93 protein-coding genes and 2 pseudogenes (2 of these 95 only partly in view) are annotated in these 115,343 nt (G+C 45.4%); 57 read left to right on the top strand and 38 right to left on the bottom strand.

From position 1 onward, the window contains the following. The 13 genes from SVI_RS17975 to rraA all read right to left on the bottom strand — a co-directional run. Positions 1 to 1,606, bottom strand: partial view of a beta strand repeat-containing protein gene (locus tag SVI_RS17975; RefSeq protein ID WP_013053080.1) — the 5' portion only. The gene continues 3,236 nt to the left of window position 1, outside the view; only the first 1,606 of its 4,842 coding nucleotides appear in the window; the start codon lies at positions 1,604 to 1,606; its stop codon lies beyond the left edge, outside the window. 287 nt (positions 1,607 to 1,893) lie between these two features. After that, positions 1,894 to 2,910, bottom strand: coding sequence for a porphobilinogen synthase (hemB, locus tag SVI_RS17970; protein WP_013053079.1), 1,017 nt, complete (start codon positions 2,908 to 2,910; stop codon positions 1,894 to 1,896). A gap of 83 nt (positions 2,911 to 2,993) precedes the next feature. Next, positions 2,994 to 4,859, bottom strand: coding sequence for a sensor domain-containing diguanylate cyclase (locus SVI_RS17965; RefSeq protein WP_041420076.1), 1,866 nt, complete (start codon positions 4,857 to 4,859; stop codon positions 2,994 to 2,996). Further along, complete coding sequence (locus SVI_RS17960; RefSeq protein ID WP_013053077.1) at positions 4,846 to 5,685, bottom strand: TatD family hydrolase; 840 nt, start codon at positions 5,683 to 5,685, stop codon at positions 4,846 to 4,848. Before SVI_RS17960 ends, SVI_RS17965 begins: the two co-directional genes overlap by 14 nt. Further along, entirely contained in the window at positions 5,685 to 6,227 is a 543-nt protein-coding gene (locus tag SVI_RS17955; RefSeq protein WP_041420075.1) for a hypothetical protein, read from the bottom strand. The genes SVI_RS17960 and SVI_RS17955 overlap by 1 nt, the downstream gene beginning before the upstream one ends. A 75-nt stretch (positions 6,228 to 6,302) precedes the next feature. Further along, the gene (gene tatC / locus SVI_RS17950) at positions 6,303 to 7,052 is read right to left on the bottom strand and encodes a twin-arginine translocase subunit TatC (RefSeq protein ID WP_013053075.1); all 750 of its coding nucleotides are present in this window, start codon (positions 7,050 to 7,052) and stop codon (positions 6,303 to 6,305) included. A 3-nt stretch (positions 7,053 to 7,055) separates the two neighbouring features. Beyond that, the gene (gene tatB, locus SVI_RS17945) at positions 7,056 to 7,463 is read right to left on the bottom strand and encodes a Sec-independent protein translocase protein TatB (RefSeq protein WP_013053074.1); all 408 of its coding nucleotides are present in this window, start codon (positions 7,461 to 7,463) and stop codon (positions 7,056 to 7,058) included. Between the two features lie 6 nt (positions 7,464 to 7,469). Beyond that, positions 7,470 to 7,709, bottom strand: coding sequence for a twin-arginine translocase TatA/TatE family subunit (tatA, locus tag SVI_RS17940; RefSeq protein ID WP_013053073.1), 240 nt, complete (start codon positions 7,707 to 7,709; stop codon positions 7,470 to 7,472). Between the two features lie 61 nt (positions 7,710 to 7,770). Next, positions 7,771 to 9,420 carry a ubiquinone biosynthesis regulatory protein kinase UbiB gene (gene ubiB / locus SVI_RS17935; RefSeq protein ID WP_013053072.1) on the bottom strand — a complete coding sequence of 550 codons (1,650 nt, stop codon included), beginning with the start codon at positions 9,418 to 9,420 and terminating at the stop codon, positions 7,771 to 7,773. After that, positions 9,417 to 10,052, bottom strand: coding sequence for a ubiquinone biosynthesis accessory factor UbiJ (locus tag SVI_RS17930; protein ID WP_013053071.1), 636 nt, complete (start codon positions 10,050 to 10,052; stop codon positions 9,417 to 9,419). The genes ubiB and SVI_RS17930 overlap by 4 nt, the downstream gene beginning before the upstream one ends. Positions 10,053 to 10,125: 73 nt before the next feature. Beyond that, a complete protein-coding gene (gene ubiE / locus SVI_RS17925; protein ID WP_013053070.1) occupies positions 10,126 to 10,881 on the bottom strand; it encodes a bifunctional demethylmenaquinone methyltransferase/2-methoxy-6-polyprenyl-1,4-benzoquinol methylase UbiE in 756 nt (251 codons plus the stop codon). Between the two features lie 1,210 nt (positions 10,882 to 12,091). Then, positions 12,092 to 13,135 (bottom strand): formimidoylglutamase, encoded by a 1,044-nt coding sequence (locus SVI_RS17920; protein ID WP_013053069.1) that lies wholly within the window; start codon positions 13,133 to 13,135, stop codon positions 12,092 to 12,094. Positions 13,136 to 13,425: 290 nt separating this feature from the next. Beyond that, the gene (rraA, locus tag SVI_RS17915; protein WP_013053068.1) at positions 13,426 to 13,911 is read right to left on the bottom strand and encodes a ribonuclease E activity regulator RraA; all 486 of its coding nucleotides are present in this window, start codon (positions 13,909 to 13,911) and stop codon (positions 13,426 to 13,428) included. A gap of 332 nt (positions 13,912 to 14,243) precedes the next feature. On the opposite strand from rraA, the gene SVI_RS17910 reads away from it, so the two are divergent. The 14 genes from SVI_RS17910 to SVI_RS17845 all read left to right on the top strand — a co-directional run bounded on the left by SVI_RS17910 (position 14,244) and on the right by SVI_RS17845 (position 30,868). Continuing rightward, positions 14,244 to 14,489, top strand: coding sequence for a YgjV family protein (locus SVI_RS17910; RefSeq protein ID WP_013053066.1), 246 nt, complete (start codon positions 14,244 to 14,246; stop codon positions 14,487 to 14,489). Between the two features lie 107 nt (positions 14,490 to 14,596). Next, complete coding sequence (locus SVI_RS17905) at positions 14,597 to 15,181, top strand: phosphatase PAP2 family protein (RefSeq protein WP_013053065.1); 585 nt, start codon at positions 14,597 to 14,599, stop codon at positions 15,179 to 15,181. Between the two features lie 24 nt (positions 15,182 to 15,205). Continuing rightward, positions 15,206 to 16,258, top strand: a complete 1,053-nt coding sequence (locus SVI_RS17900; protein WP_013053064.1) for an MJ1255/VC2487 family glycosyltransferase — start codon at positions 15,206 to 15,208, stop codon at positions 16,256 to 16,258. A 1,045-nt stretch (positions 16,259 to 17,303) separates the two neighbouring features. Further along, a complete protein-coding gene (locus SVI_RS17895) occupies positions 17,304 to 18,059 on the top strand; it encodes a hypothetical protein (RefSeq protein WP_013053063.1) in 756 nt (251 codons plus the stop codon). Between the two features lie 128 nt (positions 18,060 to 18,187). Continuing rightward, the gene (locus SVI_RS17890; RefSeq protein ID WP_013053062.1) at positions 18,188 to 18,754 is read left to right on the top strand and encodes a hypothetical protein; all 567 of its coding nucleotides are present in this window, start codon (positions 18,188 to 18,190) and stop codon (positions 18,752 to 18,754) included. Positions 18,755 to 20,255: 1,501 nt separating this feature from the next. Continuing rightward, positions 20,256 to 20,861 (top strand): DUF4145 domain-containing protein, encoded by a 606-nt coding sequence (locus SVI_RS17885; RefSeq protein WP_231847750.1) that lies wholly within the window; start codon positions 20,256 to 20,258, stop codon positions 20,859 to 20,861. A 105-nt stretch (positions 20,862 to 20,966) separates the two neighbouring features. Then, positions 20,967 to 24,155 carry an HD domain-containing phosphohydrolase gene (locus tag SVI_RS17880; RefSeq protein ID WP_013053060.1) on the top strand — a complete coding sequence of 1,063 codons (3,189 nt, stop codon included), beginning with the start codon at positions 20,967 to 20,969 and terminating at the stop codon, positions 24,153 to 24,155. Between the two features lie 779 nt (positions 24,156 to 24,934). Further along, the gene (gene lysM / locus SVI_RS17875; RefSeq protein WP_013053059.1) at positions 24,935 to 25,366 is read left to right on the top strand and encodes a peptidoglycan-binding protein LysM; all 432 of its coding nucleotides are present in this window, start codon (positions 24,935 to 24,937) and stop codon (positions 25,364 to 25,366) included. Between the two features lie 23 nt (positions 25,367 to 25,389). Continuing rightward, positions 25,390 to 25,854: a YidB family protein gene (locus SVI_RS17870; RefSeq protein ID WP_013053058.1), complete on the top strand. Its 465-nt coding sequence runs from the start codon at positions 25,390 to 25,392 to the stop codon at positions 25,852 to 25,854. Positions 25,855 to 26,415: 561 nt separating this feature from the next. Beyond that, positions 26,416 to 27,567 carry a BamA/TamA family outer membrane protein gene (locus tag SVI_RS17865; protein WP_013053057.1) on the top strand — a complete coding sequence of 384 codons (1,152 nt, stop codon included), beginning with the start codon at positions 26,416 to 26,418 and terminating at the stop codon, positions 27,565 to 27,567. A gap of 58 nt (positions 27,568 to 27,625) precedes the next feature. Beyond that, positions 27,626 to 28,465, top strand: a complete 840-nt coding sequence (locus SVI_RS17860; protein ID WP_013053056.1) for a hypothetical protein — start codon at positions 27,626 to 27,628, stop codon at positions 28,463 to 28,465. A 117-nt stretch (positions 28,466 to 28,582) separates the two neighbouring features. Then, entirely contained in the window at positions 28,583 to 29,038 is a 456-nt protein-coding gene (locus tag SVI_RS17855; protein ID WP_013053055.1) for a hypothetical protein, read from the top strand. 617 nt (positions 29,039 to 29,655) lie between these two features. Further along, positions 29,656 to 30,198: a hypothetical protein gene (locus SVI_RS17850; RefSeq protein ID WP_041420074.1), complete on the top strand. Its 543-nt coding sequence runs from the start codon at positions 29,656 to 29,658 to the stop codon at positions 30,196 to 30,198. A gap of 244 nt (positions 30,199 to 30,442) precedes the next feature. Then, the gene (locus SVI_RS17845) at positions 30,443 to 30,868 is read left to right on the top strand and encodes a hypothetical protein (RefSeq protein WP_013053052.1); all 426 of its coding nucleotides are present in this window, start codon (positions 30,443 to 30,445) and stop codon (positions 30,866 to 30,868) included. 10 nt (positions 30,869 to 30,878) lie between these two features. Here the strand turns inward: SVI_RS17845 and SVI_RS17840 are convergent. Continuing rightward, positions 30,879 to 31,430 (bottom strand): annotated as a pseudogene (locus tag SVI_RS17840) (ATP-binding protein); the annotation flags it as partial. 352 nt (positions 31,431 to 31,782) lie between these two features. Here SVI_RS17840 and SVI_RS17835 point away from each other — a divergent pair. After that, on the top strand, positions 31,783 to 32,166 hold the full coding sequence (locus SVI_RS17835; protein ID WP_041420073.1) for a hypothetical protein: 384 nt from the start codon (positions 31,783 to 31,785) through the stop codon (positions 32,164 to 32,166). A gap of 26 nt (positions 32,167 to 32,192) precedes the next feature. Then, positions 32,193 to 32,654: a hypothetical protein gene (locus SVI_RS17830; RefSeq protein ID WP_013053049.1), complete on the top strand. Its 462-nt coding sequence runs from the start codon at positions 32,193 to 32,195 to the stop codon at positions 32,652 to 32,654. An 84-nt stretch (positions 32,655 to 32,738) separates the two neighbouring features. Here SVI_RS17830 and SVI_RS17825 read toward each other — a convergent pair. Beyond that, positions 32,739 to 33,290, bottom strand: a pseudogene (locus tag SVI_RS17825) (ATP-binding protein); the annotation flags it as partial. 157 nt (positions 33,291 to 33,447) lie between these two features. On the opposite strand from SVI_RS17825, the gene SVI_RS17820 reads away from it, so the two are divergent. After that, positions 33,448 to 33,981 (top strand): hypothetical protein, encoded by a 534-nt coding sequence (locus tag SVI_RS17820; RefSeq protein ID WP_013053047.1) that lies wholly within the window; start codon positions 33,448 to 33,450, stop codon positions 33,979 to 33,981. Between the two features lie 87 nt (positions 33,982 to 34,068). Here the strand turns inward: SVI_RS17820 and accC are convergent, their stop codons facing one another. The 4 genes from accC to arfB all read right to left on the bottom strand — a co-directional run bounded on the left by accC (position 34,069) and on the right by arfB (position 37,132). After that, positions 34,069 to 35,442, bottom strand: coding sequence for an acetyl-CoA carboxylase biotin carboxylase subunit (accC, locus tag SVI_RS17815; RefSeq protein ID WP_041420072.1), 1,374 nt, complete (start codon positions 35,440 to 35,442; stop codon positions 34,069 to 34,071). Positions 35,443 to 35,507: 65 nt separating this feature from the next. Further along, complete coding sequence (gene accB / locus SVI_RS17810; RefSeq protein ID WP_013053045.1) at positions 35,508 to 35,993, bottom strand: acetyl-CoA carboxylase biotin carboxyl carrier protein; 486 nt, start codon at positions 35,991 to 35,993, stop codon at positions 35,508 to 35,510. Between the two features lie 74 nt (positions 35,994 to 36,067). After that, positions 36,068 to 36,523 carry a type II 3-dehydroquinate dehydratase gene (gene aroQ / locus SVI_RS17805; RefSeq protein WP_013053044.1) on the bottom strand — a complete coding sequence of 152 codons (456 nt, stop codon included), beginning with the start codon at positions 36,521 to 36,523 and terminating at the stop codon, positions 36,068 to 36,070. A 192-nt stretch (positions 36,524 to 36,715) separates the two neighbouring features. Continuing rightward, on the bottom strand, positions 36,716 to 37,132 hold the full coding sequence (gene arfB / locus SVI_RS17800) for an alternative ribosome rescue aminoacyl-tRNA hydrolase ArfB (RefSeq protein ID WP_013053043.1): 417 nt from the start codon (positions 37,130 to 37,132) through the stop codon (positions 36,716 to 36,718). Between the two features lie 168 nt (positions 37,133 to 37,300). On the opposite strand from arfB, the gene SVI_RS17795 reads away from it, so the two are divergent. The 11 genes from SVI_RS17795 to mepA all read left to right on the top strand — a co-directional run bounded on the left by SVI_RS17795 (position 37,301) and on the right by mepA (position 51,740). Further along, on the top strand, positions 37,301 to 37,678 hold the full coding sequence (locus SVI_RS17795) for a SpoIIAA family protein (RefSeq protein ID WP_013053042.1): 378 nt from the start codon (positions 37,301 to 37,303) through the stop codon (positions 37,676 to 37,678). A gap of 251 nt (positions 37,679 to 37,929) precedes the next feature. Further along, the gene (locus SVI_RS17790) at positions 37,930 to 38,121 is read left to right on the top strand and encodes a DUF3012 domain-containing protein (RefSeq protein WP_013053041.1); all 192 of its coding nucleotides are present in this window, start codon (positions 37,930 to 37,932) and stop codon (positions 38,119 to 38,121) included. Positions 38,122 to 38,392: 271 nt separating this feature from the next. Further along, on the top strand, positions 38,393 to 38,857 hold the full coding sequence (locus tag SVI_RS17785; RefSeq protein WP_013053040.1) for a hypothetical protein: 465 nt from the start codon (positions 38,393 to 38,395) through the stop codon (positions 38,855 to 38,857). Positions 38,858 to 39,092: 235 nt separating this feature from the next. Beyond that, on the top strand, positions 39,093 to 40,481 hold the full coding sequence (locus SVI_RS17780) for a TolC family protein (RefSeq protein ID WP_013053039.1): 1,389 nt from the start codon (positions 39,093 to 39,095) through the stop codon (positions 40,479 to 40,481). A gap of 92 nt (positions 40,482 to 40,573) precedes the next feature. Then, on the top strand, positions 40,574 to 41,794 hold the full coding sequence (locus SVI_RS17775) for an efflux RND transporter periplasmic adaptor subunit (RefSeq protein ID WP_041420071.1): 1,221 nt from the start codon (positions 40,574 to 40,576) through the stop codon (positions 41,792 to 41,794). Between the two features lie 36 nt (positions 41,795 to 41,830). Then, positions 41,831 to 45,109 (top strand): efflux RND transporter permease subunit, encoded by a 3,279-nt coding sequence (locus SVI_RS17770; protein WP_013053037.1) that lies wholly within the window; start codon positions 41,831 to 41,833, stop codon positions 45,107 to 45,109. A gap of 548 nt (positions 45,110 to 45,657) precedes the next feature. Further along, the gene (locus SVI_RS17765; protein ID WP_013053036.1) at positions 45,658 to 46,527 is read left to right on the top strand and encodes an immunity 49 family protein; all 870 of its coding nucleotides are present in this window, start codon (positions 45,658 to 45,660) and stop codon (positions 46,525 to 46,527) included. Positions 46,528 to 46,802: 275 nt separating this feature from the next. Next, entirely contained in the window at positions 46,803 to 47,294 is a 492-nt protein-coding gene (locus tag SVI_RS17760) for a hypothetical protein (RefSeq protein ID WP_041420070.1), read from the top strand. 703 nt (positions 47,295 to 47,997) lie between these two features. Then, on the top strand, positions 47,998 to 48,924 hold the full coding sequence (locus SVI_RS17750; protein ID WP_013053032.1) for a hypothetical protein: 927 nt from the start codon (positions 47,998 to 48,000) through the stop codon (positions 48,922 to 48,924). Positions 48,925 to 49,441: 517 nt separating this feature from the next. Further along, complete coding sequence (locus tag SVI_RS17745) at positions 49,442 to 50,473, top strand: linear amide C-N hydrolase (RefSeq protein ID WP_013053030.1); 1,032 nt, start codon at positions 49,442 to 49,444, stop codon at positions 50,471 to 50,473. A 424-nt stretch (positions 50,474 to 50,897) separates the two neighbouring features. Then, on the top strand, positions 50,898 to 51,740 hold the full coding sequence (gene mepA, locus SVI_RS17740; protein WP_013053029.1) for a penicillin-insensitive murein endopeptidase: 843 nt from the start codon (positions 50,898 to 50,900) through the stop codon (positions 51,738 to 51,740). A gap of 218 nt (positions 51,741 to 51,958) precedes the next feature. On the opposite strand, the gene SVI_RS17735 is transcribed toward mepA, so the two are convergent. From SVI_RS17735 to SVI_RS17720, 4 genes are all read right to left on the bottom strand, one after another. Beyond that, positions 51,959 to 54,256, bottom strand: coding sequence for an aminotransferase class V-fold PLP-dependent enzyme (locus SVI_RS17735; RefSeq protein WP_013053028.1), 2,298 nt, complete (start codon positions 54,254 to 54,256; stop codon positions 51,959 to 51,961). A 442-nt stretch (positions 54,257 to 54,698) separates the two neighbouring features. Beyond that, complete coding sequence (locus SVI_RS17730) at positions 54,699 to 56,003, bottom strand: carbohydrate porin (protein ID WP_013053027.1); 1,305 nt, start codon at positions 56,001 to 56,003, stop codon at positions 54,699 to 54,701. Positions 56,004 to 57,376: 1,373 nt separating this feature from the next. Then, positions 57,377 to 57,838 (bottom strand): YhcH/YjgK/YiaL family protein, encoded by a 462-nt coding sequence (locus SVI_RS17725; protein WP_013053025.1) that lies wholly within the window; start codon positions 57,836 to 57,838, stop codon positions 57,377 to 57,379. Positions 57,839 to 57,992: 154 nt separating this feature from the next. Continuing rightward, complete coding sequence (locus SVI_RS17720; protein ID WP_013053024.1) at positions 57,993 to 58,433, bottom strand: hypothetical protein; 441 nt, start codon at positions 58,431 to 58,433, stop codon at positions 57,993 to 57,995. 113 nt (positions 58,434 to 58,546) lie between these two features. On the opposite strand from SVI_RS17720, the gene SVI_RS17715 reads away from it, so the two are divergent. The 4 genes from SVI_RS17715 to SVI_RS17700 all read left to right on the top strand — a co-directional run bounded on the left by SVI_RS17715 (position 58,547) and on the right by SVI_RS17700 (position 62,404). Beyond that, positions 58,547 to 59,605, top strand: a complete 1,059-nt coding sequence (locus SVI_RS17715; protein WP_013053023.1) for an alpha/beta hydrolase — start codon at positions 58,547 to 58,549, stop codon at positions 59,603 to 59,605. A 322-nt stretch (positions 59,606 to 59,927) separates the two neighbouring features. Continuing rightward, on the top strand, positions 59,928 to 60,503 hold the full coding sequence (locus SVI_RS17710; RefSeq protein WP_013053022.1) for an LON peptidase substrate-binding domain-containing protein: 576 nt from the start codon (positions 59,928 to 59,930) through the stop codon (positions 60,501 to 60,503). Positions 60,504 to 60,825: 322 nt separating this feature from the next. Further along, complete coding sequence (locus SVI_RS17705) at positions 60,826 to 61,752, top strand: pseudouridine synthase (protein WP_041420069.1); 927 nt, start codon at positions 60,826 to 60,828, stop codon at positions 61,750 to 61,752. 220 nt (positions 61,753 to 61,972) lie between these two features. Continuing rightward, entirely contained in the window at positions 61,973 to 62,404 is a 432-nt protein-coding gene (locus tag SVI_RS17700; RefSeq protein WP_013053020.1) for a hypothetical protein, read from the top strand. An 8-nt stretch (positions 62,405 to 62,412) separates the two neighbouring features. On the opposite strand, the gene SVI_RS17695 is transcribed toward SVI_RS17700, so the two are convergent. Next, positions 62,413 to 64,290, bottom strand: coding sequence for an alkaline phosphatase D family protein (locus SVI_RS17695; RefSeq protein ID WP_041420460.1), 1,878 nt, complete (start codon positions 64,288 to 64,290; stop codon positions 62,413 to 62,415). A gap of 367 nt (positions 64,291 to 64,657) precedes the next feature. Here SVI_RS17695 and SVI_RS17690 point away from each other — a divergent pair, with 367 nt between their 5' ends. From SVI_RS17690 to SVI_RS17675, 4 genes are all read left to right on the top strand, one after another. Beyond that, positions 64,658 to 67,564, top strand: coding sequence for an alkaline phosphatase family protein (locus SVI_RS17690; protein ID WP_013053018.1), 2,907 nt, complete (start codon positions 64,658 to 64,660; stop codon positions 67,562 to 67,564). A gap of 319 nt (positions 67,565 to 67,883) precedes the next feature. Further along, complete coding sequence (locus SVI_RS17685) at positions 67,884 to 68,804, top strand: dTDP-4-dehydrorhamnose reductase family protein (protein ID WP_013053016.1); 921 nt, start codon at positions 67,884 to 67,886, stop codon at positions 68,802 to 68,804. A 59-nt stretch (positions 68,805 to 68,863) separates the two neighbouring features. Then, positions 68,864 to 70,150: a sensor histidine kinase gene (locus SVI_RS17680; RefSeq protein ID WP_013053015.1), complete on the top strand. Its 1,287-nt coding sequence runs from the start codon at positions 68,864 to 68,866 to the stop codon at positions 70,148 to 70,150. An 80-nt stretch (positions 70,151 to 70,230) separates the two neighbouring features. Then, a complete protein-coding gene (locus tag SVI_RS17675) occupies positions 70,231 to 70,770 on the top strand; it encodes a response regulator transcription factor (protein WP_041420459.1) in 540 nt (179 codons plus the stop codon). A gap of 272 nt (positions 70,771 to 71,042) precedes the next feature. On the opposite strand, the gene SVI_RS17670 is transcribed toward SVI_RS17675, so the two are convergent. Both SVI_RS17670 and SVI_RS17665 read right to left on the bottom strand, forming a co-directional pair. Then, entirely contained in the window at positions 71,043 to 73,100 is a 2,058-nt protein-coding gene (locus SVI_RS17670) for a TonB-dependent receptor (protein ID WP_013053013.1), read from the bottom strand. 188 nt (positions 73,101 to 73,288) lie between these two features. Beyond that, positions 73,289 to 74,197, bottom strand: coding sequence for a LysR family transcriptional regulator (locus SVI_RS17665; RefSeq protein ID WP_013053012.1), 909 nt, complete (start codon positions 74,195 to 74,197; stop codon positions 73,289 to 73,291). Between the two features lie 140 nt (positions 74,198 to 74,337). Between SVI_RS17665 and SVI_RS17660 the strand changes: the two genes are divergently transcribed. Together SVI_RS17660 and SVI_RS20820 are read left to right on the top strand one after the other, a co-directional pair. Beyond that, complete coding sequence (locus tag SVI_RS17660; protein ID WP_013053011.1) at positions 74,338 to 75,438, top strand: alkene reductase; 1,101 nt, start codon at positions 74,338 to 74,340, stop codon at positions 75,436 to 75,438. 290 nt (positions 75,439 to 75,728) lie between these two features. Next, complete coding sequence (locus tag SVI_RS20820; protein ID WP_013053010.1) at positions 75,729 to 76,493, top strand: hypothetical protein; 765 nt, start codon at positions 75,729 to 75,731, stop codon at positions 76,491 to 76,493. 251 nt (positions 76,494 to 76,744) lie between these two features. On the opposite strand, the gene SVI_RS17650 is transcribed toward SVI_RS20820, so the two are convergent. Next, a complete protein-coding gene (locus SVI_RS17650; RefSeq protein WP_013053009.1) occupies positions 76,745 to 77,464 on the bottom strand; it encodes an SDR family oxidoreductase in 720 nt (239 codons plus the stop codon). A gap of 185 nt (positions 77,465 to 77,649) precedes the next feature. Here SVI_RS17650 and SVI_RS17645 point away from each other — a divergent pair, with 185 nt between their 5' ends. Together SVI_RS17645 and SVI_RS17640 are read left to right on the top strand one after the other, a co-directional pair. Beyond that, positions 77,650 to 78,555 (top strand): LysR family transcriptional regulator, encoded by a 906-nt coding sequence (locus tag SVI_RS17645; protein ID WP_013053008.1) that lies wholly within the window; start codon positions 77,650 to 77,652, stop codon positions 78,553 to 78,555. 349 nt (positions 78,556 to 78,904) lie between these two features. Continuing rightward, entirely contained in the window at positions 78,905 to 80,101 is a 1,197-nt protein-coding gene (locus SVI_RS17640; protein WP_013053007.1) for a conjugal transfer protein TraF, read from the top strand. A 309-nt stretch (positions 80,102 to 80,410) separates the two neighbouring features. Here the strand turns inward: SVI_RS17640 and SVI_RS17635 are convergent, their stop codons facing one another. Together SVI_RS17635 and metJ are read right to left on the bottom strand one after the other, a co-directional pair. Continuing rightward, complete coding sequence (locus tag SVI_RS17635) at positions 80,411 to 81,145, bottom strand: sulfite exporter TauE/SafE family protein (protein ID WP_041420068.1); 735 nt, start codon at positions 81,143 to 81,145, stop codon at positions 80,411 to 80,413. A gap of 164 nt (positions 81,146 to 81,309) precedes the next feature. Then, positions 81,310 to 81,624 (bottom strand): met regulon transcriptional regulator MetJ, encoded by a 315-nt coding sequence (gene metJ, locus SVI_RS17630; RefSeq protein WP_013053005.1) that lies wholly within the window; start codon positions 81,622 to 81,624, stop codon positions 81,310 to 81,312. A gap of 232 nt (positions 81,625 to 81,856) precedes the next feature. Here metJ and metB point away from each other — a divergent pair, with 232 nt between their 5' ends. The 7 genes from metB (at position 81,857) to SVI_RS17595 (ending at position 90,290) form a co-directional block, all read left to right on the top strand. Further along, positions 81,857 to 83,023: a cystathionine gamma-synthase gene (gene metB / locus SVI_RS17625; RefSeq protein ID WP_013053004.1), complete on the top strand. Its 1,167-nt coding sequence runs from the start codon at positions 81,857 to 81,859 to the stop codon at positions 83,021 to 83,023. 21 nt (positions 83,024 to 83,044) lie between these two features. Beyond that, positions 83,045 to 85,432 carry a bifunctional aspartate kinase/homoserine dehydrogenase II gene (locus SVI_RS17620; RefSeq protein WP_013053003.1) on the top strand — a complete coding sequence of 796 codons (2,388 nt, stop codon included), beginning with the start codon at positions 83,045 to 83,047 and terminating at the stop codon, positions 85,430 to 85,432. A 536-nt stretch (positions 85,433 to 85,968) separates the two neighbouring features. Next, positions 85,969 to 86,859, top strand: coding sequence for a methylenetetrahydrofolate reductase (gene metF / locus SVI_RS17615; RefSeq protein WP_013053002.1), 891 nt, complete (start codon positions 85,969 to 85,971; stop codon positions 86,857 to 86,859). Positions 86,860 to 87,111: 252 nt separating this feature from the next. Next, complete coding sequence (locus SVI_RS17610; RefSeq protein WP_049791123.1) at positions 87,112 to 87,720, top strand: hypothetical protein; 609 nt, start codon at positions 87,112 to 87,114, stop codon at positions 87,718 to 87,720. Positions 87,721 to 87,852: 132 nt separating this feature from the next. After that, a complete protein-coding gene (locus tag SVI_RS17605) occupies positions 87,853 to 88,104 on the top strand; it encodes a cysteine-rich CWC family protein (RefSeq protein WP_013053000.1) in 252 nt (83 codons plus the stop codon). 245 nt (positions 88,105 to 88,349) lie between these two features. After that, entirely contained in the window at positions 88,350 to 89,162 is an 813-nt protein-coding gene (locus SVI_RS17600; protein ID WP_157608727.1) for a PIG-L deacetylase family protein, read from the top strand. 189 nt (positions 89,163 to 89,351) lie between these two features. After that, complete coding sequence (locus SVI_RS17595; protein WP_013052998.1) at positions 89,352 to 90,290, top strand: DMT family transporter; 939 nt, start codon at positions 89,352 to 89,354, stop codon at positions 90,288 to 90,290. Positions 90,291 to 90,318: 28 nt separating this feature from the next. Here the strand turns inward: SVI_RS17595 and SVI_RS17590 are convergent, their stop codons facing one another. Next, a complete protein-coding gene (locus SVI_RS17590; protein ID WP_013052997.1) occupies positions 90,319 to 90,726 on the bottom strand; it encodes a hypothetical protein in 408 nt (135 codons plus the stop codon). A 236-nt stretch (positions 90,727 to 90,962) separates the two neighbouring features. Here SVI_RS17590 and SVI_RS17585 point away from each other — a divergent pair, with 236 nt between their 5' ends. Together SVI_RS17585 and SVI_RS17580 are read left to right on the top strand one after the other, a co-directional pair. Continuing rightward, positions 90,963 to 92,090 carry an NAD(P)/FAD-dependent oxidoreductase gene (locus SVI_RS17585; protein ID WP_013052996.1) on the top strand — a complete coding sequence of 376 codons (1,128 nt, stop codon included), beginning with the start codon at positions 90,963 to 90,965 and terminating at the stop codon, positions 92,088 to 92,090. A gap of 152 nt (positions 92,091 to 92,242) precedes the next feature. Next, positions 92,243 to 92,674 (top strand): hypothetical protein, encoded by a 432-nt coding sequence (locus tag SVI_RS17580; RefSeq protein ID WP_013052995.1) that lies wholly within the window; start codon positions 92,243 to 92,245, stop codon positions 92,672 to 92,674. Between the two features lie 104 nt (positions 92,675 to 92,778). Here SVI_RS17580 and SVI_RS17575 read toward each other — a convergent pair whose 3' ends face one another. The 3 genes from SVI_RS17575 to uvrA all read right to left on the bottom strand — a co-directional run bounded on the left by SVI_RS17575 (position 92,779) and on the right by uvrA (position 99,018). Beyond that, a complete protein-coding gene (locus SVI_RS17575) occupies positions 92,779 to 94,632 on the bottom strand; it encodes a DEAD/DEAH box helicase (RefSeq protein WP_013052994.1) in 1,854 nt (617 codons plus the stop codon). 248 nt (positions 94,633 to 94,880) lie between these two features. Next, positions 94,881 to 95,975 (bottom strand): M28 family peptidase, encoded by a 1,095-nt coding sequence (locus tag SVI_RS17570; protein ID WP_157608726.1) that lies wholly within the window; start codon positions 95,973 to 95,975, stop codon positions 94,881 to 94,883. Positions 95,976 to 96,180: 205 nt separating this feature from the next. After that, positions 96,181 to 99,018, bottom strand: coding sequence for an excinuclease ABC subunit UvrA (gene uvrA, locus SVI_RS17565; protein WP_013052992.1), 2,838 nt, complete (start codon positions 99,016 to 99,018; stop codon positions 96,181 to 96,183). Between the two features lie 318 nt (positions 99,019 to 99,336). Between uvrA and SVI_RS17560 the strand changes: the two genes are divergently transcribed. From SVI_RS17560 to SVI_RS17540, 5 genes are all read left to right on the top strand, one after another. Further along, positions 99,337 to 100,704: an MFS transporter gene (locus SVI_RS17560; RefSeq protein WP_013052991.1), complete on the top strand. Its 1,368-nt coding sequence runs from the start codon at positions 99,337 to 99,339 to the stop codon at positions 100,702 to 100,704. Positions 100,705 to 100,781: 77 nt separating this feature from the next. Further along, positions 100,782 to 101,468 carry a single-stranded DNA-binding protein gene (locus tag SVI_RS17555; RefSeq protein WP_013052990.1) on the top strand — a complete coding sequence of 229 codons (687 nt, stop codon included), beginning with the start codon at positions 100,782 to 100,784 and terminating at the stop codon, positions 101,466 to 101,468. Positions 101,469 to 101,859: 391 nt separating this feature from the next. After that, a complete protein-coding gene (locus tag SVI_RS17550; RefSeq protein ID WP_231847869.1) occupies positions 101,860 to 102,201 on the top strand; it encodes a curli production assembly/transport protein CsgE in 342 nt (113 codons plus the stop codon). A 36-nt stretch (positions 102,202 to 102,237) separates the two neighbouring features. After that, positions 102,238 to 102,639 carry a curli assembly protein CsgF gene (locus SVI_RS17545; RefSeq protein WP_013052988.1) on the top strand — a complete coding sequence of 134 codons (402 nt, stop codon included), beginning with the start codon at positions 102,238 to 102,240 and terminating at the stop codon, positions 102,637 to 102,639. Positions 102,640 to 102,642: 3 nt separating this feature from the next. After that, a complete protein-coding gene (locus SVI_RS17540; protein WP_013052987.1) occupies positions 102,643 to 103,422 on the top strand; it encodes a CsgG/HfaB family protein in 780 nt (259 codons plus the stop codon). Positions 103,423 to 104,049: 627 nt separating this feature from the next. On the opposite strand, the gene SVI_RS17535 is transcribed toward SVI_RS17540, so the two are convergent. Both SVI_RS17535 and SVI_RS17530 read right to left on the bottom strand, forming a co-directional pair. Then, a complete protein-coding gene (locus SVI_RS17535; protein WP_013052986.1) occupies positions 104,050 to 105,558 on the bottom strand; it encodes a curlin in 1,509 nt (502 codons plus the stop codon). A 13-nt stretch (positions 105,559 to 105,571) separates the two neighbouring features. Continuing rightward, positions 105,572 to 106,000, bottom strand: coding sequence for a curlin (locus tag SVI_RS17530; protein WP_013052985.1), 429 nt, complete (start codon positions 105,998 to 106,000; stop codon positions 105,572 to 105,574). A gap of 480 nt (positions 106,001 to 106,480) precedes the next feature. Here SVI_RS17530 and SVI_RS17525 point away from each other — a divergent pair, with 480 nt between their 5' ends. Next, the gene (locus SVI_RS17525; protein WP_041420066.1) at positions 106,481 to 108,991 is read left to right on the top strand and encodes a S8 family serine peptidase; all 2,511 of its coding nucleotides are present in this window, start codon (positions 106,481 to 106,483) and stop codon (positions 108,989 to 108,991) included. A 107-nt stretch (positions 108,992 to 109,098) separates the two neighbouring features. Here the strand turns inward: SVI_RS17525 and SVI_RS17520 are convergent, their stop codons facing one another. Beyond that, positions 109,099 to 109,626 (bottom strand): DUF2059 domain-containing protein, encoded by a 528-nt coding sequence (locus SVI_RS17520; RefSeq protein ID WP_013052982.1) that lies wholly within the window; start codon positions 109,624 to 109,626, stop codon positions 109,099 to 109,101. Positions 109,627 to 109,683: 57 nt separating this feature from the next. Then, on the bottom strand, positions 109,684 to 112,740 hold the full coding sequence (locus SVI_RS17515; RefSeq protein ID WP_013052981.1) for a M9 family metallopeptidase: 3,057 nt from the start codon (positions 112,738 to 112,740) through the stop codon (positions 109,684 to 109,686). Positions 112,741 to 113,154: 414 nt separating this feature from the next. On the opposite strand from SVI_RS17515, the gene SVI_RS17510 reads away from it, so the two are divergent. Beyond that, positions 113,155 to 114,198, top strand: a complete 1,044-nt coding sequence (locus tag SVI_RS17510; RefSeq protein WP_013052980.1) for an NAD(P)H-quinone oxidoreductase — start codon at positions 113,155 to 113,157, stop codon at positions 114,196 to 114,198. A gap of 504 nt (positions 114,199 to 114,702) precedes the next feature. Then, on the top strand, positions 114,703 to 115,140 hold the full coding sequence (locus SVI_RS17505) for a hypothetical protein (protein WP_013052979.1): 438 nt from the start codon (positions 114,703 to 114,705) through the stop codon (positions 115,138 to 115,140). Between the two features lie 66 nt (positions 115,141 to 115,206). Here SVI_RS17505 and SVI_RS17500 read toward each other — a convergent pair whose 3' ends face one another. Beyond that, positions 115,207 to 115,343, bottom strand: partial view of an aldose epimerase family protein gene (locus SVI_RS17500; RefSeq protein ID WP_013052978.1) — the 3' end only. Its footprint extends 898 nt past the window's final position; 137 of the gene's 1,035 nt are visible here — the last part of the coding sequence; the start codon falls outside the window, past its right edge — the gene reads right to left on this strand; it ends in the stop codon at positions 115,207 to 115,209.

Genomic DNA, 115,343 nt, shown 5'->3' with positions numbered 1-115,343 from the left:
AGCTGCCATCATCGAAAGCCGTCAGATCTACACCGGTTACGCTCCATTGACCGCCAATGACTGTGGTGGTCATGGTCAGCTCGTGTCCGCTGTTGTCTTTAAAGTTGATGGTGACCACTTGCCCGTCTTCGATATTAGTGACGCTACCTTTGGCTTCAATTGTGCTGATTTCTGCGGCATTTATGACATCATCATTGTCTACAATCGCAATGGTGACGCTGGCTTGAGTATCTTTTTGTGCCTTATCGCTACTTTCGGCTAGGTTGCCTTGTAAATCTGCTGCGGTTGCAGTGAATACTAGCTCTCCATCAGTAAGGGACGAGAGGTCAGCATCTTGTATCTGCCAGAGTCCATTGACGACTGTGGTAGAAAAGGTGACTCGATGGCCCAGATAATCTGCTACCTGTACGGTGACAGCTTGTCCGTTTTCTATATCAAACACAGTACCGCTCATGTCAGTACTTAAGCTCTCGCTGGCGTTGATCACGGTATCGCTACCAGTGTCTATCTCTATTGTGATGCTTGCGAGTATGTCTACTGGGAGTCTTGTGCTGGCGCTAGTGGGGTTGCCCGCTATATCTAAAGTTGCGGCTGTTACCTTTAGGCTGCCGTCATCGAATCCTGAAAGATCTATATCATTAATAAACCAAGCGCCTGATACTACTAATGTTTCTAAAGCTAAGCTGTGGCCATTATCATCGGTAAGACTCACTGTAACGGTTTGGCCATTTTCGACATTATTGACCTGTCCAGTGAGGTTTAAAGCCGACATTTCAGTAGCATTGAGAAATTGATTTGTATCGACAATCTCGACTGTGATGCCTGCTTGGGTATCCTTAATCGAAGTGTCTTGGCCTTTATGTGCAATGCCTGGGTAGCTCGGCGCTGTGATCTCTGCGGTTATTACACCATCGGCCAAGATTGAAATATCAAGATCTGTGACTTGCCAGCTTTCACCTGTCACAAGAATATCTAAGCTTATCTGCTGACCATAAATATCGGTCAAGGTAAGGAGCAAGGCTTGGCCATCTCTGGCATCTATGGCCTGTCCTATCAGGTCGACAACTGGGGTTTCGACACTATTTATGTAGCCATCGCCAGCATCCTGGATAGCTACGGATAGCTGGAGAGTTAGAAAACCGTCTTGTTCGACTCCGCTGTTTTGCTCGTCACTTAGATATTTACCTAAACTGTCCCCCCTGGTATCGAAACCAGAGGTAGGTGTTAAATGGTGATCTGTATTGGCGATCAGTTGAAAACCTAAATTAATCCCTTGTTGATTAGGAGTTACCTCAGCTGAGTCCGAGGTCTTTGCATGACTTGTTTGGCTAACCCTCGAATCTTGCTGGGCATCGAAACGACCGCTTAGATGAGGTGCTATGCGAACCGCAATATCCAGTGGCAGAGTCTCACTCTTTTCACTGATAAGTATGCTTGGCAGCTGATCACCGTCGATTTGTATATCATCACTGCTTACTTGATAGAGCATAAGTCCAGAAATGATGGAGTCGGCTGGGAGCGGAAGCCAGTGCTTACCGGAAGTTACTGCCCAAATATTATCATTCGATTGCACATAGTAGAGGATTGCCTCTGACAGAACAGCCATGTTTAGCTTCCTTATTAAATCTGGGTTCTAGTAGTATAAGAATGAAAAATATACAAATTCGGTTTTGTTACGATATATTCTATTGTCTGTTGCCGATATTGCAATCTTTTTAACTAGTATGGTGTTAGGTGGGTATTTTGTTTCTTAAGTGGGTATTTAAGGAGGTAAGTGTCGATAATGATGTCAGAGCCTGCTAATACCAGCTTTAGCCAGTAATAGGCAATATCTAAAAATAAAAAAACCGCATTAAGCGGCTTTTTTGGGGGGAGATAAATCTGCTAGCTAGATTATTTAACGGCATCCTCTTTTAGCCATTGTGCCGCCCGCTTAGCAAAGTAAGTCAGTACACCATTGGCTCCGGCGCGTTTGAAGCAAAGTAGCGACTCCATCACTATGGCTTTCTCGGCTAACCAGCCATTCTCAATGGCAGCCATGTGCATGGCATACTCTCCGCTGACCTGATAGGCAAACGTTGGTACGGCTAATTCACGTTTAACTCGGGTAACGATATCCAGATAAGGCATGCCAGGCTTGACCATGACCATGTCGGCCCCTTCCTGAATATCCAGTGCCACTTCATGAAGTGCCTCATCACTATTGGCTGGGTCCATCTGGTAGCTATGCTTGTTGCCACCTTTGAGGTTACCTGCCGAGCCGACGGCATCGCGGAAGGGACCATAGTAGCTAGATGAGTATTTGGCCGAGTAGGCCATGATCTGCGTGTTGACGTGACCGGCAGCTTCTAATGCTTGGCGTATGGCACCGATACGACCATCCATCATGTCCGACGGTGCGATAATATCGGCACCCGCTTCGGCATGGGACAGGGCTTGCTTGACTAAGATCTCAGTGGTGATGTCGTTAAGAATATAGCCATCTTCATCTATGATGCCGTCCTGACCATGGGTAGTAAACGGATCCAGTGCCACATCAGTCATCACACCTAGCTCTGGGAATGCTTCTTTTAGTGCACGTACGGCACGCTGTACTAATGCATCGCCATTGTAGGCTTCTTCCGCTAGCAGTGTCTTCTTCTCCGAGGGTGTTACCGGAAAGAGGGCGATTAATGGTATGCCTAAATCGACTAGCTCTTGCGCCTCTTTAAGCAGAAGATCTATGGAGTAGCGCTCAATACCCGGCATAGAGGCAATACTCTCGGTGCGATTATTTCCTTCGAGCACAAACATGGGGTAGATTAAATCGTTTACCGAGAGGGTATTTTCGGCCATCAAGCGACGGCTAAAATCATGTTTACGCATGCGGCGCATTCTGCGCTGAGGAAAAGCACTGGTAATTATATTCACTTTCGACTCCTACTAATACTCAGATAATATTCTGTGTGGCATCGCCACCAATGGGCTTGTCTGAGTGTTGTTGATTATGTGACTTAAAGAGGTTGGCTATACACCATGACTCGGTTTCTTCCCTCGTTCTTAGCGCGGTAGAGAGCCTTGTCAGCTTGTTCGAGTAACTTAGTTGGATCTTGGTCCCGTTCGATGATTTCGGCACTGACACCGATACTTATCGTGAGAGGAATGGAGTGTTTTTTCCAACTTATGGGGAGTTCGCTAATCGTTTGTCTAATCAGCTCAGCGACCTGCATCGCACCTTCTTCGCCAGTGTTGGGCAGTATAATCGCAAACTCTTCTCCGCCATAACGCGATACCAGATCTCCCGGACGCTTTAATTGCTCTTTCAGTGTTTGGGCGATTAATCTGAGGGCCTGATCACCGGCTAGGTGACCGTAATTATCATTGATGGACTTGAAGCGATCGATATCTAACATCAATAGCGCCATAGGTGTTTGTTGTCTTCGGCTGAGACGTCCCTCTGCCAGTAAACGTTTGTCGAATGCCGCTCGATTCTTGACACCAGTTAGGCTATCTACTGTGGCCTGCTCGGTGAGCTTCTGGTTGGCCTCGTTGAGTTCCCGTAGGGCAATCTCCAGTTCGAGAGTCCTCTCCTGCACCATAGATTCAAGTTTCTCATTACTCCGGGCTTCGACTCTCTGGGCGTGCTCCCAAGCCTCACGGGAACGTTGAGCTTGAATTGCGGCTTCTTGCTGGGTTTTTAACTTTGCCTTACGCTCATCGTTATACCTGATGGCCAGTACCGCAGCCATGAAGATAATTTCAAATAACAGGCCCAGCATTAAAGGGGTTAAATGGGATATCGGCAAGTCGACTAAGCCAAGATACATGGCACTGGTAACAAAGGAGCCGACTAACATGCCGCTCCAGGCTAAGGTGTATAGCTTAGCGAGTTTATGGCCCTTAAAGGCTTGAATTAAGGCCATGACCATCATGAGAGTCGTCACTACCAGTACGGTAATGATATTGACGTATAGGCTTAAAGAGTAGTTTAAAAAGGGTGCCAATAGTGCCAGTAAAATCGAGAATCCGGCGCCATATCGACAGAGCCTGAGCATGGGCAGGTTATGGTGCTTAAGCTGTAATATTTTTTCGGTAAATAGCAGGGCAAAAAATATTGCCATAGGTATAAGAAACGGGATCATGTATTGCTGTAATAAGGGCCATTGTGGCCAGATAAATCTAAATGCGTAACCGTGCAAGGTTGCCACTAGCAAGGTCACGGACAATACGTATCCAGCATAATAACTATAACTAAATGAACCTGAAGTGATGGCGATAAATAGGCTAAATAATCCGATGGCGGTGAGAGCACCTAGTTGAAAACCGTTGGACAGTGAGCTGGTTTCGACATCTTTTGCGAAAGAATTTGGTGATGACAAACTCAAGGGCAGGGAGGCACTGCCTTGGGTCTCTATCTTTAAATAAAAAGTATGTAAGACATTCGGCTCAAGCTGAAAGGTGTAGATAAAATTATTATTGATGATGAGACTTTCAGTAAATGGCAGACTGTCACCCATGATGATTCGATCGATCACCTCACCGTTCACCACATGATAGAGAGAAGCGAGATCAATATGGGGGTTGGCCAAGGAAAGTATGCGATCTATCTGGTGTCTTTTCGGGTTATAAATACTGAACTTAACCCAAAATGCTGCTACGCCTATACGATTGTTATAGGTGGGGGTTAGACGTTGCCAGTGTCTGGCGTCCAGTTTTTTAACTGCATCTATATTGCCTGCCTTCTTCGCCGGAGCGTAATACAACCAAGGTGCCAGTTCCAGGGCTATACCCTCATCTCCGACGGCGAGTATGGTTTCAGCGCGAGCATGGAAACTGAAGAGCAGAGCGAAGCAGATGAAAATAAAGCTAAGGTGCTTCATAGGATCCACTTCTTTTAATGCTGAGATCGTCAGTTTGATTTAAACCGAAGAAATTGACGCTATTTTCATAGACACGCTGGGCAAATTCTTGATGATTTTGGCCTCTGAGATCGGCGATATATTCAGCAATGTAGGGCAGGTATTGAGGCTTATTCTTACTGGACTTAGGTTTAGGTCGCATGCTGCGGGGCAGCAAGTATGGGCTATCTGTCTCGATAAGAATTCGATTGTCTGGGATGTCTATGACTAATTCGGCAAGTTCCTTACCTCGGCGCTCATCACATACCCAGCCGGTGATCCCTAAGTGAAGATCTAACTCCAGATAGGCTTGCATGCTTTGTCTGTTGCCGGTGAAGCAGTGCAGTAAGGCTCCGGGTAGGGAATGTCGATACTCTTTTAAAATAGCCAAGAAATCTTCATGGGCATCGCGCTCATGCATGAGTACCGGCATTTGCAGCTCAACTGCTAGTGCGAGCTGTGCTTCGAAGGCTTGTCTCTGCATGGGTCTGGGAGAAAAGTCACGATTGTAGTCTAAGCCACATTCACCTATGGCAACGACCTGAGGGAAGGCTGCGAGTCGTTTGATTCGTTCAGAACTATCGGCTTGCCATTCACTGGCATGGTGAGGGTGTACGCCAGCTGTGCAGAACAGCTGTTGAGAATATTGCTGGCAACACGCTATCGCTTGCTCGCTCTCATTGAGCTCGCTACCAATAACAATCAGCGGCGATACCCCTTGGGCCGCCGCATCTTGGATCACATCCTGAATATTTTTTTCAAGTGCGCTGCCAATGAGATTGACAGCAATATCGATATATTTAGACATTACTTTAAGCGTTTAACTCTGATAGTAGAGTTACGCTCATCTGTGCCTAAGATGAAAGAGCCCAGTGCCGCTTTTTCAATAAACACATTTTGCCCTGCTTTAACCTTGAAGCGGCGACTATCACTCTGTTTCCAGACTTGGCCATTGCTAAAGCTGATTTTAAGGGCGCCATAGGCATCTTTAGATATTGAAGCTATCTCCATATAGATCTTAGTTATTTCATTCTTAGTTTCTTGTTTGTTTTTCTTAAGGCTAGTCTTGCCAAACTCATCTTCGATATTGGCTGGAAGCGTGGCAGGAATAGCAGTGACAGCTTGGGCTTGAGACGCTAGGGCGACACTCGTCGCCGCAACAGTTGTTGTCGCTGGCGCAGTACTCATGGCTCTAGGTGTATTTTTAATACTGGCTGCTACCTGGTCATAACAGATCAAGCGATCTAACTTATCCGCTTTGGCACTACAGGTCAGCAGGTCTTGGTCTAGGCCTGCTGTAGCTTGTGTCGATATAAGTATCGCAGCTGCGGTAATCCAACTTATGCGCATTAATATTTCCCTTATGATATTTGAGCGCGCCATGTTTAACTAATTGGCTATTGCTTAGTTAGTTTTCTGGCCAGGTTAATCCTGTTTCTCTTGCTCATCGTCTTCTTCAGTATCCTTTTTACTGTAGAAACGTGCAGCAATCAATCCCCCTTCGAATAATATCAGCATAGGAACTGCCAACATAGTCTGAGAAATGATGTCTGGTGGTGTCAGCAGCATGCCTATAACGAAGGCGCCAACAACGATATAAGGACGTTTAGCTTTGAGCTCATCTGGGGTCGTCACACCGGCCCAACAGAGTAAAATTACAGCAATGGGGATCTCGAAGGCTAAACCGAAGGCGAAGAAAAGTTTAAGCACGAAGCTCAGATAGCTGCTGATATCCGTAGCAACTTGGACACCTTCCGGAGCCACATTGGCGAAAAATCCAAATACGACAGGAAAAACGACATAGTAGGAGAAGGCAATTCCTAGGTAAAACAAGATGGTGCTACTGGCTAGCAAAGGTATCATCAAACGCTTCTCATGTTTATACAAGCCTGGTGCGATAAATGACCAGATCTGATACAAGACATAGGGGATGGCGATGAAGAAAGATAACACCAGAGTCAGCTTAAATGGGGCAAAGAAGGGCGCCGCCACATCTGTTGCAATCATGCTGCTTGATTCAGGCAGAGCCTGCATCAGAGGCGTTGCCATATAATGGTAAATATCATTGGACCAATAGGCCATACAAGCAAAAACTAAGACCACACTGGTGATAGCATGAAGCAAACGCGTGCGTAGCTCGAGTAGATGACTGATAAGAGGCTGCTGTTGCGACATGGACTATCCGTTAGGTTTTTCAGTGTTTGAGTTAGTTGAGCTAGTCTCAGGTGTACTGGTCTTCGAAGGTAGGAGATCTGCGGCCGAATTTTCGCTGGCCGAAGGAGTTTCTTCTACCTTATAGGGACGATTCACCGATTGAGCTGCGTCTTTTAATTGATCGATAGAATCCTGTAACTCGGGGGAAAGATTCTTTAAACCCTGATTTTCAGCCTTTTTCAGATCTGAATGCAGTTGCTCAATTTTCAGCTCCTGCTCGAGTTCATCTTTCACTGAGTTGGCCATATTTTTCATGGCGCGGATCCAACCAGTAAGTGAGCGGATTGCTACCGGTAGTCTTTCAGGGCCGAGTACCACAAGCCCTAAAATACCGATCAACAATAGCTCCATAAAGCCTATACCGTCGAACATAAAGAGTTACGCCTGTTCTTTGTCCTTAGACTCAGGCTTCTTTTCAGTAGCCGCTGCAGAAGTGTTAGCTAGATCTGAGCTATTTTCTTCTAATGATTTTTTCTCGTCTTCGCTAGACATGGCGTTCTTAAATCCTTTGACCGCGCCGCCTAAATCACCACCTAGTGAACGTAACTTTTTAGTTCCAAACAATAAAATTACAATCACCGCGATGATCAGAAGTTGCCAAATTCCCATGTTACCCATGACGTTTACCTTATAAATATGTATATAGTTCTATTATGAACTTATGGTTAATTAGTGCTAGCTAAAACTTGCGATTCTTTGGTCTGGTTCGCCAGCCCAGCAACCAGAGTAAGGTGCCTATGGTGAAACAGGTATAAGAAGGCCATAGTGTAGCGTCTTGATTAAACAAAATAGTGCCACAGATCACTAAAACTGCGGATGTTAGCAAAAGGTAGTTACTTTTATGAGCCTTTTGTTGCTGTTTGAGGTAACGCTCCAACATCTTGTTCTGTGATTTGACAAAATTCTTGCCTACCTTGAGGTTGTCGTACACCAGCTCGGGGATCTCTGGGAGTTTATCGACCCAGTATGGCATCTCTTGCTTGATCTTCTTCGCCATCGCCTTGGGGCCGACTTGTTCCGACATCCAATCTTCCAAGAAAGGCTTAGCTGTTTGCCACAGATCCAGCTGAGGGTAGAGTTGACGTCCCAAGCCTTCGATATAGAGCAATGTTTTCTCCAGCAGCACCAGCTGAGGCTGAACCACCATGTCGAAGCGTCTCGCGGTGCGAAATAGCTCAAGTAGCACATGACCAAAAGAGATCTCATCTAATGGCTTGTTGAACATGGGCTCACACACTACCTTGACCGCCTGCTCGAATGCGCCGATATCTGTATCCGCTGCGACCCAGCCAGACTCGATATAGAGTTGGGCAATTCTGCGATAATCACGATTGAAGAAGGCGAGGAAATTTTCAGCCAGATAACGTTTATCTTCCTCGGTCAGAGTGCCCATGATGCCGCAATCTAAGCCGATATAGTAAGGATCGTCCGGATGCTCTCGGCTGACAAATATATTGCCTGGGTGCATATCGGCATGGAAGAAGTTATCTCTGAATACCTGAGTGAAGAAGAGTTCTACACCACGCTCGGCCAACTTTTTTAGGTTAGTGCCTTGGGCTTTCAGCGCGGCCATGTCCGAGACTGGGATGCCGTCGATCCGCTCCATTACGATTAAGCGTCTGAAACACAGATCTTCATACATGTAGGGAATGTATAGGGAATCTGAGTCGAGGAAGTTGTCTCTGAGTCTGATGGCACTGAGGGCTTCTAACTTGAGATTGAGCTCACCTTCTATGGTGGTACGGTAATCTTCAATCACTTCGGCCGGGCGCAAACGGTTGCCATGGCCCAGTAATGCCTCAAGAAAGTTGGCGGTCTGAGACATGAGTTGAATATCGGCGTGAACCTGAGCCTCTACATCTGGGCGTAGCACCTTGAGTACTACAGCCTTGCCGTTGGATTTTAGCGTCGCCGTGTGTACCTGTGAAATAGAAGCCGATGCCAATGGAGTATCATCGAAGTCATCGAAGTAAGTGTCGATAGGCTTACCTAACTCGGCCTCGATCATTTCTCTGGCTATGGCCGAGTCGAAGGGCGGCACCCTGTCTTGCAACATGGCAAGTTCTTCGGCCCACTCATCACTGAGTAGATCTCGCCTGGTAGAAAGCATCTGGCCAAACTTGATATAAACCGGCCCTAGTTCCTGCATAGCAAGCTTTAAGCGCTCGCCGCCTATCTTATCTTTGTGCTTATTTCTAATCCAAAATAGACAGTTTCGCACTAGCCTGAAGTACCAAGGAGTCATTTTAGAAGGAATTAACTCATCGAGCCCATAGTGAAGGGATATCTTGATAACTTGATAAGCTCGTCTGATACTTTTTAGCGTCATGTCTTAACGTTCGCCTTTTGGGAAATGTGGCCTTGTAGGTGTTTGATTCGTTTTTCTATGGCGTCAACATCAACCACCAGATCATCGATTCGATCGCCTAAATGAATAAACTCAATTTTATGAGGGGCTAACTTATATTCTTCGGTGGTGAGTTGGCCTATGTGAGATCGACTCTTACGCAAGATGTTAACCAGATCTGATTTGACCTGCTTCACACCTTTAGTCAGCAAATGAGTCGGAGCATCACCAATATAGCGGGATAAAGGTTCGGCGAAGTCAAACTCCACCTGATGCATATAATGACTGAAGGTCTGCAGCAGGCTGAGATCGCCTTCGATACTGAGCTTGTCCTGTTTTATAAGCTCGGTAAGGTTAGCTCCTTCTGTCAACTGATACAGAGTGGTGATGTCGGCGTTGACCTTAGTGGTTACCTCACCTTCATACAGACTCAATACCTGAATTTCACCAGAAAAAACCAGATAGATTGGCCAGCTGAGCTGGCTCAATTGAATACACAGCACCTTGCCATGGAGAGTACGCAATTTGGCATACTCCTTGGGAGACTGGGCAAGGACTTGTTTGAGAACAGTCTCAATCCCGGCGCTGAGTAGCAATGCCATTTCACGTTTCATAAGTTATCCCATGACTGAATTCAGGCAGGTATTCGGGGTATTCTTGTTGAGTATAATTGCTCAAATACTAGAGTTAAAACTTATAGCCTTTATGCAAAGCAACAATACCGTCTGTCATGTTGGTGTAGTCGACTTGCTCGAAGCCGGCATCGACCATCATGGCTTTTAAAGTCTCTTGATCTGGATGCATACGAATAGATTCAGCTAGATACGCATAACTGTCGGCATCTTGAGTGATAAGAGCGCCCATCTTAGGCATCACTTTAAAGCTGTAAAGATCATAAATTTTACGCATCACGTCATGCTTAGGCTTTGAAAATTCAAGGACTAATAGCTTTCCACCCGGCTTTAGCACGCGAAGCATAGAACGGATAGCCGCATCTTTGTCGGTGACGTTTCTCAAGCCAAAAGCTATGGTAATGATATCGAAATGATTATCTGGAAATGGCAGAGCTTCGGCATTAGCCTGAACATAGTTGACGTTGCCAACTATGCCCTTGTCTCTGAGCTTTTCACGGCCGACCTTAAGCATGGAATCGTTAATATCCGCAAGGGTAACCTGGCCGCGTTCACCCACAAGGTGAGAGAATTTAGCGGTTAAGTCGCCTGTACCACCGGCAAGGTCTAATACCTTCATGCCTGGTCGAGCACCGGCGCTTTCGATAGTAAAACGTTTCCACATGCGGTGGATACCGAAAGACATGACATCATTCATGATGTCATATTTGGCTGCAACAGAATGAAATACGCCAGCGACCATTTCAGCCTTCTGATCCGCTTCAACTGTTTTATAACCGAAATGGGTACTTTTTTCTGTGTCTTGTGACATCTGCTTGTTCCTATCTCTACAATTGTTATAAGCGAGTATAGCCATTCATTAATGGTCACAAATTATTCATCAAACCTATAGTGATTGATGTTAGTTATCTGGACTCGGAATGGTTGAAAATGCGCATTACATCATACTATTCGTCAATGGTGAATAGTATGAGGCAAATATACCTAGCTTAGCCTTATCTGAACTAGGCTCAGCTGTTCACATCATCATCTCCATAAGGTTCGTCAATGGTGAATAGTATGAGGAAAATATACCTGGCTTAGCCTTAACTGAACTAGGCTCTGCTACTCACATCATCATCTCCATAAGGTTCGTTAATGGTGAATAATATGAGGAAAAAATACCTAGCTTAGCCTTATCTGAACTAGGCGTAGGCGTTCACATCATCATCTCCATAGGGCTCGTCAATGGTGAATAGTATGAGGAAAATATACCTGGCTTAGCCTTATCTGAACTAGGCTCAGCTGCTCACATCATCATCTCCATAAGGTTCGTTAATGGTGAATAGTATGAGGCAAATATACCTAACTTAGGCCTATCTGAACTAGGCTCAGCTGTTCACATCATCATCTCCATAAGGTTCGTCAATGGTGAATAGTATGAGGAAAATATACCTGGCTTAGCCTTAACTGAACTAGGCTCTGCTACTCACATCATCATCTCCATAAGGTTCGTTAATGGTGAATAGTATGAGGAAAAAATACCTAGCTTAGCCTTATCTGAACTAGGCGTAGGCGTTCACATCATATCCATAAGGTTCGTCAATGGTGAATAGTATGAGGAAAATATACCTAGCTTAGCCTTATCTGAACTAGGCGTAGGCGTTCACATCATCATCTCCATAGGGCTCGTCAATGGTGAATAGTATGAGGAAAATATACCTGGCTTAGCCTTATCTGAACTAGGCTCAGCTGTTCACATCATCATCTCCATAAGGTTCGTCAATGGTGAATAGTATGAGGAAAATATACCTGGCTTAGCCTTAACTGAACTAGGCTCTGCTACTCACATCATCATCTCCATAAGGTTCGTTAATGGTGAATAGTATGAGGAAAAAATACCTAGCTTAGCCTTATCTGAACTAGGCGTAGGCGTTCACATCATATCCATAAGGTTCGTCAATGGTGAATAGTATGAGGCAAATATACGCAAACCTAGTTCCTAGATTCTAGTCTCTAAGAACTGGCCTCTAGCCTATCTGTTACGACTGCAGTCTGCCTTGGATATATGCATAAATCAGCTCACTAATACTCTGGCCCGTTTCGCGATAGCCAGCCGCTATGCCTGCCACGTGACAGCTAGGAGCCGCTTCTGCTAAATGAAGGTATGCACAAGGTGTATTCCTGGCTATGGTGCTCACATAATGCAGGGCGTCCAGCAGCGGTATTCCTGCTGCAGTCGAGGCGCTACTGGGCATATTGATGATGGCATCGAGATCTAGCTCTAGAGCCACAGGAAGCTGGCTGTCGTTTAGGCCCGTGACTATCTCATCTAATGCCGACTTTAAGGTGATTTCTCGGCGTACCCAGATAGACTGTAATGTGTGCCAATGGCCGCCGAATTTGCTCAGCTGCTCCAGGGTCTCCTCACTGTTCTTCAGCTCATGCATACCAAGTACATGGTAGTAACCCAATGCGCCGCTGGCCGCAGCATAGCTGAAACCATTGCCGCTATGGCGGCCTTCACGGGGGCGAAAATCGGAATGGGGATCTAAGTTTACTGCCGCGACTTTCTTGTTAAAGCAATGTTTGACCGACATCAACAAGCCATAGGCATTGTTATGGCCGCCGCCGATAACGATAGGCTCGAGACCCGATGCTATTACTTGGCTGGCTACCGAAATCACTCTGTCATCAAGCTGCTCAACATTGGCTCGCAGTGCATTGGCATCGGCACCTTCGGCGAGTTGAAGGTCGTCTGTTTGTATTTGGCCCAGTACTAGGCATTCGGCCCCATGAAAGAAGCGGTTAGATTGCAGATTGAGAAATTGTGCCATGGCCGATTCGAAGGCATCGGTGGCGCCGCCACGGCCCAAGTTAGCCCGTGGACCTATGTCTTCACCTATACCTAAGATGGCGAAACGTGCGCCATTGGTTTTAGCGTTATCGAGTGTATTGCCGAGTGTGTTTGTGCGATCGTTATTTTCATCGCAGCAGTGAACTGTCTGGGCAAGTTTAGTTTCGCCGTCACGAATCGACACCAGTTGTCGACACTGCTTTCTTGTAAAAGGAATGAGATATTGCATATGGATTTAGTTCTTATTTTGATGCTAATACTTATGGATATATTGTTACTTAATTTGTGATTCGAAGGCAATCAAAGAATGATATTAGAGGTATGTTTTGGCGCAGTATTTTTATCCTTGCTTGAGTTAAATAGCGCAACGGATATAAGGCTTTCTCAGATAAGGGTCAAAAATAGCAGGGGATACGAACAAAAAAAGATGGCCTAAGAGGCCATCTTCAATACTTGCCGAAACTCGAAACTCGAAACTCGAAACTCGAAACTCGAAACTCGAAACTCGAAACTCGAAACTTAATCGATATCTAAAGGCTCAGGCGAAAGTATGATGCCAGTATTGTCGGCGTAGACATGATCTAAGGGTAAGAAAGTGACGCCACCGAAGTTGACTGGGATCTCCAGTTCTCCAATTGAATGGCCATCGGCACCGACTGGAATAGAGGCTAGGGCCTGAATACCAAGGTCGAGATCTTCCAGGGCATCTACATCTCTCACTGAGCCGTAGATTATGATGCCTTCCCACTTATTTTCTACCGCGATCTTAGCAATAGAAGAATCGAGCAGTGCTCGTCTTAAAGAGCCACCGCCATCTACGAGTAAGACCCTACCTTCACCATCTTGTTGGAGTGCTTCAGCGATAAGACCATTATCTTCGAAACATTTAATGGTGCTGATTGAGCCACCAAATGAGTTACAACCACCATAGTTACTGAACATGGGTTCGACAACATCGACGACATCGATGTAAGTGTCACAAAGTTCTGAGGTGTTGTATTCCATAGTCATACTCCTGTAGATCGATATTGTGCTGAGTCGTGCACAATTTGACGAGACAAGGCCAGTATATAAGGGATTCTTAAAAAGAAAAGTGTTATCAATCACGCAATTGTCTATATATGCAGCTGATAACTAGTTTGTTGTAAAGTTTCCTTATTTGATGGGTAAAACAGCGGTGAAGTTGCGAAAGGTTGTTAATTGCGTATTTTTATTACATGTTTTGCGTAAATTTGTTAGCATGCTTGTAGATTTGATTAACTTAACTTTAACTTGCTTTAGGGGCACGGACCCCCCAATACGCTCATGGATGGCAGAAGGCCTTAAAAGGTACCTTCATGGAAGCTTCAACGATTGAAATCATTGGTTATTTTGCGTCAGTAATGGTGGCCATTTCTTTGATGATGAAAGATATCATCTGGCTTAGATGCTTAAACTTTGCCGGTTGTTCTTTGTTCGTTATCTACGGGATTTACATTTCGGCTTGGCCGGTAGCTGGCATGAACGCATTTGTTGCCTGTATCAACATCTATCACCTGATAAAAATCTACCGTACAAAATCACAGCCAGTCGCTACAGCTTAATTTGTTGGCACACCGAGTGTCATAAAAACTTAGGCTAGTTGTCACCTTGCCGTCACGGCACCTTTTTAGGCTCTAAATCAGCATACTGGCTGATGAGGAGCCTTTTTATGTTTGGCATCATTACAAAGTTAGACAAACAAGTATTTGAATATTTTTTCGCACTTAGCGAACACAAAGAATGGCATCTGCTCGCCAGAAAAATCTCTAAAACCGGAGATGGGCCATTCTACTTCATATTTTCGCTGATCTTGTTCCTGAGCCATAGCAGGGGCGGTGAGCTATTTAATCTGGCTGTGTCCGCATTTATTCTCGAAATACCACTGTATCTCATATTGAAGAACGCTATCAGGCGGAAACGCCCTTGCCATAGAGAATCTGTCTATCTTGGGCGTGTATCTGTATCTGTGGGACAAGCTGATCCGCTTGTTTCTGCTAGCGGCTTTAATGCTTCTAAGCCATTTGAACCATCGGACAAGTTTAGTCTGCCATCTGGGCATACCGCGGCCGCTTTTGTTATGGCCACTTCCATCTGGGTTATCTATCCACAATGGCTGCTATTGGCCTACTCCTGGGCTATAGCTATTGGATTGTCACGCATCGCCCTAGGCGTGCATTACCCCTTGGATATCCTGGCTGGAGCCTCACTGGGCTCAGGGTCTGTTATGGCAGTTTTATATTTAGGTGGGCATTAATTTGCGTCATTTTAGGGAGGGAATATGAGAATACTTTATGGCGTTCAAGGAACGGGTAATGGCCATTTAAGCCGTGCACGGGTTATGGCTAAATCTCTGCAAAAATATGACGTGGATGTCGACTTCTTATTTTCCGGGCGTGCTTCTGAGCAGTTTTTCGATATGCAGTGCTTCGGTGAATATCAGGTCAAATCAGGACTAACATTCGCCACCAATAATGGTCGGGTGAATATGCTGAAGACAGCATGGCAGAACTCAGTGCCATCATTAATTCGTGATATTAACTCATTAGACTTGAGCGCTTATGATCTGGTGTTAAATGACTTTGAACCGGTTTCTGCTTGGGCTGCGAAGCGCCAAGGAGTGACCTCGATTGGCGTGAGTCATCAGGCGGCGCTTAAATATCCCGTGCCTAAGGTGGGGGATAACTGGTTTAACGAGAAACTATTGCATTACTTTGCACCTGTGGATATCGCATTGGGCTGTCACTGGCATCATTTCGGCTTTCCCATATTGCCTCCCTTCGTCGAGGTAGACCCAGTTATAGCCGTCAATCCTCATCAAATATTGGTATACCTACCCTTCGAGTCTGCCGATGACATAGTTAAATTTCTATCGCCTTTTAAGGAATATTGCTTTCATGTCTACCACGGAGATAGGCCCAAGCTTGATTTTCCCAGCCATATCATCTGGTCCGGGTTTAATCGAGATGGCTTTAAACAGAAGCTCTCTACTTGTGGCGGTGTGATAGGCGGCGCAGGTTTTGAGCTTGCCAGTGAAGCTCTGGCCCTGGGAAAAAAGTTGCTGGTTAAGCCCTTACTGGGTCAATTCGAGCAGCTATCCAATGTTGCCGCCCTTGAGCTGTTAGGCGCGGCCGAGACTATGACTTGTTTAGACAGTGAGTCTCTGCGTCGCTGGTTAAAGTTGGCGGCGCCAGAGCCGATTCATTATCCCCAAGTGGGCGATGCCTTAGTTAAATGGCTATTGGCTGGTGACTGGCATTCAGGCGATAAGCTGTGCCGCCAATTATGGGATGAGGTGGACTTGCCACAAAGTTGGCGTAAGAAGAGCCCCTAATGGAGTTAGCTTCGAATGAAGCTTGGGGACATTTTCTGGTTTAGCTTCTGGCTGAGTGGGTATTGGGGAGTGAGTTTCGTAGTTTCAATTTTATCTATCACCTGCGGTGGGCTTAAGTGCAGATACTTCTGCGAGACGCTGTGAAGCCGTCCCTGGCCGCTCTGCGGTTTCATCCTTGAAACCGAAGCTCGCAGCCGCATCTACACCTGGTTATTTGTCTCTTCGATTTGAAGTTGTCAGTAACAAGGTCATTCCCAAAGTAAGTTGGCCTTCGAATGAAGGCTGATCACATTTTATGATTTAGTTTCTGGCTGAGTGGGTATTGGGTTTGAAGGTTGTTCCTTCATGGTAACCTAACGCCTGTCCGGCGAGGATTGTGCACTCTTTACTTTGAGAAGGTTCTGCGACACGCCGGCTCTTGATTTAAAAAGAGTCCATCTGACCGCCATGGATGGTGGGAATGCCAAATTTTGTATGGAACAAAATTGGCCCTGTAGGCTCTGCCAAAATATCTGACCCACAAGGATGTGGGAAATTTCGAATAAATGTAGGGAACATTTCCGGCCCTGATTTGGAAGCTCGCAGCCGTATCTACACCTGATTATTTTTCTCTTCGATTTGGGTTTCATTGGTGTGTAGCTAACTCAGAAATGCCCCAATGCGAGTTTAGCGGCAGCATTTAGCCGATTTCGGTATTAACCAGTGTTTGTGTTTTATACAGTATTATTGGTTTTGTGCGGATAATCTCTAAATTATGCGCAATCAGTTCGCGGTTTGCTATTGAGTGAAAAGAAAAAGAGATGTAAATTCAGTAAGATGAAAGTGTGCATGTTTGAACTATTTAGATAACAGGACATGCAAAGTGTGCAATAGAGTTTTCCCCAGAAGTGTATTGGATACGATTTACAACGATTCAAGGTAGCAAATTGTTTTCATTTGAATTTTACGGGGAAATGCTGTGCTCACTTTTACAACAGGCATTGGCAAAGCGCGCATGCCGTATATTAAAATGTTATGTGTTTAGATTATATGCCTAGGAGTTTTTGTGCCACCAATTGTTAAGTTAATAAATATTTTATGTCTAGCTTTAGGGGGGCCATATTTTATTTCAATGCTGGTTTATCCATTCTATATTGGTGATTGGGCACATGTGCATGCTGTATGGGAAACTTGGCAATCTCTGAATACTGGCGCTTTAGCTTTTGTGGCAAGTGTTGTTGCATTAAATGCTGTTAAGTACTCTGAGGAAAAAAAGCGGCAACGTAATTTTATAGCTGCACGGGCATTTTTACCTCAGGCATTGTCTGAACTTTGTGGATATTTTGAAGAAAGCTCCAAGGTTTTAATCGAAGCATGGGAGAGAGCAAAGGATAGAAATGATCGGTGTAAAACACCTCTCAATGCAATGTTACCATCAGTTCCTGAAGTACACATACAAGTCTTCAAAGAGTGTATAGCAGAAGCCGAACCAAAGGTTGGTGATCACCTTGCATACATACTGGTGAGACTACAAATACATCAGTCTAGATTGAAATCACTGCATTCTGATTTTTCTGAAGATAGCTATATGATTCAAATACCACAAAATATAATGTCGTATATTTTTGCATTAGCTGAGTTGCAAGGTCTAGTGAATCAGTTATTCCCTTATTCTAGGGGAGTGGAGACCTTTAGTCGCTCTAATCTAAAAGCTGAAGTATATTTCTCTGCTTATCGTTCTTGGGACATTTACATTGAAGACCAAGATGATTTGAGAGGTTTCACCGAAAGGAATCATGCGAAACGTTGGGATAACACATAACCAGCCCATCAAGACTGATTCGCAACGCTATCACATTGGTTGCAAAGTAAAAAAGGCGCAACAAATGTGCCAGCATTGCTCACGGCTTATGGGAGCGTTAGGGCTCTTTGCAATGTTTGAGGAATATAATGTCCGATAAAGAGAAAGAAGTAGAGTTTTATGCCGCGACGGTTGGAGCTTGGTTAAACACAAAATTTGAACTGGATAAAAGCTTACTTACGTTAAGTACTGGAGCAATAGGTTTATTAGTTACATTATTAACAACAGTCGGTGCTACTTCAGTTGAAGGGTTGGCTTTGTATTTTGTGGCTCTATTATCTTTCCTTGTTTGTGTCGTATCGATTCTTTTGGTTTTTAAACGTAATGCAAAGCACCTTGAAGGGATCGTTACCGAAACACAAACAAGTGATCCTTTATTGAAATCATTAGACACATCGGCAGCATTTTCATTTGTGTTTGGAGTTATTTTAACTCTGATCATTGGAGGTACTACTGCCATTAATCAATTTATAGAAAAGGAAATAAAAATGACAAAAGAAGTAAATAAAACTATTCATAATGTCGCTGTTGGTGACTCAATCAATGGTCTTGAGGCTCTTCGCCCTGCAGGAAAAGAAAAAGCTAGTGTTGAAGGGATCATAAACATGAAACCTCAACCAAAACCACAGCCTGCTAAAAGTAAGCCTGAAGATTAAGCCCTAACAAATAAGGATAGGCCGCGCGCAGCCGCGTCCTTATCCCAAGTGTTGAACAAGCCCGAGGTCGGGGTTTAATCATACTCTTTATTAAGCAAATAGCTGAGCGAGGGTTCGTTATGCTTGAGGCCATAATAGGACAAATATTTTGTTTTAGTCAGCACGCAGCCTTGATCTAATGACCAATCATTTAACTTCTTTAATATCAGCCTGCTGTGTAAACCCCTCCTCTTTAGTTAATACATTATCCTTAAAAATAAAATAGGAAATAAAATAGGACTGGCATATCTCTGTTCCACGCCTAATATCACCACTAAGCGCACTGAGATAAAGATGAAGACCACTACAGACTTTAGCCTTTGCCTTTCTTCGTGACTCTTCGAGTCCTCCGTGGTTAGGATAAAGGGTCGTAGCGAATTACGGCCGTTGGATAACCCAAGATACTTTTTCTAATCAATATCACGTTAATTAGACTAAAAAATCTACCAAGCTTTTGTCCAGAAACTTGTTACAAACCAATAGAGCTGAAATCGAAGAGATAAACACTTAGGTGTGAACGCGGCTGTGACCTTCGACAGCAAGGACGCTGTCGCAGAGGCTATAGGGACATACTTGCGCCGTGTCATAGAAGTGTTTGCACATTTGGCGAGCCGCAGGCTATAGATTAAATTAGAGCTTACTTATCCAAAAATCATCCAAAAATATAATCAGCCCAATGAACCCACAATAGATATTTCAGAAACTTGTGATCCGACAAGTAAACGCATTTCTGTCCAAAAGTGAGTTACTAGCCAGTAAAATTCAAATCGAAGAAGCATCTTTTTCGAAGCCATATCAGGTGTGAACGCGGCTGTGAGCTTCTAAATCAGGGCGAGGTTTCACAGCGTGAAACTATCCGAACGAGAGACTGGGATGTCGAACAGGCCTTTAAACATGGAAGTTGTTGGATTTAGTAGAGCTTCCATGGACGGACTTGCAGCGACTCACAGAACCTTCTCAAAATAAAGAGTGCACATTCCTCGCAGGACAGGCGTTAGATAACAGCTAAGTCATGGCATCCAGCAAACCAACCAAACACGCTTCTATCTAGAAACTACTTACTATCAGCAAACTAAAATCGAAGAAGAACCTTTTTCGAAGCCATAGCAGGTGTGAACACGGCTGTGACCTTCGACAGCATGGATGCTGTCGCAGAGACTATAGGGACTGTGCTTGAATGATATCCTATCTAAAGGCCAGTTCGGCATCCATGCCTCTCGTTCATAGGCTAATGGCTATGCCATATTCACCGTGTCGCAGAACCTTCTCAAAATAAATAGTGCACATCCCTCGCCGGACAGGCGGTAGATAACAATGCAATATTGGTAAGCTGAACACTACCAAGTATCAATCCCGCTAAATGAAGCAATCAAAAAGATATTTGAAACTTGTTATTCGACAAGTGTACCAACCACTATGTTTCATTTGTGTAAATTGCTACTCTCTGTCCAGACAAAAATATATGGGAAAAAAAGAAATGAACTGGATGGAATTTGTGGTGCAACTGTTTGATAAATTGGCTTGGCCACTCGTCATCCTTATCTGTGTGTATAGCCTTAAGCATCCTATCGCTAAGTTGATCCCTCTGGCTAAAAAACTCAAGTTTAAAGATCTGGAAGTGGAGTTTGGCCAAGAGTTAAAGTCTATAGTTCAGAAAGCAGAAGGGGCCTTTCCTGAGCTTAAATATGACAATAAATCTCTGCTGATTGCCTCTGCCAATAACTTACCTAATTCGGCAGTTATTGAATCTTGGGAAGCTGTGGACGTTGCCGCAGAGGCACTGATCAGAGCCAGAAAAATTAATATCGAACTGGATGTGAACACTCGATATAAGCATATAGAAAGCATCTTGCTCAAAGAAAATTTTATCAATACTAAGCAAGGTAAGCTATTTAGTGAGCTTAGGCAGCTGAGAAATCGGGTCGCTCATGCGGTAGGTTACGAAGTGGGTAAAACCGAAGCGATTCAATATATTGAACTGTGTTTTAAGCTGATTAATCATTTGGAAAAGCTTAGGTGCGCAGGAGAGACCGAGTGTCTTACCAGAGTTGAGAAGATCGCTAGCTAGCCCTACACCTGGGATTATTGTTAATTAATTGTTATGGGTTATTGACTGTCTGGGTGTTTTTCATACACTGGTACACTTCAATGGATTGATGTGTAAGGGCTGGCGATGGAATTGGTAGCAAAGCGAAAAAGTAAACGTTTTTCCATACGTGTTACTTTGGTAGGAATATTTGTTATATCCACGGCAATTACCGCGGCAATAGCCATCGGATTGCAGTATTACTTCAGCCAGTCTATGGCTACAGAATCAGCCCTCAAACATTACAAGCTTACCGCAAAGAATGTCAGCAGCTATCTATCTCTGGTGGATAGTCAGGCAGTAAATACCACCAAGTTACTCTCGAGTTTCGATAATTTAGTCCTTGGTGACGAGTTTAATCGAGAGTCCTATCAAACGTTTGCTCAAATCATGCGATCTAATACCCTGTTTTATGCCATCTATATTGGTATGCCAAATGGGAACTTCTATGAGTTGATCAACCTAGATGCGCACCCGATCATCAGAAAACAGTTCGATGCGACTCATCAGGACAGGTGGGTGATGATCACGATAAGGGCAGAGCAAGGATTAAAAGAAACGACCTATTTTGACTCGCAATTCAACTCTAGGGTCACGCTAGCAGAATCCAGTGATTATGATGCGACTAGTAGGCCTTGGTTTATTGATTCTAATACTAAAAATGTGTCAAAAACAGAACCTTACCTTTTTCGTCACCTGCAATCTCCGGGGCAAACTTATTCGATAAAGTTAGCCAAGTCTGGAGCGGTTCTTGCCGTAGATATAGCCTTATCGACCCTGAACGAATATCTCATTGGCCAGAGTGAAAATGAAGGGGCAGAATCACAAACTCAAATCTATCTCTATAAAGCGAATGGTGAATTAATAGCCTCGAATCAGAAGCGGCAAGTGCAAGTCCAGATCCCTCAATCTCAGGTGCTGAAACTCACTAAACAAGAGCTTGAGCTTATTCATAGTACGCCCACACTTCTGGTCTCTAATGAAACAGATTGGGCGCCGATAGATTTTGCTATCTCGGGCCAGCCCCAAGGCTATAGCATAGATGTGGTTAACCTAGTTGCCGAGATGACTGGACTCAAGGTTCAGTTTATTAATGGTTTTACTTGGAACGAGCTAGTAGACGGCTACATGATGGAAGAGTTAGATATGCTGCAACCTATCATGAAAACGGCCAAGAATGAGAGCCTGGGAGAATTTAGTACGCCGTTTTTAGACCTTGAATATGGCATAGTGACTGGGCCAGATGTGCCGCAGATAAAGGAGCTTGCCGAACTCAATGGTAAGCGACTCGCTATTCCCTTAGGTTGGTCGATTATACCTATCATCGAAGATAAGTTCCCTGAGATTGAGGTGCTTGAGATGGCGTCGACCCAAGCAATATTAAGCGCTGTGGAGCAAGGTGAGGTATTTGCAGCCCTAGATAACAAGATTATCTTGCATTACACGGCTAAGAGTTTCTTTATCGATGCGGTTAAATATCATGAAGATATCGGCTTTGGTGATGTAAAAGTACCTAGGGGTCTGCATATAGCCATGCAAGGGAAGTATGCGTCGCTGATCCCTATTGTTAATAAGGCATTGGCCAATATCACACCTGAGCAAGTATCCGCCTTAAGATCTAAATGGTTTGATGAAGGTGCTAAGCCTGAGTTCGCTGCACAAGGTGTTGTGCCCTATAAAGCGCTTATCGATATTGGTAATGCGCCTGAGTTCCATAATCAACTAGTGCGCCGTGAGCTCGATGGCATAGAACAATTTGTGTTTGTGACGCCATTTGGTAATAACCCCCAGACCCAAGATCGCTTAGCCATCATAGTCTCCACGCAAACTCTGTTGGCTTCGAGTACCGATAAGGTGATGACGTCTACCGTCATCACAATATTATGCTTACTCTTTTTGCTTCCTGTATCTAGCTTGTTCGCATCACCGATCATTCGTCCGATTAAGTTACTAGCCATTGAGAATGAAAAGATAAAGCACCGTCATTATGATGAGGTGAATAATATTGATTCAAATATCGCCGAGCTAGATGATCTGGCAAGTTCTATGTGGGGTATGTGTGAATCGATTCAGCAACATGAGCATAATCAGAAGGAGTTGATGGAGTCCTTTATTAAGCTTATCGCTCAGGCCATCGATGACAAGTCTCCCTACACGGCAGGCCATTGTAATCGAGTACCTGAACTGGGGTTAATGCTGGCAGATGCCGCCGCTGAATCTGAGTTGGCGGCTTTTAAAGACTTTTCCTTCAAATCGGCCGATGAGCACAGGGAGTTTAGGATAGCGGCCTGGCTACATGACTGCGGTAAAATCACCACCCCAGAGTTTATCGTCGATAAGGGCACTAAGTTAGAAGCTGTCTATAACCGGATACACGAAGTGCGTATGCGCTTCGAAGTGCTGTGGCGAGATGCCGAGATAGATTACCTTAAGCGTGTCTGTGCCACTGAACCGAGCGAACTATTAACTGCCGAGCTGGAAAATAAGCGCCAGCAGCTACAGCAAGATTTCAAATTTATCGCTACGGCTAATGTGGGCGGTGAGTTTATGTCTCAAGAGCATAAAGACCGTTTGGCCGAACTTGCCCTAATCACCTGGCAGAGGAACTTCGATGATAGGCTAGGTCTGTCTCCGGTGGAGGAGCTCAACTTGAGTACATTATCTGTAGCTGATTTACCTGTTATCGAGCCTCTGTTAAATGACAAGCCGGAACATATCATCAAGCGCATCAACAAGGTCAAGTTTGATCCTAAATTTGGCATCAAGATGGATATCCCTGAGCACCAATATAATCTAGGCGAACTGTATAATCTTTCTATCTCACGCGGAACTCTCACCCCCGAAGACAGGTTTAAGATTAACGAGCATATAACCAGTACTATTAAGATGTTGGAAACTCTGCCATTCCCACCAGAGCTCGCCAGAGTACCGCGTTATGCTTCAACCCACCACGAAACCTTAAAAGGTACTGGCTATCCTCGTAGACTCAGCGCAGAGGATCTCTCTATTCCAGAGCGTATTCTGGTGGTAGCCGATATCTTCGAAGCGCTCACCGCAGCCGACAGGCCTTATAAGAAGGCCAAGCCTCTTAGTGTCGCTATCGATATTCTCCACAAGATGGCACTGGATGAGCACTTAGACATGGACCTGTTCAAGCTGTTCTTAACCAGCGGCATCTATCTTGAATATGCCCATAAGTTTCTCGACGGGGCGCAGATAAATGAGGTCGACATTGCTAAGTATCTAGATGATGAGCCATTGAAGCGCAGTGCCTAGCGGTAAGTTAATTTAGCGCTAGCAGGGCAATTTTTTGATAGGACCATTGAAACAGGACCATTGAAACAGGGCTAATGAAACAGGGCTAATGAAACAGGGCTAATGAAACAGGGCTAATGGTTAACGCGAATGTCGCTATCAATATCATAATGAGTCTACAAGCCTGCTTGATGATATGGAGCATGCACACTCTTGCTGCCATAGGTGAATCAAGGCTTGTAGTCAGTTCGTTTGCACGGGCACTGACACCGCTTGGTATTAGTAGGCTATTTAATGACAAGATTACGCTGTAAATAGTGCTGTAAATAGTGCTGTAAATAGCGTTGTAAATAACCATGTAAGTAATGACGCAGAATATACTACTAAATAATAATGCTAACCATTATCGATTTTGGGATTTTAGTTGTGTGTATATTTAGGTTTCTTGTTACTTTAATTGTATTGCTTAGTGTTAACCTGTATCGCCTTTATTTTAATTGAACTACTCTGTTGTCTATTTGAGTTGTTAAAATAACAATCCCATAAACTCTTCGGCTTATAATCATATATTAGACACAATCTGTTTTCGTCATATTTGGTTTTTATATAAAGCCTCGTCTCTATGCTGTATGCTCGAAACTCAAATGACTTACATTTTATGTTTGTCGTCAATATTATATGACTAACTATAAAAGATATGGGAATTATATTACCTATCCTTTTCTATAATGTTGTTATTTTTTTACTTTGGTAGCCAGCTTGCTTGTAAGTTGTTACCTCTCATTGTTTAGGGAATGAAAATGGGCTTATTAAATTTCGCACGAAATATCGGAACTTCACTTTTTGGTAAAGAAGAGGAAGCACCGGAAAAAATCACCCAGCATATTGAAAGCAATAACCCTGGCGTGTCTGGATTGAATGTTGAAGTACAAGATGGTGTAGCTACACTTTCTGGTACAGCTGTTAGTGCTGAAGCTCGTCAAAAAACTATTCTTATGGCTGGTAATACCAAAGGTATTGAATCAGTAGTTGATAACCTTGATGCCCCAGCCGCTACTAGCGAAGTGACTTACTACGAAGTAGAATCTGGTGATAGCTTGTGGAAAATTGCTGAAAAAACAATCGGTAATGGCGCAGATTACGAGAAGATATTTGAAGCTAACCGTGAAGTTATCATAAACCCTGACAAGATTTTCCCAGGTCAGAAACTTCGTATTCCGGCAACGATATAATACAGTCAGTATAAGGATTACTCATGGATATCACACAAATTCTACGCACTGGTGCAAAATTATTTAATCAATCAAGTGCAGATACTGCTCACCTGAGTGAAAATAATATCGTTGCAGCATTATCTCGTTTATTAGGCGGTGATAGTGATGGACAAGGTATTAATTTACAAAACATCATAAAATCATTAGATGGTGCGGGTTTGGCGAGTATTGCGGCATCATGGCTGGGAAAAGGCAGTAATGCTGCTATTTCCACTGATGATATCGCGAAAGTTTTCCATCCAGATAAAATTTCAGCATTTGCCAGTGAACTTGAATTACCTGAGCATAAAGCTGTTTCTGGTCTGCAAGATGTATTACCAGCAATAGTCGATCATGCAAGTCCAGGCGGTGAAATCGCTGGTGATCTATTTAAAGCGGTTGGCGGTCTTGCTGGGATTATGAAAATCGGCGCAAGTATATTTGGTGAAAATAAACCAAACAATTAATCTTAATTATATATAGTCACAATAATTATAATTAAGAGGTTCAGTTATTAAGTAATATATATAAAGCCTAGTCATATTTGATTAGGCTTTTTTATTTGCCAATTGATTCTAATGGTTATATTTATAAGCAGATGAATACTTCATGTGTTATTAGCCTTGTTCAAGACTTCATTTATTCCTGCACTCCCTTATTCCCTAAAAGCTCATGCCCTAGAGCTTATTGCCTAAAAGCTTATTTTCAAGATAATACATCGACCTGTCAGTTTCTTTAAATCCTTCATCTGCGAGCATCCTTTTAGCTGAGCTAGATTGCTAGCTATGGCCTCAATGACCCGTGCATTAAGGGGGGATCGCGCGCTATGCCAGTCTCTGAGCCTTTTTTCTAGGGATAGGTTTGCCCAATATTGGCTCATAATAAGAGGGCTGATCATTAATTTTTAAGCTAAAAACAAATTAATTTTTCCAGATTGATGTCGTGTTAAACTGCTCTCGGCAAGTCAAATGACTGCCTTAAAGGTCGTTAAGTACCTCCCATATTCCCCATAATTTATTAGAGCTTTTATGAAACGGATTTTACTGTTAACCCTGTTTGCTTTTTCTAATGCGGCCATCGCCGTTGACCCTTTATTTGAAACACCAGAAGATATGGAGCCAACATGGGTCGATAACATTCTGTCAGTCTTTGGTGCCGATGGTGAATTTGATGACAGTAAAGCCATTGATATGAGTTATTTACCAACGGCTTATTACACCCCAGAGAAAAAATTTGGTGTGGGCTTATTGATGGTCGGATTATATAAAACTGACAATGCATCCAGTGAAGAACAGCCGTCATCCTTAGTGCTAAATTCGTTTGTTTCGATGAACAACTCTTATGGTGTTGAAGTCGAAAACATGACGTTTTTAAACCAGGGAAAGCAACGACTATTACTGGAATTAGACTTACATAACGAAGCCTCTGTGTATTATGGTCAAGGCATAGAACAAGGCGATAAAGACAGTAATCATCATGAGTTTGAAGAGCAATTATACAGTTTCAAACCTCGCTGGATGACAGAAGTTGCTGATAATTATTTTATCGGTTTCGGTGCTGATTTTATTTACGTAAGTGCAGACAAATTAGCGTTAGCGGAAACTGAAATCCCTGTGGATTCTTCTGATGTTTTGCCTGATAACTTTAGCTCAGGCCTAGTGGTCACCAGCATATATGACTCACGAGATTATCGATTAAATGCCACCAAGGGTTGGTTATTTCAAATTGATGCTGGCTTATATCAAAACAACAAGTCTGCTTCGTTTTCGACTTATGATATCGAGTTAGCCAACTATATTGACCTAAGCGACTCAGCACCAGGACTCATAGCATGGCAAGTGCAGGGGCATTTTACCCATGGTGATGTGCCTTGGAATATGTTGCCCGATCTTGGTGGCTCTAAAGCCATGCGCGGCTATATCAAAGGGCGTTACCGTGATGAGCAGATGATGATGGGACAAGTTGAGTATCGTTTACCCATATTCCAACGTTATGGCATGGTTTTTTGGGGGGCAGTAGGCAGCGTGGCACCCACAGTAAGCGATCTTACCGAGGAGTTATTAACCTCTTACGGAACAGGTTTGCGTTTTAACATCAAAGACAATATCAATTTGCGTTTCGACGTGGGCGTTGGTGAAAACGAAACCAACTTCTACCTTAATGTGAATGAAGTTTTTTGATCATGGCTAAGATTACGAGCCTTATGACCAAGATGGAAAGTATAAAGAGTTTATATAGATGATGACATATTCAGTTCTAAGCCGGCCCGCTGCAATTACTAGTCGCCAGTGTGCCACTGGGCTCACTAGCTTGTCAGTACCGGTTTTATTGCAAGTTATAGTCTTATCCCTATTGCTAGGGACGTTAACCAATACAGCCTTCGCCAATGAACAGGCTGAGTACAAGCACGAGCATAAGCATGAACAGTGCAGCCGCACTTCAAAGTACTCTCTTTATCTGAGTGGAATATATACAGGAACAATGAACCGCACTGAGACTTGGAAGGGAAAAACTGCGGTAGTTATGTCAAAAAGTGAAGCCAGTATTTTAGGCATAGGAACTCAGTATCATCAGTGGGCCGAGTTATCTTGGTCGAGTACCAGCAATGAATGGCTAACCGATAAATTTCATCAAGAAGTGACCGGATTTCGCTCGCGAGACATGCAGGTTACCTTTACAAATAATGGTCATAAGTCTCGGGTTGATCTAGATGGCGACATAGATACTTATGAATCTGCAGATATCCCTCTGCGAGATGTGGACACCTTGTTGATTCAAATGCGTGAATATTTGCTCCAAGGTCGCAAGCAATTTGCCTTAACAAGACAAGCGTCAGATGCCATAGAGAGGTATCAATTCTATGTTCAGGATACGCAGACCATAAGCATAGAACCTTGGGGCGAGTTAACCTTGATACCTGTGGAGCAAACGGGCGCCGAAGATGTCACTTATTATTTTGCCCCTTCCATGGATTACCAGCTGATTAAAGCCCGCTATCACGGCATCATACTTCACGGCCAGATTGAACTCGATAGCTACACCTCATCTTGCGCACCCATCTTGGCCCAAGCTCGTTGATAACTTGCCATAGACTCGATATGTTATTGATTAACAATGGGTGGCTTAGAACTAAGTTGATTAAGTTTTCTAGAAAGTAAGCATAGATAACCGTACTTGTTCATAAGGTGAAATATAGTGCATGAATTTACTTCGATAAAAAAAACTCTATTTGTAATGGCGTCTATAGCGGTATTTGGTATTTATATGGTTTTTATCAAAGAAGATAATGTTTTTCCTGTGGTTGTAGACAGTATAGACAAGGAGAGAATATATCAGGCAGTTAAGTTATCATCAGGCAATAAAATAAAATATGAAATAAGGTTTTTAGAGTTTTATAACTGTTTGAAAAAATATAAACCTTTATATAAATTAAGGGCGCCTAAAGGCTCTGAAAAGAGTAAATATTCTCTTGAAGTGCAGGTATCTCTTAATGAAAAACTGCTCTTTGATGTAAAGAATGGCAAAGCCTATAGGGTATTAGCTAGAATCGTTGATGAATATGGTCAATATGTAGACTCATCAGATACACATGCAATTATGTGTGATATGAGCTTGCTAGATACACAAGATAAAGGGGTCAGAGCCCATTAGCTTTTGCCAACTTACGGTAGTACGCATACTTCTGTCTATGTTGGTGATAGATAAGACAAGGTAATGGAATCAATTGTTTTTGATTATTACAAATAATAGATACGGCTATGGGAGTGAGTTGGTATATGAAGTTGATATTTAGTTTACTGATGGCTGGTCGTTTTACACACACAAGCTGGTAATCTCTAGCCCATAATAAATAGGCTCAACGAGCCCTGTGTGAATTCCGTCATTTGTCGCTAAAACCCCCTGTTTCATCGTTTAACAGCCTTCAAATATGTTGTTGGTTTATCTGATTAGCTCTTTTAATCAGTAGTGCATTGATAACTTGAAATGGACTAGGTATGTTGTTGATTAACAATGGGTGGCTTAGAACTTCTCTGGAGCTGTAGGAGTTGGTGTATCTGCTGAAATTGTAATACCTGTAGCAGCCCGTTTTGTTAGCAAATATCCTGTTGAAACAGCTGATATTGTTTTAGGATTGACAAGTTTATGTTGTGACATGTACGTTAGGGAAATTCCACTTGATGACATGAAACTAACAAGTGGGGCGGTAAAAATAAGGTTTGAACGTGATACAAAACCAATCCCTAACATTTTAAAAAGAGTAATGAAACTTGGAAAGTAAAACAACTGGATATGCAAACTACTTATTGGCAGCTAAAAGCCAGTTGATTAAGTTTGTAATAGCTATGTCAATAATAATCTATGTAAGCATTCTTTTTGAAGCACTTCTAGTTGGAATAGTAATTATTTTAATTTATTTTATTATCATGAATGTAAGGAAGAGTGAAAAAGTAAAGGTTTTAAAGGCGATTTTATCTCTTGGCACTATTGTTTCACAAAAAGAAATGATGACAAAAGAAAATTCTTTCGTTGAAGGCATTACAGTTTGTGATGGGTATATATTCCCAGTGAGATTCGCAGTGGATGATTATGGGGTAACTCTAACTGTGCTTACATTAATACGAAATAAGAGTCTAAATATAGAATGGAGTTTAATTTCATCGATTACCAAAGAAAAATTAAAATTACATGATAGTATTGATGAATACGCTGAGATTAGATTAATAGGTTGTGACTTAAAGTTTTATGTACCATGGGATGCTGAATTTGATCAATTTATCCCTGATACTTTTAATCGTACTGAGACGCAATAGAAGGAAAAAACTGATAAAGGGGTCAGAGCCCATTATCTTTGGAACTTTTTTATTTTGAAAATATAAATAACATGAATAGTAATAATGGTGCAGCATTAGGAATTAGTTGGGCTACTTTTGCAACTCAGAAAATGCTGCCTAATGTACTACCAAGCCCTCTTAGGCGCCCAGCTAGTGTGATGTTAGACTCTGTATCTACAACGATTGGTGCCGCGGTATATTTAAATGGGGATAGTAATTAGTAATGAACAATGAAAATCAAAGAAGTTTATATGGCGATATGGGGGTATTAGGAGGAGTACTCAGTGCTTTACCCATATTCTTGATTGCTCTATTTACCAAGTTATGGTTGATTGGTGTTTTAGGCATAGTTTTCTTTATATTGGTTTTTCCCTTTAAAGAAATTTTATTTTTTTCAAGAAGTAAATTTTGGTTTACTAACATTGTTTTTAGTTGTTCAGTCAATTTATTCTACCTATTCTTTTCTAGAATGGCGGGGTTATTGGGGGTATCTTATATATTGGTCTTTAGCATTTTTTTGGGGCGGAGCATATTACACTCTAACCAAAAGATAATGAATAAAGGGGTCAGAGAAGATAAAGGCTCACAGCCCATTAGCCTTAAGCTCAAATCCAATTCCTCAAATCAAAGCCCTAATCTAGCAACTTAACCCTTCTTTACTAATCCTTCTTGCCTAGCACCTTCTCCTGTAAATAATGTATCGACTGGCCACCTTCTCTAAACCCTTCATCTTCGAGTATCCGCTGTAGCAGCGGCACATTGGTTGCTATGCCTTCTATGGTCAGTTCATTGAGCGCTGTGTGCATGCGGGCTAAGGCCTGGTGTCGCGTAGAGCCCCAAGTGATCAGCTTTCCTATCATAGAGTCGTAATAGGGCGGGACTGTGTAGCCTGCGTAGAGATGAGAATCCCAACGAACGCCAATACCGCCGGGCGCGTGAAAGGCAGTCACAGTACCGGGAGAGGGGATAAATGTTAGGGGATCTTCGGCGTTAATGCGGCACTCTATGCTGTGGCCGTTTAGGCTGATATCGTCTTGTTTGATTGCAAGCGGTTTACCCGCCGCTATCTCCAATTGGGCCTGAATAAGATCGACCCCAGTGACCATCTCTGTGATGGGGTGCTCCACCTGAATACGGGTATTCATCTCGATAAAATAGAATCGTCCCGCCTCATAGAGAAACTCGAAGGTACCTGCGCCGCGATAACCGATATGATTAACAATGGGTGGCTTAGAACTTCTCTTCGTTGCCAGTACCTTCAAGCTGGCTGATAGTTTTACGCACACAAGCTGGTAATCTCTAGCCCATAATAAATAGGCTCAACGAGCCCTGTCTGAATACTGTCATTTGTCGCTAAAAATCCCTGTTTCATCGTTTAACAGCCTTCAAATATGTTGTTGGTTTATCTGATTAGCTCTTTTAATCAGTAGTGCATTGATAACTTGAAATGGACTAGGTATGTTGTTGATTAACAATGGGTGGCTTGGATCTTGTGGATCTTTGTTTTTGTTAATGAACCATATGATGAGTTTGTAGTGGAATTAATTTTGGGAGTTCAAGTTGATGAAAATTATTTTGGGTGTACTTATATTTATACTATCAGCTGAATTATTCGCCGAAAATGCACAATGGTATAGCGTCAAAACCAATTATGCTAAAAATTTTGGAGAATACCAGGTGCTTGTCATAAATGACACGGAGGCAGAAATTCGAAGGTATATTCAACAAGGAAACCCGTTTGAGTGTGTTATTGGGCGCCAAAAGCAAAATGAATTACCATGGGTTCAACATTTTTCTGCTACAGCTGAAATAGTTTTGCCTCCGAAGTCTATGATCCATTTGTATGACGAGAATGCGGCAATATTACTTGATAACTGTTTAGCCAATATTTTTATTTTAGCTCAAAGGTTGGAGGCTTTCCTGAGGGGAATGTTAAAAGTAATTTAAACGGGAAGATATTAGTTGCAAATTCAATGTATCCAGTTTTTGATTATGAAGACGAACAAGTTAAAGTGTCGGCTAACATATCTATAATATATGGTAAGTCGGTTGAATTATCGGAGGTGTTTATCAATAAGTACGATCACGACATAATTATTGAAAACGTCAGTCGTGATTTCTACTGTGATAAAAACTATATTATAAATATCTCCAACCCTAAGGTGTATGAACGTAGAAGAAGTATAGATGGCGTGACTTTAATTTCTTCATCAAGCATGTTTTCATATAAAATTCCATTAGATTTTACTCTTTTTGATAAGAAAGTAACGTTAGACGACAAAGGGATTACCGAGTTAAGTCTATGCAAATATACTGCTAGTTATAGGCTAAGTGATAGTAAGGATGGTAAAACAATGAGTTTTTCAGTCGAAAAACGTTTTGACGCCTTTCCAAGAATAAATTTAAGTGATTATGGTGCATTTGATTTTAAATGATAAAACGCTCACAGCCCATTAACCTTAAGCTCAAATCCAATTCCTCAAATCAAAGCCCTAATCTAGCAACTTAACCCTTCTTTACTAATCCTTCTGGCCTAGCACTTTCTCCTGTAAATAATGTATCGACTGGCCACCTTCTCTAAACCCTTCATCTTCGAGTATCCGCTGTAGCAGCGGCACATTGGTGGCAATGCCTTCTATGGTCAGTTCATTGAGCGCTGTGTGCATGCGGGCTAAGGCTTGGTGTCGTGTTGAGCCCCAAGTGATCAGCTTTCCAATCATAGAGTCATAATAGGGCGGGACTGTGTAGCCTGCGTAGAGATGAGAATCCCAACGAACACCAATACCGCCGGGCGCGTGAAAGGCAATCACAGTACCGGGAGAGGGGATAAATGTTAGGGGATCTTCGGCGTTAATGCGGCACTCTATGCTGTGGCCGTTTAGGCTGATATCGTCTTGTTTGATTGCAAGCGGTTTACCCGCCGCTATCTCCAACTGGGCCTGAATAAGATCGACCCCAGTGACCATCTCAGTGATGGGGTGCTCCACCTGAATGCGGGGATTCATCTCGATAAAATAGAATAGCCCCGCCTCATAGAGAAACTCGAAGGTACCTGCGCCGCGATAACCGATATGATTAACAATGGGTGGCTTGGATCTGTCCTATCTGATTAGTTCTTTTAATCAGTAGTGCATTGATAACTTGAAATGGACTAGGTATGTTGTTGATTGACAATGGGTGGCTTAGAACTTTTTATCCTAATTCGTATTATTAAAAGAGGTCATTATTATGCCACACGAGCCGTTAACTCAGCAGCAGCGCGAGTTTATGTTAAGCGAGGTGTCTGAGCCAGTGATTGCCATTGCCAAACAGGTGAACTTTGCTGAACGCTATTATGCTCTGCTTGAGCAGTTTCCAAAGCTGCCTGGGGATTTTAACCCTAGAGTGGCGCTAGAGACCAAAATCGATTTAGTGACCGCTTTTGCCTACCCTATTCGCTATTACAAGGGTGAGGGCGGCTATTTTATGCTCAATAAAAAAAAGTTCGCCTATTCACATATGCGGCTGATGATTGAGATGCGCCAATGGGTGTCCTTTAGGTTTAATCTATGGCGTGATGACACACGCATTGGCGGCGGCAGTTACCAGCAGCTGGCGGTGGCCGAGCGTCTATCGCGAGGGGAGGATATTTGTTGGGATGACTGGCGTGTGCAGCAACAGCCTTGGTGCTACTGCGAAGCGCAACTACAAACCGTGTTGACTGAACTTTTTTCACTGTTTGACGACCTGTGTCAAGCCATGCCCGAGCCGCCAGAACAGTGATTAGGATAAAGGGGTCAGAGCCCATTAGCCTTAAGCTCAAATCCAATTCCTCAAACCAAAACCCTAACCTAGCAACTCAACCCTTCTTTACTCATCCTTCTTGCCTAGCACTTTCTCCTGTAAATAATGTATCGACTGGCCACCTTCTCTAAATCCTTCATCTTCGAGTATCCGCTGTAGCAGAGGCACATTGGTGGCAATGCCTTCTATGGTCAGTTCATTGAGCGCTGTGTGCATGCGGGCTAAGGCCTGGTGTCGCGTAGAGCCCCAAGTGATCAGCTTTCCTATCATAGAGTCATAATAGGGCGGGACTGTGTAGCCTGCGTAGAGATGAGAATCCCAACGAACGCCAATGCCGCCGGGCGCGTGAAAGGCCGTCACAGTACCGGGCGAGGGGATAAAGGTGCGTGGATCTTCGGCGTTAATGCGGCACTCTATGCTGTGGCCGTTTAGGCTGATATCGTCTTGTTTGATTGCAAGCGGTTTACCCGCCGCTATCTCCAACTGGGCCTGAATAAGATCGACCCCAGTGACCATCTCAGTGATGGGGTGCTCCACCTGAATGCGGGTATTCATCTCGATAAAATAGAATCGTCCCGCCTCATAGAGAAACTCGAAGGTACCTGCGCCGCGATAACCGATATCGACACAGGCTTTAACACATAAGGCACCTATCTCTCGTCGGGTGTCTGCGTCTATGCCCAAGGCCGGAGCTTCCTCTATAACTTTCTGATGCCTGCGCTGCATGGAGCAATCCCGCTCTCCTAGGTGTATGGCATTGCCTTGACCATCTGATAGCACCTGGATCTCGATATGGCGTGGTGTCTGTAGGTACTTCTCCATATAGACATCGCCGTTGGCGAAGGCGGCTTTGGCTTCGGCTTGGGTAAGCTCTATGGTTTGAATGAGTTCACTCTCATCGCGGACCAGCCGCATACCACGGCCGCCGCCACCCGCAGTGGCCTTGATTATCACCGGATAGCCAATTTTGTTGGCTATGCGTTTATTGAGCTGTGAATCCGTTGAAAGTATGGCGTCAGAGCCGGGAATTGTTGGTACGCCAGTAGCTTTCATCGCAGAGATGGCTGAGACTTTATCGCCCATGAGGCGGATAACTGCCGCTGTTGGGCCGATGAAGCTAAAGCCGCAGGCTTCTACTTGCTCGGCAAAGTCGGCATTTTCTGCCAGGAAACCATAGCCTGGATGTATGGCATCTACCTTGGCGGCCGATGCGGCGGCGAGTATAGCGGGAATATTGAGATAACTATCGATTGCTGCTGGTTTACCTATGCATAGCTTGGCATTGGCTTGTTGCACATGTAGCAAGTTTTTATCAGCATTGGAGTAGGCGGCGACGGTCTCTATACCAAGTTGAGAGCAGGCGCGCTGAATTCTCAGTGCTATCTCACCGCGATTGGCGATAAGCACACGTTTGATAGCTCGCACAACGGGCAGTTCCATCTTGGGCTACTCCTCTTTTGCTAGTGCTTAAATCTTGGTTATTATTTCGCAACTCGTCACTGATCTTATCTATCTTCAATAATAATCAAGGGCTGATCGAAACCGACGGCGTCGCCATTGTCGACTAATATAGCCTTGATGATGCCGCTACGATGGGCCTCTATCTGATTCATCATCTTCATCGCCTCTATGATGCAAATGGCTTGGCCTTTCACGACTCTTTGGCCGATTTCACACAAGGGCGCAGCTTCCGGAGCGGGAGATAAATAGAAGGTGCCCACCATAGGTGATATGACGGTATTTGCGTTAGGTTCTGCTAGCTCGTCAGCTGTGGTTGAGCTAGCTATACCTGTATTAACTTGAGGCTGAGCAGCATTAGCATTAGCTTGTGGTGAGTCATTACTCACGGTGAAAACCTGTTGTGGCGTATGCACTTCAGCGGGTCTTTGGCGGCAGATGCGTACAGACTCTTCGCCTTCTGTGACCTCAAGCTCTGCAATGCCAGATTCTTGAACCAGCTCAATCAGCTTCTTTATTTTTCGAATATCCATAACTCTTACCTTAAAATCTTCTCTGTCACACTATTATTGAAAATCCATCTTGCACGCTTTAGTTGAGCACAGAGTTAATGTTCAGCCGTTTTCCCATGCAATCGTGTGATTGCCGATTTCAGCGCGAAGTGATACCCCTCGGCGCCCAAACCACAGATCACGCCAATGGCCTTATCTGAGAAATATGAGTGATGACGGAAAGGCTCTCGGGCATGAACATTAGACAGATGAACTTCGATAAAAGGAATGGCTACGCCCAATAGTGCATCACGTATGGCTACGCTGGTATGAGTGAATGCCGCCGGATTGATGATGATAAAGTCGGCATCGGTATTATGAATGGCATCTATGAGTTCATGTTCGGCATTAGATTGTATATGTTCAAGCACTATGTCTGCGGCATTTGACTCATCGGTAAGATCTTTAACAATCTGAGCTAAGGTTTTCACGCCATAGTGGCCAGGTTCACGTCGACCCAGAAGGTTAAGATTAGGGCCGTTAATTAATAAGACCTTTGCTGTGCTGCTCATGTCGAAATCCTTTAGAAATACAGATGCCGTGCGATACCAAAAGGTATAAATCACGGATAGATGAATAGTCTGATTTCAACAGAAGTTGGCGAAGATGTCGACATTTGACTGCATTTTCGACGAAATTGATGCAAATAAGCGTCTAGAACCTAGGGCAAGTACCTAGGAACTTTAGCACTAGGCTTGCAGGTTTTAATAGTCTGACTTATTGCGTCTTAATGCCTTAGTGGCGCCTTTTTGTTTCTTAGTATCGACGCGCCTGCGCTGGCTACCTCTGGTGGGTTTAGTGGCAATACGTTTTTTAGGCGTGTGGCCGACACTGGCCACCAGTTCAATAAATTGGGCTAATGCGGTCTGACGGTTGGAGTCTTGACTGCGGCTAGCCTGACACTTGATGATGACTTTTCCGCTCTTAGTGATGCGATGATCAGCCTTGGCGAGTAATCTTTGTTGATAAAGTTCCGGCAGAGATGATTTACGGATATCGAAGATTAACTGAGCGGCGGTGGAGACCTTATTCAGGTGTTGTCCGCCGGCGCCGCTGGAGCGGATAAACTGCCATTCGAGTTCATTGTCTTGAAGAAGTACACGGTTAGTGATTTTTATCATGGCCTTTGATTCGGGGTTTGTATTACCCTCTGTCTATTGAGTTGTTGGGTGCCGATTTGGTCTAAGACTTAAATCTAAGACCTCAAAAAGGAATCCTTTGGGGATGAATGAAGAGCTTGTTAAGCTTTCGTCCATTATTTAGCTAGTAGATAGAAGTGGAGCTTGCCTATGTTATGTCAAATCGCCGATATTACCAAAGGGGTGATCAGTTTATTTGCCAGTGGGCGCCTGTCGGCCCAGGATTATTGTGAGCAAATCCTGCCCATTATCGAGGAATATAGTGCCGAGTCGGGCAAAATTTGCCTCTATATCGAAGCGGATGTGCTGCTAGAGGGTTGGGAGAGTGATTCTATCTCTGGGGTGGGAGAAATTCAGCTACCAAAATTTGATGCCCTAGTATTGGTCGGTGGACCCGATTGGTTCGGTAATGCCGTAGGCTTGTTGGGTCCCTTTATGTTGGGCGAGGTTGCTTGGTTTTCTCTGGATGACAAGTCTAAAGCTATCGAGTGGATCACGGCTAAGCTTAGCTGCCCACTGCCGGTCTAATAGCTTTATGTTTTTGTGGTTTTTACATCAAAACAAGTGAGCTAGTTTGCCAATATTAGATTCGTAAATATTGGTTATTAGTCTAGCTACTTGGGTCACAGGCAGATTGCTTGTATTATATCTGCTGTTTATGGATTGATGTTTATGGCTCTAAATTTATGGGGCTGATTCTATAGGCCTTATTTTATTGGCCCGATTCTATGGGTTTTAGGATCACAGCAAACGTCAGCACAATTTTTTAAGGAAAAAGAATGTCGTATATCAATAGTAAAGTACTCAAATTAGGTTCGATTGCCTTAGCTTCTATGTTCATTATCGGTTTGTCTGGTTGCGCACCAGAAGTCGGTAGCGAAAAGTGGTGTAAGCAGATGAGTGAGAAAGATAAGGGTGACTGGACCGCTAACGAAGCGGCCGAATATGCCAAGAATTGCGTGTTTAATTAAGCCTGTTTAATCCTGCTTAATGTCAGTATTGTTAAATAGGTCTGTCGCTTAGGCAGACCTATTTATTTTCTTACTTAGGCTTATTCAAAATGCTTTACACCTAGAAAAGTGAGTTTAGTATTGTCAGTGTTGAACTTTTAGTTACACTGTCAGTCAGATTGCTAACTTATGTTGTCAGGGCCAAGTTCTCAGGATCTAGCTCCTTTCGCTAAATTAAAGGTATTTTTTGCGATTTAGTTTTCGTCAATTCACTCACAAGATCGCCATAGCGATGATCGCCGTTGTGCTACTGCAGTTTGCAGGTGGCAACATGGGTGAGCATCAATTGCATCTTGGAAATCATGACCAAGAAACTGAAAATCATCCCCATATTCAATTTATGGCTCAAGTAGTCAGCCTAGAAAGCAGCTTTGAACAATGTACCGCCTGCAGTGATTCTAACCATAATAGACCCGAAGCCAGTTGTACAAGCTCAGATGACGGTGAACTGCTAGTAAGCAATCTAGCCTCTCATGTGAGTGGCAAGAGTGAACCTGAGCATAATCATAAAGTGAGTAAGACCGAGACTCAGTTGTTCGATCTCTGTTTAGACTGTCAATGCCATGGCGGCCACGTGACAGTGATGACCTCTCCGGTCACAGACCCTAGCTTGCTTGTCGATGAACCCGTCGTCGCCAAGGTGACTGCTTACTTACCCCCTGAAGCTTTACCGGATTACCGCCCACCAATCGTATAAGCCTATGCTTGTCGCAGTAGCCAATGCTATCTGCCCACAGCAATTAAAAATCATTACTCAGTTAATTGGATTCCCTGGCATTTTGCCATGGGGGTTTTAGATATGATTTAACCCAAAAGTACTTAATTTCTCCTGTGAAAAATGCAGCGACTCTATAGACGGCGTCTCGCATATGTTTCAGATAACTTTAACCGAGTTTATCAACAGGAATAAGGCTTGTGGGATAGGATATACCATGAAAAAAACCATAATAGCCAGTCTGTTATTAGCCTATATCTCCAATGGTGGAATATATGCTTACGCCGCGACGCAGGCGGGGGAACAAGCACCGAGCTCCCTAGATCTTGTGACTCACTCACAGGAAGTCGATTCTCTACTGGAAAATAACCAAGCTGGTTATTCTCTGCAGCCTGCCCAGAGCCAAGCTGGTTTCAAGGCTTGGTTGCCAGACTTGATGCAAACCTTTAATGCTCAGCCTGAAGTGGCAGCTCAAGAAGCCAGACGTATTCAAGCTGAGTTCAGCATCAAGGCGGCAGATCAAGCCAGCTACAACCCAGAGCTTGGGGTTAACTATCAAGATGCCAGCGATGATACTTACAGCTTAGCTATCAGTCAGACCTTAGACTGGGGTGATAAGCGCGGCGCCGTCACACGTATTGCTCAGCTTCAAGTCGAAATTTTACTTGCCGATATCACCTTAGAGCGTAGTCAGATGCTGGCAAGCGTGATCCAAGCACTAGTAGATCAATCCCAGAGCCGCAAGGCCCTTGATTTTCAACAGCAACAATTTGCCTCATCTAAACGCTCTCTGGATATTGCCAGGCAGCAGCTGCAGGTGGGAGATCTCTCATCGGTTGCCTTGCAACTGGTGCAGTTAGACGTTGCCAGCCGCGCCGCCGAGTATGCCATGGCCGAGCTGGACTCTATTGCAGCAGATGCCGATGTCTTGATGCTATTAGGTGATAAGCCAACGGCATTCAATGGCTTTATGGGTTCATTGAGTCTGCCCATATCGAGGCAGATTGACCCGCAATTGCCTGCACTAAGGAGTGCTTATCAGCAAGTCATGCTGACCAAGCTCAAAGCCGAGCAAGTTAAAGCCGATACCTCAGCCGACCCAAGTATTAGCCTTAGCGTCGAACGCGAAGGCGATGAAAATAAGCTTGGCCTAGGCTTATCAATCCCGTTGCAGTTTCGCAATAACTTCAGCGATACCTTAGCCGTGGCGAGTCAGGAGATTGCCATAGCCGAGCAAACCTATCTGGCCCAAGAGCGAGTGCTTAAACAGCAAGAGAAGAAATTTTATCTGACCATGCCCAGACTCACCCAGCGTTATCAAGAATGGCGTGAGCTGGTGCTTAACTCTGGCCACAAAGCCGCATCGGGTCTGGCGCAGCAATGGCGCGCCGGTGACATAGATACCAGTGTTTACCTTCAAAGCCAGCGTCAACTGTCTAGCAGTTACCTTGCGGGTCTATCCCTGGAGACTGCCCTGTATACCAGCTGGCTCGATTGGATGGGAAGCAGTGGTCAGCTGGACGCATATTTACATGCTCAGTTACCAAGCAGCTCAGTGAGTAATCACTCAGGCTCAGGGCAAAACACCTCTTCGGCTAAGTACTAATTCAGATGGGAACGCGAGTTATGAAAACAGTGACTAATAGATGTAACACAGAACTGAACAGCAGATTTAACAGCAGATTTAAGAGTATTGGCATGGATATGAACACACAAGCAGTAGCGGCACCATTTTATCTGAGTGCACTTGCCAGAGGCATAAGCTTGGCATTTTTAATGACCTTGACCGCAGTTGCAGGGTTCCCCTCAACGGCATTTGCCGCAGAAGGCCATGACCAGGTTGCAGTAACAGCCAAGGTACAAGCCGAAGATGATGGCCATGGTCATGGTCAGGGTGCAGGTGAGGAAAGCCAAGAGGAGCATGGCCTCAAACTCACGGCGGAGCAGCAAGCCCTTGCCGGTATCGAGGTGACGCAAGTCTCAGAGGAGACCTTCAGCTTAGAGGCTGTTGCCATGGCGACTCTGGTCGTAGACAGAGACAGAACCATGACATTAGCGCCTCAGCTCGATGTGCGCGTATTAGCGCGACACGTAGTTCCGGGCCAGGAAGTGAGTAAGGGCGACCCCTTGTTAACCCTTGGTGGTGTGGCTGTGGCTCAGGCTCAGGCCGATTATATCAATGCCGCGGCCGAATGGAGCCGGGTTAAGCGCATGGGCAAGAGCGCCGTCAGTGCCAGTCGCCGCCTACAGGCTCAGGTTGATGCCGAGCTTAAGCGCGCCATTCTAGAAGCGATGAAGATGACCTCGGCGCAGATCGCCACATTAGCGTCCAGCCCTGACACTATAGGTAGCTATCGGTTATTAGCTCCGATCGATGGTCGCGTGCAGCAAGATCTCGCCATGTTAGGCCAAGTGTTTTCCTCGGGCACCGCACTGATGCAACTCACCGACGAATCACATCTCTGGGTCGAGGCTCAAGTTACCCCGGCTCAGTCAGAAAGCATCAGTGTCGGCAGTGAAGCCTTAGTACGCGTTGGTGACAGAAGCATAAAAGCTAACATCATCGGCCGCTCCCATGAGCTTAACAGTGTGACCCGCACCGAGCAGATCTTGCTGAGTCTGGAAAATCCCGGCCATGGGATCCATGCCGGTCAGTTTGCCGAACTTTATTTACCCAATGCGATACAAGGCGGGGTGATTCTACCCGACGCGGCCCTGACACGTGGCGGAGACGGTGATTGGCAGGTATTTATTCAAGATGAAGATGGCTTCGAGGCCGTAGAGGTGGAAGTGGTTGAGCGTCAGCGCGGCATGAACCTAGTTCGTGGCCTGACGCCTGGCAGTAATTTGGTGATATCTGGGGCCTTTTTTCTCGCCTCTGAGCAGGCTAAGTCCGGCTTCGCTATTCACAACCACTAAGCAAGCCCACAATCTTAAAAGTTAAGGAATTCTCTTATGTTACAGAGGCTTATTGAAGTTGCTATCCGCAACCGACTCATGGTGGTGCTGGGACTTATTGCTATTGCGATAGCCAGTATGGTCATGTTACCCAAATTGAATCTGGATGCCTTTCCGGATGTTACCAATGTACAAGTTACCGTAAACACCGAGGCCGAGGGATTAGCGGCGGAAGAAGTTGAGAAGTTAATCAGCTATCCCGTCGAGTCAGCCATGTACGCCTTGCCTGGGGTGACTGAGGTGCGTTCGTTATCTCGTACCGGCCTGTCGCTGGTGACTGTGGTATTTGCCGAGGGCACAGATATCTATTTTGCCCGTCAGCAGGTGTTCGAGCAGCTGCAGGCAGCCAGAGAGATGATCCCCGATGGGATTGGTGTGCCAGAAATTGGCCCGAATACTTCAGGTTTAGGTCAGATTTATCAATATATTCTTCGCGCCGAGCCAGGATCTGGCATAGATGCCAGTGAGCTGCGCAGTCTCAATGACTATTTGGTTAAGCTCATCATGATGCCAGTAGGCGGCGTGACTGAGGTGCTCTCATTTGGTGGTGACGTGCGTCAATATCAGGTGCAGATTGACCCCAATAAGCTGCGCAGTTATGGCCTCTCCATGGAGCAAGTGATCACAGCGCTGGAGAGCAATAACCGCAACGCAGGTGGCTGGTTTATGGGTCAAGGTCAGGAGCAACTGGTTGTTCGTGGCTATGGCCTCTTGCCAGCGGGCGATGCAGGCCTCAAGGCCATAGCTCAGATCCCCTTGACCGAAGTGGCGGGTACGCCGGTCAGAGTTGGCGATATTGCTAATGTGGATTACGGCAGTGAAATTCGTGTCGGCGCCGTGACCATGACTCGCCGTGACGAGGCGGGTAACCCCCAAGCGCTGGGGGAAGTCGTAGCCGGGGTTATCCTCAAACGTATGGGTGCTAACACTAAGGCGACCATAGATGATATCAATGCCAGGACTTCACTGGTTGAGCAGGCGCTTCCCGATGGTGTCACCTTCGAGGTGTTCTACGATCAAGCGGATCTGGTTGATCAGGCGGTAACCACAGTGCGTGATGCCTTGCTGATGGCATTCGTGTTTATCGTGGTGATCTTGGCGCTGTTTTTAGTCAACATTCGCGCCACCATGCTGGTGTTATTGTCTATTCCGGTTTCTATCTGCCTGGCGCTGATGGTGATGTCATATTTCGGCATGTCGGCTAACCTTATGTCCTTAGGTGGACTGGCGGTGGCTATCGGTATGCTGGTGGATGGCTCAGTGGTGATGGTAGAGAACATCTTCAAGCACCTGACTCAACCGGACAGACAACATCTTAATGATGCCCGTCTTCGCGCCGATGGTGAGCCTGACCCCTATCATGCCGATGAAGATGGTGTTGGGACTCAGGCCCATAGTGACGCATCTTCTGCCATAGGCATGCGTGTCATGCTGGCGGCCAAGGAAGTCTGTAGTCCTATCTTCTTCGCAACGGCCATCATAATCGTGGTATTTGCGCCGCTATTTGCTCTTGAAGGCGTTGAAGGCAAGCTGTTTCAGCCCATGGCTGTGAGTATCATATTGGCCATGTTGTCGGCCTTAGTGGTGGCGCTCGTTGTCGTACCAGCTCTGGCGGTGATCTTATTTGATAAGAGAATGTTTAAGCGTGGTATTACCCTCAGAGAAAGTGCCCTGCTTAAGCCAATCGAGTCTGTGTACCGCCGCTTGTTAACCCTAACTATGGCGCGCCCTAAGACTGTGGTTATCACGGCTGTGACACTATTTGTGCTGAGCATGACCTTGTTGCCGCGTTTGGGCACAGAGTTTGTACCTGAACTTGAAGAGGGCACGATTAACTTAAGGATCACCTTAGCGCCGACGGCGAGCCTACAGACCTCAATCGATGTAGCGCCTAAGATAGAAAAGATGTTACTCGAGTTTCCCGAGGTGGAATATGCCCTGAGCCGTATTGGCGCCCCAGAGCTTGGCGGCGATCCTGAGCCCGTGAGTAATATCGAGATCTATATCGGCCTCAAGCCAGTGGAACAGTGGCAGTCGGCTTCGAGCCGAGTGGAGTTACAGAAGCTAATGGAGGAGAAAATCAGTGTCTTCCCGGGCCTGCTATTCACCTTCTCACAGCCAATTGCCACCCGAGTCGATGAACTGCTATCCGGCGTAAAAGCTCAGCTGGCGATCAAGATTTTTGGCCCAGACTTAGACCTATTATCCGCTAGCGGCGAGAGGCTGTCAGAGCTGGTATCAAAAATACCTGGGGCAGTGGATGTGTCACTGGAGCAGGTCAGTGGTGAGGCTCAACTCGTGGTGAGACCTAAGCGCGAACTGTTGGCGCGTTATGGCATCAGTGTCGATGAGGTCATGAGCCTAGTAAGCCAAGGCATAGGCGGCGTAAGCGCCGGGCAAGTGATTGACGGCAATGCCAGATACGACATTAATGTGCGTCTGGCCGAGCAATATCGTAGCTCTCCGGATGCCCTAAGAGATCTTCTTCTCAGCGGCGTAAACGGTGCCACGGTACGTTTAGGTGAAGTGGCCAGTGTCGAAGTCGAGATGGCGCCGCCAAACATTCGCCGCGACGATGTGCAGCGCCGAGTTGTGGTACAGGCTAACGTCTCAGGCCGCGACATGGGCTCAGTGGTAAAAGATATCTACGCGGTTATTCCACAGGCCAACTTGCCAGCGGGTTATACCGTAGTTGTTGGCGGCCAGTATGAGAATCAGCAAAGAGCCCAGCAGAAACTCATGCTAGTCGTGCCTATCTCTATTGGTCTGATTGCCCTGTTACTCTTCTTCTCATTTGGCTCACTTAAGCAAGTGGCCCTCATCATGGCCAACGTGCCATTGGCCTTAATCGGTGGCGTGGTTGCCCTGTTTATCAGTGGTACTTATCTGTCGGTTCCTAGCTCCATCGGCTTTATCACCTTGTTCGGTGTCGCTGTGCTTAACGGTGTGGTGCTGGTGGACTCGATTAACCAGAGACGCGATCTTGAAGTTAAACAGAGTCGGCATAGAGAAGCGACCGGGACGCTTGGTCAAGGTGAAAGCCTGTATGATTCGGTCTATGAAGGCACGGTAGGGCGCTTGCGTCCGGTATTGATGACGGCACTGACCTCGGCGTTAGGTCTTATTCCTATCTTGATCTCAACCGGGGTAGGCAGTGAAATTCAGCAACCCTTGGCCGTGGTGATCATAGGTGGCTTGTTTAGCTCCACGGCACTGACGCTACTGGTGTTGCCGACCCTATATCGTTGGATGTATCGGAAAGAGGAGCAAAGCTAGCGACAAGTTTTTAGCGCTAAGCTGTAAGTAAAGCTTATGAGTTGGATATCTCATAGATCAATGTTGTGAGGTGGCTTTAAGTTATAACTTACAGCTTATGACTTACTACTTCTTTATGAGCTGGAAGCTTAAATGAGGTGCGTAGCCTTAGTCTGCCGCCGCATCTCATATTGGCTAGGGTCACTTGCTTATTTACCTCTGTAAAGAGTGAAAATAGCAGGGGAGTAATGGATTTATTGTGTTTATCTAAGCACTGTCTAACCTGACTATTTTCAATATTCCCCGTCAAACAAGTCGATTTAGTACGCGCAGCAGGACGCTGCGCTTTTTTCTAGATAGTCATCATAGTGATGACAAGCATGAGGCTATTTATTACTTTGCATTTACCGTTGTTTTGTCGATTAGATTTATGGCCTAAGGCCCATTGATAACTTGCGAAATGCTGGGTATGTTATTGATTAACAATGGATGCCCCTGGTTATATTTGCCAAGGCTATAATGGTTTACTTCATTTTTCACACGTAAACAAGCAATAGGTTGACAGTACAATGGAACATGTAAAAGTGCATTACCAAAGAACCAACTGGGATGCTGGCTACATGGAACGGCAACAGCAAAAGCTAGCTAAATACGATACAGACTTTGCCCGCGATATCTGTGAGCCAACCTATCAGCAGCTTTTTTGGCGTCAAAGTAATGCCTATTGGTTGTTTGCTGATTCAATAGAGTATTATCGGCTTACTGGCGAAGTAGACTATTTTGATCGGGCCTTGGGTTATTTAGATCTTACCCTGCACACGGCAGATACCTTAATGCTAGGCATGCTTAATCGCAGTGGTGAACCGATAATGGTCACGCACCAGAGTCAGCAATTGAGCTTGCCCTATTGGCAGCTTAATAAGCGGATCGGTTGGTTAGATTGGAGTCATTACCTCTGCCAAGCGATATCGAGACGGGCACAAAGCAGTGTCGAACTACTCATGCTGTTCACCCCTGAGATGGCCGCCGAGTACACCTCCGAGCCGAGGGAGTACACCGCATTTTATGTGCGTTATTTGCAAGGAATGCTCGACCCCACAGCGGATCATGACGCCTTGCAAAATGAGTATACCGAGGTGTATTCAAGAGAGTTTGATTTAAGATTCAGAGTCTTACTCACGCCGTTTTACTGTCTTGCTAAACAGGATGAAGCCGGATTTGAAGCTGCAATCCTCCATGCTAGTAAGATCAATCGGGCTTATGTAAAAAAAGTGCGCAACAAAATGTCCATGGATCCACTGGGGTTTTATCCGCCGCAGTTAATCGCGGCAGCCTGTTTAGCCTATGACCGACATGGCTGGACCTTAAAACATCATAATGACTATCTCCCGGAGTGGTGGATTTACCATCGTTTTACCGCCCCCGAAGTCGCTGAGTGAAGGTCGATTTATTAACCATGGGTGTCTCTGGTTATTTGCCATTGTTTTGTCGATTAGATTTATGGCCTAAGGCCCATTGATAACTTATGAAATGCTGGGTATGTTATTGATTAACAATGGATCTGGTTTGTAGGGTTTAATAAGTGGCAACCTACTATTGATCTTGAGAATGAGGTTAATGAGTAAACTGAAGAAGGAAAACGTGAAGATCATGAAGATGGTGAAACAAAACCTGTATCTTCACCGATATGTAGGCCGACTAAACTGGGGGGGATATGTTAAAAAATACTTATAAATATTCACTAATGTTTTTTATTTTCTTATTTTCTATTCCAAGTCAGGCTGTAGAAATAAATTATAATGGTATGTGGACTAAGTATAGAGTTTTTAAAACTTTGGAGGGTATGACCGCTGAAGCTAAATTGTCATTTACTTCCTCTGAAAATCTGAATTTACTTACTGTACTAAAGTTGGAATCTCGGGAGTTAAAACAACTAGAAAAACTACCTGAAAAAAGTGGCTATATTCTAGTTGTTAAACGTCAAAGTATTGCAGGGAATAAGTTGGAAGTAACAAGTGTAGCTACTGGGGCAAAACTTTATACTAAAGAAGGTTCAATTTGGCTAGTTGCTCAACTAAATGAAAAAGATAGGGTGAAAATACATTGCTTGATTGGTGCTATTTATATTGGGGCGCTTTCTCAAGAAGACTTTGTTAAATTAAAGATGTTTAATGACGATTTTAGATATTATGATGAATGTGGTTAAGCTAACCGAATAATAAACAAGATAAAGAGTCTGATAAAGGGCTCTGACGCCCCCACAAATTTAATCCCATGATTATGGCTTACTAACGCTAACTCAATCTTGTAGTCAGCGAATTCCAGCGATTCCCAGCTCGCTAGTGTGATTTGAGCTGCTTCAACCTCCTAGCTTCCAATTCTTCTTCTATGCCCAGTCCTCCTATTCTTGTATGTCCTTAAACCAATAAACTGATTTGATAGCAGATTACTTGTATGCCTGAGCTCGCTTGGTATTGCCTGCGCTTGTTGACGGCTTTACTGCTAAATATAGCGAGTGCAATATGAACTTGGATAAGCTGGTTATGAGGAGTAACGCGCTAATTTTATTGGTAATTATAGTAGCGAAATCATTCATCTTTAAAGCGTTGGTAACATGGCTAAAGCTTGCCTCTATCTGCATTCTCGTCCCATAAAGGTTAACGGTTTGCTTGGCATATCCGAGTTTGCTTGTGTGAGTGGAGTGAAAAAGTATAGGTGAAAGTGGTTAATTAGCTCCGACCCCTTTGTTCCGCTTTGTTCACCCTTTGTTCTGATTGTGTAAACTTGCTCAGATCGCAGTGCATTATCGCTGAGTTATAGGTAAGGTGTCCGAGCTTAGTTTATGCGAGCTTGGTGAATTTAGAGCATAAAAGTAAGTATATTTATGGGTTGAATCTAGGGGCTTTAATATGCAGTTCTCGACAGCTTTGCTAACACTTAGAAAGCAAAACCGACTCAGTCAGGCGGATGCGGTAGAGATTATTCAGGCTGCCGATAAGCAGTTGGAAAAAACCGATGAGGCGACGCTATCGCGATGGGAGAATGCCCATACCCAGCCATCATTATTGAAACAAGCCTATATTCTACGCGCCTTTGATAACGCCGATGCGATAATGTCTGCCCGTGTTCACAGTGCGTTTTCGCCGTCGAAGCAACGCAAGATCCTAGAGCAACTCAGTCTACGTTATCGTCACTACGGCGGGGCCGATATGCCTTATTGCGATAGTTTAACTCAGGCTGAATATTATGAACGCAAACCGGTTAGTGACGATGATATAGCGCTTATTACCTATTTTTATAGCTATGCTGTTGGCGATGCGCCAATCACCTCCGACTCCTTACAAGTCGAATCGAGCAGTTTATTAACCACTTATCACGGCAAGGTTTTTGGGCATAGAATGCTGCTAGGGCATAGCCTGATTTATACCGCCTTACTGGGGAAGATAAAGCAACAACACGGGTTGAAGTATCAGCTTAAAGAGCTAGATATTGGCAATGATAATGCCCGTTGTTTGGTTATCGACTCTATATATAGCAGCCATAAAAATTTATTCCTATCGATTATCCCGCGTTTTATCACAGCATTGTATCAATCCAAGGCAGATTATTTACTGTATCGGGTTTATCAATCTACGACGGCTAAGATGCTGATGAGTTATGGGGCCGTGTTGTTTAGCCTAGGTAAAGAGGAGGAAAGTAGTATTCGTATCGATGGTAAGTGTTATCAGTGGGCTTGTTATTTGATTGCCGCTAACAATATTTTAGTATCGTCAGCGGCGGCTTTATTACCAGAACAAATGCCGATTGAGCTTATTGAGAGGCAAGTTCAACCCTAAATTATGGCACCTGAGAGCCGCTGAACTCTCGCTTGTCTCTGATTCGTATTTGTATTTATGTTTGCATTCGTGCCGTTGCGTATGCCCATGTCTGTTGGGGGGCTGGCAGCCTAAATACACTGAACTCACGTCAATCATAGTGGCCTGTGATGACGTGCCTGTGATTGATGTGGCCTGTGATGATTTTTGATAGTGCTCTGCGCAGTGGAGTGACCGATTTGCTTAAGCTGCAACAGGTATCTGGCTAGGTTCACTCCTGGCTACTTAGCATCTCGGGATCAAAAAGAATTGAGGATGCTATGTTTCTGCACCTTGGTTTGGCGTTTAATAATGAGAATGAGTTTTAATGCAGACAGCTAGCTTGATAAGCGATATTGCAAGCAAGGCCTGTAGCAGTAGTAAAAGTGATTTACGATTATTTAGAATTATTTTATATGGCGCCGTAATTTATACGTGTGTCGATTAATTAAAGTAAATGCTGGTGTCAATGATGCCGAAATAGGAAGAGGTAAGTGTTATGTGTACAGGTATTCGTTTAATTGCAGATGATGGTGCGTTGGTTTTTGGTCGCACTATGGAATTTAGCCCAGAAGTATTACATTACGATTTGAACTACGTCCCTAAAGGCATCAATTTTCGTGGTGAAACCGATCAAGGTAAAGAGGGTATAAAGTGGCAGTCGGATAACGCCTTTGTTTCATGGACTGTGTTGAATACCGATATCGTCATGGAGGGCATCAATGAGAAAGGCTTATCTATCGGTGGATTCTTCTTCTATCCCTATGATGAAGCGAGTTTTCAGCTCCAGGCCGCTAATACCGAGCGTACACTAACGGGCGCTCAGGTTATTACCTTGCTACTTAGTATTTGTGGTAGCGTTGCCGATGCCAAAGAACTATTACCAACATTAAATGTTATCTGTAAGGAAGTACCTATCCCAGGTTGGGATGGTGTCAAGCCTACGCTGCATTACACCATGTACGATCAGCAGGGTGGCTCGGCTGTGATTGAATACCTTGAAGGTGAATTGGTTATTATCGATAATCCCCTTGGCAGCATCACTAACCAGCCTTCTTTCAAGTGGCATCAGCGTAATCTTGAGCAATATACTTCATTGCCTATCCGCGAGACGGCACCGATTAAAGATACTACCGAGCGAGTGAAGGAAGGTCTGGATATCGGTAACGACAAGGAACTGCCTGGTGGCTTTACCGCGCAGGATCGCTTTGTTCGCGCCTCGATTTACAGCCAGGTTGCGACCCCAATGAAAGATGCCAATGAAGCGATTTTGCGAGTGAAAAACATTCTCAATCACTTCGACTTACCACAGGGTTATAAAAAGACCGCTCTGGGTGAGAACGCCACGCTAACTCAGACCACTCAGTGGACATCGATTACCGATATCAAAGCGTTGCATATGTACTTTACGACTGTGAACAACCCTAATCTACAGAGAGTCTCGCTGCCAGAGTTGATGGAATCGGGCGCAACTGAAATTACTAAGGTTAAGTTTGCCGATAGTTTGAATTTCGCCGAGGTGAGCATTTAGTCCTCATCGATAAGGCATAAAAAGGCGCAACGTGACTGTTGCGCCTTTTTTTATATGTGAAAATGCATAAAGGGATCTGAGCCATAAGTTTTACTCTGATTTTATTGTTGCAGATTGATACTAGGTGCAGGAGAGAGCTTGATGAATCTTGTATTTAAATCCCTTAGGTGTGAGCTCTGAATTTGTCGTTATCCAATGGCTGATTTATAGTATATAGCCATGGCTTAGACCGTTTGTGTCGGTGTAACGTCCTAGGGCTGAGCGCAGTTTTATTGTTGAACTCTAGGTAAATATCCGAACTTGGTTTATGTGAACGTGGCCAGCCGTGTGAATTAAATAAGTATATGTATAGGTGAAAGTGGCTAATTAGCTCAGATCCCCTTGTTCTTTTTTGTTTGTTTCTCCCCTTTTTTCAGGATTTTATATGAGCTATAAAAGCGTTATTTTTGTATTCATCATGCTAGCGACTAACTGCTATGCAAGTGACTTAGAATGGAGTGAATTTACCACTCCATCATCGGGAAAAGCTGAAGCCATAGGCTCTTACGCCAACGGATGTTTATCAGGGGGCACGGCTCTGCCGTTAGAAGGGGAAGGTTATCAAGTCATCCGCAGCTCCCGTAAGCGCTATTATGGCCATCCGGATCTTATCGAGTTTATTGAAGATTTTTCCCGGCAGATACACAAACTCTCTAATCAAGATCTCTTGATTGGTGATGTCTCCATGCCTAGAGGTGGCGACTTCACTTCGGGCCATGCCAGCCATCAGATAGGTCTGGATGTTGATATCTGGTTTAGGCGCGCGACTAAAGCGTTAACTCAGGAACAAAAAGAGTCCCCCACTGAGCTGAATGTGGTCACTCAAGAGAAATTTAAGCTCAATGCGAACTGGCACCAAGATCTGGCCGAGATGATTCGATTAGCGGCTCAAGATCCCAGAGTGGCTCGGGTATTCGTGAATCCAGTGATTAAGCAAGAGCTATGCAGGAAGAGCTTGCAAACTTCTGTCTCGAAAGATAATGACTGGCTCAATAAGGTTCGTCCTTGGTGGGGCCACTCCTATCATATGCACGTGCGTTTGCGCTGCCCTAAGGGTGATAGCCAGTGTAAAAATCAGCAAGCTCCCAAACAAGGTAACGGCTGCGAAGATATCGCCTGGTGGAAGAGGCAATTATATGGAGTTAAGCTGGTTGATGATAAGGTCGAAAAACCTCATGCTAAATCAACTAAAGTGAAACCCCGCCAGTGCGCACAGTTATCTAAGTAACAGTAACAGTAACAGTAACAGTAACAGTAACAGTAACAGAGTAACAGTGACTGGATAATCCTTATTGGGATAACTTTACTGGCATCATTTATCGACGCTAACTAAGCAAGTATTGTGATAGCGGAAGGGTAATCTGGGTCGAGTTATCTCGGGACGGGAAAGTCATAATAATAAGGCGAATCGACTATCGATTCGCCTTTTTTATTGCTGAGCCGCTGTTAGCTGCTCAAGGCGTAGCCGCCTTTAAGATGGGCGATATTGCTAAAACCTAAGCGTTGCATGGCTTGGGCTACTACGAGTGAGCGACTGCCACTGCGGCATACCAGTACCCATTCACTGGTTTTGTCGGCTTGATGCTCTTGAATAAATTGCACTAGGCGTGTCATAGGTACATTGATGCTGCTCGATGTCTCAGCAGTCTCCATGCCGAGGGAGTGCTGCAGCGCATATTCGTGGGGCTCACGGATATCCACTAGCTTGACCTTGTTTGACTGACCCAGTTCCTGCTTAAGGCTGGTAGCATCATATTCTTTGATGGCCAACTTGTGACAATCACTAGTATAGGCGCCGCACATGATCTCGGTGCCGACTTCGTCGTTAAGGTTAGCGTCTAAGTTTGCTTTTCTACTGACAAACTGGCTCTCGGTTATTTGTCCCTTGAGCACATCATGCAGTAAAGAGTTACGCATCATTTCGGCCATCAAGGTGGTGGTAAATTCATTGTTATAGTCATGGCTGGCACAAAGTAAGGTGTTGCGGCCGATTAACTGCTCCAGTCGCTTCAAGCTGTGGAACATTTTACTTGAACTACTGGAGTCGAAGTTGGTTCTGCCCAGGCTGCCCATAAGCACGGTATCACCACAGAAGGCGAAACGGGTCGTGCTCTTGAGCTTAGTGATGTCAGTGGTTAGCAAGAGGCTGATACTGTCATCGGTATGGCCAGGTGAGGTGACCTTAACAAGGGAAAGTTCACCTAGCTTGATCATATGGAGTTGTGCACCATCTAGCTGTATTTGTTCGCTGGATTTAGGCCAGCCTAAGTGATCACACTGCTGATGTTTAAGGTGCTTCTGGGCTAGGGCAACGCGGCCAGAGATATGATCTGCATGTCCGTGGGTATCAATAATGGCAATTGGCGCTAGTTGCTGGCATTCGAGCAAGGTATTGATACGTTGCTCTAGCTCGGGCAGTGGATCGATAATTAGTGCCTGTTTTGTTTGCTGATCTGCATAGATCCAGGTACAGCTGGCGCCGCCTCTGAGTTGCACTAAACCATCGAGTGGGGTCTTATCATCATTTAATTGAGTGTCATCTAGCATTAAGCAGCTGTGGGTTAACGCGCTGGCGGCAAGTTGAATTCTGTCACAGGCGGCGTCGACTTCGGTTTGAGTCATGGCGGGGCCAAAAGAGAGGCGAATAGCCGACTCACTCTGCCAGGCGGGTAAGCCCATGGCATCGAGTACGAAACTACGGGTGACTTTAGAGCTACACGCCGAGCCTGAGCTGACGCGAATGTTTGCCGCATCGAAGAGATCCATTAGCTCCTTGCTGCTAAAACCTGGAACGGCGAAGTTTAGCGTAGTGGCTACACTGTTTTTGAAGCTGTGATTAAACACTATCTCAGGGAAAGCAGCTGTGAGACTAGATGCCAGCTGTTGTCTGTATTGTTCGAGTGTTTCAGCGGTCGAAAAACAAGAGTTTTTCTGGTCTAGCAACATCTCAAATATCACGTTGAGGGCGGCAAATCCAGGTAGGTTTTCTGTGCCTGAACGTAATCCACCTTCCTGTCCACCACCTGCAATAAAGGGGGTGAAGGGAGCTGAGTCGCGAATATAGATGAAGCCAATGCCTTTTGGAGCATAGAGTTTGTGGCCGCTAAACGGGGCGTAGTCTATGCTGGTTTCACTTAGCTTAAGCGGACGTTTTCCCAGAGCTTGTACGCAATCAACCAACCAAAAAACATCAGCATTGTGATTACGAATCGTCAGTTCCAGTTGTTTGAGATCTTGATATACACCGGTTTCGTTATTAACGGCCATGGTGCAGATCATCAGGGCGTTAGGCACTTCTCGGGCGATGAACTCTAGATCTAAGTTACCTAAGTTATCGACGGGAATGGCTTTAATTTCGGCATCGATACCTAAGATATTGCTCCAATGCTCTAATGAGTTAGGTACGGCTTTGTGTTCAGTTGCACCATAAAGTATTGAGTATTGTTTTCCCGGTTCGATATTTTCTCTGGCCTTAATAAGGCCAGACAAGATTCCGGTTTGGATACCTTCGGTAGCACCACTGGTGAAGATGAGTTTGCCCTTGCCTGTGCCCAGTAATACTTTAGCTCTTTGTCTGGTTTGCTCCATCAAGTTCTTGGCTTGCAGGCCTGTGATATGGCTGCTACTTGGGTTACCAAATATCTCTTTCATGGCTGTCATTGCAGCTTGTGCTGCTTGGGGGAGCACAGGTGTTGTGGCGTTAGCATCGAGATAAATCTGGCTTAAACTTGCTGTCTGGCTCATATGGACACTCATCTTGTTATTATTTTCACGGCTATATTTACAGGTATATAACCAAAAGGTATATCTAATTCGATGTAGTTATATTAGCATTTTGACTTAAATGATCAAGATCACATTTATACCGATTTGTATTGGATCTTGTCAGAAAGCAAACTAGTAGCCTAAAGCTGACTCGTCTTGATGGTTTTTCTGTAGGGGGCAGTATTGTGAGGGGCTTATTTATTTTTTTTTTTTTTGGGGGGGGGGGAGATGAGGATAAGCTTGAATATTGCTAGTGGCTGCATCTTTTATTGCATCTGGTAGCGAGACTCAGCGGCTAGCGATATGAAGTTGAGCCGGTTAGTTCTTCTCTTATTTTGTAGGAGAAAGATGTTCACCGGCTCATTTTTAGTTGAAAGCTGTGGCCTATTAAGCGTTTAGCTTACAATCAAAAAATTCTCGCTTACCACCAAGTTTCAACCTGAATACCTGTGCTCCAACCTTCAGTCTTATCTGCATAGTCTGTGTCAGCAGCAACTAAACCTTTGAGCTCATTGCTCCAGCTTGCATAGGTCACGAAAGCACGGATCACAGGTCGATTATAGTAACCTAGATCATTGGTTAGCTGCAGAGCAAGGGTAACCTTGTCTAGATTACCTTCGAAGTCATTAACCTCATCATCAACATGATCGATACCAACTTCTAGTGCCATATTGATATTCTTGTTTAGATAATAAATGGGGCGTACACCTGTGGACATCCAAGTGACAGTATCGCCGGTACTGGTACCGTCAATACGCTCGACACCACGACTTTCTTGATTGTAGAGAGCAATCCACTGCACACTCATAGTGTCATTGATATCGTTGACATAATTGTTATCGATTTCGAATGAGTCCGTATTACTTAAGTCCACGGCGTGCTCATTTATACTTGCCACAGAACGACCATGGAGCGCAGTGGCTCCTTGACGATAAGAGATGGCTAAAGTGTTAGTACCGCCCCATAAATCGGCAGTGTCATTCCATGCACTTAAGGTGTAGCCCATTTCTGAACCTAGGTTATAGTCGTCTACACCACTCCATTCACCAATTTGTGCCATAAGGTTTAAGCTGTTGTTATCGTCTATGGCCAAACCTTCTAAACGAACATCGAGTACTGTGGTGGTACTTTCGCCAAAGTTTTTATCAACAAGAGGATCCACTGCACCAGAACCTTGTGTCGGCCTAGTTCCCGCAAAAATAACATTGTCGTCGTTATATCTCAGTAGGGCGACTTTTAAATTCCCGCCCAGAGCATGAATACCTTCAATACCGGCTCCACCTTGAACGCCTTCATTGGATTTCTGCCAAAAATAATCGTTCATATGGATATCTCGGCGATCGTAGAATCGACGGCCAACCCATACTTTAATATCTTCCCCGACGATATTATCTAGGCTGACATAAGCTTCTGCCATTTCAAAATCGAAGTCATTGTCACTATAGGAACTGCCAGTGTCAGTGCGGGCAACAAATTGCACTGACTTATTACTGCTGCTATCGAAGTAATGACGGTAATCAGCAGCCAATTCCATATAAGTATCATTTTCGTTACCCAAACGATATTTAGCCGGAGTACTAGGTGCTTGAAAAACAACTTGCTGAGAGCCACCTTCACTCATACCTATACCTGTACGTATATAGCCATGATAGTCGATAGTATCCCGCTTTAAGTCTATTTCAGCTTGCGCGGCACCTGAGCCAATTAAGGTTATGATGCAAGCCATAGCGACTCTGGAAAAAAGATGTGTATTCGAAGACTTTAATTCTCGGGTTTTTTTATTATTAATATTTCCAGAACTTAAGTTATTCTTACGGCTTGTTACTTGCTTGTAATTATTAGCGCTTACAAGGTTTGATAAGTGTGTATTTTGTGATTTCACTGAAGCGAATCCCATCTTAAAATTATTATATTAATTGAGTAGAGTACTGAGTATTATTATGTTTTATGTGTATTCTGGCGCTTTATATTTAACCGTTAGTTAAATTGGTGTGTGTGTTATTAATTAACCTGTCCTATTATTTCTGATGCTATGTTGTTCAATGTTTAAATGACACGACAATATTATCGGTAATAAGTTTCCAAGGGGGTTAATTAATATTTGGAGGGTATCATGAAATTATCCAAGCATATATTAATCAATATAATGAGTTTACTTGTGTTATTTATTCGTGCCCAGGGTTGTACTGAATAAGTAGAAGTTGATGGGTTTTTACGTTTGAATTGTGATTAAGGTGATAAATTGATGCGTATGTGATCTTGGTGCGGCGGCATACTTTTCATCATAGAGTTAAAATATTAGCTTAATTATTAAGCCATATATGTTTATAACCAGATTCTATAATTTCAGTATCAGTATCAGTATCAGTATCAGTATCAGTATCAGTATCAGTAACGTTTTATTAATTAGCCTAGCCTCATAGGTAGCCTAGCCTTATTAATAGAGCTTTCCATTTAGTGAGCGATTTTCCCTTATATGGAAATAGAATCCCTATCTAATTAAGCTTGTTGGCCGTAGTGGGTGCTTACGAATTAGCTTGTGGCCGATGGCAGTAGTCCCTAGGTCTCTTGATTATTTGAGTCTGCGTAAATATTAATATCAATAGACAGGGTGCTAGCCCTGTTTTAAATCTAGTTACAGATTTTGTGAGGAATTAATTCCCCAGCTGATGTTACGGATCACTGTGAAGCTGTGATGCCACCGAAACAACTTATGTTCGTGATTTATATGTACAAGGTATTTAAGTTGATTTCAAATATCAATATTATTGGCTGAATTTAATTATTCCAATTGAAAGTTGAAAGTTGAAAGTTGAAATTATTGATCAACTATCCAACATGTCTGAAAAAGTAGAACGTTTAATATACTGAGTTAGGCATGTCTGTTGAAAGAGCGAAAGAGCGAAAGAGTGAAATTGCGAGATAACGAGATAACGAGATTATGAGATGACGAGATTGAGCAGCCCACTAGAACTTTGGTTATCTTGGGGCTTGGTTATCAAGCTTATTAGTGTCAGTGAATTAGCCAGTTAATTAGCTTGTTATTAGATTTACTGGCTCTTGTCTGATTCTGGGGGGAATATAATTAGCCTAGGCTATTTATATTTTTACCTTGATCACAACTTTACGCACCTTGTTTGGCGCTGCGCTGGTGCCCGGCATATGCATGTCTTGAGGGAAGAAAATGGCAAACATGCCGGCTTTAAACGGGATGAAAGCCGCATCATGTTTATTGCTCTCATAATCGAATTCGGCATAGTCATGCTTGGCAAAATAAGGACGTGATGGTATTTGATCTGCTAAAGGAAGGTAGCCAAATTCCTCTTCACCGCTCACCACGTATTGGATATCGATATACTGCTGGTGAACCTCGAAGGGCTCAACCTCTCTAGGTTTAGTCTCATAGTCATTGACGATAACGAAGAGGTTCTTGCCATCGAGTTCATAGTTACCGACTTCAAGTGCATTGAAGTCTGTCTCGGCCAGATGGGCTAAGGCCGCTGTGATTCTAGGGCTGATGTGTGAGTAAAGGTCTTTGTTATTTAAGGTATCGAGGATCATATTCGGGCTCAGACTAGTTTGCTATTTATGGCACGAGTTTAGCGCCCATGCCATTTTATACCAAGCCTATTAATAAATCTGACCAGGCATAGAGTCATGATCTGGATAAATAAGTGACTCAAGGGGCTCAAAGCTAGTATCTAGCTCCTATCTATTAGGAATCAGCCACTAAGCAAGATTTGATCTCGAAAGGGATATCTCGTTTCTCAAACGCTGCTTTTAGCTGTTTAGTTATTTTTGATTTAGGCTTTAGTGGAAAGCTTATCTTGCCCTTAGTGGCGTGGATAAACAGCTGGTCACCGAGTAAACGGACCGAGTTGATCTCATCATATTTGACTGACAGATCTTTTACTGGCCCCCAATCGCTTTCTATAGAAAGTTTAATAAAATTAACTGAATTGGCGGTAAATTGTATTTGTTGTTGCCAGATAAAATATATCCAGCCGATGCAGGTAGAGATAAATAGTAGCGGCACCACAAGATCCCAGCCTGAGTCGAAAGAGCTTACCTTAATAATGAATAATATGTAGGCTGTTGAGACAATTCCTATGAGCATGCTTAGGGTTTTGAAGGGACGAATTTTGGTGTTTTCCATCTTTGATATTCCTTATCAAGAGTTTCCTATCCTAGATGCTATATTAGCGCCCCAACGTTAAAAAGTTAATTTTTGTTAAATAATGTCACTGACATATTTTTGGAGTAATTGATTTGCCTGCACTGCGCTTCCTAGCGGGACCGACCGCATACAAAAAGATCGAACAGACCGGTCTTAAACCTGAGATATTTTCTCAACTGCTGGCGGCATCCGGTGGGCCTAAGTGGATTGGGATTGCCGGTCTGGATAAATACTTGTTTGGTGAATTCTTTAAAGATAGAAAGGAGCCATTGCATACCTTGGGGGCCTCTTCCGGTGCATGGCGCCTCGCTTGCCAAGCACAAGATAATCCATTATCTGCCTATGCTCGTTTAGAGAAGCTATATATAGGCCAAAGATATGATATTAAACCTAGGCCCCAGGATGTATCGGCCCAGGTCGAGGACATTATCGCTGGTTTATTGGGTGACGGGGCAGGGAAAGATATTGTCGATAATAAGGTTATCAAGAGTCACTTTTTGGCATGTCGCGGGAAACATCTAAACCGTTTTCCAAGTCGGTTATCATTGGGCTTAGGCCTAGCTACTACGGCTGCGGCAAACTTGATAAGCCGCCGCTCCTTAGGGCTCAATTTTGAGCGGTTTCTATTTAGCTCCCTAGATACGGGCTCTCCCTTCAATAGCCTTAATGATCTTCCCAGTAAGCATGTAGGCTTGAGTGAAGATAATATTGCTCAGGTGTTATTAGCGACGGGTTCTATTCCTTGGGTACTCGCACCAGTAACCAATATTTCTGGAGCGCCGCAGGGGCATTATTATGATGGTGGCATCACAGATTATCATTTTGATTTGCCGCTTTCACATGCTGAGGGGCTGACTATCTACCCTCATTTTTATCCTAGAATTACGCCTGGCTGGTTCGATAAATCTTTGCCTTGGCGCAGAGCTAAAAATCACTATCACAATGCACTCATAGTGGCGCCGAGTGATGCGTATCTGGCTGCTCTTCCCTATGGTAAATTACCTGACCGTGGTGACTTCAAACATCTTAGTAGCGAGGACAGAATGGCCTATTGGCATAAGACTATCGCTATCAGTGAGGTGCTCGCGGAAGAGTTTTCACAGGTGGTGGCTAATGGGTCTATCATGGATCGTCTCGAGCCTTTTTATTAAGGTCTCATCTTCTCCGCTTAAATTCTATTGCAACCAATACAGACAAATACATGTCTAATACAGTGAAGGAATGATCTCGCTAGGCGGGGAAAAGAGTGTTGAGAATAGGGAGAAGTAGCTGAGTTTAAGCTAGTTCTTGCTTGGTTAAGGCTGAAAGTCATTCAATTAGCAGTTAATACTGCAACTGCTACACTTTAAGAATATTGCCTTGGCAGTTTCCCAATTCGACAGAGGCAGCTTTTTTGCCAGTCACCTCGTCTTAGGTGGGAGTTTACCAACCCTTAGTCGGGAGTTTATACCAACCCTTAAGCGGGAGGTTATTATGCGAACACAGGAGATGGCGTTAATCACTCGAGATGCCGTGTTATTACCTGATGGTAGACTCGAAATCCGTATCGCGGACCCTGCATATTTGAAGGTGATTGCGGATGTGCTTAAAGGTAAATATCCATTAGCTTTCGGTATGTTATTGCCTAATCGTCAGCCTCCCTGTTACCCCAATGCCACTCAGTGTGAAATCATAGATTTCAACCTACTTGCCGATGATTCATTAGGCATAGTTCTAGAAGGAAAGCAGAGAGTGAAGGTGTTGTCCGCGGCGCAGAAACGGGATGGTGTGTGGATCTCGAAAACTTTACCTAGCTTTAATTGGTGTGAAGAGCCCATAAGAGGAGAGTTTGAATTGATCAGCGCCGCCTTAGAGCAGTTTTATGAAGTGAATCCAGCTCTATTTGGCCTCTATTCCAATCTGCATCTCGATGATGCGACTTGGGTCAGTCAACGTTGGCTCGAAGTACTTCCCCTGTATAGCAAAGATAAGCAAGTTCTGATGAATCAACCGGATTGCCATAAGACCATGAACTTCGTGCTTGAACTGATCAAGTCACACGTAGACTAATGTGTGAGGACGCAGAGCTGCGAGAGCGTTCGCAGGCTCACTTCGAGAACGGGAACCAGTTCCCTAGGAGATAATTGCAAAAGCCTTTTGGCTTTGACTCTTCTTTTCCTCATTTTCTCGCAGCAGCTTTGCTGCGTTCTCGAAGGCCACAGGCCGGTCTCGCTGTGACAAAGTCACGCTCTCGCTTTCTCGGAGGCGTTTTTCAGCCGTTCTCGTAGGAGCTAAGCTCCGTACTCGCATTATCCCAGCAGCTTTGCTGCGCTCTCGTCGTAGCTTTTCTGTTAAAATACCCTGTCTTTTGTCCTATTTTATTAGAGTTAACATGTCCTCATCCGTTCGAGCTTCTCAAGCCTCCTATGTCGTGCTAGCTGAGAGTGTGACTGATAAACCCACAGTATTGAGTTTTCTCGTGGAACGTTTCCAACAGGTTGGCGGGGAAATATGGCGACAAAGGATCATAGATGGCAAGGTGCATTGGCAAGATGGTTCGCTTATCGAGCTGGACACGGCTTTCAAACCTAGGGCGCGTGTCTACTATTATCGTGAAGTTAAATCCGAGACTAAGGTGCCCTTCGAAGAGCAGATACTCTACCGGGATGAACAGATAATATTAGCCTTTAAACCTCACTTTCTGGCTCTGCATCCTAGTGGTAATTTCGTTAACGAATGCTTGGTTAATCGATTACGAATTAAAACTGGCATCGAGACCATAGTGCCAGCTCATAGACTAGACCGGGCAACGGCGGGTATCGTGCTTATGATCCTCAATCCCGAGGCGCGAACTCAGTATCACGACCTGTTTAAAAACCATCAAATAACCAAAGAATATCAAGCGTTAGCCAAACTAACTCCCGAGCTATTGGCGAGTCATCAAGCTGGCGAGCTAGCACTTCCTATCCATTGGACGGTGAAAAATCGCATGGTGAAAGGTGAGCCTAGTTTTATCATGAAAGTGGTTGAGGGAGAGCCTAATACTCACTCTGAAATTAGTTTGATTGATATTAAGGGAGACAATGGGCTATTTAAATTATCGCCGATAACAGGGCGAACCCATCAACTTAGAGTTCATATGCACAGCTTAGGTATGCCTATTATCAACGATAGATGTTATCCCCAGTTGCAGCCAAAGTCTGATGATGACTATGCTCGCCCTTTGAAATTAGTGGCTAAGCGATTGAAGTTTAATGATCCTGTGACAGGTATAGCTCTGGATATCGAGTGTGATGGCTTTGACTCATTTCCACTCTAGAATCGGATTCAGTGTATAAAATATCCTAAGCTTGTCTTTCTTCTGGATTGACTCTATGCTGAGATCCGTTTCAAAAATGACTGGATTACTGCTGCCATCGGCATATAGCATATGAAAATCATAGATGAATACTTAGCCTCAGTACGTGGTCGGGGTGTAATACCCTCGCTTATCACTCTTGTTTAGTGAAAGGCGAACTCAAAATAGAAGGATAATAATAATGACTAAATCGACCCTGATCTCTATCACATTAGTTGCTGCCGCTGTGGTGGCTGCAATCGGTTACCAAAGTTTAAATTCCGAGCCTGAATCTGTTGAGGCGACTTCCCCTCAAGCAGTGACAAGTTCTCCAGTTGCATTACAAGCACTACCAGCGCCTAAGCCAGTAGCACCTGTTTCTATGAGTGCACCTAAGGCTGTGACTCAAGCTTCAATGACGGCGCAATCAGTACCAGAGAAAGCGCAGGCGTCCGATGCTAAACCTGCTGCAGTTAATGACCCTAGTCACCCTCCACGTCAAGCTCCTAATGCAACTAGAGCTCCAAGATCTGCGCCTAATTCAGCTCCTGATTACGCACATCACCCAAGACCTGGCACTGAGCAGTCTGTCTCAGCACCTGTGAGCATGCCGTCTCAGGCTCCAGTTAAATAAGTTGATAGCTAGTCTTTCCTTGGTGCGTCGAAATGGGTTTCACTCATATCGGCGTGCAGTACGGCTATCTTAGTCGGCGCGCCATTCTGAGCTAAATTTAGCAAACCTATGCCACTCTGATTCATCAAGCGTTTACTGCGCTCGCCATTGGGACGTCTGCCACGAATAGACATGCGCTTACGCTTAGTCAAAAAGTTTAGCGGTGAGAAGTGACCATATAGCCAGCCATTGAGTTTGTCGAAGATAGGAATTAACTTCTCCGGAAACTGATTCTTGAGGCCGCTACAGGTGATCTGGTAAATATTCGGTCCGCCTTTCCTGAAGCGAATGCGAATGTCATAGGCAAATGAGTAATGCACATCACCAGATAAGATCACGAATTGCTCAGGGGTTTTCCTGTGCTGAAAAATACTGAGTAAGGTATTCGCTGTCCCCGGGTGAGCCATCCAGTTTTCGGCATCGACCAGTAGAGAACTACCCAGCATAGTTGCCGTGCGTTGCACTGTCTCAATAAGTTTGACCCCGAACATGGGCGCCGCCGAGACTATGATGACATTACTCTGACCCACTAACTCATGTTGAAACTCCATTAAGGTTTCCCAGTCCATTAATCCCGAAGGCTTTGCTAGATTAGATTCACTGCGCCATCTATGGGTTCGTGTATCTAGTACCACTATTTTGGGTGAGGTATTTAAGTTGTAATGCCAGTGCTCAAACTTGAGCAGTTCATGGATTAATCTGTCTTGTTTTTCTTCATCTGGATTGCCAAAGTAAGCATCGATAAGTGGGACTATTGCCGATTTGAATTTTTTCGGCGCATTGCCTAGGCCCTGAAATAGGGTGTAACCGATAAGTGCGTTGCCTATGATGCGTTTAGAGAAGGGGTGACCGTAGGCGGCTTCCTCCCACTTGGCGGTGAGGTTCCAGTCATCGGTAATGTCATGGTCATCGAAGATCATATAGGTTGGCAGATGCGCCATTAAGCGCCTGACCTGATGCAGTCCGGCCTTAAACTCTAGCAGATGTAACCACTCACTTTCCCAGCGAAGCTTATTTACAGCAGACAGACCAGCGACCTCTTTAGGGATCTCAATTTGCTGCCAAAGCTCGGGAGACCAGGTGAGTAAATACAGAGCTATGATCTCCCCTAGAGAAACCAGATGATTTTCGGCTAAGGATGAGGTGAATATTGGGTGGTTGATATACCAACGTCTAAGGGCCGTTTTAGCCTGATGTTGGGTTTTTGGCAGCAATTTTTTGTGTCGCCGATACAGGGCTGCCGGATGATAGCTGATAGCAGAGCTTTGGCGGAGTTCGGCATGGGGAAACTCTTCTTGTGGCAAGTCTAATAGCTGAATCACTTGGCCTATGGCATAGAGCATGGGGCCTGCTATATCATCGACATAGACCTGATCGCCGCTAAGCATTAAGAGAGACGGTCTGGCTTCAATACTGAGATCTTGGCTAAGTCTGGTATCGGCAGCGACTAAGGCATCGCCGCTATGATGATGGGGGTTACGGCAGGAGCCGTGCAGCATGTTATCTATCTCAGGCTTGATAACAAACTCGGGGGCAGATTCACTTTGATAATTCAGCTGGGCGATATTTTCAAACACTGAGCCATGCAGGCTATCTGTTAATCTGTATTCTATCGGCGAATTTACCGCTAGCAGCTGGTCTTGATTCACTTGGATCAGATACTGCCAGGCATGCTTTCCAAGTCGAACTTGATGAGTTTGCTCCGCCGCTAAAATGAGTTTTTTTTCACCCAGATGTAAGGTCAGCTGATTCATAGGTGTTGAGCTGACGAACCATAGGGTGAAGTGATCTTGGTCGCAGTGACGTAGTGTTGGACCTGCAAGGACTAAGGGTAATGCAGCGGGCATCATTCAGAGTATATTCCAGACAAAATTCATGAGCTCACAGATTAAACAAATGTAATGATTTTGCAAAATATTAATCGTCACAGAGTATTAAAGCGCTAAGGAACTTAGCTTTTATTGTCGAGCTAGCTTAGGTTAAGACGCGGCCATTTTAGTGAAGTCCTCACTGTCCTATATGTGAAATGGGTATATAAAAGCGAACTTTAACCTATGAGCTGGCGTCACTTATGGCCGAGTTCTAGGCTGTAGAACAAGCCTGTTATTCATAATGAAGAAGATAAATCGTTGGCTTAATGTAACCAATATTTTAGTTGTCGGTGAAATATGTAATCATTGAGCGCTCTGTGATTCTTGTGGTTATGAGCTGTATATGGATATTTGTGCTAAATCTTATTGGCCTAGGCTTGGCAAGTGGGCCCTTGTTTCTTGGTCTCTGCTGAGTCCTGCTGTTTGGGCCGATATTGGTGATACCCCTGTCATAGGGGGTGTATTTAATGCCAGTGAGATAATGAGAGATCAAATTGTCTCTTCACTTCACTATTCTACTAAGCTGACGCGAGATATAGCCCTGTTCACTATTGGCGGACTGTCACTCGATGCTTATATTTTAACCCTACCTCTGGATAAAAAAGTTAAAGTTCGAGTCATAGCTCAGCTTAGCGATCCTAGCTATGGCATACCTCTGGGATATTTCCTCTATAGTTTTTATGACAGATATACGGGTCTGAGTAGCGAAGATGAATTTAAGCAGCATTTGGCTAAGGTCTATGGTGAAAAGCAGCTTAAAGGATTCGAGCACAGTCTCTATCATTTTGGTGCCGAGCCTATAAAAGATAAGGCATCTGTTAAACACCAGAGTAACCAATCCCAAGGTCTAAAAGCCGATCGCCAGTTTATCGCATCTATGGTGACCATATATGATGCCTTAGTCGATATCGGTATGTGGCAGGATATGGATGCTGTGCCTGCTAAGTATACCTATCTGACTCAGAGTTCAGCCGATTTACACTTAGTAGATAAGATACAGCCCATTATCATAGGGATCATGTCTAAGGCTGTGGCTGACATGGATGAAGGTGAGATGCAAAGCTCGGTATTAGCCATCATAGAAGATGATAAGCCGGAGAATAGGGGCAAGGTCAATAACAAGGCTCAGGCTCTAACTATCACTCTGATTGATTTTGTGCGTTTAAATGTCCTCAAGGCTTATCGTCAGTTTGTGTTTAAAGAGGAGCGTGAGCAGGCATTAAATGCCTGGATGCAAGCTAGCTTCGATGACAATAGTGAAGTCTTGGTTGGCTTTTTAACCTCACAGCAGCAGCGTAGATATTCGGTGCAAGTAACTGTGGATGGCTTACAACAAAGCCTGGTCGAAGGCTTGGTGGATCAGTCTAAGCCATTTATTCACCGCGCCTATGGGATGCATCTTCAGGGCGCCGATGTTAAACCTAAGGGAGAGGAGACTAAACAGCCAGAGCATAAACAGCAGGTTAAGTTTATGGCTGAACTCGCCGAAGGGGAATATCGCGATCAAAATTATTTGCCATTTTTTAAACGCCTGTATCGGGATCATCCTAGATCGATTACTCAGGTAGGGATCTCTTCTACGCCGACAATCAGTGTGCGTAACTTGCCGATCATCAAGACCGGGGCCAAGGTCTCCGGCGAGGGAGGCACAGGGATCCCCAACTTCCATTTTGTCGATCGCCAGCTAGATCGGGCCTATTACTTTTTCGGCAACGATGCCCTACAACTGGATCGTCTCATGGATAGTCATGGGGTGAGAACCATGTTCGATCGTTTAGCCTATCTGATCACGCTTAACTGTAACGGCCAATATGATTGGAATGCACATACTAGCTACGATGGCTTGGTCAACCTAGGTTTCGGCGAGGCACAGCGTGACTACGGTGAGAAGCGCTGTATCAGGGAGTTGCAGGAGCGAGCTAAGATAGAGGTGAAACTTAGGTTGTTGCGATCGGAGATCATTGAGGATATTCGTGGTTATCAAGGCATCTTCTTCCTCGATGTATTCACTAAATTAACCAAGAAATGGAAGATCGAAAAGGCGATCTCTAAGCTTGCCAAACTCGATGGTCAAGGCATGCCGGATCATACCTTGATCTATAATCCTTGGCCGGATCATTTTGCTCATTTCACCGGGCCTTTCAGTGACGAGATTATCATGCCAACGGGAGAACTCAACCGACTGGACTTTTGGTTGGGCCAGACAGAACAAGCCTATAAAGATGCTGGGATCTATGATCAAACCTTGTGGGGGATGGCGGGGGATCATGGCCTGACGCCCGTTTTTTATGCCCTGAATCCCGAGAGGCAAGTATTTGATAGCTTGTCACATGAGCTGGGTTATCCCCTCTTGGTAAAGAAGATCTCATCCGATGAGGGCGAAGGACCGAAAATCACCAATGCCCTTAATTACGCGAGTAACAGAGGCCTAGATGTGGTTGTGGCTTCTACCGCTGGAGGCAATATGATGATGGACTTCTTCAACGCTAAATCCGGCTGGCAAGCCCAACCTGTTTATAAGGATCTGATCCACTGGCTGCCCATTAACGCTGCAAAAGTTACCGATACTCTGGATATAGTCACCAAGACGGCCAATAGTCTGTCTGAGTCTCTGGATTATATGGTGCTGAGGGAACGTCAATGCAACTCGGCTGGCTGTCAGGTACGTCTAATTGGCCATCGTGATGGTGAGCGGCTCGATGAGCTGGTGGAGCGAAGAGGGGATAAGTTGCTCTACAGCAGTTTAACGGCAAAACTACCTAGATTACTGGATACTCAGGAGTTGAATCCATATCGACAAACTCCCTCTGAAGCTGAGATTGAGCACTTTTCTGAGTTGAAAAGCTTATGTATCACCCAGGCGAACGCTGATGATGTCAATTCATGGTGCACGGTTGAGCAGTGGCGGGATTTGACTCGCTTCACTCTTCGTCCTGATTCGGTGAATCAGCTGGCCAGACTTTATGATGAAGCCCGCGCCGGTACGATAAATTTGTTTCCCAAGGCTGGCATAGGCTACAACACTAAGGTGCCCGGTCGTCATGCTGGAGAGGACTTCCCGGAGAAGGATGCCTTCATCGGTTTCTGGGGCACTCCCATAGGGCCTGATACCAGTATTCTCAAGGTAGAGGAAAATGGCTCATTGGCTCCGACCTTGTATGAATATCTGACTGGAGAGCAGGTGATACCGGGAGAAAATGGCTGGGGTTACCCATCGTTATTGAACAAGCTAGATATTCAACAGCCTTAGATCAGCTTAGGTAAGCAAGTAGCGCATTAATCATGGTTAAACCTTAGTGTAGTAAACGATATGAGTATCTGAGTAAAGAGCTGGTGATACAGGCAGAAAATGGCTGGGGTTATCAATTACCTGATTGAACAAGCTAGATATTCAACAGTTTTAGATCCGTTTAGATCATCTAGATAAGATCAGTTTAGTTAAGCAAAGTTTAGATAGGCAAGTAGCGCATTAATCACGGTTAAGCCTTTGTGTAAATCAATGTGCTTATTTGTTGAAAATCATTACACTGACCCAAGTTTTAAAATGCAAGTTTGGGCACGGAGATAAGATGGCAAAAATAATGATAACCGGTGCGACTGGTTTACTGGGCAGGGCGGTAAAGACTCAAATTGAGGCAAGCCAAATACATCAAGTTATCGCAACAGGTTTTAGCCGGGCTCAAGCAGGTATATACAAGTTAGATCTCACAAATACCCAAGCAGCCGATGAGTTTATTGCCCACCATCAACCCGATATCATCGTCCATTGCGCCGCCGAGCGTCGTCCGGATGTTTCTGAGCTAAACCCAAGTGCGGCATTAGCCTTGAACTTGGGGGCAACCAAGGCATTGGCCGAGTCGGCAAGCAAGCATGGTATCTGGATTATTTACATTTCTACCGATTATGTGTTCGATGGTTCGGCGCCAAATTATGCCGAGTTCCATAAGCCAAATCCGCTCAACTTTTACGGTGAGTCTAAATGGCAGGGTGAGCAAGCATTGCTGGCAACCTCTAAGGACTTTGCGGTACTGAGACTGCCTATTCTCTATGGCCAGGTTGAGACAGTATCTGAATCCGCCATCTTAATATTACTTAATCATTTAATGGATAAGCAGACTCAAGAGGTGGACCATTGGGCGGTGCGCAGCCCTACATCCACACAAGATATTGCCCTGGCTATCGAGAAGATGATCGACCTACAAGTTGCGCAACAAGAGCTGTCAGGTATCTATCACTTCAGTGGCAAGGAAACCATGAGCAAGTACCAGATGCTATTGACCTTAGGTGAAGTATTGGGACTCGACGTCGATCATTTGCTTCCTGTGAGTGAGCCCAGTGACGATGCTAAGCGTCCTAAAGATTGCACCTTAAATTGTGACAGGCTAGCTCTGCTTGGGATCACTTCACAAGTTGATTTCAAGTCTGGCGTATTAGATGCCTTGGAGGCGTCCACTCCGGCGCTGTCGGCTATTGGTTTGAAACTGGGTTAACGAATTTATTATGACGTCTTCACATATTGATACTAAATTACAGGTAGCTAAGGTGTGTTATGCCTAAGAGTCTAGTGCCGAATTTAAAAGCCTGGGATCAGTTAGCCTTGCTGCGTATCTTAGGTTTCGCGCTTAAGCTTGGGCTAACCTTTTTTGCCGCCGAAACCTTTGGCTTGTCTATTTTCAGTCCGGCGTTGAATTATGCCTTGGTGTTAGAGGCTATTTACCTGACAGTCACGTTTGCCATCAGGCAACCCTTGATGTCGAAGGACTCGGGATTATTTGTTCCATTGCTGCTCGATACTGCCTTCTGGATCACTTGGCTGTATTTTTCCGGTGGTGCCACTAATGCTTTTATCTCGCTTTTATTGATCCCAATAGCTATCGCCGCGGTGATCTTGCCACGTTGGGCGCCCTGGACGCTGACGTTAATCTCGACATTCGCCTATAGCTTGATGCTCTATGCTGTGCCTGAGAATCAGATGCGGCACCATGGCATGGATATGAGTTCTCACTATCTGGGTATGTGGTTTAACTTCGTTATATCTTCCTTGGTCATGACCACGAGTGTGGCTTTTATCGCTAAGCGTATGCGCAGGCAAGATGCCGAGTTGGCCTATATGCGAGAGGCGCAACTTAGGCAGGAGAAGTTGTTAGCTCTGGGTACGGCCTCAGCCCAGATGGCCCATCAATTGGCGACACCTTTGTCTAGTCTACGTTTGCTGGTGGACGAGGTAGCTGAAGAGCTTAGTGATGATAATCCTGCGATCGAAGAGATGGAGGCGGCGCTATTAAGGTGTGAACACACACTCAATGAACTTAGATTGGCTACCGAGTCGATAAGAGAACAGAAGCTGATTGAGACCGAAGTCGGTGAGTTAGTGACTTTACTCAGACAGCAGTTAACACTCTTGATGCCTGAGCTGAAGCTAGAGTTACACTTAGCTCCACAAGCCCGAGGAGTGCAGTTCCAAACCGACACCAGCCTACTACCTGCGATTCTCTCTCTGGTTGATAATGCATCTCGTGCCAGCGAGGAGGCTCTTGGTGAGAAGAGGGTACGCATAGAGATCGATATCAAGTCATTAGCCGAGCTGGATCTTAAGTCCCGCTACGGTGGTAAATCTTTACGTTTACGGATCCGAGTGCGCGATTATGGTACTGGCATACCTCAGAGCCTGATTTCTCAACTAGGTCATAAGTTAATTGAGAGCCCATCAGGTTTAGGGGTGGCGCTGATGTTGAGCCATGCCAGCTTCGAGCGCTTGGGAGGGACGCTTATCTTAGGCTCTCATCCTGAAGGTGGGGCCGTGGCTGAAGTGAGCTTACCGGTACTCGCGTCTTAATATGTTTTTGTAAAGCAGTCCATATTTGAATGTAAGTTGGAACCTAAGTTGGAATATTTGTTGGAATTTAAGTGACAGACATAAACAAGCTATTGATCATCGAAGACGACTTAGCATTAGCCTGTGTGCTTGCCAGACGCCTCACTCGCCATGGATTTATGTGTGCACAGGCCCATGATGCGACTCAGGGATTACTGCTGGCGAGACAGTTTAAACCCAGTCATATTCTGCTTGATATGAAGCTGGCGGAGGATAATGGTCTCACTCTGATTGAGCCTTTGAGGCTGCATCTGCCTAAGGTCTTGATGGTACTGTTAACGGGTTATGCCAGTATCGCAACTGCGGTGGAGGCTATACGCATGGGGGCCGATAATTACCTGGCTAAGCCTGTAGACACACAAACCTTACTCAATGCACTTAACTCGACACCCATGGATATGGCAAGCTCGGCTATCGATGAAGAGCCTCTCAACCCTAAGCGACTGGAGTGGGAGCATATTCAGCAGGTGCTCAATGCTAACAAGGGTAATGTTTCTGCTACCGCGCGACAATTGGGCATGCACAGACGTACATTGCAGCGAAAATTATTGAAGAAACCTGTGAGCTGCCATTTAGGATAAGGGCAAGAATAGGTTCATTATCTGGTTATCTGGTTATCTGGTTATCTGGTTAGCTGGTTAGCTGGTTAGCTGGTTAGCTGGTTCGAAATACCTGTCAGTTACTCAATATAAAGCGGGAAGTTGAATCTGCCAAAATAAAAAATCCCCGAGGATATCTCCTTGTTAAACGAGAGTCGCTCGGGGAGGGAAAGTGCAGTGGAAATCCCTAAAATAAACAAAGTTTATAGACCCTAGAACTTAAGATCCCTTACTTAAAAATTAAAACTTAAAACTTAAAATCTGTATTCTCCCGTCAGCCAAGCATTTATGCCTGTACCTGGCATGCGTTCGCCCGGCATCAAATCACCACCCATCACCCGGTTATAACCGGCTAAGTGATCTTCATATTCAGTATCGAACAGGTTATTTACCCCTGCCTTGACCATCCAGCTGTCTGCATCATAAGCAAGAGACAGATTCATCAAGCCATAACCTGCTGTGGTTTCCTCTAATTGTGTCTCAGACACCTTGTTCTGAGCGCTGACACCTAGGGCCTCGACTCGTGCTAACCAGCTGCCGCTTAGGTAATTCAATCCAAGGATGACCTTAGGCGGAGCGATGCGATAGAGGTTATCTTCTATGTCACGACGCTCGCCGCTGACATAGCTGGCATTCATATCTAGGCTCCAGCTTTCGGCTAGCTGGTAAGCTGCGCTAAGATCCATGCCGAGTAGCTGGGCATCGACATTGGCAAACTGCATAGGATTATTATCGCCCATCATCTTAGCTGCCATGATCACAGCCTGATTTGTTGCTGCCACTCCTTGAATATAATTGTCGATACGGTGTAAGAACACACGGGGGCTGAAGCTAAAGTCGCCATTGGCATAATCTGCACCCACTTCGACTTGATAGGCTGTTTCTAAATCCAGATCCATTTGGCCGACATAGGTACGACCATCGGCCAGTCCGCCAGTTGATTGCATCGGCACCCAGAGATATCTCTGTTGGTAGCTGGCACTAGCCTGTTTACGGGCCAAGCCTAAGATCCAACTCAGCTCATTACTCACCTGATAGCGAGTGTTGAGTACCAGATCTACGCCTGTTTGAGATTGCGAGCGGTCGGCATTGTTATATCTGTCCATTAGCATCTTAATTGCAGGTTTTTTCCCCGCCATAGAGTGCTCAACTTCATCGGCATCTGTGATGTAGTGTTTTACTCGTGCACCAAGTTGCCAATTCCACTGGCCGACATCTAGCTGCCACTGAGCAAAGGCTGTGTAGGTATCATTTTTCACACCATTGAAATTATCCACATGGAACATGGCCATGGTCGGGTCGGTGATCACTGAGTTATGCTCGCTAAGCTGAGTATCAAGTCCGAATAACCAGGCGTCTTTAGCTATAGATAATTGACCGTCGAAGCTAGTGCTATCGGCGCTGTTATATCTGGCATTCATCGAGGGCATTTTCATGCGCTGGTTGAAATTATCCATGCCATGCTCGGCATCGCTGTAGGCCAAGTGCCAATTGAGTTCCCAGTCTGATATATCGTGAACGCCTTCAAGCTTTACTCTGTCACTGCGGATAAAGTCGATATCCATAGGCAGAGCCGGAGTGCCGGCTTCGGTGGTTTCAACATGCTGGTAGCCTATGGCTATAGACTCATTGTCTGAGCTCGATGCACCTAGATTGAAGCGGTACTGTCCGCCAAACATATTTTTGTCATAGGTCGTTGGTGAGATCTCGCGGCCATTGCCAGAAGTGGTGTTGTCATCGCCCTTAAGTATGTCGCCATAAACCAGTAGGGCGTGGTCTTGATTGCCAATATTGACCTTAGCGCCAACATGACCCCTTTGACCATTATCTTGATATTGCGCGGCGACTTTACCACTGACGTCATCGAAACTGGCTTGAGACTCTATCACCTTGACGCTGCCGCCTATGGTGTCGGTTCCGGCTGAAACCGGCGCTATGCCTCGGGTCATTTCGAGACGTTCACTATTGACTAAGCTCGCATAACTTAAGGGGGTATCCATGGCATTGGGTCCCGCGCTGGCTAAGCTAACGCCATTCACTTGGGTGTTAACCCTGTTGCCATAGAGCCCGCGATACTGGGCTATGCCAGTGAGTGGGCCATTGCCATTGACGGCGGCTCCGGGAATTTTTTCCAGCAGGCCACTGATATCGACCTTAGGCGATACAGCATCGACCGCAACCGAGCTGTAGCTGCCTTCATGATGGCCGGTTACTTCGATAACTTCGAAGCCAGCGTCATCGGCGAACGCATGGGAAGATGAGAATAGAGCTGAAAAGATCGAGAGTGAGATAATTGATAAGCGCAAGGTCATAGTATTTATCTTAGGTTGTGTGACTGTTGATGATTTGCTTTTTGATGTGACTATCTTGGTTCGTTGGGGATTGTGTCAGTCAAGTTAGTGAGTGACAAAGGCTAATAGCCAAACTGCGACAAGCTGTCGCAGGAGAGGTCAAATATGGGGGCAGGTTTCTGCTGTGGTATAAATCGGGACTAGTTAGTTTACAGGGGATAGCTGCGGCAAAATTCCTGGATACCTTGGTTGATAAAATCTATGGTTTTACGGATCTTTAACCTTGGATAGTCGGTGTGTAGATACACGAGTTGTAGGGGGATTTTCTCCGCCAGCTGATCGGGAAAGAGCAATACCAGCCTGCCCTGATGTACATCCGCGGCGACATCTAACCAACTCTTATAGGCAATGCCTTCACCGGCTAATGCCCAGTCACGAATGACGGCGCCATCATTGCAGATTTTATTGCCTCTGACATGAACCTCATAGCCTGCTCCTTTATGGCTAAATCGCCACTTATTCCAAGGTTCGCCGCCTCGATTGAGGATCAATATTTTATGTTGATTGAGTTCATTGGGGTGCTTGGGTATTCCGCTCTTAGCGAGATAATCCGGTGAGGCTATGGCGACCCTGTGGATCATGGCTAGCTGGCGGCGCTTAAGACTTGAGTCTTCAAGCTGTCCATATCTAAGGGCAAGATGTAGGTTCTGATTGATGAGATCCGACATATGATCGCCGAAGAAGAGGGTGAGAGTCAGCTCGGGAGCCTGATTGGCAAAATCATCCAGCCAGCCACGAATGAGATTCCGCCCTAGATCTGAGGGTAGGGCGATACGTATCTCTCCTTTTAGCTCTCCTCGGTTATCCGCCAGGACCGTGCTAGCTCCTGCCAGTAACTCTAGGGCTTGACGTCCTGTATCGATAAAGACTTCCCCCTCCTGAGTCAGTTTCATGCTGCGGGTAGAGCGGGAAAACAGCTGGCAGTCGATCTGCTTCTCCAGTCGTTGCAGTGCCGCACTGGCCGCCGCGGGCGTCATACCTAGTTCGCGACCGGCTGCCGAGATACTGTGAAGATCGGCGATTCTGATGGCGAGATGGAGATCTTTGAGGTGATACATATCAAATATTTTTTGAAAATGATTCTAATAATAGCCCAATTATCAAAAATTGATACGGGTTATACACTGGTCTCACATTTTTCAGATGGTGAGTTTCTCCCTTGAAAACTCTCTACCTAGTCTCAGCATAAGGTTTTATCATGAAGTTATTTACTCCTTACTCAAATGGTCGGCTCGCTTTATCCAATCGTATGGTGATGGCCCCTATGACGCGATCTAGGACCACTCAGCCTGGCAATATACCCAATGAGATGATGGCTGAATATTATGCCCAGCGGGCTTCGGCAGGCTTAATCATCACGGAGGCGACTCAAATTTCTGATGATAGCCAGGGCTATTCTTTTACACCGGGCGTCTATACCCATGAACAGATCCAAGGTTGGCGAAAGGTGACCTCAGCGGTTCACCAGGTGGGAGGCACCATTTTCAATCAGCTGTGGCATGTGGGCCGGGTGTCTCACCCTGTTTTTCAGCAGGGACTGGCACCGATAGCCCCCTCAGCGATTAAGCCTACGGACACTAAGGTCTGGATTGTCGATGAAGCCCATCCTCAAGGCCAGATGATCGATTGTCTGCCTCCTAGGGAGATGACTCAGTCAGATATCGATAGGGTGGTGAATGACTTTGCCGATAGTGCGGCTAAGGCCATAGATGCAGGCTTCGATGGGGTGGAGATACACGGTGGCAATGGGTATCTCATCGATCAGTTTTTACGAACTAACTCCAATAAGAGAACCGATGATTATGGTGGCAGTCGGGAAAACCGTATTCGTTTCTTGATGGAGGTGGTGTCGGCGGTGAGTAATAGAATCGGAGCCGACAAAGTTGGAGTCAGACTTGCGCCGTTTGTGACCTTCAAGGATATGGATTGTCCGGATATTGTCGATGCCATCTTACTCGCGGCAGAGCAGTTATCTGCAATAGGTATCGCTTATATGCATCTTTCTGAGGCTGACTGGGACGATGCACCACAGATCCCTGCTAGTTTCAGAGTTACACTGCGAGAGGTTTTTAAAGCCTGTATCATAGTGGCAGGGCGTTATGATATTCACAGGGCCAATGAGATTTTAATCAGTGGCCATGCTGACTTAGTCGCATTTGGCCGTTCATTTATAGCTAATCCTGACTTACCTTACCGTCTGTCTAACCAACTGCCCCTGGCTGATTTCGATAAGGGGCCTCTGTTTGGCGGCGGCGCAGAAGGTTATATCGATTATCCGCATTATGAGATAAATGCTTGAAGGTGTCTGCTTTAGGTTTAACGGCGACAAAATACTAGCCTAGGATATTATTTCAGCTTAGTAGCGTTGAATTTATTTCATTAACCCTCATCTATCTATTAAAGGGATCCAGTTTCGCCCTCAGTCTAGTTCTGAACTATGAACTATGAACTACGAACTATGGCTTAAGGCTTAAGGCTTAAGGCTTAAGGCTCAAGATTGGAACATAGATTGATTCATAGGTGAGGTGCTGATGGACCTGTTAAAGATAAATTCAATAACTATGTTCGACATAAATCAAAGGAATAAATATGAGTTTGAAACGGACCTTTCCTAAAGCACTCCCTTTAATATTACTCGCTATCTTGGTATTTTTAGCGGGCTACGGGTTAGCAAGTTTCCAAGGGAAAAGGCAGCAAATAACGGATGAGCTAGATAGTTTTCACCGGGAGGTCTTAATCGCTTTTCGCCTGCTAGATCAGTACACAGCTCAATGTGATGTGCAGAAACATGCTAACTTCTCCGATTATATTGTTCATGCAAATAACAAGTATGCTTTAGTGCTCAATAAGGCGGCTGGTTTCCCTTATTATCTAGATTCATCAGTTAGTCGAGATCACGATAATTCCGTCTATGAGTTTAAGCAGAGAGTTTCAGAGTCCAGAGCTGCGTTGCTCCAATGTAGCAGTCAGAAAGATTCTGTCGATGTCAGCCCTATTAACATGATTTTACCTCAAGACATGGAAGGGTATGATCTGCAGATGGTGGAGTTTATTCAAGTAGGTGGGGACGATCCCTTCAATAGCACCAAGATGATCGAAACTCCATTGAAGCAAGATGTAACGGCACGTCAGTTGGCGCAAACACTAGCTCAGCTAATAAGTCCCTATAAGATGGCTGGCGAGGTGAAATATTATGAGCTCAAGGATGGCACTGCCTATGTGGTGTTCGAGATGGATGAAGATGGTTGGGCCGGTGTCTCTGTCACAATAGGTAAAATCCGCCCCTTGGTGGAGTTGAACTTGCTGCAATACCCAGAGATCGACAAGGTTAAATTTGGGAGATTGCCTGAATAGACTTTTTTATCAAGATGACCATTATAAATTCAATAAAGGAGTCGCAGTAAGGGGATCGCAATAAAGGGTTAATAGTCAATTAGCCTCTTGGTGCCTTTTAAGGTTAAATCGAAGAGACAAGTTTCTCGAAACTTGGGTCAGAGCAAACACGGCTATTGCTGCCTTATATCTATTGGTATTAGGCAGCAATGCCCTGCTACGACATACATGCACGACCCCTGCTGCCTAGATTGTCGATGACTTGTATCTTGTTATGCTTGCTGACGAGTCGCAGCTAATACGATTTCACGCACGCAGACACTTTGAGGTTGCTGGTAAGCAAATAAAGCCGCATCTGCGATAGTTTCTGGCGCGATAACGCCGCCCATCTCTTCTTTCCAATCTGCATAGCCGGCTTTTATTTCATCACTGCTAGTGTGTGACAGTAACTCAGTTTCAACAGCCCCAGGCGCTATTGTCACAAGGCGTACATCATGGGTGGCCACTTCTTCGCGAATGTTTTCGGTCAGTGCATGTACCGCAAATTTAGTGGCGCAGTAGGCCGCATGATTAGGGAAGGATTTACGACCCGCGACCGAACTGATATTGATGATAGTCCCCGTCTTGCGTGCTTTCATATCGGCCAATACAGCATGGATACCATTGAGTACGCCCATGACATTGATGTTGATCATGCGGCTCCACTCGGCAGGGTCTTGAGTATCTGTGTGGCCAAGTAACATGACCCCAGCGTTATTAATCAAGCCGCCAACTGGGCCAAATTTGGCAACTGAGGTAGCAATAGCGGCCTTAATTGCTTCACCGTCTGTTACATCGACACTGATACATAGGCTGTTCTCTAGCTCTAGGTCCAACATGGGCTCGAGGCGGCGAGCCAATAAAAGTAGCGGATGACCCTTAGCGCTGAATGCCTTGGCCATAGCAGCGCCTATACCTGAAGATGCGCCTGTAATTACGATAAGTTCTTTCATCTGTTTATACCTTCTGATCTGCTTATTAGAGGGATAGAAGCGACTGGTTATTGAGTCGTTCAATCAAGTTGCAAGCATTATAGAATTAGAGCTATTGTTGATATATACCCTGCAAAGAACATGATTGTTTCTAGGCGGCACCTAATGTCATAATCTAATTGGCATCTTCAATATGAGAATCGAGTATGAGTAAAAGTGAAATAAATCTGGCAGATGTTAAGGCGTTCACTGTGATAGCTGAACAAGGAAGCTTTACTAAGGCGGCCGAAGTCTTGATTTGTTCACGCTCCCATCTCTCTAAACAGTTGTCCCATTTAGAGTCCTACCTAGGGGTGACACTTATTACCAGGACGACAAGAGCACAACGTTTAACTGAGCAAGGGCTGGCATTTTTTAGTCGGTGCAAGGCGGCCTTAGACAGTATCGACCAGGCGGTGGATATTGCCGTAGACAATGCTCAAAACTTACAGGGGAGCATCAAGATCAACTGTGTCGGTGGTTATCTCGGTGAGGAGGTTGTGGCTGGTCTGATTAATGACTTTATCCTTAAGTATCCCGGGATCTCAGTGGAGCTGGATTTTAGTAGCCAAAGGGTCGATCTATTAGTTGATCAGTTCGATCTGGTCTTTAGGATGGGCGAGCTGGAAGATTCCGGGCTGGTGGCACGTAAACTGATGGATATTTCCAATTTGACCTTAGCATCACCTAAGTATCTGCAGTCTAGAGGTTACCCGCAAGATCCGAAATCACTCAAAACACACCAGTGTATAACGGGATCGATCAATAACTGGTCCTTCTATCATGTGGATAATGGTGAGCATAAACTCGATGTGCATATCAATGGGGTTTTTCGCTGTAAAAATGGCAGGGCGATGAAACACAGCGCTTTGGCGGGCAATGGCATAGTTAGATTGCCGCAGCTGTATTGCGTCGAAGAACTCAATCGTGGTGAATTAGTCTCAGTATTTGAAGATTGGCGAGTCGCCGACACACCATTTTATCTGCTTTATCATAAAGACAAATTTCAGCCAGCGATATTAAGAGAATTCGTAGGTTTTACTGCTGAACATTTTAAGGATTATGTGCTTTAGGACAAATAGAGATAATTTATACTTACTAACTGTGAATTTAGTCATTTACCCAGTGGATTAATTAGCCATCAAACGTGGTAGATATTCATACTTATTAGTTGGTTAGCTTATATGCCTATTGGGGGGATAATCCTGTTAAAAAAAAGATTAAAATAAATCGATACTAGTGTTGGTTTTTTAAGCGTTCGTCGTACACAATTCAGAATGTTGGACTATCTTTAAATTCGACTGTTTTTATGTCTTGCTACTTATTTTTGTCAGTATTATTCAGAGCGCTAAGCTGAGTTTTACCAAGTAGGGAGAAGGTAATGAACATCAGAAAATAAAAATAAAGATAAGGGCTGAACGGATGAAAATGCTCAAACTTGCACTTAGCTGTGCACTGATACTCTCCCCGTCGATGGCTATCGCTGGGCAGCAATACTACGAGGCTCGCAGCGATGCCATGGGCGGCGCAGGCGTGGCTTCATCAAACCGTGTAGGGGCAGCCTTCATTAATCCCGCTCTATTGGCCCTACAAGCACCTAAGTTCAATAATTTTGCCATGTTACTCCCGGTACTCGGAGCCGATGGCGCCGATAAAGATCAGATGCTAGATAAGTTTGACTCACTGCAAGACTCCTATGATGCTCTAGACGCTGCAATCACTGCAGGTAATGCTACAGGGGTAGATAAGTTTCGTGATGACCTAGTTAGCGATCTCGAGTCTTTAAAAGATAATAATGCTTATGTAAGTGTAGGCATTGGATTTTCTATCGTATTACCCACACATAAGATGCCTATGGCGGTATTTTATAAGAGCTATATCGATGCTATTGGAGTCGCTGCTATAGCCCAGTCGGATATAGACAGCCTTAATGGCTTAGATGCTAATACCCCCCCAGGCCTAGCAGACTTAGATTCACAAGGGGCTGTGGTTGCCGGTGTGGTTTCTGATTTAGGCGTAGCCCTGAGTTTTCCACTTTCAATCGTCAATATGCCCATTGCTGTGGGGATATCGCCTAAGTTTCAGCGGATAGATACATACAACTACGTAGTCAGTGCCAATAACTTCGAAGCCAGTGATTTTAATGATTCCAAGTACAGAAATGATGAGGTCACATTTAACTTAGATGTTGGTATTGCCATGGAGCCTATATCTGGATTAACCATCGGCCTGTCGGGTCGTAATCTTATCAGCCAAGATGTGGAGACGGTAGAAGCCCAAGGTCGTAAGTTTACCTATCAGATTGAGCCTATCTTTACTGCAGGTGTGGCTTACGACTGGGGTAGCCTAACTTTGACCTCAGATATAGATCTCAATGCCCATAAGCGCTTCGAAGAAATTGAAGGTACACAATATTGGCGTGTTGGCGGCGAGTTGAAGGCTACAGATTGGTTTGCATTGCGTGTAGGTTATCGCCGCGATATGAAAGACAACAGAGCGAATATCTACTCATTGGGTACAGGCTTCGAATTTGGTCGAGTCTTCTACCTGGATTTTACCGGCATAGTCGGCAGCGATGATGCCGTAGGTGGTGTGCTGCAGACTTCGTATCATTTTTAAAAGCAGCTTCGAGGGCACTTGGTTTCGAGAATGTTCGTAAGCTCACTTCGAGGACGCTGTGCTTCGAGGATGGGAACAAGTTCCCTACGAGTTCGCCAACAAGTTGGCTGCGAGAGAAGAGCTAAAGCTTGTCCCTGTGACGAAGTCACGCCCTCGCGCAGTGACGTCCTCCTAGTCGCTTCTCAGCCTTCTCGGAGGAGCAAAGCTCCGTCCTCGCTTTTAGGCCTTCTCGCAGCAGCTTTGCTGCGTTCTCCGAGGGGTAAGCTCCGTACTCACAGTGACGGAGTCACGCTCTCGTATCTCTCTTTTCTATAATTCCATTAACGACTTTACGGCTAACAAAACTGAACTGATTGAACATAAGATGAGGGTTGCGGTGCGAGTCTTATCTTTATCTACTCGTCCTATCAGTCTTCCCGCCACTAGATAACCTAAGATCACCGATGGCATAAGCAACAGAGATAGCCATATATGTCTGACATTGATAAAGCCAGTGACGGCTAAAATAGCCAAGGCAATTAATGAACTGAAGACAAAGAAGGCTGATAGCGCGGCGCGAAACTGACGGGCATCTTGTCCTGAAAGCAGAATTGCTAATGGCGGGCCGCCGATAGCGGCAATATTGCCAAATATGCCAGATATCACGCCGGCGCCAAATAGACTCTTGCGGTTAACGGCTAAGTTGAACTTGAGTAAACTTAAAATGACTGCCGCGGCAACTATGCCTGATATGGCCAAGCCAAGAATTGCTTGTGGTGCATATATTAATAGTGCTACACCAATAAAGCCCCCTGGTATTCGCCCAAGTAGTGCATATTGCAGCCCATTAAACTTCAGGGCGCCTCGCTCTCTTATTAGTGTCAATAAGGAGATAGAGAAGCCCATGACGATAACCGGGACAGGTACCAACTCAGGATCGACAATATAGAGTAAAGGGGATGCGACAACGGCTAAGCCAAAACCTATTAGGCTCTGGGTTAAGGCGCCACAGAAGATAATTAACGAGGCTAGAGCCAGAGTTGTTGGATCTATCATTGAAAGCACGGCTTTTCTCTAAATTGTATTGTGAATGGCGAAATAGTTAGCACTATTTATCTGATGTATTAGTCTGACTCGATTGTTTCGGCAGGGGTGATACTAGTGTAGAAGAGAGCAGGGAGCGCAATGCGATCCCTGAAACTGACTGTTCAAGATTTTAGTGAGTCTGCTTACTCCACATCTTCCCAGGCGATACCCATCTGATCCATCAAGCGCTTCACTTCGGACGGGATAGTATCGGGCTTATCTTTAGACAAGTCATCATCGTTAGGCAGAGGCTGACCTGTGTATGCATGCAAGAATGCTTCGCACAGCAACTCACTATTGGTGGCATGACGCAGGTTATTCACTTGGCGACGGGTGCGCTCATCGGTAAGAACCTTAAGTACCTTCAAGGGAATAGAAACAGTAATTTTCTTTACTTGTTCATTCTTCTTGCCGTGTTCAGCATATGGGCTGATATAATCGCCATTCCACTCAGTCATTGACTCACCTGTATATTCAAAATTCGGGGCAGATTTTAACCCTTTAAATTGTACAGTCAAATTATTGCCTCTTATTTATGACAATTGCAAATAGATTTCCATATGTTTGGACGTCTAAACGGCTATATTCGGTTGACGCTAGGCTTTCCCTTAGGTACATTTAGACGTCCAGACATCTCTTAACCATTTTTTGTAGGGGAAAGGTGTTCAGTAAATAGTTTAGGAGTAGTAGATGACCGAACGTAAGTTAGCCACAATTGCAGTGCGTCAAGGGATTGAATCCGATACCCAACATGGTGCTGTGGTGCCCCCTATCTATTTATCGACTAATTATTGCTTCGATGGCCATAAGAATCCTAGAGACTTCGATTATAGCCGTTCGGGTAATCCGACTCGATCTATTCTTGGGGATGCCATTGCTAGCCTGGAAAAAGGCGCAACTGGCATAGTGACTTGTACAGGTATGGCTGCGATTACATTAGTGACTAGCCTGTTGGGTCCCGATGACCTGCTTGTGGTTCCCCATGACTGTTATGGCGGTAGCTATCGTCTGTTTACTAACTTGGCTAAGAAGGGAGCGTTTAAGTTAGCTGTTGTCGATCAGACCGACAGCGCTGCACTCGAAGTTGCTATTGCTCGCAAGCCTAAGATGGTCTGGCTGGAAACACCGTCTAATCCACTACTGCGTGTCGTCGATATCGAAGCTATTTCCAAGGCAAGTAACTTAGTAGATGCCTTAGTGGTGGTCGATAATACGTTCCTGTCGCCAATTCTACAGCAACCTTTGCTTCTCGGCGCCGATATCGTTATTCACTCGACCACTAAGTACATCAATGGCCATAGCGACGTAGTCGGTGGTGCCGTCGTCGCTAAGGATGCCGAGTTAGGTGAGTTATTACATTGGTGGTCGAATACCTTAGGCCTAACTGGGTCAGCCTTCGATAGTTATCTAACCTTACGTGGTATTCGTACCCTTGCGGTACGTATTCGTGAGCATCAGGCTAATGCTCAGCGCATATTAGAAGTATTAACCACTAGTTTGGCCGTGGAAAAGGTATACTACCCGGGTCTTGAAACACATCCGGGTCATAAGATTGCCGCGAAACAGCAGAAAGGCTTCGGTGCCATGTTGAGTTTCGAACTCAAGGGTGGAGAGAAGGAGCTGGTGGCATTCTTGGATAAACTCTCTATTTTTTCACTGGCTGAAAGTTTAGGTGGGGTAGAAAGTTTAGTCGCGGTTCCTGCGACAATGACCCACAGAGCCATGGAGCCTGAGGCTCGCGCTGCAGCCGGAGTAAAAGAGACCCTTATCCGTCTGTCCGTAGGTATCGAAGATGCCGATGATTTAGTTGCCGATGTTCAAGCCGGACTCTTTGCAGCATTAGCTGCCAGTCGTTAACCGGTATTATAGGAGTAAGAGATGGCACGTTGTCATTTGCATAAGTTTGGAGGCTCCAGTTTAGCGGATGCTGATTGTTATCGCCGGGTTGCTCATATCCTTCTCACTCACGGCAACAGCGACGATCTCGTTGTGGTATCCGCTGCGGGTAAGAGCACTAACTTCCTATATAAACTATTAGAGTTAAAAGATACCGGTCTGCTATGGCAGGAAGAGTTACAGGTGTTGATCAGCTTTCAGCAAAATTTGATCGAACAGCTGCTCTCTAATGAACAGGCCAGAAGCCTAAGGGAACGCTTGTCTATCGATAAGTATCAGCTTATCAGCCTGTTCTCTCTAGAGGTGTTAAACGAATATAAAAGAAGTGAGGTAGTGAGCTTCGGTGAACGTTGGTCAGCCCGTCTACTTGCTGCTCTACTCAGGGAGTCAGGGGTCGCCGCATCGGATGTCGATGCCAGAAGCTTACTCTTAGCCGATGAAGGCGCAGTACCTCTGATTAGGCTGGATGAATCTCGTCAGCGTGTGCAGAATTCGATTAATGCTCACCCCAACGAGAGGCTCATTATTACCGGCTTTATCTGTGCCAACAGCCGGGGAGAAACTCTGTTGCTCGGCCGAAATGGTTCAGATTACAGTGCCACTCTTATCGCCAGTCTGGCGGATATCGAACGTGTGACCATCTGGACCGACGTTGAAGGGGTATTCAATGCCGATCCGAATAAGATTAGTGATGCCAAGCTACTCAAGAGCCTGTCTCTGGACGAAGCTAATCGTCTGGCACATCTAGGCTCACCAGTATTACACAATCGTTCGCTACAGCCTCTGTTCGATACTCAGGTAAGCTTAGCGGTTCGTTCTAGCTATGCATCTCATACAGATTTTACCCTGATCGCACCGAAAAGCTCTTCGGCCAGTGCGCCTGTGGTGACAAATTTGGCCAGCGTATCTCTGTTTAATTTCAGGATCAAAAACAAAATTGCTAATCTGGCCGAGTTATTGGAACAAGCTGAGCTGCTTCCCTTGGCTCATTGGAAGTTGGCCCACGATCGTGTAGAGCTCGCTTTTACCCATGAAAATCACAAGCAAGTAGAAGCTATTCTCCAGTCGGAAGCGCTTGGGGTGTCAGACCTTAGCTCCCGTGAAGATCTTGGCTTAGTGGCCCTGGTGAGTGCCGATGCCAGCCTTTATCGCCGTAGGTTCGCCCGTCTCTTGAGTCGAGATGCAAGGCCTCTGTTTAAAGATGGTTTGAGTCTGGTGACCTTAGTGCCTTCGGCTCAGGTTAATCTGCTCACTCAGAAAGTACATCGTCGATGTGCCGGCCCCCGTAAGCGCATCGGTGTGCTACTACTGGGAACGGGTAATATTGGTGAGGCTTGGGTGGATCTGTTTAACCGTGTCCGTGGATCGCTCAATAAGGAGCTCGAAGCCAATGTCGAGCTTATTGGTTTGTTGAGTTCTAAGAAGGCCTTGTTGAAAGAGCAAGGGATCGATCTCGACGCCTGGAAACAGGAGTTTGAGCAGCAGGCTACGCCTTGGTTATACGATCATCTTTTCGAGCAGCTTCAGGCCCTAGAGTGTGATGAGTTAGTTGCCCTGGATATCAGTGCCAGTGCAGATTTGACTCTGCAATACCCAGAATTTTTTGCCCGTGGAATACATGTGGTTAGTGCAAATAAGCTGGCAGGTTCAGGCCCCTTGGCCTTCTATAAAGAGCTCAAGCAACAGCTGGGTAATCGTCGATTGTTCTGGCGTTACAACGCCAGTTGCGGAGCGGGTCTACCGGTTCAACATGCATTGAATGATCTACATAACAGTGGCGATACTATCGAAGCCGTAGGTGGCATTTTTTCTGGCACCTTATGCTGGTTATTCGAGAAGTATGACGCTAAGAAGCCTTTTTCAGAACTGGTATTGGAGGCTAGAGGCTTAGGTATTACTGAGCCGGATCCCCGTGATGATCTATCGGGGCGAGATATGCAACGTAAGTTGTTGATTCTGGCCCGTGAGATTGGCCACGAGATTGAACTGGAAGATATTGAGCTCAAGTCATTAGTACCTGCTGATTTAGCCGATATTCCATTGGATCAGTTTCTAACACGTATCCATGAGTTAGATCATGAGATGTTGCAAGAATTTCAGGCTGCGGCAGAGCAAAATAAGGTCTTGAGATATGTTGCCGGACTGGATGTCGTCAATGGTCAGCTTAAGGCTGCTGTTGGCATGGAATGGGTCGAGACTCAACATGCCTATGCCAATTTAACACCGGGTGACAATGTGTTTGTGATCCGCAGTCAATTTTATCAGGATAATCCTCTTATCATCAGGGGCCCCGGCGCTGGGCGTGAAGTGACGGCCGCTGCCGTGCAGTCGGATCTGGCGCAGATCTGTCGGGATCTGTTACAGGAATAGCAGCTCGCTACGCTACGAGAACGCTGCGATCCGAGAGCGTTCGCGTACTCACTTCGAGGTCGCTGCGCTGCGAGCTCGCCAACAAGTTGGCTATGAGGGAAGATCAAAATCTTTTTCTCGCACCCTAGTTTTCTAGCAGCGGCTTTGCTGCATTCTCGAAGGCCATAGGCCGTCCTCGTATTCTCGTTCTCACTTCGAGGTCGCTGGGCTTCGAACTCGCCAACAAGTTGGCTGCGAGATAAGATCCAAAGCTTTTTCTCGCATCCTCGCATCCTCGCATCCTTGTTTTCTCGAAGCAGCTTTGCTGCATTCTCTAAGGCCCCAGGCCGTCCTCGTTTCCTGGTATTCTCAGTTTCTAGCAGCGGCTCTGCCGCGTTCCATAGGACTTAGCCCGTTCTCTCTGTTCTATCTTATTTGAATTTAGTACTCTATTAGCTATTGACTTCAAACTCAGTTTAACTAATATGGATATCTAGACGTCCAAACGTCTAGATGGTTTTATTTTTCAGTTAAGTACTGCAGTAGAGGGGATTGAAATGGGTTTTCATCACGCACAACATTCAACATCGCTAAACCAGAGCTTGGCTGAGCTTAATGGTGACATTAACGTTTCTTTCGAATTTTTCCCTCCAGCATCACCTGAGATGGAAACCATCCTCTGGAATTCTATTCGTCGTCTCGAGCCATTAAAACCTAAGTTTGTGTCTGTGACTTACGGTGCTAACTCTGGCGTACGTGACCGTACCCATGGTGTTATCGAACGTATTCAGAGAGAGACAGATTTGGTGGCCGCTCCTCACTTGACCTTAGTCGATGCCAGTGATGAAGAGCTGAAAGAATTAGCTAAACATTACTGGAATTCAGGTATTCGCGATATTGTTGCACTTCGTGGTGATTTGCCTGATGGCAGCCCTAGGCCGACTCGTTTTGCTAATGATCTGGTGCGCCTGCTTCGCTCTGTCGCCGATTTTGATATCTCGGTGGCGGCTTATCCTGAAGTGCATCCGGATGCCACTAATGCTCAGGCCGACCTGATAAACCTGAAGAGGAAGATAGATGCGGGGGCGAACCGCGCCATCACTCAGTTCTTCTTCGATGTCGAGTCTTACCTAAGATTCCGTGACCGTTGTGTCGCGGCTGGTATCGATGCCGAGATTGTGCCTGGTATCTTGCCTGTGACTAACTTTAAGCAGCTTAAGCGTTTCGCAGGAATGACGAATGTGTCAATTCCAGGCTGGTTACATAAGCAATTTGATGGTTTAGATGACGATCCTGCTACCCGTCAAATGGTGGGAGCCAACGTAGCTATCGACATGGTTAAAGTCTTATCCCGAGAAGGCGTTAAAGACTTCCATTTCTATACTCTAAACCGAGCTGAGCTGACTTACGCCATCTGTCATACCTTAGGTGTCCGCCCTGGGAAGTAGGCTTTATCTAGTGCTGTGAGGCTATAAGACTGTGAAGCTATAAAAGTATAGAGTTAATATTTTAGTGCCCCGTCTTTTGATGGGGCATTTTTGTGAAGGGGATAGGTATCTTTGTATTGCATAGATAGCCATTGAAGGGAGTTTATATCTTTTCTAGTCATTCTTTAGAGTCGCGATGTTTTAAAAAAATGTGTTATTTTTAGGAACGGAAAATTTAGATATGTAGGGAAGAATGTCATTAAAATTATCATAGTGAGCGATATTTTCGGTTTTTCTCAGTCTCTGGAGGCACTGGGCCAAGCCTTGATTTCTGAAGCGCACCAGGTTGATATAATTACTCCCTATGGTGACATGCATCATGAGTTTGAAACTGAACAATCTGCTTACCAGATGTTTATGGCTCAATTGGGTCACTTGCAATATGCACAGTGTGTGGCTGCTGCGATACAGGATTGTGATGAAGAGATCATTTTAATTGGTTTTAGTGCTGGAGCATCGGCCATTTTCAAAGCGTTATCGGACATCAAGCAAGTTAACTTTAATCTGGGTAAAATTAAACATTTCATCGGCTTCTATCCGAGCCAGATACGGCACTACTTAGCACTATCTCCGGCTTGTACTACGAGTTTGATTTTCCCTGATGCTGAAGTGCATTTTGATGTCAGTGCTGTGATACTGGCATTAGCAGAACATAGGGAGGTCACTTGCATCAGGACCAACTTGAACCACGGTTTTATGAATTCATTATCTGAGCATTTCGCCCCCCAAATGAGCCCTGCTATATTCGCGCTCTTAGGCCAAAGTAAGCTTATTTCTGATGCAAGCCAATTTAGGCATAGGTTGTCTCAACTGGGCTGCTGAATAGATGTGAGCTCTAGGGTCATTAATCCTAATATGAGTTTAATATATCTAGTGTGCAACATTGTTTTACCTCTAGCATGGGGGGGGAATATGGGGTGCAGCCTTAGGCAGATATGCTAAAGTCTGCAGTCCATGATATTGACCATGTTGGTGCAGATGACAAGAATTCTCGATAATGATAGCACTTGCCCCCTTTGTCAGAGACAAAATGCCTGTGCTGTGATTCAAGCTAAGTCGATCTCTGAGTGCTGGTGCAGTCAGGTTACTTTTCCAGCTAAAGAGAAGTTAAGGCAAGAGCTCTTAAACCTCACTTCCTGTATTTGCCAAGCTTGTATTGAAAAACTCAAACAGGAAGCTGACTTAGGCATTAAGCGTCTGGATTGATCCTAGATTTATTTACAGCACTTGGATGAGGTTTAATCGGTTCAAGTCGCTATTATGGTGACACATTTCTATTTGGCTTCATTTCATCTTTTGTTTGCTGTGACGGGCTCGTTTAAATAAAGTATTTGTGTCCTGTCCTGAGCTAAAATGTAGTCATGCAGGATAGAAGCTGGCATAGAGCGTATAACACAATTTTATTCAGCTGTAGTGCTCTGCTCTGTGATCCGCTAGAGGGCTGAATTAGAATGATCTCTAAGGTTTATTTTACCTTTAAGCTGAGTAAGCTGACCTTGTTATTCTTGGTTATCTTGCTCTGCTCATGCCATCTTATTGAAGAGAACAATATTACCAAACCGAGAGCTATTTTAGTATTACTCGCTCATCCAGATGACGAAACCTGGGTATCAGGTACGCTTGCAAAGCTGGCTGCTAATGGATTCAAGGTCATTCCTGTGTATGCCACTTCCGGGGATCGAGGCACAGATCATTCTGGGAAAAATCTGTCGGGTGATGCGCTAGCTAAGGTTCGTGAAGCCGAGGCTGTTGCAGCCTGTGAGGTGTTAGGTTTGGAGGCGCCGATATTCTTACGTTTTGCGGATGGTTCATTAGCCTTACAGTCTCAAAGACTAGTGAAGGAGATACAAGCCATGGTTGAGGAGATAAGACCCGTAGCCGTGTTATCTTTTGGGCCTGGTGGAGTTACAGGTAATCGAGATCATATCGCGGTAAGTACTTTAGTCTCACAATATTTTCCTATGCAGGCAGTTTATTTTGCAGTGTCGGACACTCAGGCTGAAAATTTGACTGCATCGGCACTAAAATTTGGACTGGATTATCGAGTTGCTGCTCCCATACCTGATCAGGAAGTGAGGGTTAGGGTCCAGCTTGATGATTTCGCCGCAGTACGGGCACTCGCCATGGCTAAACACGTCACTCAATTTCCTCCCGTTATGATTAATGCTTTTGCCGATTATATCGAGTCGGCAGTGGTGGAGGAACTGGTTATTCCTGAAGTAACCCAGGTATCGAGTGAGTTTGTTGAGCTACTGAAGCGTTAACTTCTAGGTTTATCTTGGTGCTTGTTAAACTTAATCTTGCCGCTAGCTAAGTTCGCATATGTGACAGACACTGAATCTAATAATTAATTCCAACAAGTCTGCTCTTGGTCATAGAACATCATATATAAATGGGGCAGTATTCGACTCCATTGATCAATATCTAACATCTTAGTCTAAATAGGTTTCCTCTTGCAGCAAAACAACTTCAAACTTGGCCTCTTTTTCGTCTCTGTCTCCGTCCTATTTTGGGGGATATTACCCATAGCCCTGAAACTGTCGGCCAGCTTTATCGACCCTGTGTCTTTGACTTGGTTTCGTTTCCTTGTGGCGCTAGTGATTAGCTTAGGGATTCAATTTTTTACTGGTAGCTTGAAGCAGTTTTGTCACTTAGATAGAAGGGCTTGGGTAAAGCTATTTTTTGCCGGCATTCTACTTATGCTTAATTACGTCTCTTTCGTCTATGCTCTCAAGTATCTGGCTCCTGGGACTGCCCAGTTAAACTTTCAAACCTCGCCCTTCTTTTTAGCATTTGGTGGGGTGCTGTTCTTCAAGGAGAAATTAAATGCAGCTCAGCTGAGCTGTTTTGCCACTTTGGCCTTGGGCATGCTGATGTTCTTTCATCCTTATCTGGATATCTCGCAATCTGATAACAGCGCTATCTGGACTGGGGTGATGATTATTCAGTTTTCGGTATGTTCTTGGACAAGCTATGCTTTGTTGCAAAAATCCCTGTTGAAACAGCTGGCACCTAGTAATGTCTTGTTGTTTATTTATGGATTAGGCGTCTTAGTTATGGCTCCCTTCATCGATTTTAGTCAGTTTAGTACCATGACATCGAATCAGTGGTGGGTTGCAATATTTTGCGCCATCAATACGCTGATCGCATATGGGTGTTTTGGTGAGTCGATGAAGTATTGGCCGACGGCTCAGGTGAGTGCCATGTTGGCACTGACACCTATTTTTAGTTTCGCCAGTACGGCACTGGTAGTCAGCTTAGGCCTGTGGCCCGAGCTGTTAAGCAGCGATGGCTTAGATTCATTATCACTGTCGGGCATAGGTGTGATTATACTCTCGGTGATGATACTGCAGCTTTTACCGCGCCTTCTACCGGCTCTTAGGGCAAGCTAATCGAGACATGGGGCGGAGGATCGAGCTTTCACGATGAAAGCTCCAACTGTACCTCAGTTGCAAGTTGCTCCTCTAACCAATTGATAGCATGCTGGCTGCCATCGTTGATCCCTGAAAACAACCGGATATTTAGTTGATCAATCTGGCGTCTCTCGACTAGTTGAGTGGGGAGGCTAGCATCATTTTCATCGTAGAATACTACTGCAGTTGCTTTTAAGTGCTCCTGTGATGCCATACAAAGTTGTGCTTCGAAAGTGTAGCTATATTTATGTTGTTTATTAACTAGTAATGCGTAGTCGTGATTGAAGATTTCACTCATATATTCATCAAACTCACCTAACATTTCCAGTGTTACCTCGACCTCTGGCTCTATGATTATCTCGGCAATATTATTGGTTAATAGCCTTACAGAGCAGCCGAAACTGAATTTATGCATAATGACTCCCTATTTTTATTTTGTCCTATGTAGCGCCTTATAAATTTAGAAGAGCTTTGACTAAGTCGCAAATAATTATCTATGGTAAGCAATTAACAGTGCTCATTCTCTGATGTCTCTTCCTCATCGGCACAATCAGTTTGAGTCGGATAATTAAGATAAGTTCCTTTGATGGGATGGCTTTGCAAAAGTAAGTATTCATGAGATTGTAGTGAAAACATAATTTAAGTAAGCAGATGGAAAAAGTTGACGCGGTCATTATTGGGGCTGGTGTTGTTGGGCTTGCGATTGGGGCGAGGCTGAGCCCTAGGCTCTCGAACATCATTATAATTGATCAAAATGAGCGCTTCGGTGAAGAGATCAGCAGTCGAAATAGTGAGGTCATTCATGGAGGACTCTACTATCCGCAACCGAGTTTAAAGGCGAAGCTTTGTGTTGAAGGTAAGGCTGAACTGTATCAATACTGCCTAAAGAGGAATATTCCATTTAGGCGCCTGGGTAAGCTTATACTTGCACAAAATTCGACTCAAGAGGCTTACCTTGAGCGACTGCTAGTCAAGGCAAAGATAAATGGTGTCGATGATCTTATCTGGCAATCTAGCCGTGACTTACACCATTTTTCGACTGAGCTGAAGGCATCGTCAGCCTTATTGTCCCCGTCCACTGGCATTATTGATAGTCATAGGTATATGCAGAGTCTATTGGCAGACTCGGAGCAGAATGGTGCCACCTTCGTAGCCAGAACTCGTTTTATCGGTGCAGAGACCACAGCTAAGGGCTTTATCATACGTTTAGATATTGGTGGCGAGCAGATGACATTGCGGAGCCGATTGCTTATCAATAGTGCTGGCCTATACGCTACTGATGTAGCCCATAAGATTGACGGATTAGGCAAGGGCAGTATTCCTGAGCTGCATTGGTGCAAAGGCCATTATTTTTCATATGGCGGTAAGAATCCTTTTTCAAAGCTAGTCTATCCAGTCCCGGAGACAAATATCACCGGGCTTGGGATCCACGCGACTCTAGATATGGGGGGGCAACTGAAATTTGGTCCAGATACCCAGTACATCTCTCGCTCGGCAATACCCGACTACAGCCTAGATTCCAGCTTGAAACCTAAATTCCTTGAGGCGATAAGGCGTTATTTCCCAGGCATAGAGGGGGATAAACTGCAGCCCAGTTACTCGGGGATAAGGCCTAAATTACAAGGGCCCGATAAGCGTTTTGCAGACTTCCGTATTGATGGCTGTGCAGCTCACGGGGTAAAGGGACTGGTTAACTTATTTGGTATAGAGTCACCAGGTCTCACCGCCAGTTTAGCGATAGCGAAACATCTAGCTGTTGGGCTCGAGATAGAGAGTTAGATACTTTAGCTTACATAGATTTTAATCATCCAAGGTATGGAATGATTAAAATTGTACTAAATTTAGTAATATTAGGGATAAAGTGCTCATGTCTCTTATGGACAAGATATTGATTAAAGTCTGCAGTTAAATTGATGACTTAAGGTGTCCATATGCGAAATGTAACCCTGGATTGGTATAGATTACTCCGCTCTAGCCTACTTTTTTTACTTTTCTCTATGCTGGTTACCGTTGGTCTTGTCTTATCTATGACTGGGGAGGTGAAGCACTTGCTGCAGCTTGAGGTTCAATTATCGGGTATTGAGCTGGCTTTTTCATTGGCTATGTTTATCAGCATTCCTTTATTGTTGATCCGTTTTAGTTTCTTTTTCTACCGTATGCTAATAGCAGGACGTAAAAATGGTATCGCCATCATATGTTATCAAAATCTGTTTAATCCGTTCAACTTTCTCCTTTTTCCTAGTTTGCTTAATCTCGATGGCAAAGAGTCGAGAAGGCGCTGCATAGTCAGCATAATATTGTTGCTCATCCTATATCTGCTAGTCTTCTTCGATAGTGTTATAAAGCCTATATTTTTAACCTGATAGCACTCTAGTGAAAATCACAAAGTAAGCCATAAAAAAAGGAGCCATAGGCTCCTTTTTTTTGTTTCACTTAGCTTTTATTGTGCTAGTGAGATCATCTCAGATTAGCTCTCCTTAGGAGCGCCACCTTTACGATGTGGTTTTTTGTCACCTGATGCTGGGCGACGATCGCTTGAAGGTTTACGTGGACGACGTGCTGGACGGCTATCTCCGCCAGCAGGAAGTTCAGCACCTTCAGCTTCACGTATGTTCAATGGCTTACCACAAACACGCACTTTTCTAAGGTGTTGTAGTACATCTGCAGGCATTCCAGCTGGAAGGTCGATGGCTGTTATTTGATCGAATAACTGGATTTGACCTATGTAACGGCTGTCGATGTTAGCTTCATTAGCTACAGCACCTACTATGTTACCAACGCCAACGCCATTGTCACGGCCAACGTCTATGATGTAACGACACATCTTAACGTCTGGATTGTCTTTAAGTGAGTCAGCGGATCCTAAGTTACTAGGAGTTGGACGTGAATCACGACGTGGACGCTCACTGCGCTCACCACGAGCACCACGCTCACCACGGTCATTACGATCTCGAGTGTTACGTGAATCACGGCTATCACGGCTATCACGCTGACGTTCGTTCATTGCAGGTAACTGCAGTGGACGTTCTTTCTGTACTTGCTGAAGCAGAGCGGCGGCAAGAATATCTGTGTCGACTTCAAGTTGCTGACATAGCTGAGCTACAGCACCCTTCATGAAGTCTAGTGAATCTTTGCTGATTATCTCGGCTACTTGCTCACCTAAGCGAGAAAGACGACGCTCGGTCACAGACTCAGGACTCGGTACGTCCATAGGAGAAATACGGCTCTTAGTTGCACGTTCGATAGTGCGTAGCATACGCATTTCTCTGTGTGTCACAAACAAGATAGCCATACCCGAACGACCAGCTCGGTCTGTACGACCAATACGGTGAACATAAGCTTCAGTATCATATGGAATATCGTAGTTTATTACGTGTCCGATACGTTCAACATCTAGACCACGAGCTGCAACGTCTGTTGCAATAAGAATGTCTAAAGAGCCACGCTTAAGCTGGTCGACGGCACGTTCACGCGCCTGCTGGTTCATGTCACCATGAAGTGGCGATGATGCATAACCGCGGGCTTCAAGTTTCTCTGCAAGTTCTACACAGCTATTACGAGTACGTACGAAGATGATAATCCCTTCGGTGCTCTCAACTTCTAAGACACGAACTAGTGCTTCTAGCTTGTTATGCTGTGAGACTTGAACGAAGCGCTGTTCAATAGTTTCAACTGTCGCTGTGGTAGCTGCAATTTTAACGTGAACTGGCTCGGTCAAATATTTATTAGCAACACGCTTAATTTGCTCTGGCATAGTCGCAGAGAAAAGAGCTAGTTGACGTTGCTTTGGCGTATGCTCAAGGATCCATTCGATATCGTCGATGAAGCCCATTTTTAGCATTTCATCGGCTTCGTCGAGCACCATAGCTTTTAGTGAATCTAGCTTAAGTGTACCGCGACGCATATGGTCCATTACACGACCAGGTGTACCTACGATGACCTGAGGGCCACGTCTTAGGGCATTCAGTTGCTGGTGCATGCTCTGACCACCGTAAATCGGCAGTACATGTAAACCTTTCATATGTTTAGCATAGCTAGCGAATGCTTCGGCAACTTGCACTGCAAGTTCACGAGTCGGTGCCAAGACTAAAATTTGAGGAGCATTAAGCGAAGAATCTATGGTGCTAAGTAGTGGCAGTGCGAAAGCACCTGTTTTACCTGTACCAGTCTGCGCTTGACCTAATATGTCTTTACCAGCCATAAGAGGGATAATACTTGCGGCTTGAATCGGCGTTGGCTTTTCATAGCCAAGGTCGTCAAGAGAACGCAAAAGAGGCTCGGAAAGTCCGAGTTCGCGGAAAGTTTGTTCATTGGATGACATGGGTTGTAACCTTGTGGAATAGCAGAGTGCTCGTAAAGCACTTAGGTTTATAGACAGAAAATCAACCCCGTGTCGACTTCCCGCACCGAATAACGTATCAGTAAGCCGAATATTATAGCAGGGTGTAATTGGTATTACCAATTAAAGATGGGCTTTTAGCCTATATATGTAATAATTCTCTAGCAAATATCAAGCCAATTAATGAGTTAGCGAGTAGTAAATTTAATTTTCATTAGTAAATTTCATGTTTATTTTAAGGTTAAACTGTCAATAATCAGCAGTTGATAGGCCGATTCGCTCACAGCGGCCAGAAAATTAAGATCTATTTTGTCTATGGTATCGCTGCTCTTGTGGTAATCCTTGTGAGCTGGGACTCCAAAGTAAAGCCAGGGGATGCCTGCTTTATGTAAAGGATAGTGATCCGATGCTCTTAGCCAGTTTACTTTTTGGACTCGCCTTCCCTGGGGATTAGGGTGGTTAGCCTTGATACATAGGCCTGTTTTTTCGGTCAATGTCTGCTTTATCTTATCAAAATGGCTAAAACCCCGCCTGCCTTCGAGATAGATAGCATAGGGCCGACTGGGACGGCCCACCATATCCATGTTGATGGCTAGCTCTATCTGTTTTATTTGTGGGATGGCACTTAGCTGTTTGAGTTGTTCGACTAAGGCATAGCCACCAAAGAGGCCAGGTTCTTCGGCATCGGTTGCGACAAATAAGGTGTTAACAGGCTCTAGTAACAGCCCTTTTGTTTGCTCTTGGTGTGGGTCAGCAAGAGTGTCTGATTTTATTCGATTATGTTTTTCGACTTGGCTAGCTACTCGGGTGGCCACTTGTAAAAGAGCAGCAATACCAGAGGCATTATCGTCTGCCCCCGGATAAATGTTACGTCCTTTTTTACCTAAGTGATCGTAATGAGCGACAATGACCCGCCATTTGTCTGTGGGCTCATGGGCATAGATGACGCCGACCATATTGACCCCTATGCGTTCGCCGAAGTTATAGGGGTATGTAAATGGCACAGAGTATTCATCTTTCCAGGGGATAAGGCCTATGTCTCGATATCTTTGCTCAATATATTGCCTGGTTAATTCGGCCCCTAGGCTGCCAGTTTTTCTTCCCTCAAATTCAGGGGAGGTGAGTTTGGCTATATCGGCGTGAAGCTGGTCTGTATTGGCCCATAGGTGAGCGAGCTGAGTCTTACATCTGGCATAGGAGGAGTTTGAGTGACTGCAGCCTGAGATGAAAAGGCTGATCAACAGCAGAGTGGCGAGCATTACTAGCGGCTGAAATTTCAACTTAGCATTCGTTAGCCCAATAAGCCGATGAGGAGTTGGATCCATCCCGTTCCTTTGATTAACTGCCACTTGTTCTATTAAACTTAGCCTTATTTAAGCAGATATACACTAGGTATATCTTTAAAATCGGAGAATGCAGGCTTGGTCTCCTTGTTTATTCATCGAGCTTAACTAAGTGTAGGCCCAAGCCATATCGACTCGGGCCTACATCTATAGCTAGCTTATTCACAGCTAGCTTTACGGCTGGCTTTTAGCATTGCAGCAGAGGTTTAAGAAAACGTGCCGTATGAGATTCAGTATGTTGAGCGACGTCTTCCGGTGTGCCGCTGACCATGATGGTTCCACCTCCGGCGCCGCCTTCTGGCCCTAAGTCGATGATCCAGTCGGCCGTCTTGATGACATCCAAGTTGTGCTCGATAACCACTATGGTATTACCATGGGTTTTTAGCCTGTGTAAGACGTCTAGTAACAGCTGAATATCGGCGAAATGTAGTCCGGTTGTTGGCTCGTCGAGAATATACAGGGTCTGACCCGTGTCTCTTTTCGATAGCTCCTTGGCAAGTTTAACGCGCTGAGCTTCACCGCCTGACAGGGTAGTCGCGCTCTGGCCTAAGCTTATATAAGAGAGACCTACCTCCATCAACATCTGCAGTTTTCGGGAGATGGCTGGCACGGCATCGAAGAAATCGCGGGCCACTTCGACTGTCATAGATAACACCTCGTGAATATTTTTGCCCTTGTATCTGACCTCTAAGGTTTCACGATTATATCGTTGGCTCTTACAGTTATCACAAGGGACATAAACATCCGGCAAGAAGTGCATCTCAACTTTAATTAGACCGTCACCCTGGCAGGCTTCACAGCGGCCGCCCTTGACGTTGAAAGAGAAACGTCCCGGCTTATAACCACGTGTGCGAGACTCTTGGGTCGCGGCAAACAGCTCTCGAATAGGAGTGAAGATACCGGTATAAGTGGCCGGATTCGATCTGGGTGTTCTACCGATAGGGCTCTGATCGATATCGACCACCTTATCGCAGTGATCCATGCCCTTGATACTCTTATAGGGGGATGGCTCATCTACCGTGGCACCATTAAGTAGTCTGTGAGCTATCTTGTAGAAGGTATCGTTTATCAGCGTCGACTTGCCGGAACCTGATACGCCGGTGACACAGGTGAACAGACCGATAGGAATGGTTAGGTCCACATCCTGAAGGTTGTTGCCGCTGGCCCCAAATAGCTCGATGACCTTGTTGCTGTCGTAAGTCACGCGCTCTTCACTGATATGTATCTGTTTAGCGCCCGACAGATATTGGCCGGTGATCGAAGCCTCACAGTCGAGAATATCTTGCAGTGTGCCATCACAGATAACCTCGCCGCCATGGACTCCGGCTCCGGGACCGATATCGATAATGTGGTCGGCCATCTTGATCGCATCTTCGTCGTGTTCGACGACGATTACTGTGTTACCTAAGTCTCTTAGGTGAACCAGAGTCTGAAGCAGGCGCTCATTATCTCTCTGGTGCAGGCCGATAGAGGGCTCATCTAGGACATACATGACACCGACTAGCCCGGCGCCAATTTGGCTGGCGAGTCTGATCCTCTGGGCTTCACCGCCGGATAGGGTTTCCGCCGAACGAGATAGGCTTAAATAATTGAGTCCCACATTGACCAGGAAGCCGAGTCTGTCTCGCACTTCCTTAAGGATCTTCTCTGCTATCTGGCCCTTCTGCCCAGGGAGCTCTAGATTACTGAAATAGTCCATGGCCTCGCCGATAGACCATTCGGTCAGTACAGGCAGGTTAAGATCTTTTATAAATACGTTTCTCGCCTCTTCCCGCAGACGAGATCCACCACAGCTTTGACAGGACTGGGTATTGATGAACTTGGCTAGTTCTTCACGGACGGCGTTGGATTCGGTTTCACGGTAGCGGCGATCCATGTTGTTGAGGATACCTTCGAAAGGATGGTTACGTACCACCACATCCCCGCGGTCGTTGATATACCTGAAGGCAATACTCTCTTGTCCGGAACCGTATAACACCAGTTTGCGCACATCATCAGTCAGTTGCTGGTAGGGTTGCTCAATATCAAATTTATAATGTTCGGCTAATGAGCTGAGCATCTGAAAATAATAGAAGTTGCGTCTATCCCAGCCGCGAATGGCGCCGCCAGCGAGGGACAGCTCAGAATTCATTATCACCCGTTCCGCATCAAAATACTGTTGAACGCCCAAACCATCACAGGTGCCACAGGCGCCAGCCGGGTTATTGAAGGAGAATATTCTAGGTTCCAGCTCGGCCATGGAATAACCACAGAGTGGGCAGGCAAAGTTTGCTGAAAACAATAGGGTTTCTGTTTGGTCCTGTTTGTCACTCTCCATAGAGGCGACAGTGGCAATACCGCCAGATAGCTCGAGTGCCGTTTCGAATGACTCTGCTAGACGTTGCTTAATATCATCGCGCACCTTGAAGCGATCGACCACGACTTCGATAGTGTGCTTTACATGTAATTCTAATTCAGGTGGGTCGGTTAAATCGCAAACTTCCCCATCGATACGGGCACGAATAAACCCTTGAGCCGCTAAGCTTTCGAGCAGTTTTACATGCTCGCCCTTGCGGTTGTTGACCACAGGGGCCAGTAACATCTGGCGACTGCCTTCCGGTAGGTCTATAACCTTATCGACCATCTGACTGACCGTTTGTGCGGCTAGTGGTTGGCTATGGGTTGGACAACGGGGTTCGCCGACACGGGCAAAAAGCAGACGCAGGTAGTCGTAGATCTCCGTGATGGTGCCGACGGTGGATCTGGGGTTGTGGGATGTGGATTTTTGCTCGATAGAGATGGCTGGGCTGAGACCTTCAATCAGATCGACGTCAGGTTTTTCCATCAGGCTTAAAAATTGGCGCGCATAGGCGGAGAGAGATTCAACATAACGTCGCTGTCCTTCGGCATACAAGGTATCGAAGGCAAGGGATGATTTTCCTGAGCCTGAAAGGCCGGTGATCACTATCAACTTGTTTCTAGGAATCGTTAAGTCGATGTTTTTTAGATTGTGGGTGCGGGCGCCACGTACTTCAATCTTGTCCATCTGTCTCTCTATGGGCGGTAAAAAAGAGATCGATTATCGCATAAAAAATGATAAAAGCGGAGCTGCTTTAACCTTTGGTTACAAGAGCGCTGCGCTGCGAGCGCGTTCGCAGGCTCACTTCTAGGTCGCCAACAAGTTGGCTGCGAGACAAGAGCTAATAGATTTTTCTCGCAGGGTGACCCCGACTCAGTCACCGCTTTGCTGCGACTGAGTCAACTTAGGTAATCTCGAAGCCGTATTAAGCTAGCTGCTTTGCGCTTATAAACAGCTTCGTGATAACATGCGCGACTTATTTATGAATTCAAATCAGGGCGGAACATGTCCAATAACGGACTCTCAAAGACTGAGAAAAAAGTCGCGTTTTCATTAGCCGGTGTATTCGGTTTGCGCATGATGGGCTTGTTTATGATCATGCCTGTTTTTGCGCTATACGGGCAAGATCTAGAAGGTTTTTCTCCACTTTGGGTGGGGATAGCCATAGGCGCATACGGTTTAACTCAAGCTGCGTTGCAGATCCCCATGGGGATCCTATCGGATAAGTTTGGTCGTAAACCTATCATTCTCATCGGTCTAGTATTGTTCGCTATCGGTAGTTTGGTCGCCGCCAATGCCGATACCATTTATGGTGTGGTCGCAGGCCGGGCAATACAGGGGATGGGAGCTATCGCCGCTGCCGTGTTGGCCTTGGCCGCCGATTTAACTCGGGATGAACAGCGCACTAAGGTGATGGCTATTATCGGCATGTGCATAGGCTTCTCCTTCGCACTATCCTTATTGGTCGGGCCTATCGTCGCCCAATACCTTGGTTTATCTGGTTTGTTTGCTATGACGGCGTGTCTGGCGGTATTAGGCATGTTCATCGTGCAGTTTATGGTGCCGACTCCCGTAACGCATGCGCCGAAAGGTGACACTGTGGCGACACCTACCAAGTTAAAAGCCATGATCACCGACCCCCAGCTATTCAGACTCGATGCCGGAATTTTTATTCTACACCTAGTGCTGACGGCAGTTTTTGTGGCCTTGCCATTGGATCTGGTTGATGCGGGCTTAGTGAAAGAAAAGCATTGGATGCTCTATTTTCCTGCATTTATAGGTGCCTTCTTCCTTATGGTGCCTTTGATGATCATAGGGGTGAAGAAGAAAAATACTAAGGCCACTTTTCAGGTCTCTTTATTGATCATGATGTTGGCCTTAGCTTCGATGGCGCTGTTTGCCGACAACTTAGTGGTCTTGAGCATTGCCGTGGTGCTATTTTTTACCGGATTTAACTATCTGGAAGCTTCGCTGCCAAGTTTGATTGCCAAATTTTGTCCTGTGGGAGATAAGGGCTCTGCCATGGGGGTTTATTCCACCAGTCAATTTCTCGGCGCCTTCAGTGGTGGATTACTCGGCGGTGGTGCATATCAATTAGTGGGCGCTGCCGGTGTGTTTGGCGTCGCTCTTTGCTTGATGACTATCTGGCTGCTATTGACCTTAGGCATGAAGAATCCTGTACTGCTCAAGAGCTATACCCTTGAAGCTACAGTAGAAGGTAAAGAACAGGCCAAGGCGATGGCAACTGAGTTGTCTCTACTCCCAGGTGTTGCCGAGGCGATAGTTGTCTTAGAGGAGAGGGTCGCATATTTAAAAGTTGATGAGCATTTCGATTTGAGAGAGGCTCGAGCTGTGTTAGGCTCTGTCAGTTAATTCGCTGGTTCGGAGATTTTGTTTCGAAATGGGCGTAAAATTTATAGTAATTAGTAAAAATATCTCAGGAGATTTCAATGGCCAGTCGTGGTGTCAATAAGGTAATTTTGGTCGGTAACTTAGGGAAAGACCCTGAAGTTCGTTACATGCCAAATGGCAATGCCGTAGCCAACTTTACAGTGGCGACGAGTGAGTCTTGGAAAGACCAACAGGGTCAACAACAAGAGCGCACAGAGTGGCACAACATCGTCATGTACCGTCGCTTAGCTGAAGTTGCCGGCGAATACCTGAAGAAAGGTTCTAAGGTTTATATCGAAGGTAAATTGCAGACCAGTAAGTGGCAAGATCAGTCTACCGGTCAAGACCGTTATAAGACTGAGATCAATGCTAACGAGATGCAGATGCTCGATAGCCGTGGTCAAGGTGGCGGACAGCAAGGTGGCTTTGGTCAACAGCAAGGTCAGCAGCAACAATCTGGTGGTTACCAGCAGGCGCCTCAACAGCAGCAAGGCGGCTATCAAGGTGGTCAGCAGCAGGCAGCACCGCAGCAGCAAGCTCCTCAGCAAGCTGGTTATGGTCAGCAACAGGCTGCACCACAGCAGCAAGCTCCAGCTTATGCGCCTAAGCCTCAACAAGCACCACAGCAGGCGGCTCCTAAGGCTGCTCCACAGCAACGTCCTGCGCCTCAGCCACAACAGGCTGCTCCGCAACAGAACTTTACACCGGATCTCGATGACGGTTGGGATGATGATATCCCGTTCTAGGCCATATTAAGGAGTATCTTAAACAATACTCTTTATCTATGACTTGAAAACCTCGCTAACGCGGGGTTTTTTTATGCTCTTAATTCGAGACTGTGATAGCCGAGATAGCTCTTTGCGCTTACTTTTTACGAAATTATTACTACCCGAAAGTATTACTACTTTCTTCTAGTTTTTATTTTTAGCCGTAATTTTAGCCATTTTACTGGTCGTAAACTTGCGGTTTGCTGTTACTGTGGAGCCGTTAATATCTCTCACAATAACAATATAAGGAAATCACCCGTTGGCGCTGGATTCGGCATATGTACAAGACTATTAAGCCTAGGGGATGACTGAGTGTATGGTAAAAAAACTGATTTTAATTTCTCTCTTACTGAGCCTTGTTTGGCCTGTGATGGCTAAAGAGGATGACATAGAGATTAGCGGTCTAGTGATCGATAGAACCTTGACGCGCTTTGGAAAAGATTTCGGTTTCTACTATTCAGGATATTGGAGAGATCTCCCTTTTACCCAGGGATTTAATGTCACTCTATACGAAACAGTCTTCCCACAATCTGGGACACGCCTCACCTTAGAGGTGAATGGAACGGCTATTTATAGAACCCATTTTGGACGCCGAGCTAACCCTATTAAGGAGAGAGCGGAGCAGGCCATTCTAGTCACCATAGATTACATAGCTACAGTCAGAGCTAATGCGATAACAGGTGAGTTTGCCGATACCTCAGACGGTTACTAGCCAAGCTAGTAACCAAGATGATTAGGAATAAGAATAATGAATTACAGGATGTTATTTATGGGGGCCGCGCTATCGGCTGCGAATCTGGTGGCAAGCCAGGCTCAAGCCACCGAATTAGTTTATACCCCAATCAACCCAAGCTTTGGCGGTTCGCCTCTCAATGGCTCATATCTGCTCAATAAAGCCAATATACAGAATGATCATACGGCAGAAAGCACAGAGAAAGATTTTGTGACTCGTTTTAAAGAGTCACTGGAACGCAATATTCTCAACACTGTGACCCGTGGTGTGGCAAATGGTGAGATCACCGAGGGTATCTATGATACCGGTGATTTTACCATTGTGATTTCTACCGTTGGAGAGAATGTGATCTTGACTCTGACTAACCTCTTAACTGGCGAAGTGACTGAAATTGTCATGTCGTTAAACGGGGGATAAATAATGAAAAAGTTAATTTCTTATTGTGGCCTGCTATTGCTATCGGCTTGTAGCTTAATTCCTAAGCCCGAGCTCAATGTCACCAAGGCTGAGATTAATCCTGTGAGTCAAACCATGCGCGCGCTGCAGGCAAAACCTGGGCCTAAATACCCTATACCGGTCGCCGTCTATTCCTTCAGGGATCAGACTGGACAGTATAAGCCGCAACAGAATGTGAGCTCGTTTTCGACGGCGGTGACCCAAGGTGCGACCTCTATGCTGATCCAGACTCTGCTCGAGTCTAAATGGTTCACGCCGGTGGAGCGTGAAGGGCTGCAAAATCTGCTTACTGAGCGCAAGATAAGCAAGAAACAACCCCTGAAGTCGAAAGACGCTAAAGTGCCGCTACTGACCAATGCACGTTTGCTGCTTGAGGGGGGGATCATCAGCTATGAGACCAATATTAGTACCGGTGGTGCCGGAGTTGAATATTATGGTATTGGCGCTTCCGAGATGTATCGGGAAGATCAGGTGACCATCTATCTCAGAGCCGTCGATGTACACACTGGCAAGGTGATGATGTCGGTATCGACCACTAAGCGCGTCTTCTCCCAGGAGATGCGTGCAGGTTTGATCCGTTTTACCAGCTTAAATCGTCTGGCCGAAGCCGAAATAGGTTTCACTACCAATGAGCCGGTGCAGTTCTGCGTGCTTCAGGCAATAGAGCTCGCGGTGGCTGAGATCATAGAGAAGGGGATCGAGCTGGGATATTGGAATCAAGATGATTCATCAGTAAAGGGCTAATTACGAGAGTATTCGCAAGCTCACTTCGAGGACGCTGCGCTGCGAGAGTGTCCACAAGCTCACTTTGAGGACGCTGCGCTACGAGAGTGTTCGCAGGCTCACTTTGAGGACGCTGCGCTGCGAGATCGTTCACAGGCTCACTTCTAGGACGCTGCGCTTCGAGCGTGTTCGCAAGCTTACTTCGAGGACGCTGCGCTGCGAGAGCGTTCGCAGGCTTACTTTGAGGACGCTGCGCTACGAGAGTGTTCGCAGGCTCACTTTGAGGACGCTTCGCTACGAGAGTGTCCGTAGGCTCACTTTGAGGACGCTTCGCTACGAGATCGTTTGAAAGCTTACTTCGAGGATGCTGCGCTGCGAGAGCGTTCGCAGGGTGAATATGGTGAAGCCATTAGCTCATGAACGAGAGTCATGGATGACGAACTGGCTCTGTAAAAGGATTTAACTCACTTCGAGGACGCCAACAAGTTGGCTGCGAGAGAAGAACAAAAGCTTTTTCTCCCAGGGGCAGCCCGTCCTCGCAGTGACGAAGTCACGTTCTCGCTTTCTCGCTTTCTCACTTCATTATCAGTGCACAGAGAAAAGGGAGCCTAGGCTCCCTTTTCTCATCTAATTAAACGTTAACTAGCCTTAGTTCTGAATGACAACTGCCGAGTTGAAGTCACCGGTCTGAGTCACAGAAATACTGTTACCCATGCCAGTTTGAGAACCTGTCACTAAGTTATCCTTGCCGTTTTGGGCGACCATCAGGCTGTTGTCCATACCTTCGACGACAAACGCAGATTCATCTTCACCACCAAACCAGTTACCGTCACCTGTTTGAGTGACCATGACGCTGTTCTCATCGCCCATGATGATCAGGTCAATAAGGTTCAGATCGCCATTTTGAGTCGCTTCAACATCTGTGTTATCAAAACCGATAACAGTAACCAATGCTTCGTTTTCGTTACCATCTTGGTCGATATCGACTTCGTTGTCGCTACCTAGAATGTCGGCATAGCCGAAGTTTGTGTCGCCATCTTGATGCACTTCGATGTCGTTGTCATCGCCAGCGGCAAAGGCAAGTATTTCGTTGTTATCACCGTCTGAGCTCATGTCGATGTCATTGTCATCGCCATAGATACCGAAGGTAGCAAAGTTAGTGTCACCTTCTTGATCTAGGTCGATATCGTTTTCATTGCCTAAGACTTGGAATTCGGCGCCGTTGTTATTGCCCTCCAGCTCTAGGTCGATATTGTTATCCCTGCCCTGGATATCTGCAACTAAGGTGTCACCGATAGTGTTATTGTCGCCACGTTGAGTTATCTCAACATCGTTATCATCACCTGTAGTAAGGGCAAGGTAAGCTGTGTTGCTGTTACCTTCCTGGTTTATCTCGATTTCATTATCAGAGCCTACTAGTGAGTAGACAAAACCTGTGTTGCTATCGCCTTCTTGAGTCACTAAAAAGTTGTTGTTATCGCCTGCAACACCTTTGATAGCACCTAAGTTATTGTTACCTTCCTGATAGACTTCAACATCGTTGTTGTTACCTAGGTTTGGTGTGATGTCCAGTGACACCATGCCACCTACGTTGTTATCACCGTATTGAGTGATATCACCGTCGTTGTCATTGCCTTCGACACGGAATACGCTGAAGTTTCCGCTACCTTCCTGAATAACGATAGCTGAGTTAGTGTCACCTAATAGCTCTACTACTGCCTCATTTTGGCTGCCGTCTTGCATCACATCGACAAAGTTATCATTACCCGAAATAACGACATTGGCCTGGTTCCAGAAATCAGCTTGCTCGACTAAGGCTTCGTTGTCATTACCTTCAATATTTATATCTGCCAGATGCCAATCGGCTGCTTGATCGACTTCAACATTGTTACCTAGTCCCTTTGAATCGATATAAGCTTCTGCCCAATAGCCATCCTGAACTATGGTGGCTGTCTGCTCGTCGCCTTCTTGATTTAGTATCGTAGTGTGGCGGTCACCGGTTTGGGTGACAAAAGCTTCCTGACCAAGCACATCACCTGCGGTGACAATAGTCTGGCTTACAGTGGCACTATTATCCGTGTTTGCTAAAGCAGATGAACTCATTCCGAGCCCTGCGGCGATTGCTAAAGCTATGATCGATTTTGTTTGCGTTCTCATTTGACGCTCCATGTTAATATTGAGTTATTGTGATTGCTGCCCCGTCTGCAATCTGTTCAATTGAAAAATTAGCGCTTCCCAGTTGATTTAGTTGAACCAAGTTGTCATTACCTATCTGAGTAATATCGGCTTGATTGCGAACACCAACCTGGAGTAGTTCAACTTCATTGTTATCACCGTGTTGAGTGATATTGGCTTGGTTATCGAGACCGACTTGATCTAGCTCTATGCTGTTGTCATGACCTGACTGCAGTAAGTAAGCCTGATTAAGTACACCCGATTGAACCAAGTTAATGAAATTACCTCGCCCATTAGTTTCAAGTAGAGTTTGCAGAGTGATAGCTAGTTCATAATCTTCACTGTCTTGTAGTTCTTGGCTATGCGCATAGAAGCTACTGGATAGCAGAATGATGATGGATAGAGCCTTAGTTAAAGCCTGCACTTAACACCCCTTTACGAGTTGCTTGTCATGACATTAGATGCGTAATACTTGCAAACAATTACCGTGACTCGCGATGAATTCCTCTGACTTAGCTAAGTTTTTAGCTAAGCCAAATTTGATATCCAAGGTACTTACCGATTAAAAATGCCGCAATCGGAAGAAGGTATATTTATTCGATTTATTTTTTCAAGCTAATAAAATGCTGTAATCAATTGAAATGTATTGGCATTATCCTAAAATCGATTAAATATCCTTTAAATGTATAACCCTATATAACTAGTAACAAAGTTGTAAAAAATGTTAACGCCCTTTTAAATCTTGCTTTTGTGTGGCAAAAATTCACGGGTTAATAAGTGCCGGTTACCATGCTGTGACTTTCGAGGCTTACTTATACCTCTGGGTATTAGGTCAAGGAATGACGCTGTAAAGGGATGAAGTACCGGATTGGGGAATTTTAAAGGATTAATAGGAAATCAGTTTATGTTGAACAAACTGTCACCTCTGGCGATTGCCATTGCAGGGGTTATGGCTGTATCTGCGCCAGTACAAGCAAAATCAATTTCTAACCATGAATATGTGAAAGATTCGATTCTCGTTGTGTATAAAGATAATACGACTAAGAGTGAGCGACTTTCGGCTCAGCGACTAGTCAGGGGTTCTATTCGAGATCTCAATGCCGACGGTATCGATGATAAATTTTCTCGCTTACTCGATGGTCGTTTAGCTAAATTATCTCTACGTTCAGGTGCCAATATTGACGAGGCGATTAAGGTCATCAGTAAGCACCCAGCGGTTAAGTATGCCGAGCCGAACTATGTGATAAAGGCCATAGGAACACCGGATGATCCTGACTTTGTCTCCCTTTGGGGCATGAACAACACAGGTCAGGATGGTGGAACGGCCGATGCCGATATCGATGCAGTTGAAGCCTGGGATATCACCACAGGTGATACCAGCGTAGTCGTAGGTGTTATCGATACGGGTGTCGATTATAACCATGAAGATCTACAGGGAAATATCTGGACTAACCCCAATGAGATCCCGGGTAATGGTATCGATGATGACGGCAACGGCGTTATCGATGATATTCACGGTTACAGTGCCATCAATGACAATGGCGATCCTATGGACGGTAACGGTCATGGTACCCATGTATCGGGCACTATCGGTGCAAAGGGCAACAATGGTATCGGTGTTGTTGGTGTAAACTGGGATGTGTCTATCGTAGGCTGTCAATTCCTCGATGCGAGTGGTTCGGGTTCTACCGCAGGTGCGATAGCCTGTATCGATTACTTGACCGATCTTAAGATTAATCATGGTGTCGACATCAAGGCGACCAACAACTCATGGGGCGGCGGTGGATTTAGTCAGGCGCTAAAAGACTCAATCGATTCAGCTGGCGATGCTGGCATCTTGTTCTTCGCCGCGGCGGGTAACGGCGCGTCAGATAATGATGCGACTCCCAGCTATCCGGCAAGTTATGATTCAGACGCTGTGATGGCGATTGCCAGTACAGATCGAAATGACAATATGTCAGGCTTCTCACAGTGGGGCTTAACCAGTGTCGATATGGGTGCACCTGGTTCATCCATTCTATCGACGACTCCGGGTAATAGTTACTCGACCTACTCAGGGACTTCCATGGCAACGCCGCATATGACAGGTGCTGCCGCTCTGGTTTGGTCAATCAATCCGGATCTGAGCCTTGCTGAAATGAAGCAATTGCTGATGGATTCAGGTGATGTGAATGCCGATCTAACCGGTAAGACAGTTGCCGGTACTCGGCTCAACGTAGCGACTGCGTTGGACATGGCCGATCCTTCTCCAAGCTACCGTTTCACTGCGACGCCAGTATCTCAAACTGTTGAGGCAGGTTCAGCTACCAGTTACGACTTCAGTGTCGGTAGCGTAGCGGGTTGGGATGATACTGTTGCGCTAACGGTAGCCGTTTCACCAGCATTAGCTGGCGTTACTCTGTCTACCGATACTGTGATGGCGGGTAATATGTTTACCGTCGATGTGATGACTGCAGATAATGCGGCATGGGGTGATTATACTATTACCGTTTCCGGTGATGATGGCATGATCCAGAAGGACAAGTCAGTATCTCTGACTGTACTGCCACAGGGTCTTGAAGACTTCACTTATCGCAACGATTCATCTGTAGATATTCCTGATAACGACGCAGCAGGTATCACCAGCACTATCGAGATCATCGATGTGGTACAGATCTTCGGCGTCAATGCCGATGTCAATATCACCCATACCTGGAGTGGCGATCTACTGGTGACTCTGACTTCCCCAGCCGGCACCGAGGTTGTTTTGTCGAATCGCGCCGGTGGAAGTGCTAATGACATCATCAAGAGTTGGGATCTAAGTGATTTTAACGGTGAGATGCTTGCCGGTACTTGGACGCTATTTGTCAGTGATAATGTTAGTGCTGATACGGGTACATTAAATAGCTGGGGCATGGTGGTTTCTGGTGTCGGTGATGCGGCTCCTGCTGCACCTGTCGCTAGCTTCGATTACAGTGTCGATAGCCTTAATGTGGTATTTACTAACACGAGTACCGATGCTAATGACGATATCGTCAGCTATAGCTGGAACTTTGGTGATGGCTCTGCATCTGCCGATATGAGTCCTAACTATGTGTATGCTGCTGCAGGTACTTACTCTGTGTCTATGACTGTGACTGATGCCGATGGCAACGAAGACATGGCTATGTTGGATGTTGAAGTATTTGAACACAGCATCACATCTGCTGTTACTCGCGCTAAGGTATCACGCCGCGGAAGTGCTCTGGTCGATCTGACTTGGGGTGGTGCTTCTGGTGAGTCTGTGAGTATCTATCGTGATGGCGTGATGATCAAAACCACAGCGAACGATGGTCGTTACCGTGATCGTTTCACTGATGCACCTGCATCGGTTGAATACAAGATCTGTGAAACCTCTACTAGCCTATGTTCTGACCCAATTACGGCTCAGTTCTAAGCTAAGAGACTCGAGGCACTTAGATGTGCCATAAGGAAAATCTTCCTTGTTAGACAGCGGCCTTAGGGCCGCTTTTTTTTGCTACTTGTAGATGAAATTTGAGCAGATTAGTGTTGGTGACCGCTAGTCGACTGGCTAGGAATATGGGATTTTTCGATGCCAGTAGCTAGCTCGAGTTGAGTGATGTTCTGTTTGAACTCTCCCCTGATATCCCTCATCTGAGCTTGCACCAGTTGGCTGGATTGTCTTAAGGTCCCAGGCATATTTTTTAGGTATTTCTTGCCAGTCTCGGTGCGGTAGAAGGCGGCGATATCTTTGAGTTCTTGCTCCTTGTAAGTACTGGTATAGAGGGTGATAAACTCAGGCTGGATCCGTTCCCAGTTGAGTCGCTTGTTAGCGAGTTCGAAGGCTTGCTCCCTGTATTGGGTCTCAATCTCTCTATGCTCCCTCTTTAAGGGCAAATCTTTAACCAGATGAGCATAACTGGCCTTGAGCTGATACATGGCCTGAGGAATAACGTCTTGAGCTAAGGTTGCATCGAGTACAGCCTGTGCTGCCGCTCGATGAGAGTCTTGATCTGCATGACTTGGGCTGCTGAAGACTAATAGCAGGGCTATAGGGGCGAGTATTTTCATTGTAACTCCAGATAAGGAACCTAGTGCTTAAATCCAAGCACTAGGTTCCTTGGTTTATTACTTCAGATCTGCCTGAATGGCCACACCTGAGCTGGTAACTTCACTTTCTAAGGTGATGTAATACCAACCTTCGATGGGGTTGTTCACAGTGAAAGATTCACTGGTGCTGGCAGCATTAGTAGAGGAAGCCGAATTCGACTGAGCACTGGGCCAGCTAGTGCCACCATATAGGCTAACATCACCTGTACCGTGGGCTGTCGCGACTGTGAGCTCAGTGGTACCTGCATCGACCCAAAGGCTGTAGTAATTAATGCCGTCGGCGCTACAGACTGCCGATCCCGAGGTAAGTTGAATATCACTCACTGGGTTTAGTGTCTGACAGGCATCATTGATATTACCCGCTGGTGGCGTCACTGGTGGAGTACTACCGCCAGCTAAGCTTACGTTAAGGGTTACGCCGCTATACTCGGTATCAGTATCTATCACTATATAGCGCCAGCCTATATTAGCCGTTACTTGGATAGATTCCTCGTTACCTGCATTGGTTGAGCGAGCGTGTGCATTAGTAGCATCGGCCCAAGTATCTGCGTTGTAATAGAGGCTTGCATCACCGGCTCCGCCAGATGTAGTGATGGTTAACTGAGTATTATCCTCTTCTACATAGACGTAGAAGCTGCTTGTACCACCGCTGATACACTCATCCTTACCAAACGTTAGCTGACCATCAGTCATGGTTGTAGTGCCACAATCTGGGGTTGGATTTGGATTAGGATCTGGGTTCGGGTTCGGGTTTGGATTAGGGTTAGTTCCACCACCTTGAGCAGGATCCGGATCGGCAAATACCTCTGAGGTGCTGACGAGTAGATCTAGTCCTCCATATTCTCCTGAGAGTGTCAGGTAGTGCCAATACTCATTTGGATTCAGGGTGACCTGTATAACCTCATGGTTACCATTGCCTATGCCGAAACCATCATTGACCTCACCGCTTGCCCAACCTGTGGTGCTGTAATAGATATCGGCATCACCCCATCCGCCGCCAATCTTAATCCAAAGGGTTTGGTTGGTTCTGTCTACGTTGGCGAAGGCGAAACTGGCTTTGCCATTTTGGGAGTCGATACACTCCATTGGCTGATCTATGACCAGAGATGCATCAGTTGTGTAGCGAAAGGCTTCACTGGTTACGGTACAAGCTGAGTAGTCGGTACTTATGGCCGATACAGGTCCAGTCCAGTTACCCTCTTTACCACTCGCTAGCGCGGCGGTATCTGATGGGCCGTGATCGATAATGCCATTATCGACAATGTTTAAACCACTGGCGAGCCAGCCGGTCCATTCGTTGTCATAGCTAGTACCGATATTATTCATAAAGGTTTGATATTCAGTGTATTGATCGTTTCTTAGGTAGGCTAAGATCTGATCCACATCGGCCTTATGATTCTCGAACATGAAACGAACTGCCAGGTAGCCCCAACGATAGATACGATCTTGGCCCGAGTTGTAGTTATTCTTGAATATGGTTGAAAGTGGGAACTCTCCGGTTTCACCCATAGTGACTGCCGTAGTGTTGGCATCACGGTAAGAGATGTATTCGGCTAAACCTTCAATCCACCAGATAGTATCAACTGAGATGGCACGGCCGAAATCACCCTGAAGGTTATAGCGACCATCTAGATAATGAACATATTCATGTTGTAGGTTCCAGACATGGAAATCGGGTCTGCGCCACTCGGCCTCATAGGCGATGAAGCGTGCCTGATTCTTAAGGCCTGCTGGTGAGCCTTCCAGATACATACCACCATTATTGGTGGCGATACCGAAGAAAGTCCCCGCATAAGATTGATAATCATTAGAGCTGTCGAAGATGATCAGTTCCAGATCGTCATTATTGTCATTAACAACAGGAGTGTTTCCCGTAGATAACTTGCTGTGGAAGTAGGTCTCTTGATTGCTAAGTACATTACAAGCCCAGCTGGCCTGATCGCGATAGAGATCTTGAGCGCGTATCTTGAGGGTGGTCGAGCACTTCCAGTTGAACGTTAAGGTCTCGGCTTCTAGCTGCGCCTTAAAGCCACAAATGTTGTAATAGTTACAGTTAGCACGGTCGTAGTAATCGGCCATCTCGGCGGCGGCCATCCAGATCACCTTAGACGCATCGTTCTTACTGCTGCTGTCGAGAACGGCCTTGACTAAGGTCTTGACTCGACTGGTCATGGAAGGGATATGGTACAGACGTGACATCTCACGTACGGCATTGGTCAGTACGTACTCTGCATCTGTGCCTACCAGATGACGATTTCTCAATTGGAAATTGTTCATCGAATCGAGAATGGTGTGGTCTGTGGCAAAAAGCGCCTTCATAGGCTCATCCCACTGGGCGCGGAATATGGTAGTGAAAATCGAGTTTGCAGCGGCATTCATACCAAAGTTTACTTCCCAGCTAGCATCGTAGCGGGAGAGTACTTCTTTGGTTATATGGTTGAAGTCGGCGCCTAGACCTATAGAGTCGATAAGGATTAGGGTCTCTTTTAATACGCCCGAATTTGCTGTCGACACGGTCCAGATATTAGCGTTGTTAAATAAGCCAGTGATCTGCGTCTTGATGTCTGACTTTACTCCGGTCGAGTAGGCCGGTACATCGTTAGGGCTATAGAACTGCACATAGAGTGCGGCGCGCTGGAAATAGATCAGTGACTCGATACCTGTGGTATCAACTCCCGTGTAGCTAGGTGCACGATCACGTACGGCAGCGGCGACAGTGCGCATATTCGACTCGCTGAATAGCGCCGTAGCATCTGGGCCTTTCAGGTTATAAAGTGGGCTAACGCACTGAGGATCTGAGTTGGCAAGCTCAGTGACCAATGCATGGCCATTGAGTCCGATAAATGCGCTACAACCGGTAGCGGCCATGGGGCCAGTGAGTCCTAAAGGGCCTGGTGCTGCAAGGGCCGATGTGGATTCTGCATTGGCCCAAGGGGAGCCAGTTCGAGTTAGAGCTTGAGTGGGTGAGACTAGATTAGAGGCTAGGTTAGTCTCGTGATTACTTACTTGTGTGTTACTCATTGCACTGAAGCTAGTGGCTAAGCCAAGTGCGACGACCAGGGTTTTAAGTTTCATGGGGTCTCCATTATTGTTGATTGCTCCTGATGCCTAGTTGGCTCAGGATTTAACTGTCTGCTGAGCAGATCTTGTAGATATAAAAGAAGTGACCACATGCATGAAATCTGACTATGCAACACTTTCAATTGGTGTTGGTGTAACAAAAATATAACAATATAGACATAAAATATAATATACAATATAAATTTGATGGTTTTTTGTTCATACTTGTAACAGGTTAATTGTTTTTGTTCTTAACCGTTTGATTGATAGTGTGTTTTGTCGATTTTGTTAGCTTTGAATAAATTTATAATGACTTATTTCTGGTTGAGCACTTAAGCTGAGATCTGTAAATTACTCATTTTTGATCTATTGATTCGAGGCATCTAGGGGTGTATTTATAAGAGTTCATCAATAGAAATTGGTATCACTATGCCTAACACTTCACTAGCCAAAAATTATCTTCATGTGGATTTTGAGCATCCAGGCGACGCCGATGTAATGCTTCTCAAGCGCTCTCCCTTGCCTAACCTTACTAAAGAACAGGTATTGATCAAGGTCGCTTACGCCGGAGTCAATGGTCCCGATGTCGCTCAGCGAAGGGGAGCTTATCCGCCTCCTAAGGATGCGAGTCCTATTTTGGGTCTGGAAGTAGCGGGAGAGATCTGTGCTCTTGGAGATGGAGTTACCCAATGGCAACTTGGTGACAAGGTCACGGCTTTAGTGCCGGGAGGAGGCTATGGCGAGTATGTGGCTACGTATGCCTCTCATTGTTTACCCATACCTCAGGGCTGGACTCTGGAGCAGGCCGCGGCTATTCCGGAAACTTTCTTCACTGTGTGGGGAAACCTGTTTATGCGAGCAGGGTTGAAACCTGGGGAAACTGTGCTTATTCATGGTGGTTCAGGTGGGATCGGCAGTGCTGCAATAGCCCTGGCTAAAGCATTCGGTGCCAGAGTCATAGCCACATCGGGCAGTGATGATAAATGTGACTACTGTCTGAGTCTCGGGGCCGATCTAGCCCTAAATTATCAGGATGATTTTGTTAAACCTGTGATGGAATACACCTCAAATATGGGCGTTCAGCTGGTGTTTGATATTGCTGGTGGTGATTTTATCAACCAGAATTTGAAGGCGTTAGCTGTCGATGGACGCATGGTATCTGTTGCCATGCAAAGAGGGGCTCAGGCACAAGTGGATATATTCAGGATCATGGCTAAGCGCATCATCTGGACTGGTTCGACTTTGCGGCCCCAGAGTGTAGAGGCTAAGGCCAAAATTGCTGCCGAATTACGGCAAAAGGTTTGGCCATTACTCAATATGAGTCAGCAAGATCAAGCTAATATTAATAAGCTAGTACCAAATATATCGGCTAGATTCACTCTGGCTGACACTATCGCTGCCCATAGACTGATGGAGTCGGGTCGGCACAGAGGGAAAATAGTGTTAACTGTTCAGGAGCCTGAGACCAACTGATCTCTGGTTTACATCCTGGATAAGTCGTTAAGGCCGTTGTAACAGTAGCGATAATGGCCGTTTCAATAGGGATGAGATATTTTCTAGTATCGCCGACATCTCACTGTCATAAGACTAGTCCAGTATCTCAATTACCAGCTTCACTCTAGGTTAAGCAAGTCAGTCTGGGGCATTTGTTTACGCTGATTCTGCATGAGTTTGTCTTTTATTTGGCTGGAGTCGAAGAAAAGGTATTGGTGGTTTTTTTGTCCCGGATTATATAATTTTTACCAAGAAAAACTTGAATTACTGAGTCTTTCAGCTAAATTCGATATTGACTGAGATGTTTAGATCACAGCGCCGCCTTACGGTGAAAAAGTAAGGCGATTTTCTTTTATCATGGGTCAACATTTGTACTTGTTGACCGAAACTACACTGGATGAGTGCATTGGTAGTGATTAGTTTAACTTGCTAGTGACTAACAAACTTCTTCCTGTATGTGTTGATTTAAGGGTATTGGCATATATGTATAACACGACAAAAACACCAGTATGGTATGGCGAATTAAGAACGGCACGAGGCAATGCAATTGTCATCCACGATAAGCAGTTTCCTGAAGCTAAAGCGGGTCGTATTTATCTTTATAATGCGGTGAGGGATACGATTATTGAGTATGCCGAAGATATTGTCTCGGGTAACCTTCACGACCTGGATAAGGCCAAGATCAAGGCTGCCGAAGATGCCTATGGTACTGCCTGGGATTCGGCCCGTTCAGAATTTATGGAGAAGCATCAAGGTTGGGTCGAGGCCAACGCCACTAAACATAAGCCTCTTATTACTAAGGCTAAGGCAAAATCAAAAAAGAAAAATGAGGTAGATACAGGGTCATCGGATAACGAGCCTGGCTCAGAGTGCCTAGATAGAGAGTTTGCTAATGGCTGGTCTGGTGAGGTCGAAGAATAGCTTGTCTAATCATTGAATCGCTGTAATCGCCTAGTTACTAAAGCCTAGGCGTTTTTGTTCATTTTTTTAAAAAGTATGAAACTCATAACGACTGATATGATGATAAACCTCTTCTGGCTTTATCCAAGGATCGGCCTCTAGGGTGGGCTGATTAGCAGCGTCTGGTAGTTGCTGGGGCTCGATACAGATGGCGTGATGTGATT

Origin of the sequence: Shewanella violacea DSS12, from assembly GCF_000091325.1 — a bacterium.
Taxonomy (GTDB): domain Bacteria; phylum Pseudomonadota; class Gammaproteobacteria; order Enterobacterales; family Shewanellaceae; genus Shewanella; species Shewanella violacea.
The sequence above is the reverse complement of the archived record's forward strand: the minus strand, read 5'-3'. Positions and strand labels throughout refer to the sequence as shown.

Coding starts and splice junctions, on each gene's coding strand:
- SVI_RS17705 (WP_041420069.1), top strand. CDS start 60,826: ATGTCCTCATCCGTTCGAGCTTCTCAAGCCTCCTATGTCGTGCTAGCT.
- SVI_RS17520 (WP_013052982.1), bottom strand. CDS start 109,626: ATGAAAATACTCGCCCCTATAGCCCTGCTATTAGTCTTCAGCAGCCCA.
- metF (WP_013053002.1), top strand. CDS start 85,969: ATGGGTTTTCATCACGCACAACATTCAACATCGCTAAACCAGAGCTTG.
- SVI_RS17585 (WP_013052996.1), top strand. CDS start 90,963: ATGGAAAAAGTTGACGCGGTCATTATTGGGGCTGGTGTTGTTGGGCTT.
- SVI_RS17570 (WP_157608726.1), bottom strand. CDS start 95,975: ATGGATCCAACTCCTCATCGGCTTATTGGGCTAACGAATGCTAAGTTG.
- tatB (WP_013053074.1), bottom strand. CDS start 7,463: ATGTTCGACGGTATAGGCTTTATGGAGCTATTGTTGATCGGTATTTTA.
- SVI_RS17510 (WP_013052980.1), top strand. CDS start 113,155: ATGCCTAACACTTCACTAGCCAAAAATTATCTTCATGTGGATTTTGAG.
- SVI_RS17900 (WP_013053064.1), top strand. CDS start 15,206: ATGAGAATACTTTATGGCGTTCAAGGAACGGGTAATGGCCATTTAAGC.
- SVI_RS17515 (WP_013052981.1), bottom strand. CDS start 112,740: ATGAAACTTAAAACCCTGGTCGTCGCACTTGGCTTAGCCACTAGCTTC.
- SVI_RS17575 (WP_013052994.1), bottom strand. CDS start 94,632: ATGTCATCCAATGAACAAACTTTCCGCGAACTCGGACTTTCCGAGCCT.
- SVI_RS17540 (WP_013052987.1), top strand. CDS start 102,643: ATGAAAAAGTTAATTTCTTATTGTGGCCTGCTATTGCTATCGGCTTGT.
- SVI_RS17960 (WP_013053077.1), bottom strand. CDS start 5,685: ATGTCTAAATATATCGATATTGCTGTCAATCTCATTGGCAGCGCACTT.
- SVI_RS17890 (WP_013053062.1), top strand. CDS start 18,188: ATGTCCGATAAAGAGAAAGAAGTAGAGTTTTATGCCGCGACGGTTGGA.
- SVI_RS17965 (WP_041420076.1), bottom strand. CDS start 4,859: ATGAAGCACCTTAGCTTTATTTTCATCTGCTTCGCTCTGCTCTTCAGT.
- SVI_RS17720 (WP_013053024.1), bottom strand. CDS start 58,433: ATGGAAAACACCAAAATTCGTCCCTTCAAAACCCTAAGCATGCTCATA.
- SVI_RS17820 (WP_013053047.1), top strand. CDS start 33,448: ATGCCACACGAGCCGTTAACTCAGCAGCAGCGCGAGTTTATGTTAAGC.
- tatC (WP_013053075.1), bottom strand. CDS start 7,052: ATGTCGCAACAGCAGCCTCTTATCAGTCATCTACTCGAGCTACGCACG.
- accC (WP_041420072.1), bottom strand. CDS start 35,442: ATGGAACTGCCCGTTGTGCGAGCTATCAAACGTGTGCTTATCGCCAAT.
- SVI_RS17870 (WP_013053058.1), top strand. CDS start 25,390: ATGGATATCACACAAATTCTACGCACTGGTGCAAAATTATTTAATCAA.
- SVI_RS17735 (WP_013053028.1), bottom strand. CDS start 54,256: ATGAGCCAGACAGCAAGTTTAAGCCAGATTTATCTCGATGCTAACGCC.
- SVI_RS17525 (WP_041420066.1), top strand. CDS start 106,481: ATGTTGAACAAACTGTCACCTCTGGCGATTGCCATTGCAGGGGTTATG.
- SVI_RS17865 (WP_013053057.1), top strand. CDS start 26,416: ATGAAACGGATTTTACTGTTAACCCTGTTTGCTTTTTCTAATGCGGCC.
- SVI_RS17505 (WP_013052979.1), top strand. CDS start 114,703: ATGTATAACACGACAAAAACACCAGTATGGTATGGCGAATTAAGAACG.
- SVI_RS17550 (WP_231847869.1), top strand. CDS start 101,860: ATGGCTAAAGAGGATGACATAGAGATTAGCGGTCTAGTGATCGATAGA.
- arfB (WP_013053043.1), bottom strand. CDS start 37,132: ATGATAAAAATCACTAACCGTGTACTTCTTCAAGACAATGAACTCGAA.
- SVI_RS17745 (WP_013053030.1), top strand. CDS start 49,442: ATGTGTACAGGTATTCGTTTAATTGCAGATGATGGTGCGTTGGTTTTT.
- SVI_RS17930 (WP_013053071.1), bottom strand. CDS start 10,052: ATGAAACGTGAAATGGCATTGCTACTCAGCGCCGGGATTGAGACTGTT.
- mepA (WP_013053029.1), top strand. CDS start 50,898: ATGAGCTATAAAAGCGTTATTTTTGTATTCATCATGCTAGCGACTAAC.
- SVI_RS17645 (WP_013053008.1), top strand. CDS start 77,650: ATGAGTAAAAGTGAAATAAATCTGGCAGATGTTAAGGCGTTCACTGTG.
- SVI_RS17955 (WP_041420075.1), bottom strand. CDS start 6,227: ATGCGCATAAGTTGGATTACCGCAGCTGCGATACTTATATCGACACAA.
- SVI_RS17700 (WP_013053020.1), top strand. CDS start 61,973: ATGACTAAATCGACCCTGATCTCTATCACATTAGTTGCTGCCGCTGTG.
- SVI_RS17535 (WP_013052986.1), bottom strand. CDS start 105,558: ATGAGAACGCAAACAAAATCGATCATAGCTTTAGCAATCGCCGCAGGG.
- SVI_RS17860 (WP_013053056.1), top strand. CDS start 27,626: ATGATGACATATTCAGTTCTAAGCCGGCCCGCTGCAATTACTAGTCGC.
- ubiB (WP_013053072.1), bottom strand. CDS start 9,420: ATGACGCTAAAAAGTATCAGACGAGCTTATCAAGTTATCAAGATATCC.
- SVI_RS17640 (WP_013053007.1), top strand. CDS start 78,905: ATGAAAATGCTCAAACTTGCACTTAGCTGTGCACTGATACTCTCCCCG.
- SVI_RS17730 (WP_013053027.1), bottom strand. CDS start 56,003: ATGGCTTGCATCATAACCTTAATTGGCTCAGGTGCCGCGCAAGCTGAA.
- SVI_RS17725 (WP_013053025.1), bottom strand. CDS start 57,838: ATGATCCTCGATACCTTAAATAACAAAGACCTTTACTCACACATCAGC.
- SVI_RS17905 (WP_013053065.1), top strand. CDS start 14,597: ATGTTTGGCATCATTACAAAGTTAGACAAACAAGTATTTGAATATTTT.
- SVI_RS17680 (WP_013053015.1), top strand. CDS start 68,864: ATGCCTAAGAGTCTAGTGCCGAATTTAAAAGCCTGGGATCAGTTAGCC.
- SVI_RS17880 (WP_013053060.1), top strand. CDS start 20,967: ATGGAATTGGTAGCAAAGCGAAAAAGTAAACGTTTTTCCATACGTGTT.
- aroQ (WP_013053044.1), bottom strand. CDS start 36,523: ATGAGCAGCACAGCAAAGGTCTTATTAATTAACGGCCCTAATCTTAAC.
- SVI_RS17690 (WP_013053018.1), top strand. CDS start 64,658: ATGGATATTTGTGCTAAATCTTATTGGCCTAGGCTTGGCAAGTGGGCC.
- SVI_RS17835 (WP_041420073.1), top strand. CDS start 31,783: ATGAAAATTATTTTGGGTGTACTTATATTTATACTATCAGCTGAATTA.
- SVI_RS17775 (WP_041420071.1), top strand. CDS start 40,574: ATGGATATGAACACACAAGCAGTAGCGGCACCATTTTATCTGAGTGCA.
- SVI_RS20820 (WP_013053010.1), top strand. CDS start 75,729: ATGAGTTTGAAACGGACCTTTCCTAAAGCACTCCCTTTAATATTACTC.
- uvrA (WP_013052992.1), bottom strand. CDS start 99,018: ATGGACAAGATTGAAGTACGTGGCGCCCGCACCCACAATCTAAAAAAC.
- rraA (WP_013053068.1), bottom strand. CDS start 13,911: ATGGAATACAACACCTCAGAACTTTGTGACACTTACATCGATGTCGTC.
- SVI_RS17770 (WP_013053037.1), top strand. CDS start 41,831: ATGTTACAGAGGCTTATTGAAGTTGCTATCCGCAACCGACTCATGGTG.
- SVI_RS17665 (WP_013053012.1), bottom strand. CDS start 74,197: ATGTATCACCTCAAAGATCTCCATCTCGCCATCAGAATCGCCGATCTT.
- SVI_RS17695 (WP_041420460.1), bottom strand. CDS start 64,290: ATGCCCGCTGCATTACCCTTAGTCCTTGCAGGTCCAACACTACGTCAC.
- ubiE (WP_013053070.1), bottom strand. CDS start 10,881: ATGTCACAAGACACAGAAAAAAGTACCCATTTCGGTTATAAAACAGTT.
- SVI_RS17785 (WP_013053040.1), top strand. CDS start 38,393: ATGATCGCCGTTGTGCTACTGCAGTTTGCAGGTGGCAACATGGGTGAG.
- SVI_RS17885 (WP_231847750.1), top strand. CDS start 20,256: ATGGGAAAAAAAGAAATGAACTGGATGGAATTTGTGGTGCAACTGTTT.
- SVI_RS17545 (WP_013052988.1), top strand. CDS start 102,238: ATGAATTACAGGATGTTATTTATGGGGGCCGCGCTATCGGCTGCGAAT.
- SVI_RS17790 (WP_013053041.1), top strand. CDS start 37,930: ATGTCGTATATCAATAGTAAAGTACTCAAATTAGGTTCGATTGCCTTA.
- lysM (WP_013053059.1), top strand. CDS start 24,935: ATGGGCTTATTAAATTTCGCACGAAATATCGGAACTTCACTTTTTGGT.
- SVI_RS17920 (WP_013053069.1), bottom strand. CDS start 13,135: ATGCAATATCTCATTCCTTTTACAAGAAAGCAGTGTCGACAACTGGTG.
- SVI_RS17600 (WP_157608727.1), top strand. CDS start 88,350: ATGATCTCTAAGGTTTATTTTACCTTTAAGCTGAGTAAGCTGACCTTG.
- SVI_RS17605 (WP_013053000.1), top strand. CDS start 87,853: ATGATATTGACCATGTTGGTGCAGATGACAAGAATTCTCGATAATGAT.
- SVI_RS17710 (WP_013053022.1), top strand. CDS start 59,928: ATGCGAACACAGGAGATGGCGTTAATCACTCGAGATGCCGTGTTATTA.
- SVI_RS17750 (WP_013053032.1), top strand. CDS start 47,998: ATGCAGTTCTCGACAGCTTTGCTAACACTTAGAAAGCAAAACCGACTC.
- SVI_RS17760 (WP_041420070.1), top strand. CDS start 46,803: ATGTTAAAAAATACTTATAAATATTCACTAATGTTTTTTATTTTCTTA.
- SVI_RS17560 (WP_013052991.1), top strand. CDS start 99,337: ATGTCCAATAACGGACTCTCAAAGACTGAGAAAAAAGTCGCGTTTTCA.
- SVI_RS17910 (WP_013053066.1), top strand. CDS start 14,244: ATGGAAGCTTCAACGATTGAAATCATTGGTTATTTTGCGTCAGTAATG.
- SVI_RS17555 (WP_013052990.1), top strand. CDS start 100,782: ATGGCCAGTCGTGGTGTCAATAAGGTAATTTTGGTCGGTAACTTAGGG.
- SVI_RS17685 (WP_013053016.1), top strand. CDS start 67,884: ATGGCAAAAATAATGATAACCGGTGCGACTGGTTTACTGGGCAGGGCG.
- SVI_RS17650 (WP_013053009.1), bottom strand. CDS start 77,464: ATGAAAGAACTTATCGTAATTACAGGCGCATCTTCAGGTATAGGCGCT.
- SVI_RS17660 (WP_013053011.1), top strand. CDS start 74,338: ATGAAGTTATTTACTCCTTACTCAAATGGTCGGCTCGCTTTATCCAAT.
- accB (WP_013053045.1), bottom strand. CDS start 35,993: ATGGATATTCGAAAAATAAAGAAGCTGATTGAGCTGGTTCAAGAATCT.
- metJ (WP_013053005.1), bottom strand. CDS start 81,624: ATGACTGAGTGGAATGGCGATTATATCAGCCCATATGCTGAACACGGC.
- tatA (WP_013053073.1), bottom strand. CDS start 7,709: ATGGGTAACATGGGAATTTGGCAACTTCTGATCATCGCGGTGATTGTA.
- SVI_RS17830 (WP_013053049.1), top strand. CDS start 32,193: ATGTATCCAGTTTTTGATTATGAAGACGAACAAGTTAAAGTGTCGGCT.
- SVI_RS17590 (WP_013052997.1), bottom strand. CDS start 90,726: ATGCATAAATTCAGTTTCGGCTGCTCTGTAAGGCTATTAACCAATAAT.
- SVI_RS17780 (WP_013053039.1), top strand. CDS start 39,093: ATGAAAAAAACCATAATAGCCAGTCTGTTATTAGCCTATATCTCCAAT.
- SVI_RS17795 (WP_013053042.1), top strand. CDS start 37,301: ATGTTATGTCAAATCGCCGATATTACCAAAGGGGTGATCAGTTTATTT.
- metB (WP_013053004.1), top strand. CDS start 81,857: ATGACCGAACGTAAGTTAGCCACAATTGCAGTGCGTCAAGGGATTGAA.
- SVI_RS17670 (WP_013053013.1), bottom strand. CDS start 73,100: ATGACCTTGCGCTTATCAATTATCTCACTCTCGATCTTTTCAGCTCTA.
- SVI_RS17580 (WP_013052995.1), top strand. CDS start 92,243: ATGCGAAATGTAACCCTGGATTGGTATAGATTACTCCGCTCTAGCCTA.
- SVI_RS17620 (WP_013053003.1), top strand. CDS start 83,045: ATGGCACGTTGTCATTTGCATAAGTTTGGAGGCTCCAGTTTAGCGGAT.
- SVI_RS17765 (WP_013053036.1), top strand. CDS start 45,658: ATGGAACATGTAAAAGTGCATTACCAAAGAACCAACTGGGATGCTGGC.
- SVI_RS17845 (WP_013053052.1), top strand. CDS start 30,443: ATGAACAATGAAAATCAAAGAAGTTTATATGGCGATATGGGGGTATTA.